Origin of the sequence: Nonomuraea sp. NPDC049141, from assembly GCF_040648415.1 — a bacterium.
GTDB lineage: Bacteria > Actinomycetota > Actinomycetes > Streptosporangiales > Streptosporangiaceae > Nonomuraea.
In genome coordinates, this window is record NZ_JBEZDR010000009.1 from 230,687 (window position 1) to 340,465 (window position 109,779).

Annotated in this window: 110 protein-coding genes, 4 tRNA genes and 1 pseudogene (1 of these 115 running past the window's edge); 49 read left to right on the forward strand and 66 right to left on the reverse strand. The window is 69.5% G+C overall.

Translation table 11 applies throughout. The annotated features are described in order from the left end of the window. Positions 1 to 844, reverse strand: the 5' portion of a protein-coding gene (locus AB0B91_RS27735) for a hypothetical protein (protein WP_358325382.1). The gene continues 227 nt to the left of window position 1, outside the view; the window shows 844 of its 1,071 coding nt (coding positions 1-844); it begins with the start codon at positions 842 to 844; its stop codon lies off the left edge, out of view. Between the two features lie 286 nt (positions 845 to 1,130). Here AB0B91_RS27735 and AB0B91_RS27740 point away from each other — a divergent pair, with 286 nt between their 5' ends. The 3 genes from AB0B91_RS27740 to AB0B91_RS27750 all read left to right on the forward strand — a co-directional run bounded on the left by AB0B91_RS27740 (position 1,131) and on the right by AB0B91_RS27750 (position 2,576). Further along, positions 1,131 to 1,547, forward strand: a complete 417-nt coding sequence (locus AB0B91_RS27740) for a hypothetical protein (RefSeq protein ID WP_358325385.1) — start codon at positions 1,131 to 1,133, stop codon at positions 1,545 to 1,547. Positions 1,548 to 1,585: 38 nt separating this feature from the next. Continuing rightward, complete coding sequence (locus AB0B91_RS27745) at positions 1,586 to 1,957, forward strand: hypothetical protein (RefSeq protein ID WP_358325388.1); 372 nt, start codon at positions 1,586 to 1,588, stop codon at positions 1,955 to 1,957. Positions 1,958 to 2,204: 247 nt separating this feature from the next. Next, complete coding sequence (locus AB0B91_RS27750; protein ID WP_358325391.1) at positions 2,205 to 2,576, forward strand: hypothetical protein; 372 nt, start codon at positions 2,205 to 2,207, stop codon at positions 2,574 to 2,576. 37 nt (positions 2,577 to 2,613) lie between these two features. Here the strand turns inward: AB0B91_RS27750 and AB0B91_RS27755 are convergent, their stop codons facing one another. The 3 genes from AB0B91_RS27755 to AB0B91_RS27765 all read right to left on the reverse strand — a co-directional run bounded on the left by AB0B91_RS27755 (position 2,614) and on the right by AB0B91_RS27765 (position 4,779). After that, positions 2,614 to 3,222, reverse strand: a complete 609-nt coding sequence (locus AB0B91_RS27755) for a hypothetical protein (RefSeq protein ID WP_358325393.1) — start codon at positions 3,220 to 3,222, stop codon at positions 2,614 to 2,616. Between the two features lie 76 nt (positions 3,223 to 3,298). Then, the gene (locus AB0B91_RS27760) at positions 3,299 to 4,093 is read right to left on the reverse strand and encodes an endonuclease V (RefSeq protein ID WP_358325396.1); all 795 of its coding nucleotides are present in this window, start codon (positions 4,091 to 4,093) and stop codon (positions 3,299 to 3,301) included. 62 nt (positions 4,094 to 4,155) lie between these two features. Then, a complete protein-coding gene (locus AB0B91_RS27765; RefSeq protein ID WP_358325399.1) occupies positions 4,156 to 4,779 on the reverse strand; it encodes a hypothetical protein in 624 nt (207 codons plus the stop codon). Positions 4,780 to 4,939: 160 nt separating this feature from the next. Between AB0B91_RS27765 and AB0B91_RS27770 the strand changes: the two genes are divergently transcribed. Genes AB0B91_RS27770 through AB0B91_RS27780 form a run of 3 tightly spaced genes read left to right on the forward strand, consistent with a single transcriptional unit; the run spans position 4,940 to position 7,743 of the window. Continuing rightward, complete coding sequence (locus AB0B91_RS27770; protein WP_358325402.1) at positions 4,940 to 6,532, forward strand: AMP-binding protein; 1,593 nt, start codon at positions 4,940 to 4,942, stop codon at positions 6,530 to 6,532. A 58-nt stretch (positions 6,533 to 6,590) separates the two neighbouring features. Next, positions 6,591 to 7,331, forward strand: coding sequence for a sulfite exporter TauE/SafE family protein (locus AB0B91_RS27775; RefSeq protein ID WP_358325404.1), 741 nt, complete (start codon positions 6,591 to 6,593; stop codon positions 7,329 to 7,331). Positions 7,332 to 7,380: 49 nt separating this feature from the next. Further along, the gene (locus tag AB0B91_RS27780; RefSeq protein WP_358325407.1) at positions 7,381 to 7,743 is read left to right on the forward strand and encodes a hypothetical protein; all 363 of its coding nucleotides are present in this window, start codon (positions 7,381 to 7,383) and stop codon (positions 7,741 to 7,743) included. Here AB0B91_RS27780 and AB0B91_RS27785 read toward each other — a convergent pair. Further along, a complete protein-coding gene (locus AB0B91_RS27785) occupies positions 7,734 to 7,961 on the reverse strand; it encodes a hypothetical protein (protein WP_358325410.1) in 228 nt (75 codons plus the stop codon). The two genes, AB0B91_RS27780 and AB0B91_RS27785, sit on opposite strands and share 10 nt — an antisense overlap. Positions 7,962 to 8,437: 476 nt before the next feature. On the opposite strand from AB0B91_RS27785, the gene AB0B91_RS27790 reads away from it, so the two are divergent. Next, complete coding sequence (locus AB0B91_RS27790; protein WP_358325413.1) at positions 8,438 to 9,760, forward strand: cellulose binding domain-containing protein; 1,323 nt, start codon at positions 8,438 to 8,440, stop codon at positions 9,758 to 9,760. Between the two features lie 296 nt (positions 9,761 to 10,056). Continuing rightward, positions 10,057 to 10,200: a hypothetical protein gene (locus tag AB0B91_RS27795; protein ID WP_358325415.1), complete on the forward strand. Its 144-nt coding sequence runs from the start codon at positions 10,057 to 10,059 to the stop codon at positions 10,198 to 10,200. A 271-nt stretch (positions 10,201 to 10,471) separates the two neighbouring features. Here the strand turns inward: AB0B91_RS27795 and AB0B91_RS27800 are convergent, their stop codons facing one another. After that, on the reverse strand, positions 10,472 to 12,067 hold the full coding sequence (locus AB0B91_RS27800) for an ATP-binding protein (RefSeq protein ID WP_358325418.1): 1,596 nt from the start codon (positions 12,065 to 12,067) through the stop codon (positions 10,472 to 10,474). 207 nt (positions 12,068 to 12,274) lie between these two features. Then, entirely contained in the window at positions 12,275 to 12,877 is a 603-nt protein-coding gene (locus AB0B91_RS27805) for a serine/threonine-protein kinase (RefSeq protein ID WP_358326025.1), read from the reverse strand. 303 nt (positions 12,878 to 13,180) lie between these two features. Here AB0B91_RS27805 and AB0B91_RS27810 point away from each other — a divergent pair. Continuing rightward, positions 13,181 to 13,417: pseudogene (locus tag AB0B91_RS27810) on the forward strand (helix-turn-helix transcriptional regulator); the annotation flags it as partial. Between the two features lie 227 nt (positions 13,418 to 13,644). On the opposite strand, the gene AB0B91_RS27815 reads toward AB0B91_RS27810, so the two are convergent. Next, entirely contained in the window at positions 13,645 to 13,857 is a 213-nt protein-coding gene (locus AB0B91_RS27815) for a DUF397 domain-containing protein (protein WP_358325420.1), read from the reverse strand. After that, entirely contained in the window at positions 13,848 to 14,669 is an 822-nt protein-coding gene (locus AB0B91_RS27820) for a helix-turn-helix transcriptional regulator (RefSeq protein ID WP_358325423.1), read from the reverse strand. The genes AB0B91_RS27815 and AB0B91_RS27820 overlap by 10 nt, the downstream gene beginning before the upstream one ends. 511 nt (positions 14,670 to 15,180) lie before the next feature. Here AB0B91_RS27820 and AB0B91_RS27825 point away from each other — a divergent pair. Then, positions 15,181 to 15,582 carry an ATP-binding protein gene (locus tag AB0B91_RS27825; protein WP_358325426.1) on the forward strand — a complete coding sequence of 134 codons (402 nt, stop codon included), beginning with the start codon at positions 15,181 to 15,183 and terminating at the stop codon, positions 15,580 to 15,582. A gap of 1,150 nt (positions 15,583 to 16,732) precedes the next feature. Further along, a complete protein-coding gene (locus tag AB0B91_RS27830; protein ID WP_358325429.1) occupies positions 16,733 to 16,978 on the forward strand; it encodes a hypothetical protein in 246 nt (81 codons plus the stop codon). A 338-nt stretch (positions 16,979 to 17,316) separates the two neighbouring features. Here AB0B91_RS27830 and AB0B91_RS27835 read toward each other — a convergent pair whose 3' ends face one another. Further along, positions 17,317 to 17,952 carry a M15 family metallopeptidase gene (locus AB0B91_RS27835; protein ID WP_358325432.1) on the reverse strand — a complete coding sequence of 212 codons (636 nt, stop codon included), beginning with the start codon at positions 17,950 to 17,952 and terminating at the stop codon, positions 17,317 to 17,319. Between the two features lie 118 nt (positions 17,953 to 18,070). Here AB0B91_RS27835 and AB0B91_RS27840 point away from each other — a divergent pair, with 118 nt between their 5' ends. The 5 genes from AB0B91_RS27840 (at position 18,071) to AB0B91_RS27860 (ending at position 26,623) form a co-directional block, all read left to right on the forward strand. Beyond that, positions 18,071 to 21,133 (forward strand): BTAD domain-containing putative transcriptional regulator, encoded by a 3,063-nt coding sequence (locus tag AB0B91_RS27840; protein ID WP_358325435.1) that lies wholly within the window; start codon positions 18,071 to 18,073, stop codon positions 21,131 to 21,133. A gap of 35 nt (positions 21,134 to 21,168) precedes the next feature. Continuing rightward, entirely contained in the window at positions 21,169 to 22,500 is a 1,332-nt protein-coding gene (locus AB0B91_RS27845) for a CHAP domain-containing protein (RefSeq protein WP_358325437.1), read from the forward strand. After that, positions 22,497 to 23,852, forward strand: coding sequence for a tachylectin-related carbohydrate-binding protein (locus tag AB0B91_RS27850; RefSeq protein ID WP_358325440.1), 1,356 nt, complete (start codon positions 22,497 to 22,499; stop codon positions 23,850 to 23,852). Before AB0B91_RS27845 ends, AB0B91_RS27850 begins: the two co-directional genes overlap by 4 nt. Positions 23,853 to 24,439: 587 nt before the next feature. After that, positions 24,440 to 26,320 (forward strand): alginate lyase family protein, encoded by a 1,881-nt coding sequence (locus AB0B91_RS27855; RefSeq protein WP_358325442.1) that lies wholly within the window; start codon positions 24,440 to 24,442, stop codon positions 26,318 to 26,320. Positions 26,321 to 26,482: 162 nt separating this feature from the next. Then, on the forward strand, positions 26,483 to 26,623 hold the full coding sequence (locus AB0B91_RS27860; RefSeq protein WP_358325443.1) for a hypothetical protein: 141 nt from the start codon (positions 26,483 to 26,485) through the stop codon (positions 26,621 to 26,623). An 84-nt stretch (positions 26,624 to 26,707) separates the two neighbouring features. Here AB0B91_RS27860 and AB0B91_RS27865 read toward each other — a convergent pair whose 3' ends face one another. The 7 genes from AB0B91_RS27865 to AB0B91_RS27895 form a co-directional block, all read right to left on the reverse strand. Continuing rightward, positions 26,708 to 27,256, reverse strand: a complete 549-nt coding sequence (locus AB0B91_RS27865; RefSeq protein ID WP_358325445.1) for a 2'-5' RNA ligase family protein — start codon at positions 27,254 to 27,256, stop codon at positions 26,708 to 26,710. Continuing rightward, positions 27,253 to 27,930, reverse strand: coding sequence for a type 1 glutamine amidotransferase (locus AB0B91_RS27870; RefSeq protein WP_358325447.1), 678 nt, complete (start codon positions 27,928 to 27,930; stop codon positions 27,253 to 27,255). The genes AB0B91_RS27865 and AB0B91_RS27870 overlap by 4 nt, the downstream gene beginning before the upstream one ends. A 183-nt stretch (positions 27,931 to 28,113) precedes the next feature. Beyond that, positions 28,114 to 28,941, reverse strand: a complete 828-nt coding sequence (locus AB0B91_RS27875) for a bifunctional 5,10-methylenetetrahydrofolate dehydrogenase/5,10-methenyltetrahydrofolate cyclohydrolase (protein ID WP_358325449.1) — start codon at positions 28,939 to 28,941, stop codon at positions 28,114 to 28,116. Between the two features lie 165 nt (positions 28,942 to 29,106). Further along, the gene (locus tag AB0B91_RS27880) at positions 29,107 to 29,712 is read right to left on the reverse strand and encodes a cyclodeaminase/cyclohydrolase family protein (protein ID WP_358325451.1); all 606 of its coding nucleotides are present in this window, start codon (positions 29,710 to 29,712) and stop codon (positions 29,107 to 29,109) included. A gap of 35 nt (positions 29,713 to 29,747) precedes the next feature. Then, positions 29,748 to 30,188, reverse strand: coding sequence for a hypothetical protein (locus AB0B91_RS27885; protein ID WP_358325453.1), 441 nt, complete (start codon positions 30,186 to 30,188; stop codon positions 29,748 to 29,750). 89 nt (positions 30,189 to 30,277) lie between these two features. Next, on the reverse strand, positions 30,278 to 31,282 hold the full coding sequence (locus AB0B91_RS27890; RefSeq protein WP_219536206.1) for a LacI family DNA-binding transcriptional regulator: 1,005 nt from the start codon (positions 31,280 to 31,282) through the stop codon (positions 30,278 to 30,280). Then, on the reverse strand, positions 31,282 to 32,625 hold the full coding sequence (locus tag AB0B91_RS27895) for a rhamnulokinase family protein (protein ID WP_358325455.1): 1,344 nt from the start codon (positions 32,623 to 32,625) through the stop codon (positions 31,282 to 31,284). The genes AB0B91_RS27890 and AB0B91_RS27895 overlap by 1 nt, the downstream gene beginning before the upstream one ends. Positions 32,626 to 32,749: 124 nt before the next feature. Between AB0B91_RS27895 and AB0B91_RS27900 the strand changes: the two genes are divergently transcribed. The 9 genes from AB0B91_RS27900 (at position 32,750) to AB0B91_RS27940 (ending at position 43,624) form a co-directional block, all read left to right on the forward strand. Next, complete coding sequence (locus AB0B91_RS27900) at positions 32,750 to 34,246, forward strand: sugar ABC transporter ATP-binding protein (protein ID WP_358325457.1); 1,497 nt, start codon at positions 32,750 to 32,752, stop codon at positions 34,244 to 34,246. A 28-nt stretch (positions 34,247 to 34,274) separates the two neighbouring features. After that, entirely contained in the window at positions 34,275 to 35,306 is a 1,032-nt protein-coding gene (locus AB0B91_RS27905) for an ABC transporter permease (RefSeq protein WP_358325460.1), read from the forward strand. Then, on the forward strand, positions 35,299 to 36,255 hold the full coding sequence (locus AB0B91_RS27910) for an ABC transporter permease (RefSeq protein ID WP_358325463.1): 957 nt from the start codon (positions 35,299 to 35,301) through the stop codon (positions 36,253 to 36,255). The genes AB0B91_RS27905 and AB0B91_RS27910 overlap by 8 nt, the downstream gene beginning before the upstream one ends. Beyond that, positions 36,252 to 37,322: a rhamnose ABC transporter substrate-binding protein gene (gene rhaS, locus AB0B91_RS27915; RefSeq protein WP_358325466.1), complete on the forward strand. Its 1,071-nt coding sequence runs from the start codon at positions 36,252 to 36,254 to the stop codon at positions 37,320 to 37,322. Before AB0B91_RS27910 ends, rhaS begins: the two co-directional genes overlap by 4 nt. A gap of 270 nt (positions 37,323 to 37,592) precedes the next feature. After that, on the forward strand, positions 37,593 to 37,904 hold the full coding sequence (locus tag AB0B91_RS27920; protein ID WP_358325469.1) for an L-rhamnose mutarotase: 312 nt from the start codon (positions 37,593 to 37,595) through the stop codon (positions 37,902 to 37,904). 12 nt (positions 37,905 to 37,916) lie between these two features. Next, on the forward strand, positions 37,917 to 39,062 hold the full coding sequence (rhaI, locus tag AB0B91_RS27925; protein ID WP_358325472.1) for an L-rhamnose isomerase: 1,146 nt from the start codon (positions 37,917 to 37,919) through the stop codon (positions 39,060 to 39,062). Then, positions 39,062 to 41,104 carry a bifunctional aldolase/short-chain dehydrogenase gene (locus AB0B91_RS27930; RefSeq protein WP_358325475.1) on the forward strand — a complete coding sequence of 681 codons (2,043 nt, stop codon included), beginning with the start codon at positions 39,062 to 39,064 and terminating at the stop codon, positions 41,102 to 41,104. Before rhaI ends, AB0B91_RS27930 begins: the two co-directional genes overlap by 1 nt. Before the next feature lie 76 nt (positions 41,105 to 41,180). Next, on the forward strand, positions 41,181 to 42,596 hold the full coding sequence (locus tag AB0B91_RS27935; RefSeq protein ID WP_358325478.1) for an L-fucose/L-arabinose isomerase family protein: 1,416 nt from the start codon (positions 41,181 to 41,183) through the stop codon (positions 42,594 to 42,596). Positions 42,597 to 42,670: 74 nt separating this feature from the next. Next, entirely contained in the window at positions 42,671 to 43,624 is a 954-nt protein-coding gene (locus AB0B91_RS27940) for a superoxide dismutase (protein ID WP_358325481.1), read from the forward strand. On the opposite strand, the gene AB0B91_RS27945 is transcribed toward AB0B91_RS27940, so the two are convergent. After that, positions 43,589 to 45,136 carry a carboxylesterase family protein gene (locus AB0B91_RS27945; RefSeq protein ID WP_358325484.1) on the reverse strand — a complete coding sequence of 516 codons (1,548 nt, stop codon included), beginning with the start codon at positions 45,134 to 45,136 and terminating at the stop codon, positions 43,589 to 43,591. The two genes, AB0B91_RS27940 and AB0B91_RS27945, sit on opposite strands and share 36 nt — an antisense overlap. Here AB0B91_RS27945 and AB0B91_RS27950 point away from each other — a divergent pair. The 4 genes from AB0B91_RS27950 (at position 45,128) to AB0B91_RS27965 (ending at position 48,510) form a co-directional block, all read left to right on the forward strand. After that, entirely contained in the window at positions 45,128 to 45,352 is a 225-nt protein-coding gene (locus AB0B91_RS27950) for a hypothetical protein (protein ID WP_358325487.1), read from the forward strand. The genes AB0B91_RS27945 and AB0B91_RS27950 overlap by 9 nt on opposite strands. Then, positions 45,349 to 46,524, forward strand: a complete 1,176-nt coding sequence (locus tag AB0B91_RS27955) for a hypothetical protein (protein WP_358325490.1) — start codon at positions 45,349 to 45,351, stop codon at positions 46,522 to 46,524. The genes AB0B91_RS27950 and AB0B91_RS27955 overlap by 4 nt, the downstream gene beginning before the upstream one ends. 112 nt (positions 46,525 to 46,636) lie before the next feature. Further along, on the forward strand, positions 46,637 to 48,076 hold the full coding sequence (locus AB0B91_RS27960) for an MFS transporter (RefSeq protein WP_358325494.1): 1,440 nt from the start codon (positions 46,637 to 46,639) through the stop codon (positions 48,074 to 48,076). Further along, on the forward strand, positions 48,073 to 48,510 hold the full coding sequence (locus AB0B91_RS27965) for a cupin (protein ID WP_358325495.1): 438 nt from the start codon (positions 48,073 to 48,075) through the stop codon (positions 48,508 to 48,510). Before AB0B91_RS27960 ends, AB0B91_RS27965 begins: the two co-directional genes overlap by 4 nt. On the opposite strand, the gene AB0B91_RS27970 is transcribed toward AB0B91_RS27965, so the two are convergent. From AB0B91_RS27970 to AB0B91_RS27980, 3 genes are all read right to left on the reverse strand, one after another. After that, positions 48,498 to 48,644 (reverse strand): hypothetical protein, encoded by a 147-nt coding sequence (locus AB0B91_RS27970; protein WP_358325497.1) that lies wholly within the window; start codon positions 48,642 to 48,644, stop codon positions 48,498 to 48,500. The two genes, AB0B91_RS27965 and AB0B91_RS27970, sit on opposite strands and share 13 nt — an antisense overlap. Before the next feature lie 49 nt (positions 48,645 to 48,693). Further along, on the reverse strand, positions 48,694 to 49,017 hold the full coding sequence (locus AB0B91_RS27975; RefSeq protein WP_358325500.1) for an STAS domain-containing protein: 324 nt from the start codon (positions 49,015 to 49,017) through the stop codon (positions 48,694 to 48,696). 119 nt (positions 49,018 to 49,136) lie between these two features. After that, entirely contained in the window at positions 49,137 to 49,619 is a 483-nt protein-coding gene (locus AB0B91_RS27980; protein ID WP_358325503.1) for a DUF5994 family protein, read from the reverse strand. 152 nt (positions 49,620 to 49,771) lie between these two features. On the opposite strand from AB0B91_RS27980, the gene AB0B91_RS27985 reads away from it, so the two are divergent. After that, the gene (locus AB0B91_RS27985; protein ID WP_358325506.1) at positions 49,772 to 50,776 is read left to right on the forward strand and encodes a tyrosine-type recombinase/integrase; all 1,005 of its coding nucleotides are present in this window, start codon (positions 49,772 to 49,774) and stop codon (positions 50,774 to 50,776) included. A 42-nt stretch (positions 50,777 to 50,818) separates the two neighbouring features. Here AB0B91_RS27985 and AB0B91_RS27990 read toward each other — a convergent pair whose 3' ends face one another. From AB0B91_RS27990 to AB0B91_RS28005, 4 genes are read right to left on the reverse strand one after another with little or no spacing between them, the layout of a single operon-like run. Next, a complete protein-coding gene (locus AB0B91_RS27990; RefSeq protein WP_358325509.1) occupies positions 50,819 to 51,649 on the reverse strand; it encodes a carbohydrate ABC transporter permease in 831 nt (276 codons plus the stop codon). Between the two features lies 1 nt (position 51,650). Beyond that, positions 51,651 to 52,658, reverse strand: coding sequence for a sugar ABC transporter permease (locus AB0B91_RS27995; protein ID WP_358325512.1), 1,008 nt, complete (start codon positions 52,656 to 52,658; stop codon positions 51,651 to 51,653). After that, positions 52,655 to 53,881 (reverse strand): extracellular solute-binding protein, encoded by a 1,227-nt coding sequence (locus AB0B91_RS28000; protein WP_358325515.1) that lies wholly within the window; start codon positions 53,879 to 53,881, stop codon positions 52,655 to 52,657. The genes AB0B91_RS27995 and AB0B91_RS28000 overlap by 4 nt, the downstream gene beginning before the upstream one ends. Before the next feature lie 11 nt (positions 53,882 to 53,892). After that, entirely contained in the window at positions 53,893 to 54,915 is a 1,023-nt protein-coding gene (locus AB0B91_RS28005; RefSeq protein WP_358325518.1) for a LacI family DNA-binding transcriptional regulator, read from the reverse strand. Between the two features lie 125 nt (positions 54,916 to 55,040). Between AB0B91_RS28005 and AB0B91_RS28010 the strand changes: the two genes are divergently transcribed. Next, positions 55,041 to 57,263 (forward strand): glycogen debranching N-terminal domain-containing protein, encoded by a 2,223-nt coding sequence (locus tag AB0B91_RS28010; protein ID WP_358325521.1) that lies wholly within the window; start codon positions 55,041 to 55,043, stop codon positions 57,261 to 57,263. Positions 57,264 to 57,308: 45 nt separating this feature from the next. Here AB0B91_RS28010 and AB0B91_RS28015 read toward each other — a convergent pair whose 3' ends face one another. From AB0B91_RS28015 to AB0B91_RS28040, 6 genes are all read right to left on the reverse strand, one after another. Then, a complete protein-coding gene (locus AB0B91_RS28015; protein ID WP_358325524.1) occupies positions 57,309 to 58,181 on the reverse strand; it encodes an SDR family NAD(P)-dependent oxidoreductase in 873 nt (290 codons plus the stop codon). Positions 58,182 to 58,217: 36 nt separating this feature from the next. Beyond that, positions 58,218 to 59,003 (reverse strand): chitosanase, encoded by a 786-nt coding sequence (locus AB0B91_RS28020; RefSeq protein WP_358325527.1) that lies wholly within the window; start codon positions 59,001 to 59,003, stop codon positions 58,218 to 58,220. A gap of 92 nt (positions 59,004 to 59,095) precedes the next feature. Next, positions 59,096 to 59,701: an FMN reductase gene (locus AB0B91_RS28025; protein ID WP_358325530.1), complete on the reverse strand. Its 606-nt coding sequence runs from the start codon at positions 59,699 to 59,701 to the stop codon at positions 59,096 to 59,098. Continuing rightward, entirely contained in the window at positions 59,698 to 60,774 is a 1,077-nt protein-coding gene (locus tag AB0B91_RS28030; protein ID WP_358326028.1) for an LLM class flavin-dependent oxidoreductase, read from the reverse strand. Before AB0B91_RS28030 ends, AB0B91_RS28025 begins: the two co-directional genes overlap by 4 nt. A gap of 75 nt (positions 60,775 to 60,849) precedes the next feature. Continuing rightward, complete coding sequence (locus AB0B91_RS28035) at positions 60,850 to 61,500, reverse strand: NAD-dependent epimerase/dehydratase family protein (protein ID WP_358325533.1); 651 nt, start codon at positions 61,498 to 61,500, stop codon at positions 60,850 to 60,852. A gap of 25 nt (positions 61,501 to 61,525) precedes the next feature. Beyond that, on the reverse strand, positions 61,526 to 61,975 hold the full coding sequence (locus AB0B91_RS28040; RefSeq protein ID WP_358325536.1) for a helix-turn-helix domain-containing protein: 450 nt from the start codon (positions 61,973 to 61,975) through the stop codon (positions 61,526 to 61,528). Between the two features lie 69 nt (positions 61,976 to 62,044). Between AB0B91_RS28040 and AB0B91_RS28045 the strand changes: the two genes are divergently transcribed. Both AB0B91_RS28045 and AB0B91_RS28050 read left to right on the forward strand, forming a co-directional pair. Next, a complete protein-coding gene (locus AB0B91_RS28045) occupies positions 62,045 to 62,191 on the forward strand; it encodes an iron-sulfur cluster assembly protein (RefSeq protein WP_358325538.1) in 147 nt (48 codons plus the stop codon). After that, positions 62,188 to 63,162, forward strand: a complete 975-nt coding sequence (locus AB0B91_RS28050) for an amidohydrolase family protein (protein WP_358325541.1) — start codon at positions 62,188 to 62,190, stop codon at positions 63,160 to 63,162. The genes AB0B91_RS28045 and AB0B91_RS28050 overlap by 4 nt, the downstream gene beginning before the upstream one ends. Positions 63,163 to 63,176: 14 nt before the next feature. Here AB0B91_RS28050 and AB0B91_RS28055 read toward each other — a convergent pair whose 3' ends face one another. Then, the gene (locus AB0B91_RS28055; protein ID WP_358325544.1) at positions 63,177 to 63,494 is read right to left on the reverse strand and encodes a MerR family transcriptional regulator; all 318 of its coding nucleotides are present in this window, start codon (positions 63,492 to 63,494) and stop codon (positions 63,177 to 63,179) included. 69 nt (positions 63,495 to 63,563) lie between these two features. Beyond that, positions 63,564 to 63,992 carry an Hsp20/alpha crystallin family protein gene (locus tag AB0B91_RS28060; RefSeq protein ID WP_358325547.1) on the reverse strand — a complete coding sequence of 143 codons (429 nt, stop codon included), beginning with the start codon at positions 63,990 to 63,992 and terminating at the stop codon, positions 63,564 to 63,566. A 311-nt stretch (positions 63,993 to 64,303) separates the two neighbouring features. On the opposite strand from AB0B91_RS28060, the gene AB0B91_RS28065 reads away from it, so the two are divergent. Further along, positions 64,304 to 65,218 (forward strand): helix-turn-helix transcriptional regulator, encoded by a 915-nt coding sequence (locus AB0B91_RS28065; RefSeq protein WP_358325550.1) that lies wholly within the window; start codon positions 64,304 to 64,306, stop codon positions 65,216 to 65,218. A 2-nt stretch (positions 65,219 to 65,220) separates the two neighbouring features. On the opposite strand, the gene AB0B91_RS28070 is transcribed toward AB0B91_RS28065, so the two are convergent. The 3 genes from AB0B91_RS28070 to AB0B91_RS28080 all read right to left on the reverse strand — a co-directional run bounded on the left by AB0B91_RS28070 (position 65,221) and on the right by AB0B91_RS28080 (position 68,465). After that, entirely contained in the window at positions 65,221 to 66,042 is an 822-nt protein-coding gene (locus AB0B91_RS28070) for an SAM-dependent methyltransferase (RefSeq protein WP_358325554.1), read from the reverse strand. A 99-nt stretch (positions 66,043 to 66,141) separates the two neighbouring features. Next, a complete protein-coding gene (locus AB0B91_RS28075; protein WP_358325557.1) occupies positions 66,142 to 67,155 on the reverse strand; it encodes a hemolysin family protein in 1,014 nt (337 codons plus the stop codon). Next, on the reverse strand, positions 67,152 to 68,465 hold the full coding sequence (locus AB0B91_RS28080; protein WP_358325560.1) for a hemolysin family protein: 1,314 nt from the start codon (positions 68,463 to 68,465) through the stop codon (positions 67,152 to 67,154). Before AB0B91_RS28080 ends, AB0B91_RS28075 begins: the two co-directional genes overlap by 4 nt. A 69-nt stretch (positions 68,466 to 68,534) precedes the next feature. Here AB0B91_RS28080 and AB0B91_RS28085 point away from each other — a divergent pair, with 69 nt between their 5' ends. Both AB0B91_RS28085 and AB0B91_RS28090 read left to right on the forward strand, forming a co-directional pair. Beyond that, the gene (locus AB0B91_RS28085) at positions 68,535 to 69,713 is read left to right on the forward strand and encodes an acyltransferase (protein WP_358325563.1); all 1,179 of its coding nucleotides are present in this window, start codon (positions 68,535 to 68,537) and stop codon (positions 69,711 to 69,713) included. A 48-nt stretch (positions 69,714 to 69,761) separates the two neighbouring features. Further along, positions 69,762 to 72,845: a BTAD domain-containing putative transcriptional regulator gene (locus tag AB0B91_RS28090; protein ID WP_358326031.1), complete on the forward strand. Its 3,084-nt coding sequence runs from the start codon at positions 69,762 to 69,764 to the stop codon at positions 72,843 to 72,845. Here AB0B91_RS28090 and AB0B91_RS28095 read toward each other — a convergent pair. Next, complete coding sequence (locus AB0B91_RS28095; RefSeq protein WP_358325566.1) at positions 72,842 to 73,513, reverse strand: hypothetical protein; 672 nt, start codon at positions 73,511 to 73,513, stop codon at positions 72,842 to 72,844. The two genes, AB0B91_RS28090 and AB0B91_RS28095, sit on opposite strands and share 4 nt — an antisense overlap. Positions 73,514 to 73,553: 40 nt before the next feature. Between AB0B91_RS28095 and AB0B91_RS28100 the strand changes: the two genes are divergently transcribed. After that, complete coding sequence (locus AB0B91_RS28100; protein WP_358325569.1) at positions 73,554 to 74,180, forward strand: helix-turn-helix domain-containing protein; 627 nt, start codon at positions 73,554 to 73,556, stop codon at positions 74,178 to 74,180. A gap of 7 nt (positions 74,181 to 74,187) precedes the next feature. On the opposite strand, the gene AB0B91_RS28105 is transcribed toward AB0B91_RS28100, so the two are convergent. The 10 genes from AB0B91_RS28105 to AB0B91_RS28150 all read right to left on the reverse strand — a co-directional run bounded on the left by AB0B91_RS28105 (position 74,188) and on the right by AB0B91_RS28150 (position 83,752). Beyond that, positions 74,188 to 74,931, reverse strand: coding sequence for an FCD domain-containing protein (locus AB0B91_RS28105; RefSeq protein ID WP_358325572.1), 744 nt, complete (start codon positions 74,929 to 74,931; stop codon positions 74,188 to 74,190). Positions 74,932 to 74,964: 33 nt separating this feature from the next. Next, on the reverse strand, positions 74,965 to 75,366 hold the full coding sequence (locus AB0B91_RS28110) for an ACT domain-containing protein (RefSeq protein ID WP_358325575.1): 402 nt from the start codon (positions 75,364 to 75,366) through the stop codon (positions 74,965 to 74,967). Further along, complete coding sequence (locus AB0B91_RS28115) at positions 75,359 to 76,519, reverse strand: aminotransferase class I/II-fold pyridoxal phosphate-dependent enzyme (RefSeq protein WP_358325578.1); 1,161 nt, start codon at positions 76,517 to 76,519, stop codon at positions 75,359 to 75,361. The genes AB0B91_RS28110 and AB0B91_RS28115 overlap by 8 nt, the downstream gene beginning before the upstream one ends. Further along, a complete protein-coding gene (locus tag AB0B91_RS28120) occupies positions 76,513 to 77,511 on the reverse strand; it encodes an aldo/keto reductase (RefSeq protein ID WP_358325581.1) in 999 nt (332 codons plus the stop codon). Before AB0B91_RS28120 ends, AB0B91_RS28115 begins: the two co-directional genes overlap by 7 nt. Positions 77,512 to 77,513: 2 nt before the next feature. Continuing rightward, on the reverse strand, positions 77,514 to 78,668 hold the full coding sequence (gene solA, locus AB0B91_RS28125; protein WP_358325583.1) for an N-methyl-L-tryptophan oxidase: 1,155 nt from the start codon (positions 78,666 to 78,668) through the stop codon (positions 77,514 to 77,516). A 21-nt stretch (positions 78,669 to 78,689) separates the two neighbouring features. Beyond that, the gene (locus tag AB0B91_RS28130) at positions 78,690 to 79,457 is read right to left on the reverse strand and encodes an amino acid ABC transporter ATP-binding protein (protein ID WP_358325585.1); all 768 of its coding nucleotides are present in this window, start codon (positions 79,455 to 79,457) and stop codon (positions 78,690 to 78,692) included. Continuing rightward, complete coding sequence (locus AB0B91_RS28135; protein ID WP_358325588.1) at positions 79,454 to 80,356, reverse strand: amino acid ABC transporter permease; 903 nt, start codon at positions 80,354 to 80,356, stop codon at positions 79,454 to 79,456. Before AB0B91_RS28135 ends, AB0B91_RS28130 begins: the two co-directional genes overlap by 4 nt. Before the next feature lie 3 nt (positions 80,357 to 80,359). After that, positions 80,360 to 81,421 carry an ABC transporter substrate-binding protein gene (locus AB0B91_RS28140; RefSeq protein WP_358325589.1) on the reverse strand — a complete coding sequence of 354 codons (1,062 nt, stop codon included), beginning with the start codon at positions 81,419 to 81,421 and terminating at the stop codon, positions 80,360 to 80,362. Positions 81,422 to 81,503: 82 nt separating this feature from the next. Further along, positions 81,504 to 82,481, reverse strand: a complete 978-nt coding sequence (locus AB0B91_RS28145) for a hypothetical protein (protein ID WP_358325592.1) — start codon at positions 82,479 to 82,481, stop codon at positions 81,504 to 81,506. Then, a complete protein-coding gene (locus tag AB0B91_RS28150; RefSeq protein WP_358325595.1) occupies positions 82,478 to 83,752 on the reverse strand; it encodes a lyase family protein in 1,275 nt (424 codons plus the stop codon). The genes AB0B91_RS28145 and AB0B91_RS28150 overlap by 4 nt, the downstream gene beginning before the upstream one ends. Before the next feature lie 203 nt (positions 83,753 to 83,955). Here AB0B91_RS28150 and AB0B91_RS28155 point away from each other — a divergent pair, with 203 nt between their 5' ends. Continuing rightward, positions 83,956 to 84,414 (forward strand): hypothetical protein, encoded by a 459-nt coding sequence (locus AB0B91_RS28155; RefSeq protein WP_358325598.1) that lies wholly within the window; start codon positions 83,956 to 83,958, stop codon positions 84,412 to 84,414. 8 nt (positions 84,415 to 84,422) lie between these two features. Here AB0B91_RS28155 and AB0B91_RS28160 read toward each other — a convergent pair whose 3' ends face one another. Beyond that, entirely contained in the window at positions 84,423 to 85,172 is a 750-nt protein-coding gene (locus AB0B91_RS28160; protein ID WP_358325601.1) for an MBL fold metallo-hydrolase, read from the reverse strand. Between the two features lie 27 nt (positions 85,173 to 85,199). Next, on the reverse strand, positions 85,200 to 86,768 hold the full coding sequence (locus AB0B91_RS28165) for a Coagulation factor 5/8 type domain-containing protein (RefSeq protein WP_358325602.1): 1,569 nt from the start codon (positions 86,766 to 86,768) through the stop codon (positions 85,200 to 85,202). A gap of 151 nt (positions 86,769 to 86,919) precedes the next feature. On the opposite strand from AB0B91_RS28165, the gene AB0B91_RS28170 reads away from it, so the two are divergent. Beyond that, positions 86,920 to 87,246, forward strand: a complete 327-nt coding sequence (locus AB0B91_RS28170) for a DUF4235 domain-containing protein (RefSeq protein WP_358325605.1) — start codon at positions 86,920 to 86,922, stop codon at positions 87,244 to 87,246. A gap of 21 nt (positions 87,247 to 87,267) precedes the next feature. Here AB0B91_RS28170 and pstS read toward each other — a convergent pair whose 3' ends face one another. The 3 genes from pstS to AB0B91_RS28185 form a co-directional block, all read right to left on the reverse strand. Then, entirely contained in the window at positions 87,268 to 88,338 is a 1,071-nt protein-coding gene (gene pstS, locus AB0B91_RS28175) for a phosphate ABC transporter substrate-binding protein PstS (RefSeq protein WP_358325608.1), read from the reverse strand. A 169-nt stretch (positions 88,339 to 88,507) separates the two neighbouring features. Then, positions 88,508 to 89,296, reverse strand: a complete 789-nt coding sequence (locus tag AB0B91_RS28180) for an SDR family NAD(P)-dependent oxidoreductase (RefSeq protein WP_358325610.1) — start codon at positions 89,294 to 89,296, stop codon at positions 88,508 to 88,510. 36 nt (positions 89,297 to 89,332) lie between these two features. Continuing rightward, positions 89,333 to 89,998, reverse strand: a complete 666-nt coding sequence (locus AB0B91_RS28185) for an NAD(P)H-dependent oxidoreductase (protein ID WP_358325613.1) — start codon at positions 89,996 to 89,998, stop codon at positions 89,333 to 89,335. Between the two features lie 96 nt (positions 89,999 to 90,094). Between AB0B91_RS28185 and AB0B91_RS28190 the strand changes: the two genes are divergently transcribed. Next, positions 90,095 to 90,604 (forward strand): MarR family winged helix-turn-helix transcriptional regulator, encoded by a 510-nt coding sequence (locus tag AB0B91_RS28190; protein WP_358325615.1) that lies wholly within the window; start codon positions 90,095 to 90,097, stop codon positions 90,602 to 90,604. A gap of 117 nt (positions 90,605 to 90,721) precedes the next feature. Here the strand turns inward: AB0B91_RS28190 and AB0B91_RS28195 are convergent. The 5 genes from AB0B91_RS28195 to AB0B91_RS28215 all read right to left on the reverse strand — a co-directional run bounded on the left by AB0B91_RS28195 (position 90,722) and on the right by AB0B91_RS28215 (position 92,396). Then, positions 90,722 to 90,796: transfer RNA gene (locus tag AB0B91_RS28195), tRNA-Val, on the reverse strand. 1 nt (position 90,797) lies between these two features. Then, a tRNA-Cys gene (locus tag AB0B91_RS28200) sits at positions 90,798 to 90,871 on the reverse strand. A gap of 15 nt (positions 90,872 to 90,886) precedes the next feature. After that, a tRNA-Gly gene (locus AB0B91_RS28205) sits at positions 90,887 to 90,958 on the reverse strand. Between the two features lie 34 nt (positions 90,959 to 90,992). Further along, on the reverse strand, positions 90,993 to 91,514 hold the full coding sequence (locus AB0B91_RS28210; protein WP_358325617.1) for a hypothetical protein: 522 nt from the start codon (positions 91,512 to 91,514) through the stop codon (positions 90,993 to 90,995). A gap of 132 nt (positions 91,515 to 91,646) precedes the next feature. Next, on the reverse strand, positions 91,647 to 92,396 hold the full coding sequence (locus AB0B91_RS28215; protein ID WP_358325619.1) for an SDR family oxidoreductase: 750 nt from the start codon (positions 92,394 to 92,396) through the stop codon (positions 91,647 to 91,649). Positions 92,397 to 92,519: 123 nt separating this feature from the next. On the opposite strand from AB0B91_RS28215, the gene AB0B91_RS28220 reads away from it, so the two are divergent. Genes AB0B91_RS28220 through hutH form a run of 3 tightly spaced genes read left to right on the forward strand, consistent with a single transcriptional unit; the run spans position 92,520 to position 95,303 of the window. Further along, entirely contained in the window at positions 92,520 to 92,975 is a 456-nt protein-coding gene (locus AB0B91_RS28220) for a DUF4383 domain-containing protein (protein ID WP_358325622.1), read from the forward strand. 47 nt (positions 92,976 to 93,022) lie between these two features. Beyond that, complete coding sequence (locus AB0B91_RS28225; RefSeq protein WP_358325624.1) at positions 93,023 to 93,736, forward strand: helix-turn-helix transcriptional regulator; 714 nt, start codon at positions 93,023 to 93,025, stop codon at positions 93,734 to 93,736. Between the two features lie 16 nt (positions 93,737 to 93,752). After that, positions 93,753 to 95,303, forward strand: a complete 1,551-nt coding sequence (gene hutH / locus AB0B91_RS28230; protein ID WP_358325627.1) for a histidine ammonia-lyase — start codon at positions 93,753 to 93,755, stop codon at positions 95,301 to 95,303. 90 nt (positions 95,304 to 95,393) lie between these two features. On the opposite strand, the gene AB0B91_RS28235 is transcribed toward hutH, so the two are convergent. Further along, complete coding sequence (locus AB0B91_RS28235; RefSeq protein WP_358325629.1) at positions 95,394 to 96,548, reverse strand: Rid family hydrolase; 1,155 nt, start codon at positions 96,546 to 96,548, stop codon at positions 95,394 to 95,396. 57 nt (positions 96,549 to 96,605) lie between these two features. Between AB0B91_RS28235 and AB0B91_RS28240 the strand changes: the two genes are divergently transcribed. The 4 genes from AB0B91_RS28240 to AB0B91_RS28255 are packed head-to-tail and all read left to right on the forward strand — an operon-like array spanning position 96,606 to position 101,113. After that, positions 96,606 to 97,523 carry a LysR family transcriptional regulator gene (locus AB0B91_RS28240; RefSeq protein WP_358325632.1) on the forward strand — a complete coding sequence of 306 codons (918 nt, stop codon included), beginning with the start codon at positions 96,606 to 96,608 and terminating at the stop codon, positions 97,521 to 97,523. After that, complete coding sequence (locus AB0B91_RS28245) at positions 97,490 to 98,503, forward strand: chorismate-binding protein (RefSeq protein WP_358325634.1); 1,014 nt, start codon at positions 97,490 to 97,492, stop codon at positions 98,501 to 98,503. The genes AB0B91_RS28240 and AB0B91_RS28245 overlap by 34 nt, the downstream gene beginning before the upstream one ends. Beyond that, positions 98,500 to 99,330: an aminotransferase class IV gene (locus AB0B91_RS28250; RefSeq protein WP_358325637.1), complete on the forward strand. Its 831-nt coding sequence runs from the start codon at positions 98,500 to 98,502 to the stop codon at positions 99,328 to 99,330. Before AB0B91_RS28245 ends, AB0B91_RS28250 begins: the two co-directional genes overlap by 4 nt. A gap of 4 nt (positions 99,331 to 99,334) precedes the next feature. Continuing rightward, entirely contained in the window at positions 99,335 to 101,113 is a 1,779-nt protein-coding gene (locus AB0B91_RS28255) for a protein kinase (protein WP_358325639.1), read from the forward strand. Here the strand turns inward: AB0B91_RS28255 and AB0B91_RS28260 are convergent. Beyond that, complete coding sequence (locus AB0B91_RS28260; RefSeq protein ID WP_358325642.1) at positions 101,107 to 102,471, reverse strand: hypothetical protein; 1,365 nt, start codon at positions 102,469 to 102,471, stop codon at positions 101,107 to 101,109. The two genes, AB0B91_RS28255 and AB0B91_RS28260, sit on opposite strands and share 7 nt — an antisense overlap. Before the next feature lie 37 nt (positions 102,472 to 102,508). On the opposite strand from AB0B91_RS28260, the gene AB0B91_RS28265 reads away from it, so the two are divergent. Next, a complete protein-coding gene (locus tag AB0B91_RS28265; RefSeq protein WP_358325644.1) occupies positions 102,509 to 103,168 on the forward strand; it encodes a DUF305 domain-containing protein in 660 nt (219 codons plus the stop codon). A 109-nt stretch (positions 103,169 to 103,277) separates the two neighbouring features. On the opposite strand, the gene AB0B91_RS28270 is transcribed toward AB0B91_RS28265, so the two are convergent. Continuing rightward, on the reverse strand, positions 103,278 to 103,469 hold the full coding sequence (locus tag AB0B91_RS28270; RefSeq protein WP_358325647.1) for a hypothetical protein: 192 nt from the start codon (positions 103,467 to 103,469) through the stop codon (positions 103,278 to 103,280). Positions 103,470 to 103,732: 263 nt separating this feature from the next. Further along, a complete protein-coding gene (locus tag AB0B91_RS28275) occupies positions 103,733 to 104,149 on the reverse strand; it encodes an SsgA family sporulation/cell division regulator (RefSeq protein WP_020547189.1) in 417 nt (138 codons plus the stop codon). 425 nt (positions 104,150 to 104,574) lie between these two features. On the opposite strand from AB0B91_RS28275, the gene AB0B91_RS28280 reads away from it, so the two are divergent. Then, positions 104,575 to 104,649: transfer RNA gene (locus tag AB0B91_RS28280), tRNA-Val, on the forward strand. A gap of 255 nt (positions 104,650 to 104,904) precedes the next feature. Here AB0B91_RS28280 and urtE read toward each other — a convergent pair. The 5 genes from urtE to urtA form a co-directional block, all read right to left on the reverse strand. Then, the gene (urtE, locus tag AB0B91_RS28285) at positions 104,905 to 105,600 is read right to left on the reverse strand and encodes an urea ABC transporter ATP-binding subunit UrtE (RefSeq protein WP_358325650.1); all 696 of its coding nucleotides are present in this window, start codon (positions 105,598 to 105,600) and stop codon (positions 104,905 to 104,907) included. Then, entirely contained in the window at positions 105,597 to 106,367 is a 771-nt protein-coding gene (gene urtD / locus AB0B91_RS28290; RefSeq protein ID WP_358325653.1) for an urea ABC transporter ATP-binding protein UrtD, read from the reverse strand. The genes urtE and urtD overlap by 4 nt, the downstream gene beginning before the upstream one ends. Further along, entirely contained in the window at positions 106,364 to 107,542 is a 1,179-nt protein-coding gene (urtC, locus tag AB0B91_RS28295) for an urea ABC transporter permease subunit UrtC (RefSeq protein WP_358325656.1), read from the reverse strand. Before urtC ends, urtD begins: the two co-directional genes overlap by 4 nt. Continuing rightward, the gene (gene urtB / locus AB0B91_RS28300; RefSeq protein ID WP_358325659.1) at positions 107,539 to 108,438 is read right to left on the reverse strand and encodes an urea ABC transporter permease subunit UrtB; all 900 of its coding nucleotides are present in this window, start codon (positions 108,436 to 108,438) and stop codon (positions 107,539 to 107,541) included. The genes urtC and urtB overlap by 4 nt, the downstream gene beginning before the upstream one ends. A 75-nt stretch (positions 108,439 to 108,513) precedes the next feature. Then, positions 108,514 to 109,761 (reverse strand): urea ABC transporter substrate-binding protein, encoded by a 1,248-nt coding sequence (gene urtA / locus AB0B91_RS28305; protein ID WP_358325662.1) that lies wholly within the window; start codon positions 109,759 to 109,761, stop codon positions 108,514 to 108,516. Between the last annotated feature and the right edge of the window lie 18 nt (positions 109,762 to 109,779).

Sequence of the window (109,779 nt, forward strand, 5' to 3'; positions counted from 1 at the left end):
GAGAGCGGCGACCCGCGGTCAGGGTGCGCGGGATCTCGACGACCTGCTCCCGCCATTTGTAGGTGCTGTCGCCGGGCAGTTGCCGCCATGTCCCGGCCGGATCCCCGTTCACGGTGATGGTGGCGTACTGGCGGGCGACGCCCGCGTCCAGGCGGCGGATCAGCCGCACTCCGCTGTTGGCGGGATCGACGGTCGCGGTGAACCGGCTCGACCCGCCGGCGCTGAACGCACGGCCGTCATCGCTGACGATGTGGCCAGGACCGACAGGGCTGTCGAGACCGTCGGACGCGACGCTTTGTGACGCTCCCCGCTGATCGATGATGACGCTCACGGCCCCCGCGGTCGCCAGCGCGGCCAACGCCGCCGACACGGCGGCTTGGCGCCAGCTTCGGCGGGGGACAGGGGCCGGCCCTGCCTCGCCAGGCCCGGCTGCCCAGGTGGCGGGCGCCGCGCCGCCGGGGCCGCGATCCGGCTCCGTCCCGTTGGGCTGGCGATTCAGCTCCGTCCCGGTGGGCATCCGGGCGACCCGTACCCGCTCCCACGCCCTTTCCCACGCCGGAAGCTGAGGTTCGGGCACCCGGCACGCCCGCAGGAAAGCCACCATCAACGCCTTCTTGGGGAAGCGCCGACCGGCCAGCATGTCCGCACAGGTCGCCCGTGGCAGCCGGGCGCCGCCCGCCTTGTCCGCCCGCAGCTGCAACTCCCGAAGTGACGTATCGGCCCGCGCGAACTGCTCGGCCAGCAACCTCACCAGATCCTCATGGCAGTTCACCGAATCCACCCCGGGCGGGGACGCCTGCCTGACGATCCGGGGATCCTCGCCACCTTCCGGATGGTCGCTCATCGCCGCCAACCCTTGCCCTCCCTGCCCGGGCCGTTCCGCCTGTCTCTGACGCAAAGTGTACGAGCGATTACCGGACGTGTCCGAGGGATGGCGACGCACCGCTCCGCGCGGGCGCTGTGGCGATTTGCTGTCCGAGCCTGGCCACCGGGTGGCTCGATTCCGTCCGAGTCCGTCCGAGCGCCTGTTGGACACCTCGGTCGTCCGGCTTCGCTGGCCTCATCGCGGCGAACCCGCCGCATCAGACGCACCAGACGCAGCAGACGCAGCAGAAAGGCAGACCACCACCATGATGATCCGCAATATCGCGGCCAACGCACTCCTGACCGCGGTCCTGTTCGGCACCCTCCCGGGCGCCGGGGCCATCGCCACCCCCGCCCTGGCGGCGGCCGAGGAGTGCGGGGTCCGGAGCGATGGCAGGCTCTACTGCGGCAACACTCCGAACATCACTCTGTCGTACGACGCCTCCTACCAGACCGCGGAGACCGGCGTACTGACGAGCAGCTTCAGCTGGTTCCAGTGCTGGGTCGAGGGCGCCCCGCACGCCGGCGGCAACAGCATCTGGTACCTCGCCGCGGGCGACAAGGCGATAGCGCCCTACCGCGGCTGGGGCTTCCTGCCCGCCGTCCACGTGGCCACCGCCCACGACCCCGCGCCGGGCCTGCGCGAGTGCACCTTGGCCGACTACGACCTCATCGGCCCCTGACGCCGTCTTTCGACGACAACCCTGAAGGAGACACACGGATGAACAAGCGTCCGGTCATCGCCATGACCATCGCCACCGCGGCATTCGCACTGCTCGGGCTCGCCCCGCCCACCGCCTCCGCCTCCGCCTGCGGGGTCGACCCGCACGACGGCAGGCTGCACTGCACCAACGAGGGCGGAGTCCCCGTGTTCCACGAGCCCCGGCCCGTGGACACCGTGGACTTCCTGGACACCACGCAAAGCTGGTTCACCTGCTGGACACAGGGCGAGCTCCATCCGGGGGGCAACACCACCTGGTACGGAACCGTCGGCGACAGGTTCGGCGCCTTCGGGTACGTGCCGGCCTCCGTGGTGCACACACCAAGCGGCTTCGACGCCGACCCCAGCAGGTACGGCCTGCGCAGATGCTGAACCTGCCCCGTCTGAACCGGTAAGTGAGCAGACCGGCGGCTGGTGAGATGGCCTGAGCCGAACCGCTCAGGTTCACCAGCCGCCCTGCTCCACCTGGGCACGCCGGAAGGCCGCGAGCGGTCTCGGCGATCTGTGTGGGAGCCGGCGTGTACGACTCCTGGCGTAGAGAGGATGACGACGGACGGGGGATGTCGCGCTGCCGTGGCGGCAAGATCCTTGAGGCCTCACGAGGTCGAAGGAGAGTCGAATGGTCACCCAGGTCGCCAAGGGCAGCGGGTATCTGACCGCGTTCAAGATCGTCGCCACGCTGAACACGCTGTCGGTGCTCTTTCAGGCCGTAACAGCCGGCCAGTTGCTCAGCGGGGCGTCGGCGGGCTCGCACGGAATGGGGGCGCTGGCCGTACACGTGCTGGGGCTGGCGCAGCTCGTCGCGGCCGCGCTGGTCTGGCGGCCGGGACGCGGCGCGGGGTGGCCCGCGCTGGTCGGGCTGGCGATACTGCTGCTCGGGTTCGTGCAGTCCGCGGTGGGCGGGTCGGGTGTACTGACCGTGCACGTGCCGCTGGGGATGGCGGTCTTCGGGCTGAGCGTGTGGCTGCTGGTCTGGGCTTGGCGCCGCTGACGCCAGAGCGGCAAGGTTGGAGTCAAGGAGCAGAGGTTCAGCGGCGCTTTCGCCACGGGAACGGCGGGATTTCGATACGCGAGTGAACAGAGCCATTCCACTTCGCCTGCACCCCGTGAGCGGCGAGAGTGTCGCACACCTCCCGTGCGATGGCGATGCTCGCCGCATCGCTCTTCGTCTCGTCGTCCTCGAAGGCACCGAAGGCCAGCATCAGCCCTTCGCCTTGAACGCCGGACTCGAGGTCCTGGCCGTGATAGAAGACCGCGCCGCGTGGTTTCTCCGGCAACTCCGAGGCGGCCTCGTGCGCGTCGGTCCAGCCGTCGGACATCGTGTAGCCCGCGTTCTGCAACGCGACTATGCCGTGTTCGTTGAGCTGCTCGAAGGCCTCGTCGATGGCGTCGTTCACGGTGGGGGTGCGCCAGGTGTCCTCACGTTCCTGCTGCTGCCGGAACAACTCTTCCGCGTACGCCTTCAGCTCATCCAGCAGATCTTCATCGGTCGTTTCGTCCGCCAGCCAATCCTCTACATCCCATTCGTCATCAAAACCACCTAAAACCGCTAGTTCGATCTGCGCCCGCAAGAATGCGATTTCCGAGTCTGACGCGTCCACGCCGTCGTCACCATTCTCACTGCTGTCGTCATGCATGCCAGGAACCTACATGATCACGACGACACTCCGCGTCTTGCGACCGCGGGGACGGGCCGGACATACGACGCGCCGGTCACCGGTCGCCTTGTCTGGCCAGGTGGTCGGCCTTGCGGATGGGCTCCGGCAGGCGGTGGTACGGGGAGAGCCGCAGGACCTCGGCGCAGGCCGTGTCGAGGGTGATCCGGTGCCCCTGCGACACGTACACCGGCTTGACGTCCTGCTGCGTACGCAGGGCCCGGCCCACGGTCGAGCCGTTCAGGTCGATCGGTGTCCACGCGCCCTGAGCGGGGGCCGGGGCGTCGTGGGTGCCGACGAAATGGGTCTTGCCCACGCCGATCGCGGGCAGTCCGGTCAGTACGCCCAGGTGACACGCCAGGCCGAACCCGCGCGGGTGCGCCAGCCCGTATCCGTCGCAGACCAGCAGATCAGGGATGACGGTAAGCCGCTCCAGCGCCTCCACCAGCGCGGGCAACTCACGGAAGGCGAAGAGCCCCGGCACGTACGGGAACCGCGCCTTGCCGCGCACCACCACCTGCTCGACCACCACGAGACCACCCGCGACGCGACCCGCGCCACCCCCCGCGCCACCGCCCGTGCCACGACTCGCGACACCCTCCGCGAGATTGCCCGCGCCACGACCCGCGACACCCTCCGCGCGATCGTCCGTGGCGCTGCTTGTGGGTGCGGTTGCGGAGAGCACCACCACGGCGGCGGCTACGTCGTCATCGCCGTGGTAGTGCACGTCAAGGCCCGCCACCAACGTGAACTCGGTCGGGCCGGTCAACTCGACGTGAGGCCGGAGCCGCTCCTGGATCGCCTCTGCCTCCTCGGCACTCGTCGGCCACGGGTGAAGCTGGTTTACACGCACACGGCCCAACCTATGCCGCATCAGACAGGGGTGCCGACCATCGCTCGATGAGGGTGGGGAGGCTATCCGCGACTGATGGTCCAGGCCCCGTCCGCTGTGATGGTGGCGTACCGGGTACCTGACGGCAGGACGACGCGCCCCTTGTAGGTGCCGATCTTGTTGACCAGCAGGTTCGAGTACTGGCCGCGATTGTCGAGCGCCCACACCGCGAAGTTGGATTCGCCGCTGTGGCGGATCGTCAGGCGACGCAGACCCTTGCTGGCCGTGGTGAGTCGCAGAACGTCCGAGCCGGACCCCTTCGCCTTGATCGCCCAGTAGCGGGCCTTGCTGATCGGGAGAACCTGGAGGGTCCAGGCGCCGTCGGCGGTGACGCTCAAGGAGCGGATCTTGTTGAGGCCGTTGACGTTGAACGCGGCCGTGCCCCGGTAATCGCCGATCGTGTTGGCGAGGAGGTCCACCTGCTTGCCGCTCGTGGTGAGCGTCCATACGGCGAAGTTGCTTTCGCCCTGGTGGGTCAGCTTCACGATGCTCGGCTTGGACGTCGCGGGGATACGGACCACGTCGTCGCCCTCACCGCGATAGGTGCCTGCGGTCGTGGGAGCGGCTTGAGCGGGGGCCGGCGTCGAGAGCAGGAACGCTCCAGCGAGCGTGGCCAGGCCGACGAGAGCACGTAAATAGAGACGCATCTGTGACTCCTGAGGCGAAGAAGTGTGGACGCGGTAAGACGTGCGATCTGGGGGAAAGGTGTACAGCTCCCGGGCCGCCGCCGGTGTGGGAGGACAGGCCCCAGCCATAGGTTGAACGCGGGTCTGGTGCGTACGGCAAAACGAGGCCGACACTGTGGACATGCAGTCGTACTCCAGCGCCACCGCGCCGACCCCCCTCCTGGGCGAGACCATCGGCGAGAACCTCGAACGGACCGTCGCGGCCTTCGGCGACCGGGAGGCCCTGGTCGACGTCCCCAGCGGACGCCGATGGACCTACGCGCAGCTCGACGCCGATGTGAACCGTCTCGCGCTCGCCCTGCTGGCCAGGGGCATCGCGAAGGGCGACAGGGTCGGCATCTGGGCACCCAACCGCGCCGAGTGGGTGCTCGTGCAGTACGCCACGGCGAAGATCGGCGCGATCCTGGTCAACGTCAACCCGGCCTACCGAAGCCACGAGCTGGAGTACGTGGTCAAGCAGTCGGGCATGCGGCTGCTGATCAGCGCCCAGACGCACAAGACCAGCGACTATCGCGCGATGGTCGAGGAGATCGGCTTCGCGGACGCCGTCTACCTGGACGACCCGGGCTGGGACGCGCTCCTGGCCGAGACCGTCGAGGAGGACCGGCTGCGGGCCCGCATGTCGGAGCTGTCCTTCGACGACCCGATCAACATCCAGTACACCTCCGGCACCACCGGCTTCCCCAAAGGCGCGACCCTGTCGCACCACAACATCCTCAACAACGGCTACTTCGTCGGTGAGCTGATCCACTACACCGAGGCCGACCGGGTCTGCCTGCCGGTGCCCTTCTACCACTGCTTCGGCATGGTCATGGGCAACCTCGGCGCTACCTCGCACGGGGCCTGCGTGGTGATCCCCGCGCCGAGTTTCGAGCCGGAGGCGACGCTGCGGGCCGTACAGGACGAAAGATGCACCTCGCTGTACGGCGTGCCGACCATGTTCATCGCCGAGCTGGGGGTGGCGAAGGGGTACGACCTGAGCACGCTCAGAACCGGCATCATGGCCGGGTCGCCCTGCCCGGTCGAGGTGATGAAGCGCGTCGTCAGCGAGATGAACCTGCGCGAGGTCGCCATCTGCTACGGCATGACAGAGACGTCCCCCGTGTCCACGATGACCAGGTCCGACGACGATCTGGCCCGCAGGACCGAGACCGTCGGCCGGGTGCTGCCGCACGTCGAAGTGAAGATCGTGCACCCGGAGACCGGGCTGACCGTGCCGCGCGGCGAGCCCGGTGAGCTGTGTACGCGCGGGTATTCGGTCATGCTCGGCTACTGGGACGAGCCGGACAAGACCGCCGAGGCCATCGATACCGCCCGCTGGATGCACACCGGTGACCTGGCCACCATGGACGACGAGGGCTACGTCAACGTGGTCGGGCGGATCAAGGACATGGTCATCCGCGGCGGGGAGAACGTCTACCCACGCGAGATCGAGGAGTTCCTGTACCGCCACCCGGACGTCGCGGACGTACAGGTGATCGGAGTACCTGACGAGAGGTACGGCGAGGAGCTGATGGCCTGGGTCATCATGCGGGACGGCGCTGAGCCGCTGACGGCCGAGGCGATCAGGGAGTTCTGCGCGGGGCGGCTGTCGCACTTCAAGATCCCGCGGTACGTGCACGTGACGGACGCCTTCCCGATGACCGTCACCGGGAAGATCCGCAAGGTGGAGATGCGCAAGCGGTCGGTCGATCTGCTCGGGCTGGAGCCCTGACCGCCGCGGATGGATACCCGGCGTCGGGGACAAAACGGACACGGCCTAGCATGGCCAGGTGATCACCGGTGAGGTTCTCGGCCTGCTCGGGGTGGGGGTGGTCGCCGGGGTGGTCAGTACGGTGGTGAGCCTGGCGTCGATCGTCTCGTACCCGGCGCTGCTCGCGTTCGGCCTGCCGCCGCTGACCGCGAACGTCACCAACACGGTCGCGTTGATGTTCACCAGCGTGGGCGCGGCGGTCGGGTCACGTCCCGAACTGGCGGGGCAGGGCCGCCGGGTGCTCCGGCTCGGCTGGGTGACCGCGCTGGGCGGGGCGACGGGCGCGTTGCTGCTGCTGGTGACTCCGGCGCGGACGTTCGAGCTGGTCGCTCCGTGGTTGATCGCCGGGGCCTCGCTGCTGCTGATCCGGCGGCCTTCCGTCAGGCCGGGGGGCGAGCACGGGATGCTGCTGCGGGTGGCGCTGTTCACCGTGTCGATCTACGTCGGGTACTTCGGGGCCGCGGGCGGGATCATGATGTTCGCGGTGCTGTCGGGCTTCCTCGACCAGTCGCCCGCCAAGCTGAACGCGATGAAGAACATGCTGTCCGGGCTGGCGAACGGGGTGGCCGCGCTGGGGTTCGCGCTGTTCGGGCCGGTGGACTGGGGGGCGGCGCTGCCGCTGGCGGCCGGGTTCCTGCTGGGCGGGTGGCTGGGGCCGAAGATCGCCCGCCGGTTGCCCGGTCAGAGCCTGCGGTATCTGGCCGCGGGGTGCGGGGTGGCGGTCGCGATCAAACTCGGGTACGACTCGTACGTGAGCTGACGTGCCGGGAGCGCGAGAATCTGACCACCACCGACCTGCTCTCCCCGGCGTGCAACGCACCGTGCCGTTCGGCATGATCTGCCGCAGCCTGACCATCCTGTGGTATGCCACCCACGGACACAGCCCTGCCGACACCGCCGAACGACGGGCACGATCCCGCTGGTACACCACCACGACCGAACCGTCCTTCGAAGACATGGCGATCAAGCTCCGCCGCGTCATCATCGCCGAACGTTTTCGGCCCCAAGCCCCCTACCAGGCCACACCCGAAGAAACCCATGCCTTCATCGCGGCCTGGGCCGCCGCCCCCGGCCGGCCGCCGAGCCGGTACGAGGCCTCGGTGGCGAGCGCACGCGCCCCCGGTTCTATCCTGACGGCCGGGGGTGCGCGCGTTTCACCGGGTCACGCGTAGAGGAAGTAGTAGCCGTACCGGGGCTCCCATACGCATGAATAGTGGTTCCACCAGTTCTGGGTGATGCCCTTGGTTCCGATGCGCTCGCACTCCGAAAGGTCCGTGAAGACACCGGACAGTTTGGCGGCGCCGTCGGCATGCGCCGGGGCGGTGCCGATGGTCAGCGACACGCCGAGGACCATGACGGCCGAGGCGAGAACAGCGCGTACCTTTCGCATTCATCCTCCTGGGGCTGGGGAGATCATGAAGCTGGACACTAGCACTCAAAAACCGCCACGAAAATTGTCAGGGCCGAATCGTTCGCGGAAGGAGCTGAAACCTCCATCGGCGTTATCGCGGAGCTGTGCAGGTTTTACCGTCGGTAAGGCCGCCGTCACTTCCTGGGGTCGCTTTTTCTGGCTGCCTGTGCATGCCATGGATGATCTGAGCCTGTCGTCGCTCTATCTGCCTATAAAGTACGTTTTATGCTTCTTTTCCTGGTCGGTTAGCGCGGTGCGGCGAAAACTTTGACCATCGTGACTTACGTGCCATATCGTCTCCCCGTCCATATCGATGTGAGCCACGGCACTCGAGCGGGACGTTCGTTCTCGCAGGCGCCACGGTCGGCGTGCTGATCGCGGCTGCCCCGGCGTCGCAGGAGACTACGGACGGCCACTGGGGAAGCGGCGATCATCCGACTGACCGGAGTCGCACCATGCAAGCTCGAACCCGCACGGCCATGCTCGTCGGCGTGGCGATGACCGTGCTGGCCGCCGTCGGTGTGCCGGCATACTTCGCGCCGCCGGCCCACGCCGCGCAGGCGATCACCGACATCGCTTACGCGCCCGCACAACCGGCCGGTAGCAGGGGGCATCTCCTGGACCTCTACCAGCCGTCCACCGGCATCACGCCCCGGCCGCTGCTGATCTGGCACAAGGGCTCGGCGTGGACGGGTGACAACGGCAAGACCGGCGCGGACGCGATCGCGGACATCTTCAACCCGCTGGGCTTCGCCGTGGCCGGCGTCAGCGTCCGGTCCAGCTCCCAAGCCGTCTTCCCGGCACAGGTGCACGACATCAAGGCGGCCATCCGCTGGCTGCGCGCGAACGCCGCCACGTACAACCTCGACCCCAATCGTTTCGCGATCATGGGCGAATCCTCGGGCGGCTGGCTGACGGAGATGGCGACCCTGTCCGGCGGCGTGGCGGCGCTGGAGGGCACCGTCGGCACGACCGGAGTCTCCAGCGCCGTACAGACGGGGATCGCCTTCTACAGCCCGACCGACTTCCTGCAGATGAACGCGCAGAACCTGCCGACCGGCGGGCTGGACCACAACTCTCCCGCCTCCCCGGAATCCCTCCTGGTCGGCTGCCCGATCCAGACGTGCCCGGCCACGGTGGCCCAGGCCAATCCGATGGCGTACGTCGACGCCAACGACCCGCCGCTGATGTTCCTGCACGGCCAGGCCGACTTCCTGGTGCCGCACGGGCAGAGCGTCCTGCTCTACGACAGGATCAAGGCTCAGTGCGGTGACGCCACGTTCGTCTCGGTGCCCGCCGCGGACCACCTGATGGTCCAGGTCATGGACCCCGCCCACTACGGCCTGCAGACCGTCCGCACCACCACCGACTGCGGCGAGAGCGTCGGCACCGGCACGCTGAATCCCACCTGGGCAAACTTCGCGACCTTCCTGCGCGGCGGGCTCAAGATGGGCACGTCCTGCGAGGTCGCCTATGCCACCGGTGCCTGGGACGGCGCCTTCAACGGCAGCGTGACCATCAGGAACACCGGCACGACCCCCATCGACGGCTGGACCGTGACCTGGGCCTGGTCGGGCAACCAGCAGATCACGACCGCCTGGAACGCCGTGGTGGTCCAGACCGGCACCCAGGTGACCGCCCGCGACGACACCCACAACCGTTACATCGGCCCCGGCTCAAGCCAGAGCTTCGGCTTCTCGGCGACCGCCACCGGGACGAACGCCATACCGGCCGAGTTCAAGCTCAACAACACCGTCTGCACCAGAGTGCCCGCCTGAGCCGACGTGCGCCGGGCCTGAGCCGAATGGCGAGGCCCGGCGCCGTTCTTCCGTCATCCGAATTGCCTTCGGAAATGCCGTGACGTGGAGCGGAAGAGCACATTCCCAGAATTAAACACGTTCCGTCTGGCTGTGATCACGGAATGTCGCTGACCATGATCTTGCCTTATTCGATGAGCCGACCCTATCCTTGCCTCTGGCGGCGCGCCGGTCTATTTCCCGCTTCTTTCTTTGAAAGGCCGGAGTACACATATTCCGGGACCCAAACAAATCGGATAAGCGGCGTCCCTGACAGCGTGAGCGCCGAGCAGGCGGTTCGTGAGGGCTGGTACCCGGAGGAGGAGGCCGAGAAGTTCCAGCAGATCGGCGGGGCGATGGCCGACGACAAGCCCGCGCCCGAGATGGCGCGGCTCGCGCTCCTGGACGCGTACGACCGTTGAGGTGAGTCCCCCTCACTATCTCGACCTGCTGCTCTATCCGCCGGCCCGAACGGCTGGCAGCCCCAGCACTACCTGCGGATGCACCTTCTCGGCGAGAACGTGCCGGCGTTCGAGATCCGGAGCGGCTGCGTAGGGATGATCAGCTCGCTCGACCTGGTGGCGAGCTTGTTCCGCGTCAAAATGCAGCCACGATGGCCCTGACCTGTGGTTTGACGGGGTATTCACGCTCTACAGGCTGCATGACAGCACACTCACCGAGCCAGGACACCCCTCATGCACGCAGGACGGTGACCTGGCGGCCGGACGGGGTGGTCGCCTGCTCGAAGCCGCCGCGTTCCTTCCAGGGTGACGCTTCGGGGCGGCGGTCGAAGATGACCAGGACGCCGGTTGGCAAGGTCAGCCGGTCGAGGTAGCGGTCGAGCTGGGCCAGACCCTCAGGCTTCGGGTCGTCTGCGCCGGGTCGCCACACCTTCAGTTCCATGGCCTCGCGTTGCATCAGTCGTCCACCGTCGGGACCGCTGTACGGCCAGCGAACGAGGACGTCCAGGCGTTTGGTGCCGGCGGCGTATTCACGGTCGAGGTAGCCGCCACCGTTGACCAGGCGGTGCAGGAAGGCCATGAGGATGATCTGGCAGGCGGCCTCGTGGTATCCCTCCTGCTGGATGAGGACTTCACCGTGTTCGCGCCAGAACACGACGAACTCCTCCAGTAGGCGTGGCAGGTCGAACCGGCCGTCGGGAAGCACGAAGCTGTGCGGGTCGGCGTGTATGTTCTGTTCCGTCAGGTCGCCCAGCACGCGCAGGATGACCTCCCGGTAGATCGGGTTGGCCACCTGCGGCGGAGGTTTCTGCGTGATCAGGCCCAGATCGCGGGCGTAGGACAGGTCGTCGGAGTTGCTGCGGTCGGTGTAGGGGCCACCGGCCACGATCGGTTCCATCACCCGCTTGACGCGGGGCTCGTGCAGCCGGGCCGCCAGGGAGTCCAGGTGGGTGGCGCGGGCCCGGATCAGCCGCTCCTTGGCGTTATCCACCTGTCCGTCGCCGATCGTCCCGGTCACCCCCATCTTGAAAGTGATCTCATGGGCGATGGCGTTGACCAGCCAGGGTTGTCCCTGGGTCAGCTCGAAGACCCGGTCCACCGCGTCCTTGGTGAACTCCTGGCCGGTCGCCTGGGTGTGCTGGTCGTAGAGTTCGGCGATCTGGTCGGCGGTGAAGTCGCCCAGGCGCAGTGAGTCAGCGATGATGTTGAACGGGCTGGCCGCATTGAACCGGTCAGGAGCGCCGCCCGAGGCGACCTTGTAGTCGCGCAGGTCGCGCAGTCCGCACAGCACCATCGACGCGGGGAACGGATAGCCCTTCGATCGCTTGTTGTGGCCGTCGCGGAGCTGGCTGAGGATGCTGACCATGCTGTTGCCTTGCAGGGCGTCGATCTCGTCGAGGAGCAGCACCACCCGGCGCGGACAGCGCCGGCACCACTCCCGCAGCGCCGCACCGAACCGGCTGCCCGGCGTGACCTGCGGCCAGGAATCCGGCGGCAGCAGCTCCTTTCGCCAGCCCGACAGATCGGCGGCCTCGCGGAGGGAATCCAGCAGAAGCGACTCCGCAGCGGCGTAGTCGTCGCCGGCCGACTTGGCACGCTCGCAGGAGAACGACAGGGCAGCGACGTCGCCCTCGGCGGTCAGGCCGGAGGCCAGGGCGTCCAGGATGGTCGTCTTGCCGGTCTGCCGGGGCGCGTGCAGCACGAAGTAGCGGTCCATCTCGATGAGCGCCCGCGCCTCGGGTAGCCGTGGTGTGGGGGGCAGCATGTAGTGGAGCTGCGGATCGCAGGGGCCGGTGGTATTGAAGTATCTTGCTCGGGGTGGCGACATGGTTACATTCTGCCATCATGCTGATGTGAGGACCCGAAGATCCTCAGGCGGGCCTCGGTCGGCGCTTCGTCGGTGAATGGGTCGTGCTGTTCCTGGTGGCGTAGCGGGTCGGTGCCCAGGAGCCGGCATCTGCCGTGGGCATGAGCGCGATCCGGGCAAACGGCGAACGCCGTCAGGAAAGACTTGCCAGCAACTCGGACACGCGGATCATCGCGCCGTGGTCTGGGCCGTAGAGCCTGGTGAGGTCATTCCGCAAGTCCGTGAGTGTGACGCGAGCCTTGTCCACATCGCCGACGCCGACTTCCAGCTCGCCGATCTGGCGACGCGACTGTCGCCGAGCGGTCCCGTCCCCGCGAGGTACGGCATGAGCCGATCGTGCACCTCGGCCGCCGTCGCAGGGCGGTCTTCCGGCTGCTTTTCCAGCATGGCCAGAATCAGCTCGTCCAGCTCCCTTGGCACATCCGGCCGGAGCTGCCCGACTGCTGTGGGAGGTGTGTTGATGTGCTGGTCCATCACGCTGTATTCGGATGGTCCGGTGAACAGATGCCGACCGGTGAGGAGTTCGTGCAGCACGGCGCCCAGCGAGTAGATGTCGCTCCTCTCTGTGGGTTTACCGGCGCTGACCTGCTCGGGGGACATGCAGGCGGCGGTGCCGAGCTGCTGACCGGTCATGGTCAGCTTGGTCAGCTCGGGATCGTCCATCAGGGCCAGGCCGAAGTCCACCATCTGGATGGAACCGTCCCGGCGCAGCATGAGGTTGGGCGGCTTCAGATCGCGGTGCAGGATGCCGAGCTCGTGTGCCGCCGCCAGCTACTACGAGAGGGCTAGTTCGTCGCCTCATCGCCGCCGGGGTCCACGTCACCATAGAGACGCGGACGCCATGTGCTGAGCTGGCGCCTGTGCGTGGCGACCGGCGACATCACTTACCTCGACAGGGCGCCCTGGTGGCGTGACCTCTGCTTCTCTACCTGGAGGGGCCAGGGCAGGCCGCTGGTCGGCTTCGGCTCGCACCGTAAATCGCTCCCTAGGCAACTCGGGCTCACGCCCTCGTGGCGGCGAGCTTCACCGAGAGCTCGCCAGTCACACCACGTCGTCGCGCATGACGCAGAGATCATGAGCCGCCCCGGTGCCGGAGCCGCGTATGAGGCGGCACGTCTGCGCTTCGAACTAGGTGCGGCCGTACGGAACCGCCGTGAAGAGCTCGGTCTGACCCAGGCTGAACTGGCCGAGCGGGCCGGGCTCAAGTAGCCGGCTGTGGCGCGGTTTGAGGCTGGCGGCACGATGCCTACCATCCCCATGCTGGAGCGTCTTGCCGAGGCCCTTGCCCTGCGTCTCACTGTTCGTCTTCAGCCGCTTCAGAAGGCGGGCCAGGGACGGCCACATCAAGACAGGCCCCTGCCTGCTCTTTCGTGGCTGCGATGCGATCGCGGGAGCGCGACCGGAGGCCAGGATCGATAGATCAGTGCCTCGCCTCCGGTTCGTGCCCGAAGTCGGCGCCCCTCATCGCGTAGCGGAGCGTCCGGGCAGAGCGGTCCGTGAGTCGTGCGGAACCCGTCCAGCCCGATCTTGCCGGCTGTTTAGAAGTCGAATTCGCCGCGCCTGGCCCCGTCCAGGAAGGCATCCCAAACGCTTGCCGTCACCACGAACGGTGCCTGTCCTGGACTCTCGGTGTCACGGATGGCCACCCGTCCTCCGGACAAGGGGGCGACCTCGATGCAGTCTCCGCCATTGGGTCCGCTCTTGGTGGCCTTGCGCCAGGCGGCGGTCCTCAGTTCGTCGTTCACGTCCATGCCTTGATTGCCTCTCTGAGTAGCTCGACAGACACATGTTGGGGGTGTGCCTCAGCTCGGATGGCGTCGTACCTCGTATGGAGCGCAATGACGTCCTCCGATCGGTCAGTAACCTGCCCGCGTCCGGTGGACTCGTAATACACGATATCCGGACTTCCGGCTATCTGTGCGATCACGAAGCCACCGAGGATCCCTGTGGTGACACCAAGAGCTATGGGGACCACTTGGACAGCGATACATGGCATTTTCGCCATCTCGACTAGGTGTTCAAGCTGGCGACGGATGATCTCTCGTCCTCCGACGGGGCGTTGGAGGACGCCTTCATCGAGGACCGCCCACAACATGGGGGGATTGGGACGGGACAAAATGACCTGGCGCTCCAGACGTGCTTGTACGGCTTTTTCTACCTGCTCGTCTGTGACACCAGGCTCGCCACGCAGCATGGCGCGAGCGTACTCCTCTGTTTGCAGCAGCCCAGGAACGAGAAGGGGCTGCCACGTTCGCAGAGTGTGAGCTTCCTGCTCGATGTCCAGCCACTCGCGAAACCATCGAGGGCTCGCCTCCCGGCTCAGGAGCGGCCAGAGCCGAAGTAGCTCCCCGTCAGCTCTCAAGGCTTCGTCGCAGCGTTGTACGAGGTCCTTGCTCGGTGTCCGCTGAGCTCTCTCAATGAGGCCGACCAGGCTGGGGCTGAACCTGATTTTCTCCGCCAATTGCTCCTGGGACAATTTTGCCCTTTTTCGGAATTTGCGTAGCTCGGCACCGAAGAAGGCCAACGGGCTGGCCGTGGGATCAAGCTCAATGGGTGCGGGCATCCGTGACTCCAGTCTGACGAGTGGTGCGAGAGTCCTACGTCAATCGGACAGCCAGCAATACGGAACTGTCCGAACGGTGTGCCATTAATTTCATTCCGTAATGTAGCTCACCGCAGGCACCCTGTGTAGTGGCCAGGGCAAGCAATAACAGGCACAGCGGCATGGTCGCACAAGGTGTGGCCGCATCCGGTCTGATCGCCCAGTCTGAAGATGGGCCCAGTAGAAAATATTCCGGTCATAAAAGGAATTGTCCATCCATTTAATTCGGTTAGTCATGAATGCGCTGCAGTTCGGGCAAACCGGCGCTGGTGTGTGTGGGAGGTGAGGCAATGAACGGACTCTTTCTCGGCGAGATCGGGTTGCCGGGAGTCGCGCAATCGGTGGGTGTGGCTCGTCGCTGCGTCGAAGAGATCCTTTCGACGGGCGGAATGGCCAAGGCTGTTCGAGGAGAGGCCCTATGACATCGGTGACGGCTGCGGTGGCGGATCGGTCAGGCCCTCTCGGGCGGAGTATGGTCTGGCGGCTTCGCGATGACGCTCGGGCGGTCGGTGATGCTCGCGACCTCGTACGGCGCGTACTTCTGATGGTCGGTCTGCGGCGGAATCTGGTTGATGACGCCGTGCTGATGGTCAGCGAGCTGGTCACCAACGCGGTTTTGTACGGTGACGCGCCGTACGAGCTGGTGGTACAGGTCGATCCGGTCGAAGTGGTCTGCATGGTGGTCGACGCAGGAGCCGTCCGCCCGATGCTGCGGAGTACGGACACTCAAGCCGAGAACGGCCGGGGACTGCTGATCGTGGCGGAGCTGTCGGCCGGGCTGTACGGCTGCATCCCGCAGGGGTTCGCCACGTGCCCTGGACTGGCGGGCAAGGCGACCTGGTTCGCGCTGCCTCGTACGGAGGTTCGGCGATGAGCGGGGCACAGGACCCGCTGGAGGAGTATCACGGCCTCCACGTGGCCCCTCTCCGGAGGGATCACGAGCAGCTCGCATGGATGAGCCCGGCCGCTCGGTGCGGGTGGGTTCGGGTGCGCCGGCACACGTGTAGTCGTTGCGTGCCCTGGTACGAGTTCTGCGTCGCGGGTGGGCTGGCGTTCGTCCGGCGTTCCACCGATGGCGTGATCCACGAGACGGCGTGGACGATGGCGGCCGAGGCGGAGCGGGTCTGGGGGCGCTGCTCAAAGGTGCAGCCCGGTGAGTTCGTCTGGCCTGGGGTGGTGCCAGTCTTGCCAGCGGGGCAGGGTCGTCGAAACCCGCTTGCGCGGGACATCCGGCTCAGTCTTGCAGGCGTCTCATTGGCGGGGCACGTGCTTCTCTAGTGCCCGTCGGCATTACCGTTGACAGCCGAGCTAGCGCTTCGACAAGGTTATGTACACACCACGGAGATATCTTGTGATCTAGATTCACAAAGTGAGTAGGGTGAGTGGGACTCGAACCCACGACCCACGGATTATGAGTCCCTTGGTCGCGTGTCGGGATGTGACTCCGTCGGGGTGGGCGTGCCGGTTTGTCCGCGACTCCACCGATTCCCGTGCCGGGCCGTACCGGATGGTAGACGCGCACGCGCAGATCGGGTGGTATGTCCACGAGGCAGGAGGGTGGCGACCCGGGGGCGATGGCCGTGCCCAATGCCGAGGCCGTCGACGATTGGGGCGAGGAGCACCCAGGCGGGGCGGGATCCGGCGGAGCCTTGGGACGATCATGACGGCCGCGCCCAGGGTGATGACCTGTCGCCTTAGGCGGCGGGCGAGGTGGTGGGCGTTGAGCGAAGTAACCGGGTACCCGGTGCCGATCGCGGCTCAGCATACCGAGGCTATACCGGTCGCTACTAAAGTCCCTTTCGTTCTTGGGTCCTCTGATCTGGGTCTCCTTATCGTACTCGCATTGAAAGAATGGTGCTGTGATGCGGAGTATTCGTACGCAGTTGGTCGCTACGGCGGTCGTACCTCTTCTGACCGCCGGATTGGTCGCGGCAGTCCAGCCCGCAGCGGCAGCTTCTGCCCGCGTCGAATCCAGCGGCGCAGCGAAATGCGTCCTGTTCCCGGGTACCCCTAAAAGGACCAGCATGGGGACCAGTGTGATCGGTGCGGGCACCGCGTCGAGTGACTGCAAGGGCCAAGTCACGCTCAGGCTTCAGCGCAAGCGGTGGTACGGCTGGGAAACCGTGGCGAATGACACCTGGGACACGAAGTACGGCAGGAGTGCGGTCGTCGAAAAGGGCTGTGCCGGTACCAACTACACCTGGCGTGTGTGGATGTACTCCGACAGCGCAGGCGGCGCCACCGCCGCGAACGTGAAGATCAGCTGCTGAGTGCCGCTCGATCAGCCGTGATGTGGGATGTCGGAACGAGCAGCTGGGGCTCGCTGCGCTGTGGCCGGGCCGACCGTGCCTGCGGGATCGACTTCGTCGAAAGGGGCATCCGGCCTGTCGGGCCGCAGATCGGTGGATACCAGCTACTGCCGCCTCAGCTACCTCACCCGTCCGCGACCGCCTCTGCCACTCGGCGGAAGGCCGTCGCGTCCGCGACACCGACGGAAATCGCGGGCGCGCACCGGTGTTATCAGCTCTACGCTCGCGCGCGGCCGATCAAGGCCTTCGTGTCCGAATTGCCCTCCAAGTGTGGACGTTCTCCAGGGGGATGGGCGCCGTCACCTCATCCGAGAGGGTCCGTAACGAGCTGCGGGTGCACCGGTCATGAGGGCCCAGTACCGGTCACCATAGGACCAGTGCCACCATTCGGTCGGGTAGTTCACGAACCCCGCCGCGGACATGGCGTCGCCGAGCAGACGTCGGTTGGCCCAGGCTTCAGGGGAGATCTCTGGATGGAGCGTGTAGCACGCGCCGCCGCTCTCTTCCGGCCCGGCGTTGACCGGCGTACCCATGTTCACCTCGGTGCCGTCGTCGGCGGCCAGCGTGAGATCGACGGCGGCTCCGCACACGTGCGGGGCCACTTCCGGCGGCGCCAGGGAGCGGCTGGCCTGGATGTGCACGAATTCCTCGGTCCACGTGGGATTGGCCTGGCGCAGTCGAGCGGCGTACCGGGAGAAGTAGTGTTCCTGCAGCGCGAGCGGCCGGTAGCCCTCCACGATCAGCAACCGCAGCCCGGCGGGAAGCCTGCCCTGCGCGATCAGCAATCGGTCCACCAGGCCCACGCGCAGGTGCGCGTAGTCCCCGGCCGGGTCGGCCTGGCGATCGTCCACGAGCATGGACGGCACCCTGCGCAGGTCGAAGAGCGGTTCGCCGCACTCCATCGCGGGGATGGCCGAGACTCGGCGATCAGACATCAGCACGATCGGTTCATCTGTCATTCGCGTGGGGGGATCCTTCCGCTGAGTCTTCATTTGTATGATCATGAGGCGGCTCGCTGTAAGTTCTCTGCAAATGCCCTCATGCGAGGTAGCAGTGGAATTTCGCCTGCTCGGACCGGTCGAGGTGTGGAACGGTGATCATTGGGTAGCGTTGGGCGGTCCCAAACCACGCGCGCTGCTGGCCGCGTTGCTGCTGCGGGCAGGCCAGGTCGTCTCCGTCGATCGGCTGGTGCATCTGGTCTGGGGCGCTCATGCTCCTGACACCGCTCGCGGACTGGTCCAGACCTACGTCTCCGCCCTGCGCCGCAAGCTGGGCGGCGATCTGATCGAGACCCGGCCTCCCGGATACCTCGTGAGACTCGACCGCGGAGTCCTCGATGTCCGGGCGTTCGAGCAGCTCGCCGACGACGCCCGGCGCGCCGTGGCGGAGGCACGGCACGAGGATGCGGCGCGGTCGCTGCGCGCTGCGGAAAGGTTGTGGCGCGGTCCCGCACTGGACGGGGTTGGGGAGGCACTCAGCGCCGATGTGGCCCGGTTGACCGAACTGCGGCTGACCGTCGTTGACGAGCGGATCGCTGTCGAGCTGCAGCTGGGCCGGCAGAGCGAGGTAGTGGCGGAGCTCACCTCGCTGGTGGCCGCGCACCCCGCCCGCGAGCGGATGCGCGGCCACCTGATGACGGCGCTCTACCGGCTGGGCCGATCCTCCGAAGCACTGGCGGTCTACGAGGACGGTCGCAAGGCCCTGGCCGAGGAGCTCGGAATCGACCCCGGTCCCGATCTGCGCGCGTTGCATCAGGCGATCCTCCGCGAGGATGTCGCTGTGCTGGGCTTCGTTCCGCTGGCCCAGCCGGCCATGGAGGAGCACGGGCGGGTCATCCCGGCGCAACTTCCGGCGGACGTACCGGACTTGGTAGGCAGGGCAGCTCTCATCGCCGGCCTCACGCCCCTGCTTGACATCAACCACACCGCGCCGCCGGTGCTTGTCATCTCCGGGAAGGGCGGAGTGGGCAAGAGCGCCGTCGCGGTGCACCTGGCGCGTCAGGCGGGCTATCGGTATCCGGACGGCCAGCTTTTCGCCGACCTACGGGGCACCACCGACAGTCCGGCGACAGCAGAGGAGGTGCTCAGCAGATTCCTGCGCGCGCTCGGTATCCCCTACACCGCCCAACCCGAGTCCGCGCAGGATCGGGCTGATCTCTACCGCAGCCTGCTGGCGCAGCGCCGGGTCCTGCTGGTCCTCGACGACGCTCGCAGCGAGCAGCAGATCCGCCCGCTGCTGCCCGGCGGGACCGGATGCGCGGTCCTGATCACCTCGCGGGGACGCCTGGCCGGGCTCGCCAGCGCCCACCTGACCGATCTGGATGTACTGGACACCGAAGGCGCGCTCGCGCTCCTCGGCTCCATCCTCGGTGCGGATCGCCTGGCCGCGGAGCCGGACGCCGCCGCTGAGATCGTCCGGCTTTGCGGTCTGCTTCCGCTGGCCGTACGGACTGCCGGAGCCCGGTTGGCTACCCGGCGGCACTGGACGCTGGCCACCATGGCAGGACGCCTGGGCGTAGAGCACCGGAGGCTGGACGAACTCGTCGCCGGGGACGTGGCCGTCCGGGCCAGCGTCGGGCTCAGCTACCGATTACTGGACCAGCAGGCTCAGACGGCGTTTCGCCGGCTCGGTCTGCTCGGTACCCCCGATTTCCCCTCGTGGATCGTCGCCCCGCTGCTGGACATCCCCGCCGATGACGCCGATGACGTCGTCGAACGGCTCGTCGACGCACAGCTCGTCGATCACGTCACGATCGACGCGGTCGGTCAGTCCCGCTTCCGGCTGCACGATCTGCTGCGGGTCTTCGCCGCCGAATGCTCCGAAGTCTGCGACACCGCTGCCGAGCGAGATGCGGCCATCACCCGTACGCTGGGCAGCTGGCTCCAGCTGATCATCGAGGTCGGTTCCCGGGTACCGTCCGGCGAGGTCGAGCTGCGCCGTCACTATGCTTCCGCACTTCCCGTGGACGACCACGTCGCCAGGCGAGTCGTGGCCGACCCCGAGGCATGGCTGGAAGCCGAGACACCGGCCTTGATCGTGGCGGTCGGGCGTGCCGCCTGTCTCGACCTCGACGTGGCCGCCTGCGACCTGGCCACGGCGCTCTCCTTCTTCCGCGTCTTCTCCGCCAACCGGCTGGCCGAATGGCACAGCAGCCACGCTGCGGCGCTGGCGGCGACCCGTCGCGCGGGCAACCGGCTCGGCGAGGCGGCACTGCTGGCCGGGCTGGGCCAGATCCACTACAGCCTCGATCACTTCGACCAGGTGCGTGAGCACCTGTCGCAGGCGCTCACCATCTTCATCGAAGCCGGGGACCGCAGGGGCGAGGCCGTCGCCCTGGCCGGTCTGGGCGGCGCCTGCCGGGAGCAGTGCCGCCTGCGCGAGGGCTTGGGTCTGCTGTCCAGATCGGCGGAGCTGTTCCGCCTGCTGGGCGACGACATCGGCATCGGCGCGACCTGCCGTCTTTCCGCCACTATCCACCTGGAGCTCGGCGAGTACGACGCCACATGGCCGCTGCTCGACCAGGCCCTCACCGCGTACCGGAGCGCCGACAGCGGGCGCGGCGAGGCACTGACCGTGCGGACCAGAAGCCTGGTCCACCGCGCTCTCGGCGACTATGCCCAGGCCGAGCGGGACAGCACCGAGGCCCTCGCCATGCTGCGGGCCTCCGGCGAACAGCTGATGATCGCGTTCGCGGTCCAATCGTGGGCCAAGGTGGAGATCCGGCAGGGCCGCGGCGCCGCCTGCCTGCCTTCGATGGTCGATGCTCTCGACGTGTGCAGAAACCATCTCGACCGGTACGGCGAGGCTCTGATGCTGCGCACCATCGGCGAGCTCCACCTGGCCGAGGGCGAACTGGACCTGGCAGAAGCCCACCTGATCGAGTCCATCGCCATCTCGCAGGAGCTCGGCACCGCGCTGCCGGCAGCTCGGGCCAGACGCGACCTCGCAGCCGTGCTGGCGGCGCGCGGCGACAGCGCCGCCGAGGCGATGCTCGCCACCGCGCTGGAAATTTTCTCCGAGCACGAGGCCAGAGAGTTCGCCGAGCTCACGCACCCTGCCGCCGCGCGCCTGCCACCACTCCGACGTCCTCAGACTACAGAACTGGAAAGGGCTTAGAGCGAACCTGCAGCGCGCCTCTCGATGCTCCGATCATGAAGATTCTCAAGGGTCTCCTAGCGGTGCTCGCCCTCGCTCTCGGCGTGGTCGCCATCTCACCGGCGCCCGCCATGGCGGTGGCGCGTTCGTCGATCGTCTCCGTGGCGCAGGACGAACTCAACAACTCAAGCCGCAACTACCAGACCTCCTCGGAGTGCAACTTCTACACCGGGTACTTCCGTGGCGGCTGGAAGGACACCTCAGGGTGCCCGACCACCGACGGCATCAAGTGGGCGAAGAGCGAATGGTGCGCCGACTTCGCCAAGTACGTCTGGAAGAAGGCCGGTGTCACCTACGCCGACGTACCGGAGACCAGTGGGGGGATCCTCACCGGGTGGGCGCAATCCTTCAGGGAGTACGGCGAGGCGTACGGCACGTGGCACAGCCGTGGCAGCGGCTACACGCCCCAGCCCGGCGACGCGATCGTGTTCGACTGGGACGGCGGCGGCATCGACCACGTCGGCCTCGTGACCTCCGCGAACTCCAGCACGGTCTATACGATCGAGGGCAACACCGACGGCGGCCACACCAGAGCCCACTCCCGCCCCCGCTCCAGTTCCGACATCGTCGGCTACAGCGAGCCCGTCGGCGCGACGAGTCGGCCGAGCGGTCGGGTGTCGGTTTACGGGGTGCTGGCGGATGGGAGCCTCACCTACACCGCCCTCGATGCCGCTACCGGCAACCGCACTCATGGTGCCATCCACGGCGCCCCCCTGCCCTTCACTCCCAAGGCTCTGGCCACCCTCGACTTCAACACCGTTCTCATCACCGACACCACCGGCAAGCTCTACCGCATCAACGTGATCTCCAACAGCGGAGACACCCTCGTCCACAACCCGCCGGTCCCGCTCGCCACCGGCTGGACGCACGACCTGCTGGCCTTTGACAGCACCTACCTGTACGGCATCGCCGACGGCACCCTGCGCCGCTACACCCTCAACGCCACCGACACCCTCACCGCAGCCGGCATCACCAACAACACCCTCATCGGCGAGGGCTTCACCCTGAAAACCCTCACCGCCACCGGCACAAAGTGGATCCTCGGCACCACTACAGGCGGCGCCCTCATCAGCTACCGCATCAACGGCGCCGGCTCCTGGGACCGCTACCAACTACGCGACACCACCTGGCAAGTCTTCGACCACCTGCTGTCTCCCGGCGCCGGCCTCTACTACGGCCACCGCCCCGAAGGATCCCTCCACGCCTATCTCGACGCCAACCCCTACGACGGCCAAGGCGACGACCTCAGCGGCCAGGTCCCCATCGACACCGAAGGCTGGACCCAAACCCTCCTGTCCGCCCAGCCCAACACCGTGACCAGCTCGTGAACGGGCGACTCCGCGCGTTCCTGTCGCAGGCTGCCGTTGCGGCCACGGCCGTGATCTCCTTGTGCGCCATCGCCTCCCCCTCGGCCGCGGCCCTCGATCCGGAGCCGGAGGTGAGCGCGTCTGACGTCACCGCCGCCTACCAACTCGCCGCGTGCGATCCCGGCGGCACGACATCGACCGACGCGGCCCTGGCTACCCAGCTCAACCAGACCCTCGACGACAAGATGCGCGGCTACATGTCCGCATACCGCGTGTCCTGCGCCCGCATGGTGATCAAGGCCGTGCACGACCGCGGGCTGGAGCCGCGGGCGGCCGTCATCGCGGTGACCACGACCATCGTGGAGACCAGCATCCAGAACATCAGCGAGGAAGTCGACCACGACAGCCTGGGACTTTTCCAGCAGCGCGCCACCTGGGGAAGCAAGTCCCAGCGGCTCGACCCGACATGGGCCACCAACGCCTTCCTCAACAAGATGCTCCGGGAATACCCGAACAACAACTGGCGGACCGCGCCGATCGGCGACGTGTGCCAGAGCGTCCAGGGGTCCGCCTATCCCGACCGCTACCAGGTCCAGGCCGGTGACGCGCAGCTCATCGTCAACGCCATCTGGCCCTATGTCAGCGGGCCGAAGGGGGCCGCGCCGGTGTACGGGGTGCTGCCGAGCGGGCTGCTGACGTATACGGAGATCGACGCGGCAACCGCGAAGCGTACCCGTGGCGCCGAGCTCTCGACCGTCCCCCTGGGGTTCAAGCCCAAGGCGATGGCCACGCTTGACTACAACACTTTGCTGATCACCCAGGACGACTCCGGCGGCAAGCTGTATCGGGTTGACATCATCTCCAACCGGGGCACCGTCACGTTTGACCCACCGGTATTGCTCGGCACCGGCTGGACCCACGACCTGCTGGCCTATGACGGCAAGAGCCACCTGTACGGCATCGCCGACGGCGTGCTACGCCGCTACAACCTCACCAAAACGAAGCCAACCCTGGCCGACATCACCGGCAACACCCTCATCGGCAGCGGCTTCACTTTGAAGACACTCACGACGACCGGGCCGGACTGGATTCTCGGCACCACCGCCGCCGGACAACTGATCTCCTACAAGATCAACGGTGCCGACTCCTGGCAGCGTTACCAGCTGCGCGACGCCACCTGGCAAGTCTTCGATCATCTGCTCTCACCGGGCGGAGGCGTCTACTACGGCCACCGCCCCGAGGGATCCCTGCACGGCTACGTCGACGCCAACCCCTACGACGGCCGAGGCGACGACCTCAGCGGCCAGGTCCCCATCGACACCGACGGCTGGACCCAGACCCTCCTGTCCGCCCAACCAGGAACTGTCAGCTGAGACGCATGATGGGCCCCGGCGCCGACCGGGGTCCATCACAGGCCGCCCTCGCAATGTCATCCGCCTGAAATTCGTCGACATATTTTGATGGATTCCCCTGCGCCGCGGCGGCAGCCGTTTGCGGTGCGGCGAACTCCACGCGCTGCGCGAAAGTGACGACATACCGCCGACATACCAGGCTGAACTACCATCGCTCCGCATCCGCAGAGGCGCACGAGCCGGGTCGGTGCTCCTGAAAATCGGCACGGCCGGCCCTGGCGCTTCGCAAGACTGCCGCTTCCGCCGTTGGTCAGGTGCAGCCGTCGCAGGGAGAAGTGATTACAAGCATGCGTGAGGGTGGTCTGCGATGGTCTGAAGGGGCTGCCCCGGGCCATCGAGCCGTTCTGGCGGCAAGCCGTGGTTGCGGATCGGTGTGCCGGCGCCGGGATGCCATGATCAAGGCGCTCATGAGCTTGGCCCAGGTGCCAGGGCCGCGAACGCCGGCCACTCGCTGGAAAGCCTGCTTCGAGCGTCTGGCTCCGACTACCCCGTAAAAGCCCCGGCTACGCCGTTCTCTGTCCAGTCAGGTCCCTTTGGGAAGGAATCCCGTGCGTTTCGCTCGTCCTGTTGCTGCCGCCATGCTCGTGGCCGCCGCGTTAGCTGTCCCGCAACCCGCGCAGGCTGCTGTGTTCAAGCATCCTGGGGTCCTGGTCAGCCGGGCTCAGCTCGACTTCGTCAGAGCCAACCTGGGCAAGGAGCCGTGGCGAGCCGCCTGGAGTAAACTGCAACGCCACTCCTACGCCTCGCTGTCCTACACGGCCAAGCCCCGCGCCGACGTGAACTGCGGCGGGAATTCCATTCCCGACAACGGCTGCTCCGACGAGCGTGAGGACGCCATGGCGGCCTACACGCACGCCCTGCAGTGGTATCTGACCAAGGACTCCCGCTACGCCAAGAAGGCGATCCAGATCATGGACGCCTGGTCAGCTGTGATCACCAAGCACACCGGGAGCAACGCACCGCTGCAGACCGGCTGGGCGGGGGCCAACTTCTCCCGCGCCGCCGAACTCATCAAACACACCTACGGCGGCTGGAGCCAGGCCGCCCGCTTCGCCGGCAAGCTGCGCACCGTGTACCTCCCGACCCTGATCGCCGGGCGGCCGGACAACAACGGCAACTGGGAACTGATCATGACCGATGCCGCCATTGGCATCGCCGTGCACCTGGACGACCGGGCCTCGTTCGACCGGGCGGTCGCGACCTGGCGCGGCAGGCTGCCTGCCTACATCTACCTGAAGACGGACGGCTCGCTGCCCAAGGCGCCGCCGGGCAGCAAGTACAACACCAAGGCCGAGATCATCGACTACTGGTACGGGCAGACCACGTTCGTAGACGGCCTGACCCAGGAGACGTGCCGCGACTTCTGGCACACCGGTTGGGGCCTGGCGGCCATCTCCCACGTCGCCGAGACGGCCCGCATCCAGGGGGTGGACCTGTACGCCAAGGCCAAGCACCGGCTGCGGTTCGCGATGGACTTCCACGCCAAACTGCAACTGGGCGGTACGGTCCCGTCGTGGTTGTGCAAGGGAAAGGTCACCCGCGACCTCGGGGACCACTTCGAGGTCGGCTACAACGCCCTGCACCACGGACTCGGCTACGACATGCCGTACGCCAAGCAGTGGATCGAGCAGAAGCGCCCCGCCGGGGCGTCGCACTTCCTGGGCTGGGAGACCCTCACCCACGCGCAGAACCCCGCCACCTCCTCCGTGGAGAGCGCCTCGGTTTACGGGGCGATGCCGGACGGGAAATTGACCTACACCGCCATTGATGCTGCTACCGGACAGCGCACGCGTGGCGCCTTCGTGTCCACGACCACCCTGGGTTTCACTCCCAAGGCGATGGCGACGCTGGACTTCAATACCCTCCTGGTCACCGAGAAGGGGCCGGAGGGCCGGCTTTACCGGGTCGATATCCAGAGCAATCGTGACAGCCTCATCTTCGAGAAGCCCGTCTATCTCGGCAGCGGCTTCACCCACGACCTGCTCGCCTACGACGGCAACGGCTACCTGTTCGGCATCGCCGACGGGACCCTGCGCCGCTACACCGTCAATGCGCTCAAGCCCACGATCGACAACATCAGCGGCGGCACCCTCATCGGCGGCGGCTTCACCCTCAAGACCCTGACCGCGACCGGCCCTGGCTGGATTCTCGGCACAACGGCTGATGGCAAGCTGATCTCTTACCAGATCAACGGTCCCGACTCTTATAAGAGGTACCAGCTTCGCGACGCCACCTGGCAGGTCTTCGACCATCTCCTGTCGCCCGGCGGCGGCGTCTACTACGGCCACCGGAGCGACGGCTCCCTCCACCGCTACGCCGACCAGAACCCCTACGACGGCCAGGGCGACGACCTCAGCAGCCAGAGCGCCGTCGGCACCGAAGGCTGGACCCAAACCCTTCTGTCCGCCCAACCCGCCACCGTCAGCTGACCGAACAACCGCCGGCCGCTGGAGGACCCCGCGTACCTTCCGAGGTCCTCCAGCATGGCCCTCGATGCCTGACTCCCCAGTGGCGGCCTGCGATCGGCATCGCCGCTGGTCGTTGGATGGGACCTGGGTTCGGATCCTCGATGAGCTGCGGGGCGGGGTGCGATGAGACCGAAGGCGAGGGCTGGACGGAGGACGACGTTCGCCCGGAACGCGATCTTCAGCATGGACCGGCCTGCCGAGTTCAACCGCGTCCTGTCCTTGACGAAGAACGCGGTCGACCTCCTGCGCATCACCCCGGCTTAACCGTGGGGCAGGGCCTGCCGGCCGGGTCTCCGGACAGGATCGTGTCGGCCTCGGGCTCGGTCAGCACGCCCGCGTCCAGCAGGCCTAGCGAGGCGAGCCCGCCGCCGTCAACGGGAAATCCTCGACCACCTGCCAGACCGTGCCGTCGTACGCCACCAGCTGGACCGCCCCCACCCGCGCCGTGACCGGCAGCCCTCGCTCGATCGCCGTCCCCGCCTCGTCGAGGGCGGCGCCGTCGTTCTCGTACCCGATCGAAAGGTGTGGCATTACCGTTTCGTACTTGCCTCCGTACGGCCGGGCCTCGGGCCAGCGCCCGGTCACCGCGTGCGTGAGCTGGACGAACGGCTCACCGGGCACCGGCTCCAGATACAGCAACTCGGGCAGCCGCCCACACCTGGCGAACACCACCTCGAAAGGCGCATACCCGGCGAAGAGCCCGGCCAGCGCCTCCCGGTCCACCGCGTCGAGCGGCAGGAACGGGTACATAACCGTCACATGCGCCGGCACCCCGTACGCGGCGGACGGGTCGAGCGCGGTCCGCCACCGGCCCACGACCGGCTCGGCCTCCGGGATCGGCACCACCAGCGCCGTGAGCCCGGTCGGATAGCGGCCCGTTCCCTGAGCCTGGCTCATGCGAGTTTGGCGAAGCGGGTGGCCACCTCGCGCCAGATCGGCGTCGACACCGGCTCATCGGCCACCGCCCGCGCATAGACCTCGTCCGGGTCGAAGCCGTCGACCCGCCACTCGCGGATGCGCACCGGCAGCACCTCCGGATGGAACTGCACGCCCCACGCCTGCTCCCCGACCCGGAACGCTTGGTACGGGCAGGCGGTGGTCTGCGCCAGCCAGACCGCCCCCGGCGGCAAAGCGGTGACCGCGTCGACGTGGTGCTCGATGGCGGGCACCACCTCAGGCAGGCTGTGGAAGAGCGCGTCGTCGGCGGCTTCGGGCCGCAGCGTCACGGGGAGGCTGCCGTTCTCCGGAGCGCCCGCGTCGGGGGTCACCTCGCCGCCCGCGACCTCGGCCAGCATCTGACCGCCCAGGCAGATGCCGAACAGCGGCACGCCCTCGTCCAGCGCCTGCGCGACCAGGCTCCTGGCCGTGGCCAGCCACGGCGCACGGTCGTCGTCGCTCGGCAGGAAGCCGCCGCCCAGCATGATCATGGCAGCGTGCGACAGCCGGGCGGGCAGCGGGGCGCCGTCGTAGGCGGGTACGACGTCCAGCCGCAGCCCGGCCTCCTCCAACCAGCCGCCCAGGCGGCCGGGGCCACCGCTCCTGCTGTTCTGCACGATCAGCACATCACGCATCGACACCCTCCAGCGTCGCTATCTCGGTCGTCCGGTACGTCACGCATTGGACGTCTTCTGGGGTCGTCTGGTACGTCACGCATCAACGCTCTCTGGGGCCGATGAGTCGACGTCCTCCAGGGCGCAGTTCCGCGCTGACCAGCACGCCACCTTCCGGTGTCGGCATTTCGGTCGTCCGCCCGCTCACATCAGGTCCGCCGCCTGGGCGGTGTGTCGCAGCAGGAGTGCGGTCGTCACCGGGCCGACGCCGCCCGGTACCGGCGTGAGTGCCCCGGCTCGGTCCGTGACCGCGGCGGAGTCCACGTCGCCGGCCAGGCCTCCGTCCTCGGTCGGGTTGGTGCCGACGTCGATGACGACCGCGCCGGGCGCCACGTGCTCGGCGCCGATCAGCCCGGCCCGTCCCACGGCCGCGATCAACACCTCGGCCGTGGACGTGACGGCCGCCAGGTCGCGGGTGCGCGAGTGGCAGACGGTCACTGTCGCGTTCCGGTCGAGCAGGAGGTGCGCCAGGGGCTTGCCGACCACGGTCGAACGGCCGACGATCACGGCCCGGCGGCCCTCCAGCTCGACTCCGTAATGGTCGAGCAGCGCCAGCACGGCGGCCGCGGTGGCCGGGGCGAACGCGGGCAGCCCGGCGGCCAGGCGGCCCAGGGACAGCGGGTTCGCGCCGTCCACGTCCTTGGCCGGGTCGATGGCGGCGGACAGCTCCTGCGCCGACGCGTCCGGGGGGAGCGGGGTCTGCAGCATCACGCCGTGTACGCCCGGGTCGGCGCTGAGCCGTTCGAGCGTTTCCCGGATGCCGGTGGCCGTGGCGCCGGGGCCCAGGTCGGCGAGGTCGCAGGCGATGCCCACGCCTGAGGCGGCCTTGGCGATCGACCGTACGTACCACAGGCTCGCCTCATCGGCGGTCGCGACCACGACGGCCAGCTTCGGCTGCGGCCCGGCCGCCACCCGCGCCGCCGTCTCCGCCCTGATGGCGGCGGCCAGTTCCTTACCCGTCAGCGTCTTCACACGTCGATCCTCTCGTACGCCCCTGCAGCCCCGTGACCATCCCCCCGCTCAACAGGGCGGCGCGCATGGGGACGGCGCGTGCCCAAGGCCGCGCACTCGGGTGGTGCGCGGTGGGGTGGTGCTCCTGGCGCGCGTCCTGGTGGCGTACCCCTGGGAGGTGGGCGGTCACGGGGTGAGGCGTTCGCGGACGGTGGCCGTCACCTGGTCCGCTCTGGCGACTGTGGCGTCCACGTGGGCGAGGCGGGCCTGGAGCGCGGCGCGGGACTTTTCGTCCTTGATGCCGTTCAGGTTGATCTCGACGTTCACCCGTGCGGTCGTGAGGGCCGCGCGTGCCGCGTCGGCGGCCGCCGCCACGTCCGTGATCACGTTGGGGTTGCCGATCGGCAGCAGCAGCTCGCAGAGCTCGACCAGGCGCGTGGCCGTCTCGACGACCCTGGCGGGCGGTTCGGCCGCGCCGACGAGGGCCGAGGCGATCGCCGCGCTGCGTTCCGGGCCCTTCGGCAGGCGGTAGGCGTCCGTCACCGCGGTGAAGGCCACCGCGTCCTCCTCCAGCAGCCGCAGCGCCCGTGCGCGCATCGTGTCGGTCTCGGCGATCAGCGCGACGATGGCCTCGGCGTGGTCGGTGTACTTCTCCCCGGTGGTGTAGCGGGCGACCATGCCGAGCAACGCGGCGGCCTGTGCCGCGTGCAGCGCCGCGGTGGCCCCGCCGCCCGGCGCTGGTACGTGGGCGGCGAGCTGGGCGAGGAAATCGACGATCCTGGAGTCGCGCATGGCGGCATTCTGCCAGGCCACGACCGCACCGACGGTCAATCGCGGTGGATCGGCCGGGTCGCGTCCTCAGGTCCCTGATAAGGCGGGATCACTCCGTACGTGGGCCCGGCCGGGAGGGCGCGCGGGGCCGGCGACCGCCAGCGGGACGGGAAGGCCGAGCACACCAGCAGCATCACGCCGAACATCAGCAGCAGCCCGGTGTAGGCCAAGGTCAGGAACCCGGACCACAGTTCGTCGCCGAACAAGCGGTCGGGGATCAGACGAAGTCCGCTTATCTCCAGGAACGGCAGGATGCCGAACGCGGTGAACTCCAGCCCGCCCACCAGCGAGGCGACGGGTGACAGCCGCGAGCCGAGCAGGAACGCGAGCAGGATCCCCGTGACGAGGAGCACCCCGAGCCCGGTCCAGGAGAGGATGAACTGCTGGTAGCTACGACTGACCTGATCGACGCCGTAGAACAGTCCGACGGCGATCAACGGAGGGAGGAGCAGTCCAGCGACCACCCCGAGCGCATGACGGGCACCATTTTGCATGATCAACCCCGTTTGTCGGTTTGCGCCACAACCTACCGCGTGGACTCCCGCACGACGAGATCCGGTTGGAACATGATCTGCTGGTGCGCGTGCGTCGCCGGGTTATCGCACTCGTCGAGCAGCAGCTCGGTGGCCACCCGGCCGAGCTGGTACGTGGGCTGCCGGATCGAGGTCAGCGACACCGTGGAGGCCGAGGCGAAGTCGATGTCGTCGTACCCGATCAGCGACACGTCGTCGGGCACCCGTACGCCCGCCTGGAGCAGGCCGCGCAGCATGCCGAGCGCGAGCAGGTCGTTGGCGCAGAACAGCGCGTCCGGCAGCGTCCCCTCGGCGAGCAGTCTCTCGGCCGCCTGCTGGCCCGCCTTCGCCGTCATGGCGGGCATCGCGACCTCGAGCAGTTCGCGCGGGTCGCGGCCGCCCGCGGCCATCGCCTGCTCGGCGCCGCGCCTGCGGTCCTGGCACTGTCTGATCACGGCGGGTCCCGTGACGTAGCCGAGGCTGCCCGCGCCGCCCTCCAGCAGGTGCGCGACGGCCATCGAGCCGCCGGTCACGTCGTTCACGGCGACCGCGCACTGGTCGGAGCGCTCGGCCGGATGGTCGACGAGCACCACGCAGATGCCGCGCCCCCGAAGTTGGTCGAGCCGGCCCGGGTCCTCGTCCGACGGGGTGATGAGCACGCCGCGCACCCGCTGTTCGGCGAACACCAGCAGGTTGCGCTCCTCCTTCATCCGGCTGCCCGAGGAGTTGCCGAGGATGACGGCGTAGCCGCGCTCGCTCGCCACGTCCTCCACCCCGGCGGCCACGTCGGTGAAGAACGGGTTGCCGATGTCGATCACGGACAGCCCGACGGTGCGGCTGTGGCCGGCCCGCAGGGTCGACGCGGAGCCGTGCCTGACGAAGCCGAGCTCCCTGATCGTCGATTCGACGCGGATCCGGGTGGAGTCGGCCACTTTCTCCGGACGGTTGAGCACGTTGGACACCGTGCCGGGCGACACCCCGGCCCGGGCCGCGACGTCCTTGATGCTCACCGTCGTCATCATTGCCCCCGTGGCTCGTAGGTGCGCAGGCTCTCGCTTCGTCGTACCAGATCCCGCATGTCGGCCAGGTCACCGACCACGCCGCGGGCCCGCGCCTGGACCAGCGCGTTGCCCAGGGCGGCCGCCTCCACGGGCCCCGCGACGACCGGCAGGCCGGTCGCGTCGGCGGTGAGCTGGCACAGCAACGCGTTACGCGATCCGCCGCCCACCAGGTGGACGACCTCGACCGGCCGCCCGCTCAGGCGGACGGCGTCGGCGACGGCCCGCTGGTAGGCGAGGGCGAGGCTCTGCAGGATGCATCGTACGGCCTGCGCCCTACCCTCCGGAGCCGTCTGCCCGGTACGCGCGCAGTAGTCCGCGATCCGGGCGGGCATGTCACCCGGCGGCAGGAACGACGGATCGTCGGGATCGATGACGGCGTCGGTCCTGGCCTCCGCGGCGGCGGTGAGCAACGGCTCCAGCGGCGGGTTGTCCCACACGCGCATGCACTCCTGCAGGATCCACAGGCCCATGACGTTGCGCAGGTAGCGGGTGGTGCCGTCGATGCCGGCCTCGTTGGTGAAGTTGGCCAGGCGGCTCTCCTCCGTGAGCACGGGGGCGGGCAGCTCGACGCCGACCAGGGACCAGGTGCCGCAGGAGATGTAGGCGAAGCGGTCGCCGGTGGCGGGCACGCCGACCACGGCCGAGGCGGTGTCGTGCGAGCCCACCTGGGCCAGGGAGGTGGTGTAGCCGATCTCGGCGGCCACGTCGGACCGCAGGGCCGCGACGCTGCCATCCGAAATTTCGGGAAAAATCCGGCTTGGCAGCCCGAGGCGGGCGATCAGCTCCCAGGCCCAGTCCCGCTTGGTGACGTCGTACAGACCGGTCGTCGAGGCGTTGGTGCGCTCGGCCCAGCGCTCGCCGGTCAGCCAGTACCCCAGGAGGTCGGGGATCAGCAGCATCGTCTCGGCCCGGTCCAGCCGGTCGCAGGCGAGCTGGTTGACCGTGTTGAACCGCAGGAACTGCAGCCCGGTCACCTCATAGGGATCGATCCGCTCGGTGATCTTCTCGGTGCGGCCGTCGCGGTAGTGCACCGGGTTGCCGATCAGCGCGCCGTCGCGGTCGAGCAGCCCGTAGTCGATGGCCCACGCGTCGATGCCGACCGACTCGGCGGGCCCGGCCCTGCGCAGCCCGTCGAGCAGGCCCTGGTAGAGGGAGAGGATGTCCCAGTGCAGGGTTCCGGCCACGCGTACGGGCCGGTTGAGGAAGCGATGTTCCTCCACGAGCCGCACGCTGTCGGCTGACACGTCGGCACTCATGACCCGCCCGCTGGAGGCGCCTAGGTCCACGGCAGTGAATCGCACCCCCCGATTAAAACGTAACAATCACAAAGACGCCAGAAGAGGCGTGAAGGCATTGACGCCTGCTGGTCCAGCGCTTAGATTCCGGGTTCGTCGCGATTAAAACGTTTGTTGTCCGGAGGGATGCATGAGTGTCACCCCCACACTCGCGCTCGCGAACGTCAGCAAGTCGTTCGGAGCGGTCAGAGCGCTGCGCGAGGTCTCACTGGACCTGTTCGCCGGTGAGGCGCACGCCCTGGCGGGCGAGAACGGCGCGGGCAAGTCGACTCTCGTCAAGACCCTCGCCGGCGTCCACCGGCCCGACACCGGCCAGGTGCTGCTGAACGGCGAGCCGGTCGTCTTCGCGGGACCGGCCGACGCCCAGCAGGCCGGGGTGGCCGTCATCTACCAGGAACCGACGCTTTTTCCGGACCTGTCCGTCGCCGAGAACATCTTCATGGGCCGTCAGCCCCGCCGCGGCCTCGGCCGCATCGACCGCAAGGCGATGCACGGCCAGGCGCGGGAGCTGTTCGAGCGGCTCGGCGTCGCCCTCGACCCCGAGCAGCCGTCGCGCGGCCTGTCCATCGCCGACCAGCAGCTCGTCGAGATCGCCAAGGCCCTCTCCCGCGACGCCCGCGTCCTGATCATGGACGAGCCGACGGCCGCGCTGTCCGGCAACGAGGTGGCGCGGCTGTTCTCGGTGGTCGAGGCGCTGCGCGAGCACGGCTGCGCGATCCTGTTCATCTCGCACCGGCTGGACGAGATCTTCTCGCTCTGCCAGCGGGTCACGACGCTGCGCGACGGCGCCTGGATCGCCAGTGAACCCGTCTCGGGGCTCACCCACGACGACCTGGTACGCCGCATGGTGGGCCGCGAGCTCGGCGCGCTCTACCCCAAGGAGGAGGCCCCGCTCGGCGAGGTCGCGCTCCAGGTGGAGCGGCTGACCCGCGAGGGCGTCTTCACCGACGTCTCCTTCCAGGTACGGCGGGGCGAGATCGTCGCGCTCGCCGGGCTGGTGGGCGCCGGGCGGAGCGAGGTGGCCAGGGCGGTCTTCGGCGTGGACCGCTGGGACGCGGGCTCGGTGTCCGTGGACGGCCGGCGGCTGCCCGCCGGGAGCCCGACGGCGGCGATGGGCGCGGGCCTGGCCCTGGTGCCGGAGGACCGCCGCCAGCAGGGGCTGGTCATGGAGCTGTCGATCGAGCGCAACATCGGCCTGACCGGGCTGGGCTCGCTGCGCAGGGGCGTGACGATCTCGCGGAAGGCCGAGCGCGACCGGGCCAAGGACTGGGCGGTGCGGTTGCGGCTGAAGTTCGCCCGGCTCAGTGACGGGGTGGGCGTGCTGTCCGGCGGCAACCAGCAGAAGGTCGTGCTGGCCAAGTGGCTGGCCACGAAGCCGTCCGTGCTGATCGTGGACGAGCCGACCCGCGGCATCGACGTCGGCACCAAGGCGGAGGTGCACCGGCTGCTGTCGGAACTGGCCGGGCAGGGCATCGCGGTGCTCATGATCTCCTCCGACCTGCCGGAGGTGCTGGGCATGGCCGACCGGGTGCTGGTCATGCACGAGGGACGGCTGACCGCCGAGATCTCGCGCGCCGACGCGACCGAGGAGAGCGTGATGAACGCCGCCACCGGGAGGGCCGCATGACTGGGATCCGCATGACTGGGGAAGCCGCGTGACGACTGCGACCGCGCCGCCCGAGCAGACGACGTCGGCGCGCAGTGCCCGCGGGCTCGTCGACCTGGTGTTCCGCGCCCGCGAGCTGAGCCTGGTCATCGCGCTGGCCGCGCTCGTCGGCGTCACGGCCAGCGTCAACGGCAACTTCCTGTCCGGGCAGGGCATCGAGGACATCCTGCTCAACACCGCCATCCTCGCGCTGCTGGCCGTCGGCCAGTCCCTGGTGGTGATCACCCGCAACCTCGACCTGTCCGTCGGCTCCGTGGTCGGCCTGGTCGCCTTCGTGACCGGCGACCTGCTGGCGAGCGGCTGGGGCATCGTGCCGGGCGCCCTGCTCGGCGTGGCGATCGGCGCGGCCTGCGGGCTGCTCAACGGGCTGCTGGTCAGCTTCTGCCGGGTGCCCGCCCTGGTGGTGACGCTCGGCACGCTGTACGTGATCCAGGGCGTCGACCACTACATCGCCCACGGCCGGCAGATCAACGCGGTCAACCTGCCGCCGGGGCTGCTGTCGCTGGGCAACGGCTCCGTGCTCGGCGTGCCGTACCTGCCGCTCATCACGCTGGTGATCATGGTGGCGATCGGCTACTACCTGCGGTCGTACCCGAGCGGCCGGGAGTTCTACGCCATCGGCTCCAGCCCGGAGGCCGCCCGGCTGGCGGGCGTGCCCGTCAGACGGCGGATCCTGGTCGCCTACCTGGTCAGCGGCTGCCTCGCGGGACTGGCGGGGGTGCTCTGGCTGGCCAGGTTCGGGACGGTCATCGCCGACTCCGCGCACGGCTGGGAGCTGCTCGTGGTCAGCGCGGTCGTGGTCGGCGGCGTCGCGATCACCGGCGGCGTCGGCAGCGTGTACGGCGCCGCGCTCGGCGCGCTGCTGCTCACCACGATCGGCAGCGCGCTGGTCGTGCTCCGGGTCAACCCGTTCTGGCAGCAGGCCATCACCGGGGCGCTGCTCCTGCTGGCCATCAGCGTCGACCGGGTGCTCGCCCTCAGACTGGCCCGTCTGCTCAGGAACAGGAGCCGCCATGGCTAAGGCCTTGCGCTGGGACGTGCTGGTCGGCGCGCTGCTGATCGCCGTGTTCGCCGCGGGCTCGCTCACCTCGCCGAGCTTCGCGACCGTCGACAACCTGTCGTTCGCGCTCGGCGACCTGGGCGAGATCGCGCTCATCGCGCTGGCCATGACCATGCTGGTCGTGGCCGCCGAGGTGGACCTGTCCGTCGCCTCCGTGCTGGGGCTGTCGAGCGCGCTGGTCGGCTCGCTCTGGGACAGTGGCATGGCCATCGAGACGATCATCCCGCTCGCCGTGCTGACCGGGGCCGTGTGCGGGCTGGTCAACGGGTTGCTGGTGACCCGGCTCGGGCTGCCCTCGCTGGCCGTCACGATCGGCACGCTCGCCCTCTACCGCGGCCTCGCCTACGTCGTGCTCGGGGACCGGGCGATCGCCCAGTTCCCGCCGGACTACACCGCGCTCGCCCTGAACGACGTGCCGGGGACGCCCGTCCCGTACCCGATAGCCCTGTTCGTCCTGCTGGCCGCCGTCGTCGGCGTGGTCCTGCACGCCACCGGCTTCGGCCGGGCGCTGTACGCGATCGGCGCGCAGGAGCAGGCCGCGTTCTTCGCCGGGATCCGCGTCAAGCGCATCAAACTGCTGCTCTTCGTGATCTCCGGTACCGTCGCCGGCTTCGCCGGCGTCGTCTTCACGCTGAGGTACGGCTCCGCCCGGGCCGACAACGGCGTGGGCATCGAACTCGCCGTCATCGCCGCCGTGCTCCTCGGCGGCGTCGACTTCGACGGCGGCAAGGGCACGCTCGGTGGCGTCATCGCCGGTGTGCTGCTCATCGGGCTGCTGCGCAATCTGCTCATGCTCGGCGACGTCTCGACCGAGATCCAGTCCATCGTCACCGGGCTGCTCCTCATCGTCTCGGTGCTCACCCCCCGTCTCGTCTCGCTCGTCAGGCCAGCTCTGAAAGGATCCCCATGACCCCGATGCGCCTGACCGCTGTGACCGCGCTCCTAGCTCTTGGCGTAGCGGCTTGCGGCGGCACGACCAAGTCCAGTGTGACCTCGGCGCCCGCGCCGGCGCCCGCCTCCTCGTCGGCCGCCAAGGCCGACCCGAACGCCCCGATCAAGCAGGGACTGAAGCTCGCCTTCCTGCCCAAGGCGATCAACAACCCCTACGAGACGATCGTCGACAACGCGGGCATCGAGGCGGCCAAGGAGTACCAGGGCGAGGCCAAGGAGGTCGGCCCGTCCGACGCGTCGGCCTCGTCGCAGATCTCCTACATCAACACGCTCACCCAGCAGGGCCACGACGCGATCCTCATCGCCGCCAACGACGCGAACGCCGTCTGCGGGCCGCTCCAGCAGGCCCGCGCCAAGGGCATCAAGATCGTCGCGTACGACTCGGACGCCGCTCCGGAGTGCCGCGACCTGTTCATCAACCAGGCCAGCTCGGAGGAGGTCGGCCGCAGCCAGGTCAAGCTGCTGGCCGGGATGATCGGCAACAAGGGCGACATCGCCATCCTGTCGGCCACCGCGAACGCCACGAACCAGAACACCTGGATCAAGTTCATGAAGGACGAGCTGGCCAAGCCCGAGTACAAGGACATGAAGCTCGTCAAGGTGGCCTACGGCGACGACGACGACCAGAAGTCGTTCACCCAGACGCAGGGCCTGATGCAGGCCTATCCCGACCTGAAGGGGATCATCTCCCCGACCACGGTGGGCATCTCGGCGGCGGCCCGGTACATCTCCGGCTCCAAGTACAAGGGCAAGGTCGTGCTCACCGGGCTTGGGACGCCGAACCAGATGCGGCAGTTCGTCAAGGACAAGACGGTGGCGAAGTTCGCGCTGTGGAACCCGAAGGACCTCGGCTACCTGGCCTCCTACGCCGCCGCGGCGCTGGTGTCGGGGCAGATCACGGGGGCTGAGGGGGAGACGTTCAAGGCGGGCAAGCTGGGCGAGCGCACGATCGGCAAGCAGGGCGAGGTGATCCTGGGTCCGCCGTTCACCTTCGACGCGGCGAACATAGACCAATTCGATTATTAAACAAGCTCTTGTTTTTTACGGCACGGCCAAGTGGGCCCCAACCGCCGACCAGGGCTGGCCCCTGTCCAGGGGCACGCTCCTCCGGTGGAGGTGGCTGGGCGCCGTGACGTGCGCAGTCTTGGCCGTGTTCCGTGAACCAGGTTCGGCGCCGTCAGGGGCGCCGGATCCGGCCGCACATCGTCCCGCCGACGCGGCGCCTGAGAGGCGCCTGGAGGGGCGTCTGGAGGGGCGTCTGGCGAGTGGTGGTGGGTCTATTGAGAGGAGGTTGGTGTGGAGCGGGTTTGTTTTCTGTTGCGGGTGCGGCCCGAGCGGCTTGAGGAGTACAAGGAGCGGCACCGGGCCGTGTGGCCCGAGATGCTCGATGCGCTGACGAAGACCGGGTGGCGTAACTACTCGCTGTTCCTGAGCGATGACGGGCTGCTGGTGGGCTACCTGGAGACCGATGACTTCGCGGCGGCTCAGCAGGCGATGGCCGAGACCGAGATCAACAGCCGCTGGCAGGCGGAGATGGCTCCCTTCTTCGAGGCCGGGCGGCCCGACGAGGCGCTGTTCACGCTGGCCGAAGTTTTCCATCTGGATTGAAATCGGGGAAAAATGATCAAGGATCAGCTGCGGCAGCAGCGCATAGAGACGCCCTCCTGGGCGTACGGCAATTCCGGCACACGGTTCAAGGTGTTCGCCCAGCAGGGCGTGCCGCGCGACCCGTACGAGAAGCTGGCCGACGCGGCGCAGGTGCACCGCTACACCGGCGTCGCGCCGACCGTGGCGCTGCACATCCCGTGGGACAAGGTCGATGACTATGAGGACCTCGCGCGGCACGCGACCGAGCAGGGCGTGACCATCGGGGCGATCAACTCCAACGTGTTCCAGGACAACGACTACATGCTCGGCAGCGTCACCCACCCCGATCCCGAGGTGCGGCGCAAGGCGCTGCGGCACCTGCTCGACTGCGTCGACATCATGGACGCCACCGGGTCGGACACGCTCAAGCTGTGGTTCTCCGACGGCACCAACTACCCGGGCCAGGACGACATCAGGGCCCGCCAGGACCGGCTCGCCGAAGCGCTCGCCGCGGTCTACGAGCGGCTCGGCGAGGAGCAGCGGTTCCTGCTGGAGTACAAGCTGTTCGAGCCCGCCTTCTACATGACCGACCTGCCCGACTGGGGCACCGCCTACGCGCACTGCCTCAAGCTCGGCCCGAAGGCGCAGGTCGTGGTCGACACCGGGCACCACGCGCCGGGCACCAACATCGAGTTCATCGTGGCGTTCCTGCTGCGTGAAGGGAAGCTCGGCGGGTTCGACTTCAACTCGCGCTTCTACGCCGACGACGACCTGATGGTGGGCGCGGCCGACCCGTTCCAGTTGTTCCGCATCATGTTCGAGGTCATCGGCGGCGGTGGGTACACCCACGAGACGGCCTTCATGCTCGATCAGTGCCACAACATCGAGCCCAAGATCCCCGGTCAGATCCGCTCGGTGATGAACGTGCAGGAGGCCACCGCCAAGGCGCTGCTCGTCGACCGCGACGCGCTGGCCGTCGCCCAGCGGGAGGGCGACGTGCTGGGCGCCAACGCCGTGCTGATGGACGCCTACAACACCGATGTCCGCCCGCTGCTCGGTGAGCTGCGGGAGGAGATGGGGCTCGCGCCCGACCCGATGGCGGCCTACGCCAAGTCCGGATACTTCGAGAAGATCGCCGCCGACCGCGTCGGTGGCAACCAGGCAGGCTGGGGGGCCTGATGTCGAACGCCAAGAACGAACTGCTCGAAAGAGCGCACACGCTCGGCTCCGATCCGCGCAACACCAACTACGCGGGCGGCAACGCCTCCGCCAAGGGCACCGAGAACGACCCGGTGACGGGCCAGGACGTCGAGCTGCTCTGGGTGAAGGGCTCCGGCGGCGACCTGGGCACGCTCACCGCCGGCGGCCTGGCCGTCCTGCGCCTGGACCGGTTCAGGGCGCTGACCGGCGTCTACCCGGGCGAGGAGCGCGAGGACGAGATGGTGGCGGCCTTCGACTTCTGCCTGCACGGCAAGGGCGGCGCCGCACCGTCGATCGACACCGCCATGCACGCCCTGGTCGAGTCCGCCCACGTCGACCACCTCCACCCCGACTCCGGCATCGCGATCGCCACCGCCGCCGACGGCCCCGAGCTGACCGCGCGGATCTTCGGCGACCGGGTCGTCTGGGTGCCGTGGCGGCGCCCCGGCTTCCAGCTCGGCCTCGACATCTCCGCGATCAAGGCGGCGAACCCGCAGGCCATCGGCTGCATCCTCGGCGGCCACGGCATCACCGCCTGGGGCGAGACGAGCGCCGAGTGCCAGGCGAACTCCCTGGAGATCATCCGTACCGCCGAGCAGTACATCGCCGACCATGGCCGCCCTGACCCGTTCGGCCCGGTCGTCCACGAACCCCTGGCCGAGGAGGCCAGGCACCGCCGCGCGGCCGAGCTCTTCCCCGCGATCCGCGGCCTGGCGAGCACCGACGCCCGTCAGGTCGGCCACTACACCGACTCGCCCGAGGTGCTCGACTTCCTGGCCCGCGCCGAGCACCCCAGGCTCGCCGCGCTCGGCACCTCCTGTCCCGACCACTTCCTGCGTACCAAGGTCGCCCCCCTCGTCCTGGACCTGCCGCCGGACGCCCCACTCGCGGACGTCCTGACCCGGCTCGGCGAGCTGCACACCCAGTACCGCGCGGACTACGCCGCCTACTACCAGCGCCACGCGGCGCCCGACTCGCCCGCGATGCGCGGCGCCGACCCGGCGATCGTGCTGGTGCCCGGGGTCGGCATGTTCAGCTTTGGCAAGGACAAGCAGACCGCGCGGGTCGCCGGTGAGTTCTACGTCAACGCGATCAACGTGATGCGCGGCGCCGAGGCGCTGTCCAGCTACCGGCCGATCGAGGAGTCGGAGAAGTTCCGCATCGAGTACTGGGAGCTGGAGGAGGCCAAGCTGCGCCGCCTGCCCGCGCCCAAGCCGCTGGCCGGGCGCATCGCGCTGGTCACCGGCGGCGGCTCCGGCATCGGCGCCGCCACCGCCAGGCGGCTGGCCGCCGAGGGCGCGTGCGTGGTGGTCGCCGACCGCGACCTCGCCGCCGCCGACAAGGTCGCCGCCGAACTGGGTGGCGCCGCGTACCGGCCGCAGGACGTCGCGATCGCCGTACGCGTGGACGTGACGTCCGAGGAGCAGATCACCGACGCGATACGGCAGGCGGTGCTCGCCTTCGGCGGCGTCGACCTGGTCGTCAACAACGCTGGCCTGTCCCTGTCGCGCTCGCTGCTGGAGACCACGCTCGACGACTGGAACCTGCAGCACGACGTGATGGCCCGCGGCTCCTTCCTGGTCTCCAGGGAGGCCGCGCGGGTCCTGCTGAGCCAGGGCATGGGCGGCGACCTCGTCTACATCTCCTCCAAGAACGCCGTGTTCGCCGGGCCGAACAACGTCGCCTACGGCGCGGCCAAGGCCGACCAGGCCCACCAGGTGCGGCTCCTCGCGGCCGAACTGGGCCCGCACGGCATCCGGGTCAACGGCGTCAACCCCGACGGCGTCGTACGCGGCTCCGGGATCTTCGCCTCCGGCTGGGGCGCCAACCGGGCGGCCGTCTACGGGGTCGAGGAGGAGCGCCTGGGCGAGTTCTACGCCCAGCGCACGCTGCTCAAGCAGGAGGTGCTGCCGGAGCACGTGGCCGCGGCCGTGTTCGCGCTCGCCGGCGGTGACCTGTCGCTGACCACCGGGCTGCACATCCCGGTCGACGCCGGAGTGGCCGCCGCCTTCCTCCGCTGACCCACGTACCCTCCCAAAAGGCTTCAGCCGGCAACGGCGGGACACCTCACCCGCAACCGAAGAGGAGATCAAAGACATGACGCTCGAACGGATCCCCGCCCGTCCCACCCGGGTCGGGCTCGTCGCGGGCGGGCTCGGCGCGTACTGGCCGCAGTTCCCCGACCTGCTGCCGCAACTGGAGCGTTCGTCGGCGCGAGTGTCCGAACGCATGGGCACACTCGGCTGCGAAGTGGTCGACGTCGGCTTCATCTCCGACGCCCAGCAGGGCGCGGCCGCCGCGGAACGGCTGCGGGAGGCGGGCTGCGACCTGATCGTCGGCTTCCTCACCACCTACATGACCGCCACCATGCTGCTCCCGATCGCGCAGCGCAGCGGCGCGCCGGTGCTGTTGATCAACCTGCAGCCGTCGGAGTCGATGGATCACGAGACGTTCGACACCGGGCAGTGGCTGGCCTACTGCGGCGCGTGCCCGCTGCCGGAGATGGCCAACACGTTCACCAGGGCCGGGATCCCGTTCCGTTCCGTGTCCGGCTACCTGGAGGACGAGCGGGCCTGGGCGCGGATCGAGCGGTGGGTGAAGGCGGCGGGCGTGCGGGCCACGCTGCGCGACGGGCGGCACGGGCTCATGGGCCACCTGTACCCGGGCATGCTCGACGTCGCCACCGACCTCACGCTGGTGCCGGTCAACCTGGGCGGGCACGTGGAGGTGCTGGAGTTCGACGACCTGCGCGTACGGGTCGAGAAGGTCACCGACGCCCAGGTCAAGGAGCGGATGGAGCTCGCGCGGGAGGTGTTCGAGCTGGCCGACACGGTCGTGCCCGAGGACTTCGAGTGGGCGGCGCGCGTGTCGGCCGGGCTGGACCAGCTGGTGGCCGACTTCGAGCTCGACAGCCTGGCCTACTACCACCGCGGGCTCGACGGCGAGATCCACGAACGGCTCGGCGCGGGCATGATCCTCGGCTCGTCGCTGCTCACCGCCCGGGGCGTCCCGGCGGCGGGGGAGTACGAGCTGCGGACCTCGCTGGCCATGCTGATCATGGATCGGCTGGGCGGCGGCGGCTCCTTCACCGAGCTGCAGGCGCTCGACTTCCTGCGCGGTCATGTCGAGATGGGCCACGACGGGCCGGCCCACCTGGCGATCAGCTCGCGCAAGCCGCTGCTGCGCGGCCTGGGCGTCTTCCACGGCAAGCGCGGGTGGGGCGTGTCGGTCGAGTTCGACGTCGCGCACGGACCGGTGACGGCGTTCGGGCTGCTCCAGCGGCGGGACGGCCGGTTCGGCTTCGTCGTGTCGGAGGGGGAGACCGTGGACGGCCCGCACCTCAAGATCGGTAACACGACCTCCCGCGTGGACTTCGGCCGCGATCCGGGGGAGTGGACGGACGACTGGAGCGCCACCGGCATCTCCCACCACTGGTCCCTCGGCATCGGGCACCGGGCCGCCGAGCTGCGTGCCCTGGCGGACCTCATGGGGGTGGAGCTGATCGAGGTCTGACAGTTTCTCAGAGGTGCCTGTGAACCTGCCCTTTGGGCCTTTGCCCGGCTCGGGGGCGGGGCATCGTGGGGCGCATGAGATCAGCGATCCTCACGACCGCACTCTGCGCCCTCCTCGCTTTGTCTGGTACGCCCGCGCAGGCCACCACTTCGCCGGAGACGATCGCGCTCCCCAACGGCTTCCGGCCGGAGGGGATAGCGATCGGCAGCCGGCCCGTGGCCTACCTCGGCTCCCTGGCGAACGGCGACATCTACCGCGCCGACCTGCGCACCGGACAGGGCGCCGTCGTCAGCAAGGGCCCCGGCACCCCCTCGGTCGGCCTCAAGCTCGACTCGCGGAACCGTCTGTTCGTAGCCGGTGGCACCGCCGGGACCGCCCGGGTGATCGACGCCCGCACCGGAGCGGTGCTCAAGTCGTACACGCTGGCCACCGGGGCGTCGTTCGTCAACGACGTCGTGGTCACCCGAGACGCGGCCTGGTTCACCGACTCCACCAACCCGGTCCTGTACAAGCTGGCACTCGGCCGCCACGGCGCGCTGCCCGACCAGGCCGTCTCGGTCCCGCTCACCGGCGCCATCCAGTACACGACCGGCAACAACGCCAACGGCATCGCCCCGACCCCCGACCGCAAGGGCCTGCTCATCGTCCAGTCCAACGTCGGCAAGCTGTTCAGGGCCGACCCCGCCACCGGCGTCACCACGGAGGTGAACCTGGGCGGCGAGTCCCTGGTCAACGGCGACGGCCTGCTGCTGGACGGCCGGACGCTGTACGCGGTGCAGAACCGGCTCAACACCGTGGCCGTCATCCGGCTCAACGCCGACGGCACCTCCGGTCAGGTCGTGAACCGGCTGACGGACCCGCGCTTCGACGTCCCCACCACCGTGGCGTCGTTCGGCAACCGGCTCTACCTGCCCAACGCCCGCTTCACCACGACCCCGACCCCCGACACGCCGTACTCGGTGAACGCGATCCCGGCACCGAGTTTTTCAGGTTCACGTGAGGCCGTCGAGGTGCCACCAGGTTCCTGATGGCCAGGTGCGGCCGTCCCAGGCGCGGCGCTCGATCGGGCGCGGATCGGGCTCGACCCGGCTCCGGCCGGAGTCGAAGATCATGGTCTGGCGGTGTCCGGTGTCGTAGGGCGTCCAGCCGGGCGTGTCACCCAGGGCGAAGCGTCCCCAGGTGTCGTGCAGTTCCGCCGACAGCGCCCGGTCGGCGGCGTCGGTGAGCGGGACCGACCGCCAGATCATCGGGCCGTCCGCGCCGTGCCCGCCGCGCAGCAGCCTGCCCAGGTGCGTCGTGGCGGGCACCCCGGCAAAGGGCCCGTCGTAGCGGGAGCGCCACACCGGGGCGTGCCGCGCCTGCGCCTCGGCCAGCCGGGTGGTGGGGATGCCGTACCGCTCGTCCCCGAGGACGGCCAGGCCGAGCGCGGTGTCGTCGAGCTCCGGCCGGCTCTCGCGGTACGCGGCCAGCATCGTGTCCGCCTCCTCGGCCCCGAACAGCTCGGCCAGCACCCGCGGCGCCTGCGCGGCCGTACTGCCGTCCATCATCTGGAAGGTGCCGCCCTCGTTCCCGCAGGTCTGCGCGAGCAGCGGGATGCCGGCGGCGGCACCCGCGGCGATGGCGTCGATGGGCCGCCCCGACAGCACGGTCCCGTCGATGACCGGCCGCCAGACCCAGAGCGCCCGCACCCCGGTGGCGATGGCGTCCTGCGCCGCGACCATCTCGGCGGCGGGCACCTCGCGCACCCGGTCGGCACCCACGCCGAGCTCCCGCAGGAACCGCCCGGCCACCGCCTTGGCCTGCGCCTCGGTGGCCACATGATCACCACCGCCGCTGCTGGACGCGGCCCGGTGGATCAGCCCGCGGGTGAGCGGGGTGGCCAGCAGATTGGCCACACTCTTGGCCCCGGCCGACAACCCGTACAAGGTCACCCGCTCAGGATCCCCGCCGAACACGGCGATGTTCTCCCGCACCCACCGCAACGCCTGAACCTGATCGAGCAGCCCCGACACCCCGGAGGAGTCGCCGATGTCGAGGAACCCCAGGCTGCCCAGCCGGTAGTTGAAGCTCACCACCACAAGATCATGACTGCGCACGAAATTTCCGCCGTCGCCGTACATGTCAACACCACTGCCGGTGAGATAACCACCCCCATGCACCCAGACCAGCACCGGCCGCAGCCGCCCGTCGGGGGGAGGCGCCGCCACGTTCACATACAGGCAGTCCTCATCCATGACCGGCGCCGGCAGGCCCGGCAGGACGGACTGCATGGCCGCCTTCCCCGGCTCAGTGGCATCCCGCACGCCCCGCCAGGGCGCCGGAGGCTGCGGCGGCCGCAACCGGAGCTCGCCAACGGGGGGAGCGGCATAGGGGATCCCCTGCCAGCTGAGTACATCCCCGAGATCGACACCACGGACCGTACCGGCACGAGTCACAACATTGGTCACACCGACCTTCATAGCAGGAGGACCCGGGTAAGGTGATGATCTTCGGCTGGCGCGAGCCGCCGGAGCCCTCAAAGGCATACGCCCATGAAGCATTTCGACCAGACACCCGCCGGTCTTCACCTCGACGCGGAGCTGAAGGCCCTGGCCACCACCTTCCGCGGCATGACCGCTCGTCCCGACGAGCACAACTGCGAGTGCCACTGGGGCAGCGCCGAAGACTGGCTGGTCCGCCACGCCCCCGCGCGTCTGCGCGCCGGCCGTTCCTGCAACCCCGCCGATCCATGCGCAGGTGGTATATACGGGGGATGAACGAGCCGGACGCTGACGTGGTTCAGCCGGCGATGCTCGTACGTCCCGTCGATCCCACCCGCTACGGCGGCGTGGTCCGGCCGGACAAGACCGTGCGGTGGGCGGTGGACGAGCTCGAGCTGGTCAGGCGGATGCGTGGACGATCCCCGGACACGTGGCGCTCGCCGACCGCCTTACCCGAGTCGCTGGACCAACTCGCCAAGTGGCTGACCGAGCTGGGATGGGACGATCTCGCCTGTTTGGCGCGCCGGGAGGAACTGGCGGTCTATCGGACCTTGTCCGCCGACCAACCGGGCTCGTTCGGCGACAGGATCGTCCACGCCTTGGCCGCGTTACGCCTCAGCCTCATGGACTGCAAGCGGTATGAGGAAGCACTCGAGGTTGTCGAGGAGCTCCTGCGGCTGTCCGAAACCAACCGATCCGCGCAGGCGAAGGCCTCGGATGCGCGCTCCTGGCGGACGCTGCTCCTCGCCAGGCTCGGCCGCGACCAGGAGGCGGTGGAGTCCGCGGCAGAGGTGGTAACCGAGATCCGCGGCCGGCTGCAGCACGCTGGGGCCCGATCGGCCGGCTTCGAGCTCATCCACGCGCTGACGGCCTATGCGGATCGCCTGGACAAGGTCGGCCGTGTCGCCGAAGCCGTGGAGGTGAGCGCCGAGGTCATGGCGGCTTGGTGGCGACAGCCCGACTCGACGGTTCAGTTCCTCCTGGCGCTGGACCTGTGCAGCGAGCGGCTCGTCCGGAGCGGGCAGACCGAACAGGCGCGCGCCTGCATCGTCGAGGCGATGCGGAAGATGCGGCGCCGCAAGCGTGACACCGACCAGGCAAGGGTCTGGCACAACCTCGGCGTCCGCCTGCTCGCGCTGGAGGTGCCGGAATCAGCGCTGACCGCCGTCGAGGAAGCGGCACAGCTCTACCGCGACAGGGCGCGCGCTCATCAGGAGCGGCACCGGAGCCTGCTGGCGAACGACGACTGGGACGACGATCAGCGCTACTCCGAGGCGTACCTGCGCAAGCGGCGACATGAGGAGCTGAGGTCCTCGCGGAAGGAGGTCCGCCGAGCCGAGCAGGCCCTGCACGACGCCCTGCTCACCCTGAGTGCCTGCCTGCGACGGCTCGACCGCGTCGACGAGGCGGTGGCGGCCGACGCCGAAGCCGCCATCCTCCCCGGCTAAGGGCACTACTCCCGGAGTCGTAGTCCGGTCGGTCGTTGATCCCGAGGTGGTAGCGGCAGATGACTCCGCCTGTACGACGCCCCTGAGCAGTCGCCGGACGACGATTGCGGTCATGAGAACCCGTCAGAACATCCACGCCAGGCCGGGGCTCACCCTCGCCGTGGTGGCCGTCGTGCAGTTCACGGTGTCGCTGGACCTGTCGGTCGTGAACGTCGGGCTCCCGCAGATCGCCGCCGGCCTCGGCTTCAGCGCTGTGGGCCTGACCTGGGTGATCCACGCCTACGCTCTCACCTTCGGCGGGCTGCTCCTGCTGGGCGGCAAGGCCGCCGACCGGTACGGCCGCAGGCGGGTCCTGCTGCTCGGGCTCGGCCTGTTCGGCCTGGCCTCGCTCGTCGGCGGCTTCGCCCAGGTACCCGGCCATCTTGTCGCCGCCCGAGCCGCGCAGGGCATCGGGGCCGCCGCGCTGGCTCCGGCCGCGCTGGCGCTGCTGACCGAGACGTTCCCCACGGGCAAGGCCCGCGTCCGGGCCTTCGGAGTGTGGAGCGCGATGAACGCGGCGGGCGGCGCCCTCGGCGTTCTGCTGGGCGGCCTGCTCACCGAGTACGTCAGCTGGCGCTGGGTGATGTTCGTGAACGTGCCGATAGTCGCGTGCGTGCTGGCCCTGGCCTGGCGCGGCATCGCCGCCGGTCCGCCGGCCGCTCGCGGCGGCCGTCCGGACGTGCTCGGCGCCGTCCTGGCCACGGCGGGCATGACCTTGCTGGTGTTCGGCGTCGTCCGCACCGATCAGTACGCGTGGACCTCGCCGGTCACCCTGACGACGCTGGCGGTCGCCGCCGTACTGCTGGCCGCGTTCATCTATGTCGAGCGGACCACCACTCGCGAACCGCTCATCCGGCTCGGCCTGTTCGCCAACCGCTCGGTCGCCGGCGCGAACATCTACAACCTCCTGGTCGGTGCGGCCATGGCCACGGCCTTCTATTTCATGTCCCTCTACCTCCAACGAGTCCTGGGAACGGGGCCGGCGCTGACCGGGGCGATGTTCCTGCCGTTCGCGCTCGGCGTGGTCGCCGGTGCCGTGCTCGCCGTCAAACTCGGCTACCGGCTCGCTCCCCGGACCCTTCTGGTCATCGGCGGGCTCCTGACCGCGACCGGGTTCGCCTGGTTCGGCCTGATCAGTCCTGACGGCGCCTTCATCACCGACGTCCTGGGGCCCTCGATCATCGCCAGCGTCGGCTTCGGGCTCTGCCTCGGACCGGTCGTTTCCATCGCCACCGGCGGCGTCGCGCCCCACGAGACCGGAACCGCCTCCGGCCTGCTCAACAGCTCACGCCAGATCGGCGCCTCACTCGGCCTCGCCGCCCTCGGCACCGCGGCCGCCCACCGCACCGGCCAGCTAGCCACGCCCGAGACCCTCAACGACGGGTACGCCTTCGGGCTGACCCTCAGCGCCGCGCTCCTGACCGCCGCCGTTCTTGTCGCCCTCACCGTCCTGCGCCGGACCAGCCCACCACAAGAGTTGAAAGATCACCGCAGGAAGGTCGTTTCGGCATGACTGTCACCTCGATCGAGCTCTTCGCGTCCTCCATCCACCTTCACCAAGGCGGCAAGGTTCACACCGAGAGAAGAACAACGGACTCCGACCAGGACGGCTGGCAGCTGAGGGCCTTCCATGCGAAGACCGACGCCGACGTTCACGCCGACCACTGGGAGGTCCACCCGGAGGCCGAGAAGGTCGTGTCCTGTCTCATCGGGAAGATCCGCCTCTACCTCCGTCCGGAGCGGGCGGGACAAGAGGAGGAAGAGATCAGGCTGCTGGCCGGAACCGCTGCCATCGTCCCGCGCGGGCGATGGCACCGCATCGCGCTGGACATCCCCAGCAACATCATGGTCGTCACCCTGCCGCGTGGCAGCCGGCTGGAGAAGCGGACCCTGCAGCAGGGCGACGCGGACCAGGCCGGCCCAGATGAACGCCGTCAGGGCGCTTGAAAGCTCATCGACCCGGCCACGACCGGGGCGACGCGCAGCCGCGGGCGGGCGGTGAAGGAGCGGTGGGTCAGCAGCCGGTGGAAGCCGACCGTCACCCCCAGCCCGGTCACCACGTAGAAGACGGCGGCCGGCAATTGCCGTCATAGCCCGCCTCGGCGGGCTTGCGGGTGGGCGGCATGCCGGTCACGCCATGATCGGGAAGCGGTGGTCCAGGCCGGTGATGCGCAGCAGCCGGGCCATGCGCGGAGGAACGCCGGTCAGAGCCAGCGTGATGCCCCGTGTCCGGGCACGGCCTTGCACGCCGATCAGCACGCCCAAGCCGCCCGCCCCGCAGAAGGTGACCCGGGACAGATCCAAGATGAGCAGGTCGGTGCTGTGGTCGAGGCTGTTGATCAGCCTCTGGCGCAGACGGGCTGTGGTGAAGATGTCGATGTCCCCCGACAACTGCACGAGGGTCGGCGCCGAGGCGCTCACCCCGGCGAGCGGGGCGGTGTCGATGACGGTCATGGAAGTCCTCCTCACGGGAGAAACTGAAAGGTCATGAGATGCCTGCCGGCCGAAGATCGGCCCGCCGCCAGTACGGGCGGTGCCAGGACCGCTCGATCCGGCCGGCAGGCGGCACGGGGTCATTCCGACGTCGTCGGCCGTCCCATGAATGGCTGCGTCATCTGCCCGATGACCGACCCGCCCTCGTCCTCCCAGCGGGCCGAGCCGTCGGCCGTGGCCTCGGCGGTACCCGAAGGGGTGATCAGCAGGACGACCGGCTCGCCGGCGGCGAAGCTGAGAGTGATCACGCGCGGGTCGGTGCGGCGGAACCAGTCGACGCGGACCTGACGCCCGCGCGCCGGGATGCGGCGCGGGATGTTCTGCCACGCATCGCCATGGACGCCGACGCGGAGCGTGACTCGACCAAGCAGCCGATCCACGGCGGCGATGAGACCAGGCAACTCGGCGGCCGCGTCACGGGAGGAGGGCCACCAGGCCCCGTCCACCACCGCGCGCCGATTCGACACCGGACAGAGACTGAGCCGTAGCGCGGAATTGACCCGAGGGATCGCGGACGAGGCGGAGCTGAGCGGTGCGGGTTGAGAAAGAAGTGTCGGCGTCATGGTCGCCTGACCTGTCCAGGCCCTCGGAAAGGGGCCAGTGGTGGTTCGCCGGAGGCGACGCGGACCTGAATGCCAACGCTCGAAAAGACCTCGGTGTCTTCACTCTACCTCGTACTTCCGGAATTCGGCAATTCCGGAAGTAGACTGAGCAGGTGACTTCCGGAAACACGCCCTCAGAGCTCACGAAACCGGCCGGAGTAGCTTCCGGAAACACGCGCCAGTCACTGGCCGTCCCGCTCCCAGCCCCCCACGCCGCCGTCCTGGCCGACTACTCCGCCGTACTCGCGCACGCCCCGCTGGCCGACTCCACCAAGACCAAGTACGCCTCCCGGCTGCGCGGCTACCTGGCCTGGCTGGCCGACCAGGCCGACGCCGGCATCCTGGACGGCGACCCGCTCACCGACCCCATCGCCGCCACCGGCGCGGTACATGACTTCCGCCGGCATCTGAAGAACGGCCGCCGCGCCCCCAACACCATCGACGGCTACCTGTCGGCTCTGGACGACTTCTACGCCCGCCGCGGCCTCGGCAAGCCCCAGGCGCGCCGCGAACGCGACGCGCGCCCCACCGCCCCCCGCGCCCTGGACGCCCCGCGCACCCGCCGCTACGTCCGCCACGTCCAGCTCACCGCATCCCCGCGCGACAAGGCCATCGCCCTGCTGCCCTACTACGCCGGCCTGCGCATCTCCGAGGTCGTCGGCCTCGACCTGGCCGATGTACGACTGTCGGCCCGCGAGGGCGAACTGCGCATCCGCGGCAAGGGCCGCGACGGCGGCAAGATCCGCCTGCTGCCCATCCATGCGGACCTGCGCCAGGCCCTGACCGACTGGCTGGAGGCCCGCGCCGATGGGAAGGGGGCCGGCACCCACGCCGCGGTGTTCCTCAACCAGCGCGGCGGCCGCCTGAGCGACCGCGCCGCCCGCGACATCATCACCGGCCTCGGCGACGCCGTCGGCCTCAATGACGACCCCGCCGAACCCTTCAGCCCGCACGTCCTGCGCCACACCTTCGCCACCCAGCTCATCCGCGACGGTAAGGACCCCATCCTGGTCGCCGAACTCCTCGGCCACGGCTCGCTGGACACCACCCGCCGCTACGCCCTGCCCACCGAAGCCGACAAGGCCGCCGCTCTGGACGCCCTTATCACCGACCATTGACCACCCAGCCTCCTGTGCGTCGGCGCCCGGGCAGGTGCGGGTTCAGCCCTTGTCGCTGCCCTCGTTGGCGCCGCGGACGAACCGGCGCTGGAAGATCACGAAGATCACCGCCACCGGGATCGTCGCCAGCAGTGCCGCGCCCAGCTTGAGCGGGTACTGCGTGCCACCCCCCAGCGACCCGCTGACCAGGTCGGCCAGCCCCCGAGGCAGCGTGAACAGTGCCGGGTCCTGGACGGCCACCAGCGTGTGGGGGAACTCGTTCCACGATCCCTGGAACGAGATGATCGTCAGCGTGATCAGCGCCGGCCGCGCCATCGGCAGAACCACCGACCAGAACGTGCGGAACGCGCCCGCGCCGTCGATCCGCGCGGCCTCCTCCACCCCCGCCGGGATCGAGTCGAAGAACTGCTTCATGATGAACACGCCCGCCGCGTCCACGATCACCGGCAGGATCAACGCCAGATAGCTGTCATACATCCCCAACTGATTGAGGACCAGAAATTTCGGGATAAAGAGGACGACGCCTGGTACGGCCATCACCGCGATCACCGCCCCGAACAGCGCCGACCGCCCCCGGAACCGCAGCCTGGACAGCGCGTACCCGGCCAGCGAGTCGAGGAACACCCGCCCGACCGTCAGCACGATGGTCACCAGCAGCGAGTTGCCCAGCCACACCGGCAGGTCGGTGCCGCTGAACACCCGCTCGAACCCCGCCAGCGTCCCCGGGTGCGGGATGGGCGACAGCGGGGAGGCGGCCGCGTCCGGCTCGGTCTTGAACGAGTTCGCGATCTGGATGACGAACGGGTAGATGAACACCAGCGCGAAGAAGATCAGGATCGCGTAGCCGGTGAAGACGCTCGCGAGCTTGCGCACCTCAGCCCCTCCTCTCGCGCATCACCCGGCGCTGGAACAGCGTCAGCAGCACGATGATGAGGAACAGCACGAACGAGATCGCCGTCCCCGCCCCATAGTCGAAGTCCCGGAACGCCGTCCGGTACGACAGGAACGCCGGGGTCAGCGTCGTCTTGGCCGGAGCACCCTGGCTCATGACGTAGATCTGGTCGAACACCTGCCAGGTCCCGATCAGCCCGAGCGTCAGCACCAGGAACATCGTCGGCTTGAGCATCGGCAGCGTCACGTACCGGAACCGCTGCCACCGCCCGGCCCCGTCGAGCATGGCCGCCTCCTCCAGCGTCACCGGGATGTCCTGCAGCGCCGCCAGGAACATCAGCATGAACGTCCCCGACGTCGTCCACACGACCAGCGCGATGATCGCGCACATCGCCACGCTCGGCCCCGACAGCCACTCCCACCACGAAAGACCGAACGGTCCCGCCCCGGCGAGCGCCGCAGGCGGCGTGTCCATGCCGAGCAGCAGGTGGATGACCCCTCTGGCGTCGGAGAACCACTGCGGACCCTGGATGCCGAAGAAGCCGAGCAACTGCGTGAGCGCCCCCGAGTTGCTGAAGATGAACAGGAACACCACGCTGATCGCCACCGAACTGGTGACCGACGGGAAGTAGAACGCGCTCCGGAAGAACGACTTGCCCTTGAGCAGGCGGCTGTTGACGATCAGGGCCAGGCCGAGCGCCAGCGCCGTCTGCAGCGGTACGACGATCGCCACGTAGTAGGCGTTGTTCCTGATGCTGATCATGAAGTTCTCGCGGGCCAGGTCGTCGCGGGTGAACAGCCGGCTGTAGTTGTCCAGCCCGACGAACGGCACGCCGCTCGTGAACGGGCTGCCCTGGCCGTTCCACGAGGTGAGGCTGACCCACATCGCCATCAGGATCGGCAGCAGCAGGAACACCCCGAGGATCACCACGACCGGCGCGACGAACAGCCACCCCGTCAGGTCATCCCTGAGCCGGTTGCGGCGCATCATTCACCCAGCGCGGACTGCGTGTTCTTCTGCAGCCTGGCCAGCAGTGCCTTCGGGTCCTGCGTGGTGAGCTGCTGGAGGCCGGCGTCGAAGTCGGACAGGACGCTGTCCATCTTGGCGGCGTTCACCGGGCCCTGGGCGTAGGCGGCGCCGTCCACGAACGCCGTGTCCGTGGGGAACTCCTTGACGTAGGCGTCCTTGGCCGACTGCCGCGACGGCATCACCCCGAACGCCTTGGCGAAGGTGAGCTGCTGGTCGGCCTTGGTCATCGCCTCGACGAAGGCGATCGCCGCCGGCTTGCTCGCGCTCTTGGCCGCGATGCCCCAGCAGTTCGTGAACGACAGCGTGCCCTGCTTGGCCCCGGCGGGCAGCGGGTGGGCGGTGTACTGGATGTCCGGGTAGTCGGCCTTCAGCGCGCCCTTGATCCAGTTGCCCTCGATCGTCATCGCGGCCTTGCCCTTGCCGAACGCCTCACCGGGCCACGACGCGCCGAGCTGCTTGGGGTATTCGGCCAGCTTGTCCTTGAGCAGCGTCTTGACGTACTCCAGGGCCTTGAGGTTCTCCGGGCTGTCGCCGGTGGCCTGCTTGCCGTCGGCGCTGGTGATCCAGCCGCCCGCCTGCACCATGAACGCGCCGATCCGGTCGCGGGTGTCGCCGATCGCCAGCGGGGTGATGCCCTTGGCCTTGAGCTTGCCGGCCACCGCGGTGAGCTGTTCCCAGGTGGTCGGCACGTCGGCCGCCGCCAGGCCCGCCTTCTTCCACAGTCCGTCGTTGACGATCAGTGCCAGCGTGGAGAAGTCCTTCGGCGCGCAGTAGAACTTGCCGTCCCGGGTGAACGTGGTGCGCAGGCTCGGGTAGAAGTCGTCCGGGTTCGAGATCTTGTCCCCGTACGGTTCCAGCGCGCCGACTCTGGCGTAGTCGGCGAACCGCGAGGCGTCCACGTAGAAGACGTCGGGCGGGGTGCCGCCCGCGAACGCCTGGCCGAGCTGCTGGTGGATGTCCTGCGCCGGGGTGACCGTGGCCTGGTTGCCGCTCGCCTTCGCCCACGCGTCCGCGGCCTGCTTGACCGCGGCCGTCTCCGGGTCGCCGGAGGAGGCGATGAGGATCCGCAGCGAGACGGGGCCGCTGCTCTGCGGCGCGGCCGCCGGCTTGTCCTCGAAGCCGCTGCCGCACGCGGTCGCGGCCAGCGCCAGTACGCCCAGCGCCGCCAGGGGGAGGTGTTTCATCGCGTTTCCTTTCACGCTGTACGCCGGATGACCAGGGAGGGCTCAAGCAGGACGTGATCCGGCTTGTCCGGGCTGTCGTCTTCGAGGAGCCGGGTCAGGACGCCGACGCAGCGCGCGGCGGCGTCCGACAGCGGCTGGCTGAGGCTGGTCAGGCCGATCGCGGCCGCCACGGGCGTGTCGTCGAACCCGATCACGGGCACTGGCCCGGCCTGCAACGCCCCCAGGGCGACGGAGTCGCTCACGCACACCAGGGCGGTGGCGCCGGCCGCGATCAGCTCCCGCGCCGCCGCCTCACCCTCGGCCGCCGACCCATCGGTCCGCCGCTCCAGTGCGCCCGCCTCGCCGCTCTCTTCGTCCTTCGCGTCATTCGCGGTCGATGTACGCGGCCTCAGGCCCGCGTCTTCGAGCGCCCGAGCCCAGCCGCTCCTGCGGTCGTCGCCGACGCCGGAGCCCTCGGGCCAGCCGATGAACCCGATCCGCCGGTGACCCGCGCCGAGCAGGTGCCGGGTGGCGGCGGCCGTCCCCGCCGCGCCGTCCACGTCCACCCACGGATGGGCGCCGCCCTCGGGCATGCCCCACGGCCGCCCGAACGTGACGAACGCCAGCTCCCGCTCGGCCAGCCACGAGGTACGCACATCGCCGTAATGCGTGCCGGTCAGCACGAACGCATCCGGTTCGTACGCCCCCAGCAGGTCGTCGAACGTGGCGATCTCCGACCGGTCGTCGTCGGCCGTGTAAAGGATCACCCGATATCCCGCCTTGGCCGCCGAGCCGCTCAGCCCGTGCAGGAACCGGTCGAACACGTTCATGCCATCCTGCGTCTGCTCGATCCGGACGGCCAGCAGCCGCGACCGGCCGGTCCGCATGCGCCGCGCGGCCTGGTTCACCCGGTAGCCGAGCTCTTCGACCGCCTGCCGTACGCGCTCGCGGGTCTCTTCGCGGACGAGGTCGGGGGAGTTCAGCACGTTCGAGACGGTCTGCCGGGAGACGCTGGCCCGCCGTGCGACGTCGGCGATCGTCACCTTTTCGGGCATCGTGTCGCTTTCTAATGGTTTGAACGTTCAAATCGCCGTATGGCAGGATTGGATCGTTCAAGTAAACGGAGTGTTACGCACTATCTCCCTTGGACGATTCGCCTGTCAAGATTTGGGGGCCGCTTGTGCTCGACCAAGCCACGCACCGCCTGCAGCCGTTGCTGCACGACCTCGTCAGCACGGTCCTGGCACCGACGACCGCGCTGAGCGGCACCGACGGGCAGATCAGGGCAGCCGGGGTGCAGGGTCTGTTCCATGCGGACGCGCGGGCATTGTCCCAGGTCACGCTGGCCGTGGACGGCTGGGAGCCGGAGGCCGTGGGGCATGCCGCGCAGGCCGCGGGCCGGACCAGATTCGTGTCGCTGGTCCGCCGGCTGGGCGATCCGATCGCGGACCCCACGGTCCGCGTCGACCGTACTCGCGAGGTCGCCCCCGGACGGATGGCGGAGCTCATCGAGATCGCCTCCACCGCGACCCGACCCGTGACGGCCACCGTCACAGTGGACCTGAGCTGCGACTTCGCCCCGATCGAGCTGGTGAAGTCCGGCGGCACCGCCGCTCCGGCCCCTGCCTCGCTCGTCCCGTCCGCCGGCGGTGGGTCCCTGGAGTGGCGATCCGGCCGCATCCGGGTGCGGGTGACCGGCGAGAACGCGACGGTGGAGCCGCATCCCGGCCCGCTGGAAGACGGAGGCTCGCCTGCAGGTCAAGGCTCCTTCGACGGCAATCCGTACCAAGGAGGTGGCTCTTCGGGCGGGCGGCTGCGGTGGGAGATCTCGCTCGCGCCCGGTGAGCGCGTCACGCTGCGGTGGGCCGCCGTGATCGACGACCCGGACGCGGTGGTCACCGCGCCGGCCAAGCCGCTGGAGTGGAGCGTCCCCGAGGTGACGGCCGACGACACCCGGCTCGTCCGGCTGGCGGCGCGCTCGCTCGAAGACCTGCGCTCCCTCAGGCTGGCCGAGCCCGGGGAGCCCGGGGACACGTTCCTGGGGGCGGGGGTGCCGTGGTTCCTGACGTTGTTCGGGCGCGACAGCCTCTGGGCCGCCAGAATGCTGCTGCCTCTGGGCACCGACCTGGCGGCCAGCACCCTCCGCGTGCTGGCCAGACGGCAGGGCACCCACGTCGACCCGGCCACCGGCGAGGCGCCCGGCAAGATCATGCACGAGCTGCGCCGCCACGAGCACAGCGGCGGCGGGCTGCGGCTGCCCGCCGCCTACTACGGCACCATCGACGCCACCCCGCTCTGGATCGGCCTGCTGTACGACGCCTGGCGCTGGGGCATGCCCGCCGACCAGGTCGAACCCCTGCTCCCGGCCCTGGAGGCGGCGCTCGGCTGGCTCGGCGACCACGCGGACCCGGATGGGGACGGCTTCCTGGAGTACATCGACCTGACCGGCCACGGCCTGGCCAACCAGGGGTGGAAAGACTCGGGCGACGCCGTCCGCTTCCACGACGGCCGCCAGGCCGAACCGCCCATCGCGCTGTCGGAGGTCCAGGGGTACGCCTGCGCCGCCGCCCACCAGGGGGCCGCCCTGCTGACGGCGTTCGGCCGCCCGGGGGCCGAGCGGTGGCTGGACTACGCGGGCACGATGGCCGACCGCTTCCGCGCCCGTTTCTGGGTCGGCCACCCCGCGTCGGCCACAGACAGGGGGAGCGGTCAGTCCGCGTCGGTCGCCAGTCGCGAGGGCGGCTATCCCGCGCTGGCGCTCGATCGCGACAAGCGGCCGGTCGACTCGCTGACCAGCAACATCGGCCATCTGCTCGGCACAGGGCTGCTGTCGGAGGGGGAGGAGGCGAGAGTGGCGGAGCTGCTCGGCGCCCCGGCGATGTCCGGCGCCTTCGGGCTCCGGACGATGTCGGCCGATGACGGCGCGTTCAGCCCGCTGTCCTACCACTGCGGGTCCGTCTGGTCGCACGACACCGCCATCGTTCTCGCCGGCCTGGCCAGGACCGGTCATGGGCGGCTGGCGGCGGACCTGGGGCAGGGCCTGCTGGCGGCGGCGGAGGGCTTCGACTACCGCCTGCCCGAACTCCACGCGGGCGACGACCGGGACACGGTCGGCCGCCCGGTGGCCTACCCGGCGGCCTGCCGCCCCCAGGCGTGGTCGGCCGCCGCCGCCGTGACACTGCTGCACGCGGCTGTGGGCCTGTATCCGGACGTACCCGGCGGCAAGGTGCTCCTGCGTCCACTCGCGGGAGCCCCGCTCGGCGCGGTCACGGTGCGGGGCCTGCGAGTGGCGGGCGCCGACGTCACGGTGTCGATCGACCGCTCCGGCAGGGCCGAGGTGACAGGCCTCCCGCCCGGTCTGTCGGTCGAAGTAGCGGATGGGCCGCATGGGGCCGCCGGTTGAGGCGGTGGACGGCTCGTACGCCCCGCAGGCGCCTGTGGTCGCCGGTCAGCCGGCCGAGCCGACGGAGAGTTCGGTGAGGTGGGCGTCCGGTGAGGTGGTGAGGGCGGTCAGGACCAGCGAGGCGATCGTGGACGGGCGCAGGCACTGGTCGGGGTCGTACGGCGAGCCGAACTCGGCCCGGACCTTGCGCAGCAGCTCGGTTGCCGTGCCGCCTGGGTAGATCGTGGTGACCCGGATGCCGTGCCGGTGTTCCTCGTCCCGTACGGCGTCGCCCAGCTCGCGCAGGGCCGCCTTGCTGGCCGCGTAGGCGGGCCAGCCGCGGGGGCTCAGGCCGGGTGCGGCGTTGATGAGGACCACCCGGCCCCGGCGCGTGCGCAGGGCGGGCAGGAGGAGGCGCAGGAGCTCGGCGGCCGAGGCGACGTTGACGTTGAACGTGTCGCGCCACAGTTCCACCGAGCTGTCGGCGGTGGCCACGACCTCGGCGATCCCCGCGCAGTGCACGAACGCGTCCAGCTCCCCGATCACCGGTAACGCCGCGGCCAGTGCCTCCGGCCGGGCCAGGTCCGCCACGACGATGGTGACACCTGCGGGGGCGACACCGGTGAGGGTGGCGTCGGCGGACGGAGCGGCCGGGGTCATCATGTCCGGCCACGGGAGGTTCGCCGCCATCGGGGTGATCTCCCCCAGACCGGCGACCTCGCCCACCGCGCCGGGCAGGCCCGAGCCGATGGCCTTGTGCACGCGCCCGCCCGGCCCGGTGACGTCGTCCACCCCGCAGTGCTCGTCGAGGGCGCCCAGGTGGGCGGGGTCGCGGACCACGGCCAAGACCCGGTAGCCCGCGTCCAGGAGCGCCTTGGCGATGGCCGAGCCGATGCCACCCGTCGCCCCTGTCAATAAGACCGTGCCAGCGTGGGTCATGGTCAGAGCGTGGCAGAGGCGCCGGTCGTCCGTCTATCAGGACTTGATCGTGTAGCTGTCGCCGTACACCTTCCAGGTCAGCGGCGGGTTCAGGTCGAGGTTGCCGTTCTTGAGGAAGACGCGCTGCTCGGTGTCGACGCGGGTGGTGTCCTCGTGCGCCTCCTCGGCCTTCATCGCGGCCTTGCGGGCGTCCAGGAACGCGTTGAGGTACGTCGTCTCGTTGCCGCCCTGCGCGGGGGTCTTGGCCTTGGACATCGCGGTCTTCCTGATGCCGCCGAAGCTGAGCTTGTCGCTGCCGGGGCCGTGCATGACGATCGCGTCGTAGTAGATGAACTGGCCCAGCGCCCGCAGGCCGTCCGTCTTGGCCTGCTTGACCGACGGGTTGAAGTACACGCGGTCGCGCTCGTCGTTCTGCGCCGTCTGGAAGACGGTGTCCTTGGCGGCGGTCTTCCAGTCCTTGGTGAAGTTCGGGTCGAGGCCCGTGTGCGAGTCGGTGCCGTTGACCTTGCGGAGCGCGGGCAGGTATTTGGCCAGGACATTGCCGGGCTTGCGGGCGGCGTAGAGCTCGACGAGCGCGAGCATGTCGCTGGTGCCGGAGCAGAAGCCGATGATCCCGGCCGTGTAGCCGCGGCCGTCGTCGATGTCCTCGATGTAGCCGTACTGGGCCTTCCAGTCGAGCGAGGAGTTCTCGGCACTGGACACCAGCTGCATGGCGATGTCCTTCTTGTGCGGATCGGTGAGGTCGACCGCGGCCTGGCTGGTGCCCGTGAGCGCGAGAGTGGTGGCTAAGGTGACCATGGCGACGAGAGTGGTTCGGAGCAACGTGATCTCCTGCTCTTCGTTAGGAAAGATTCCTAACGAACCATACTCACAGGAGTCATCTTATGGGGCCTATGTTGTGAAATTTGGGCCCCTTACCGGCGTAGCGCGGCGAGTTGCTGTTCGAAGGGGACGACCGGCTCCACGGGCTCTCGTGCCGGGGTGCGGTTGCGCGACAGGTCGGCCAGCTCGCCCGCGGCGCGGTCGATCCGCTCCGCCAGGCCGTCGGTGAAGTCGTCACCACCGCCGCCCCAGTCCTCCGACGCCGCGTAGACGGCGGTCGGCGCCACCACGGCCCGCAAGTACGCGAACAGCGGGCGCAACGCGTGCTCCAACGCCAGCGAGTGCCGCGCCGTCCCGCCGGTCGCCGCGATGAGCACCGGCTTGCCCGCCAGCGCGGCGGGGTCCAGGACGTCGAAGAACGACTTGAACAGGCCGCTGTAGGAGGCGCTGAAGACGGGGGTGACCGCGATCAGGCCGTCGGCCTCCGTCAGCGCCTCGATCGCCTCGCGCAGCCGGGCGCCGGGGAAGCCGGTGACGAAGTTGTTCGCGATGTCCACGGCCAGGTCGCGCAGCTCGATCACCCGCACCTCGGGCGCGGGGTCGTCAAGCCGCCGCACGGTCGCCTCGGTCAGGCGGTCGGCGAGCAGGCGGGTGGAGGACGGCTGGGTCAGACCCGCCGTGACGACGACGAGCTTCATGAACTCACCTCAGCGACTCGGGTGGTGTGGACGGGGCCGTCGGGGACGTCGGCCGGCCGGTTCGCGGCGAACTCCCGGCGCAGTACCGGCACGACCTCCTCCCCGAGGATGTCGAGCTGCTCCAGGACGGTCTTCAGCGGCAACCCCGCGTGGTCCATGAGGAACAGCTGCCGCTGGTAGTCGCCGAACGACTCCCGGAACGTCAGCGTCTTGTCGATGACCTGCTGCGGGCTGCCCACCGTGAGCGGCGTCTCCTCGGCGAACTCCTCCAGCGACGGGCCGTGTCCGTACACGGGCGCGTTGTCGAAGTACGGGCGGAACTCGCGGACCGCGTCCTGCGAGTTCTTCCGCATGAACACCTGGCCGCCGAGCCCCACGATGGCCTGCTCGGGCGTGCCGTGACCGTAATGGGCGAACCGCTGGCGGTAGAGGGTGATCAGCCGGATGAAGTGGTCCTTCGGCCAGAAGATGTTGTTGGCGAAGAACCCGTCACCGTAGTAGGCGGCCTGCTCGGCGATCTCCGGGCTGCGGATCGAGCCGTGCCACACGAAGGGCGGCACCCCGTTCAGCGGCCGCGGCGTGGAGGTGAAGCCCTGCAGCGGCGTACGGAATCGGCCCTCCCAGTCGACGACGTCCTCGCGCCAGAGCCGGTGGAGCAGCGCGTAGTTCTCGACGGCCAGCGGGATGCCCTGCCGGATGTCCTGGCCGAACCACGGGTAGACGGGGCCGGTGTTGCCGCGGCCCAGCATCAGGTCGACCCGGCCGTCGGCCAGGTGCTGCAGCATCGCGAAGTCCTCAGCGATCTTGACCGGGTCGTTGGTCGTGATCAGCGTCGTGGCCGTGGACAGCGTGAGCCGCTCGGTCCTGGCCGCGATGTAGCCGAGCATGGTGGTCGGCGACGACGGCACGAACGGCGGGTTGTGATGCTCGCCGGTCGCGAACACGTCCAGCCCCACCTCCTCGGCCTTGAGCGCGATGGCCACCATCGCCTTGATCCGCTCATGCTCCGTCGGCGTCCTGCCGGTGGTGGGGTCCATGGTCACGTCGCCCACACTGAAGATCCCGAACTGCATATCGCTCACCGCCCCTTACTATTGAAAGTTCAACAATCGCCCAAGCAGCAGGTGGCCCGGGATTATTCCGTACGGTCAGAGGGCGTTGATCTCCAGTGGTCCGAGCACCCGCCGGGGCGCTCCGCGCTCGGCCACGGTGATCATGGCTCTGCCGATCTGCTCGGTCGTGGTCACCGCCTTGGGGAAGAGCCGCCGCAGCACAGGATAGAGCGGCGCCATCGCCACGTACGCCAGCCGATACCAGGTCGTCCGCGAGGTGACGCCGTGCATGGGCTGGATGTAGCCGGGCCGGAACATGAACGCCTCAAGCGGCAGTGCCAGCAGCGCGTTCTCGGTCTGGCCCTTGACCCGGGCCCACATCGCCCGGCCGTGCTCGTCGGTGCCCACCCCGGACACGTAGACGAACGTCGAGCCGGGGCTGAGCCGCGCGAGAGTGTCGCCTGCCGCCAGCGTGTAGTCGTAGGTGACGCGCCGGTAGTCCTGCTCGCTCATGCCCGCCGAGGAGACGCCGAGGCAGAAGAAGCACGCGTCATAGCCGGACAGGTCTGCCTCGATCGGGGTGAGGTCGAGCAGGTCGCCGTGCGTGATCTCGCGCAGCTTGTCGTGGGTACGGCCGGTGGGGGTGCGGCCGACCGTGAGAACGGCCTCCACCCGGTCGTCGACCAGGCATTCCCGTAGCACGCCCTGCCCGACCATGCCGGTGGCGCCAAAGATGATGACCCTCATGCGAGCTCCGTTCCCGGCCCGAATGCTATCGCCAGATCGGCGGCGGCGAGGCGCAGCGCCGCGGTCGCGGGAGCCGGGACGGCCAGTCCGCGCGCCGAGATGCCCACGGCCCCTCGGCCACCTCCACCACGACCACCCGCCCGGCGGACAGCCGCGCCAGGTAGGCGGTGTGGCCGGTGCTCGCGGCCAGGTGACGCAGCACGGCCCCGGCCCGCGGCGGTCGGCCGAAGGCGCCGAGCATCTCGTGGAAGCGTTCGGCCACCTTCGTGCCGAGCACGTAGTCGCCGTCCTGCCGCCGGTGCAGGTAGCCCTCGTAGCACAGCGTCCGTACCAGGTGGTAGGACGTCGACAGGTTCAGCCCGCAGCGGCGCGCGATGACCTTGACCGTCAGCGGCCGGTCTGCCCGCGCGACCTCCTCCAGGACGCGTAGCGCGCGGGAGACGCTCTGGATCAAGTCGCTGGGTGCGGCAGCCATGCTTCCAATGTGCGCCATCTGAAAACCGGCGGTCTACCCGTGACCGGGCCTCGGACGGACGATGTGGCCATGGCGGACATACCGCAGTGGGCGAGTCAGGCGCTGGCCGGGGTCTATGACCCCTGCTGCAGGGAGAAGGGCATCTCGGTCGTCGAGATGGGGCTGGTCAGGTCGGTCGAGGTGACGGCCGGGCGGGCGCGGGTGGAGCTGACATGATCGACGACGTCTTCGTGTTCGACAGCGTGGCGCACATCTTCAACTTCGAGCCGAAGAACGCGTACGGCACACCGGGCCAGATGTTCTCCAACCACCTCTACGCCTTCCACACCACGCTCACGCCCGACGGGGAGACCAAGCTGTCGCCGGAGGAGTTCCTGCGTCAGTGGACGGTCGGCGACATCCGGCGCATGGTGTACGAGGAGTCGGACACGGACATGCTGGTCGCGATGCCGTTACCGCTGACCGATCTCTACCACGACGGGTTGTCGCCCTGGACGGAGTGCGCCGAGCTGGCCGCCCGTGACCCGGAGCGCACGGTGTTCTGGGGCACGGTCAACCCCCTGGAGGGCCGCAAGGCGCTCGACCTGATGGAACGTCAGGTCGGTGAGTACAACGCGCGCGCCTTCAAGCTGTACAACGTCCGCTACGACTACGGAGCGCCCTACCCGTGGCGGATGGACGACCCACGGGTGGCCTTCCCCATCTTCGAGAAGGCCCGCGACCTGGGGGTGAACCTGATCGGCGTGCACAAGGGCGTCCCGCTCGGGCCGCAGCCGATCGAGCACACCCAGACCTGGGACATGGACGGCGCCGCCGCCAACTTCCCCGACATCACCTTCGTCATCTTCCACGTCGGGCTGCCGTTCCTCGACGAGACGTGCTGGCAGCTCATCCGCTATCCCAACCTGTACGCCTCGCTGGCGGCGACGATCAACTTCGTGGTCAGGGCGCCCAGGATGTTCGCCGAGATCATCGGGAAGCTGCTGTTCTGGTGCGGCGAAGACAAGATCGTGTACGGGTCGGAGGCGCCGATCTTCCATCCGCAGTGGGCGTTGCGGGCGTTCAAGGACTTCCAGATCCCGCAGGACCTGTGCGACGGCTACGGCTACCCGCAACTCACCGACCAGGCCAAACGCAAGATCCTCGGCCAGAACCTGCTCCGCCTGCACGGGATGGAGCAGCGTTAGCCCGTCGGCGGAGGTCAGGCCAGGCCCAGTTCGGTGAGGACGGCGCGGGCTTGCTTGAGCTCGGCGCGCAGCCGGGCGAGCTCGCGTTCGAGTTCGAGGATGCGGCGGATGGCTTTGAGTGTCATGCCCTCGTCCGCCATCCGCGTGATGTGCTGGACGATCAGGATGTCATGACGTGAGTAGCGGCGCTGGCCGCCGGTGGAGCGGCTCGGGCTGAGCACGTCGTGCTGGTCCAGCCGGCGTAGGTATGCCTGCTGGACCTGCAGCATGTCGGCCACCTGGCCCAGGGAGTAGAGCGGCGCGTGCTCGTCGTCGAAGGGCAGCTCAGGCATGGGGGTCTCCTGGTTCGTCCGAGGGGCGGGTCCGAGACGCGCTCGGGGCCCGCCCCTCGGATGGCCGCGTCACGCCCGGATGGCCTTGGTGTCGCTGCGGTGGATCTCCACCTTGCGTGGCTTGGCGCGGTCGAGGACGGGGATGCGGAGGGTCAGGACACCGTTGGCGTAGCCGGCGTCGATCTTTTCGCTGTCCAGGTGCTCGGACAGGTAGACGCGGCGGGTGAAGGTGCCCATCGGACGTTCGCGGACGAACAGCCGCTCGTCCTCGCCGATCTCCTCCTCGCGGCGGGCGCTGACGCTCAGGACGCCACGGTCGACGGTCACCTCGATGGAGTCGGGGTCGATCCCCGGCAGATCGAAGCGGAGGACCACGTCGTCGTCGCGGCGCAACCCGTCCATGGGCATGATGGCGCCCTGGTCGGCGGCTTGCCGAGCCAGGCGGTTGAACTGGCGCTCGAACTCCTGGAAGAACGGGTCGATCGAAGTGAGCAACATCTTTCCGAACCTCCCTGTGGGATCTTGGAACCTCCATGTTCAGTTGTAGGTTATCTCCTCAGCGTAATGAAGGCAAGCTGCAACTCCGTAGTCGCGGAGGTTCGTGAGCTGGCCGTGGGTTCGGGGCGGCGCCGCCCGTCCCGGACCGTCCCGTCGCAAGGGGTGTACAGCGCTCGTCGGCGGCTTGGGGAGTGTGCCGCGAGCGACCTGGTATTCCCGCTATTAACCCGCCTCATGGCGGCAAAGCTGGCTAGCGTGGCAGGATTGTCTGAAGCGTCAGACTGCTACAGTTTGCCGACCTGGGAGCTTATATGCCGAATGCTCGGGAGATTGATGATCTGACCGAAATTTCCGGTTTGGAGTATCGTCAGTCCGGGCCGACAGCGCTGCGGATATTGGTGGGCAGGCAACTGCGCCGGCTGCGGGAGTCACGGGGTATCACTCGTGACGCCGCGGGATACGCGATCCGCAGTTCGCATTCCAAAATCAGCCGCCTGGAATGCGGGCGGACCAGTTTCAAGCTGCGCGACGTGGAAGATCTACTCACCCTGTACGGCGTGGTCGAGGAGGCCGAGCGCGCGGTCGTGCTCTCGCTGACCAGGCAGGCCAACGCTCCCGGCTGGTGGCACGACCACCGCGACGTGGTGCCCGACTGGTTCGAGGACTACCTCGGGCTGGAGCAGGACGCGGCGATGATCCGTACGTACGAGGTCCAGTACATCCCCGGCCTGCTCCAGACGGAGGACTACGCCCGCGCGGTGATCACGTGTGGCGATCCGGACAGCCCGCAGGAGGAGATCGAGCGCCGGGTCGCGCTCCGGATGCGCCGCCAGCGGCTCCTCCAGGCGGCCACGGCGCCCACGCTCTGGGTGGTGCTGGATGAGGCGGCGCTGCGCCGTCAGGTCGGCGACGCCGCCACGATGCGCGCGCAACTCGAGCACCTCAAGGAGATGGCCGACCGCCCCCGCGTCACCATCCAGGTGCTGCCGTTCAGCTACTGCGGTCACATCGGCGGGGTCGGCCCCATCACCATCCTGCGCTTCGCCCAGGCCGACCTCGACGACATGGTCTACCTCGAACAGATCGCCAGCGCCCAGTACCTCACCAGGCGATCCGACGTGCACCCGTACCACCATCTGATGGACGAGCTGGGCATCCACGCGCAGCCGTCGGCCGCGACCCGGGCGATCCTCGATCAGATCATCGGCAAACCGGACGAGGAGTAGGCCTACGGCTTGCGGGCCACGGCGCAGAAGGCGTCCACCTCGTCGGGGACGCCGAACACGGCGGCTTCCACCCGCCAGCGGGAGACCGAGACGACGCCCGGATCCACCAGTTCGAGGCCGTCGAAGAAGTGGGCGATCTCGTCGGGGGTGCGCAGGCGGTAGGAGTAGGACTGCTCTTCGTCGTGGAGCCGTCCGGCTTCCGCGGCCGCATCGGGTTTGATGGTGTTCGTGCCGTCCTCGAACACCAGGAAGCTGCCTGACGGCAGCGCGTCCAGCAGCCGCCGCGTCAGGGCGTGCGCCTGGTCGTCGTCGAAGATCGTGCCCATGACGCCGAGGAGCATGAGCGCGGTGGGCCGGGTGAGGTCCAGCGTCTTGGCCGCGTAGTCGAGGATCGTGTCGGGGTCGCGCACGTCGGCCTCGATGTAGTCGCAGGCGCCCCGGGGATCGCTGGTCAGCAGCGCCTGGGCGTGCACCAGCACCAGGGGATCGTTGTCGACGTAGACGACGCGGGAGGCCGGGTCGACGCGCTGGGCGACCTCATGGGTGTTGTCGACGGTCGGCAGTCCGGTGCCGATGTCCAGGAATTGCCGGATACCTGCCTCTTCGGCAAGGTATCGGACGGCGCGTCCCAGGAAAGCGCGTGCGTGGCGGGCGATGTCCTCCATGCCCGGGTAGATCTGCCGCAGTTGTTCGGCGTGCTCGCGGTCTACCGGGTAGTTGTCCTTTCCGCCCAGCCAGTAATTCCACACCCGAGCCTGATGCGGCTTGGTGGCGTCGATTTTGGAGGGCAGTGCCGGATCGGATTGCGAGGGTTCATCAGACACGAAACCTTCTCCTCTTTTGTCGCCTATGTGGTGTCCAGCCCAGTCTCCCGGCCATATATCCCGCTGTCACCCACAAAACTGTGTCTGTTCGTATGTTTGTCACAAATTCGGAGGTTGGCGGACGATACCGCTGAGTACGTCGTCCAGGGTGACCACGCCGAGCATCTGCCCGCCGGCATCGGTCACGGCGGCGAGCTGGGCCCGTCGCTTACGCATGGTCGCCAGGACGTCCGCGAGCGTCGCCGTCTCGCCGATCAGCGGCAGGGGGCGGATCGGCAGCGGCTGACGCGAGCCGTGCCCGTTGAGCGCGTCCAGGACGTGCAGGTAGCCGCGCAGTTCGGCGGGGCTGTCGCCGTGCACCGGGAACCGGGAGTGACCGTAGCGGCCCGCGTACTCCTGCAGCCCGAGGCTGTCGATCGTCGCGGGCACGCTCACCACCTCGTCGATCGGCACCATGACCGTGGCGACCGGGCGAGCGTGCAACGCGAGCGTGGCGATCATCCGGTCGCGCTCGTCCTGGCGGAGCAGTTTGTGCTGGCGAGACTCCTCGATCAGCACCGGGAGTTCCTCCGAGGTGTAGACGGTGCGGATCTCGTCGGTCGGCGGGATGCGCAGCAACCGCAGCACCACGTCCGACATGGCCTTGATCAGGGTGAGCAGCGGGCGTATCGCTCGGGCGAGGACGAACAGGGCAGGCACCAGCCACAGCGCCGCCGTGTTCGGGCCGGACAGCGCGAGGTTCTTCGGCACCATCTCACCGATGATCACGTGCGCGGAGACCACCAGGAGCAGCGCCAGGGCGAAGGCGACCGGATGCACCATCTTCTCGGGCAGCCCCACGGCCGCGAAGAGCGGCTCCAGGGCACGTGCCACGACCGGTTCGCCGAAGGCGCCGAGCATGAGCGAGGCCAGCGTCACGCCGAGCTGGGCCGCCGCCAGCATCGTGGGCATCGTGTTCATGGCGGCGAGCACCGCCTGCGCCCGGCGCGAGCCCGCCTGCGCCTGCGGATCGAGCTGGGTACGGCGCGCGGAGATGAGGGCGAACTCGGCGCCCACGAAGAACCCGTTGACGGCCAGGAGCAGCACGAGGACCAAGCCGTCGGTGATGGTCATGAGAGGTCCTGACTCGGCGCGGTGAGGGTGATCTGCTCGATGCGCCGGTTACGCATGGACTCCACCCGGAGCGTCCACCCGTCGACGTCGACTTCGTCGCCTGGATCGGGGATGCGGCCGAGCTGGGCCATGACCAGGCCCGCGAGCGTCTCGTAAGGCCCTTCGGGCATGCGGAACCCGGTGCGTTCCTCGACCTCGTCCGCCCGCAGCACGGCCGGCGCGCTGATCGAGGCGCCCGGCGCGAGCAGCGCGGCCGTGGGCTCCGCCGACTCCTCCTCGGGTAGGTCGTACTCGTCGGCGATGTCGCCGATCAGCTCCTCCACCAGGTCTTCCACGGTGACGATGCCGGCGAAGCCGCCGTACTCGTCGATCACCACGGCCATCTCGACACCCGTCGAGCTGAGCCGTTCCTGAACCACCTCCAGGTTCACCGACTCCGGCACCGTGACCGCCGGCCTGGCGATCGCGGTCACCGGTGTCCGTTCCCGCTCCGCCACCGGCACGGCGCACGCGCGGGGGACGCTGGCCACGCCGAGGATGTCGTCCAGCTCCGCGCCGCCCACCGGGATGCGCAGGTGCCGGGTGCGGCGGGCCAGCTTGAGGAACTCGGCGACGCTGCTGGATCCGGCTATGGTCACGCAGTCCGTACGCGGGGTCATCGCCTCGGCCGCGATCTTGCCGCCGAAGCGCAGCGCCCGCTGGAGCATGGCGGCCGTGCTCGGCCGCAGCACCCCGGCCTCGGCCGAGAGCCGCACCAGCAGGCCCAGCTCCTCGGGGGAGCGGGCCGAGGCGAGCTCCTCCTGCGGCTCGGCCCCCAGACGGCGGACCAGGCCGTTGGCCACCGCGTTGCACACCTTGATCAGCGGTCCGAACGCCGCGGAGAACACCCGCTGCGGCGGCGTCGCCAGCCTGGCCACGGCCATCGGCCTCGACAGGGCGGCGTTCTTGGGCACCAGCTCGCCCAGGACCATCTGCGCCACCGTGGAGATGACGATCGCCAGGACGACGGCGGCGCCACGACCGGCCGGAACGTCGTCCAGCAGCGGTTCGAGCAGGTCGGCGATGGCCGGCTCGGCCACGACGCCGAGCAGCAGGGACGTGACGGTGATGCCGAGCTGCGCCCCGGACAGGTGGAACGACAGCCGCCGCACCGCGGCCTCGATCCCCTGCGCGCCCCGATCCCCGGCCTGCGCGAGCTGGTGGACCCGTACGCGTTCGACGGTCACCAGGGAGAACTCCGCCGCGACGAAGATCCCGTTGGCCAGGATCAAGGCCAGCGCCCCGAGCAGGAAGAGCACATCCAGGACCATGGGCGAAAGCTAGCACCAGGGGAAGACAAGTGTGCCTGGCGGAGTCACCGTTTCGATACGTTGGACCATATGACGACTTCTCACCTAGAGGCCCCCCAAGTCGTTCAACCGGCGCTGCCCAGACTCGCCTGGCTGGACGCGCTGCGGGGCATCGGCGCGCTCGCGGTCGTGGGTGAGCACCTGATGACCTGGGCCATGCCCTGGTTACGGCCCACCTCCTTCAACCTCGGCATGTACGGCGTGCTGGTGTTCTTCCTGGTCAGCGGGTACGTCATCCCGATCTCGCTGGAGCGGCACGGCGACGTGCGGGCCTTCTGGATCGGCCGCCTCTTCCGCCTGTACCCGCTCTACCTCGCGGTCGTCGGCCTGGTCCTGGCCCTGTCGTGGTGGATACCGGTGCGCGCCGAGGTGCCCCGGGATCCCTCTTCGGTGGCCGCGCACGCGACCATGCTGATGGACGTGGTCGGCTCCGGTGCCGTGGTGAACACCATGTGGACGCTGTCGTACGAGATGGTCTTCTACCTGCTGGTGGCCGCTCTGTTCGTGACCGGGAACCGTGGTGGTCGCGGGCTGCTGGCGGTCGCGTTCGGGCTGGCCGCCGTCATCACCGGCCTCGCGCTGTCCAGCACGCCGCTGGCCGGCGGGTGGCTGGCCTGGGTGTCGTTCGCGGTGTTCGCCGTCGGGCTGGTGTGTGTGATCTCCGGCCGGATGCGGACGGCCGCGTGCTGCGCGCTGGGGGTGATGGCGCTGGCGTTGCTGCTGCTGAGCAGCCGTGTGCCGTGGTTCGGCGCCGCGATGCTCGCGGTGATGTTCATCGGCACGGCGATCCATCGATGGGAGCGTGGGCAGGGCGGTCTGTGGCCGGTGGCCCTGGCCGCGTCGCTGGTGACGCTGTCCCCCTTCTGGGCGATCAACGCCGGGTGGTGGTGGGTGCGGCCTCAGGTGTGGGCGCTGACCATCGCCCTGGCGGCCTTGACGTTCGCCGGTGGCATGGCCTGGCGTAGGCGGCGCGTGCCGTACGTCCTCACCTGGCTCGGAGTGATCAGCTACTCCCTCTACCTGACGCACCTGCCGATCCTCACCCTCGTCATCCAGGTGGTGGGCGAAATGCGCTGGTCGCCCTGGCCGATGCAGATCGGCATCGGCCTGTTCGTCATGGGCGTGGTCCTGCCGGGCAGCTGGCTGACCTACCGATTCCTGGAGCAGCCCATGCAGCGCCTCGGCCGCCGGCTGGCTCGCGCGCGATGATCGGCGCCGCCGCCGTCCGCCGGGTGGCAAGCTTGGGGCGTGCGTGTGATGCTGCTCGGCCGGTTCGAGATACGCGACGATGAAGACCAGCCGGTCGAGATCCCCGGCGCGAGGGTGCGCGCACTGCTGGCCAGGCTCGCGCTCGAACCCGGCCGGGTCGTGCCGATCGACGTTCTCACCGCGGCCATCTGGGGCGATGAGCCGCCGGCGGGCAGCGCCAACGCCCTGCAGTCCCTGGTTTCCCGCTCCCGCCGGTTGCTCGGCGCCGCGGCGATCGAGTCGCAACCGCCCGGCTACCGCCTGGCGCTCGAACCCGACGACGTCGACGTCACCCGGTTCGAGCGGCTGACGACCGCCGGCAGCCTCGCGGCGCTCCGCGCGGCCGAAAGCCTGTGGCGGGGGCCCGCGCTCGCGGATCTCGCCGACCTGCCGTTCGCCGCCCCCGCGGGGGTACGCCTGGCCGAGCTGCGGTTGTCGGCCACGGAAGAGCGGCTGGAGCTGGAGCTGGCCGAAGGCACCGACATCCTGGGCGAGCTACGGCCGCTGGCCGCCGCGCACCCGTTGCGCGAACGCCTGCAGGGCCTGCTGATGCGTGCCCTCTACGCGGCCGGCCGGCAGGCGGACGCGCTCGACGCCTACGAGCGGACCCGGAGCACGCTGGCCGACGAGCTCGGGGTCGATCCGTCGGCGGAGCTGGCCGAGCTCCACCTGGCGATCCTCCGCCACGATCCGCGGCAGCAGTCCCGCAGCCGGACCCGGCGCACCAACCTGCGCGCCCAGGTGACCAGTTTCGTCGGCCGGGAGCAGGAGCTCGCGCAGCTCGCGAAGGCGCTGGAAGCCGGTCGGCTGGTCACCGTCGTCGGGCCGGGCGGCGCGGGCAAGACGCGGCTGGCCGCCGAGGTCGCCGACCGCTCCGCCGAGCTCGCGCCCGACGGCGTCTGGCTGGTCGAGCTGGCAGCGGTGACCGAGCCGCTCGACGTCGCCCACGCGGTGCTCACGGCGATCGGCGCCAGAGACGCCGGCTGGTTCGAGTCCGAGGGCGCAGCGGCGCACCGTGACGCGACCGGCCGGCTGGCCGAGGCGCTGGAGGGCCGGCGTGTGCTGCTGGTCCTGGACAACTGCGAGCACGTCGTGTCGGCCGTCGCCGTGCTGGCCGACCGCCTGCTGGGCGCCTGCCCCGACCTGCGCATCCTGGCCACGAGCAGGGAGTCCCTGGCCATCGGCGGCGAGAGCCTCTACCCCATCCCGCCCCTGGAGTGGCCGGCGGCCACGGTCCACGATCCGCGGACCTATCCGGCCGTGCGGCTCTTCATCGAGCGCGCGCTCTCGGTCCGTCCCGGCTTCGTGCCGGACGAGGGCAGCCTCGCCACCGTCATCGAGATCTGCGCACGGCTCGACGGGATGCCGCTGGCCATCGAGCTGGCCGCCGCGCGGATGCGCGCGTTGAGCGTCGAGCAGATCGCGGCCAAGCTCGACGACCGCTTCCGCCTGCTCACCAGCGGCAGCCGTACGGCCCTGCCACGGCACCGGACCCTGCAGGCCGTCGTGGACTGGAGCTGGGATCTGCTGTCCGGCCGCGAACGCGAACTCGCGATGCTCCTGGCCGCCTTCCCCGGTGGCGCCACGCTCGGCGCGCTCGAAGCGGTGAGCGGGCCAGAGGCCGCCGACGTGCTCGACGCCCTCACCGCGCTGGTGGACAAGTCCCTGGTCGAGCTCTCCGGCGAGCGCTATCGCATGCAGGAGACCGTCCGGTCGTACGGGATGGCGCGGTTGATCGAGGCCGGACAGGACCGGGCGGTCCGCGACCGGCACGCCCGCCACTTCCTCCGGCTCGCCGAAACCGCCGACGCCGAGCTGCGCGCGGCGGACCAGCTTCACTGGATGGCGCGACTGCGGGCCGAAGACGACAACCTCCTGGCCGCGCTGCGGTACGCGGCCGAGGCGGCGGACGCGGAGCTGGGCGTGCGGCTCCTGGCGGCCCTGTGGTGGTTCTGGTATTTGCAGGGCCGCAACATCGAGGGCATGCACTGGGCGCGCGGCATCCTGGACCTGCCCGGCGAGGTGCCCGACGCGCAGCGCCCGGTGCGGCTGGTGCTGGAGGGGTTCGCCCACCACGGGCTCGGCGCGGCCGAGGCGGCCCGGCAGGCGGTCGACACCGGCATCGAGCTGCGTGACCGGCTGGACGGCGAGCTGTCCGGGCGGGTCCTGCTGCTGTTCGCGCCCGTGTGGCTGGGCGATCCGGCGGGGGCCGCGCGGGCCGCCGGACGGATGCTGCCGCGGCTCACCGGCTGGGAACGGGCGACGACGCTGTTGATGCTGTCGATCATGGCGGAGAGCGAGGGCGACATCACCCGGGCCTTCACCCTCCTGGAGGAGGCCCGCCAAGGGCTGCGGGCCCTCGGCGAACGCTGGGCCCTGTCCTCGGCGTTGCGGATGCTCGCCGAACACCAGGCCCGCCAAGGCGACCTGGCCGCCTCGATCGACGCGCGGCTGGAGGCGCTCCGCCTGGCCGGCGAGCTCGGCATCCTCGAAGATCAGGCCGCCATCCTGGCCTACCTCGCGATCTCGCGCGCCCGGCTCGGCGAGCTCGACCTGGCCCAGGCCGACATGGAGGCGGCCTGGGAGTTCGTGGAGCGGCTGCGTAAGCAGGAGGGCATCGAGTACGTCCGGCTGGCGCGGGCCGAGGTCCTGCTCAGACGCGGCGAGCGGGCGGCGGCCCGGCGTGAGCTCGACGCGGTGGAAGCCGCGACCCCCTACTCCGCGGTCCGCGCGTCGGCCGGCTGCTACCGGGCGATGGCCGCCCTGCTCGACGGCGACGTGGCCGGCGCCCGGCCGCTGCTCGACACCGCGATCGAGCTGGCCGCCGACGCGGCGGACATGCCGACCCTGGCCGGCGCGGCACACCTGTGCGCCGCGCTCGCGCTGGCCGACGGCGAACCCGCGCGGGCCGCCCACCTGCTCGGCCTGGCCACCGCGCTGCGCGGGACCGCCGACCTCAGCGGGTTCGACAATCTGCTGCGGCCCGCCGAACGCGCCCGCGCCCTGCTCGGCGACGCGGCGTTCGCCTCGGCCTACGACAGCGCCGCCGCGCTCACCCGAGATGTCGCCGTCCAGGCCGTACGGCGGCGCTAACGCGTCTGGTCGCGGTTGAGGCGGATCAGCGTGATGCCGTACGTGATGATCCAGACCACCCACATCAGCCAGCCGAGCAGACCGAGCAGGCCGAGCGGACCGGCGTGGTCGATGACCAAGGGGGCGAGGGTGGCCGAGCCGAACATCAGCGCGGCCGACACCAGCCCCCAGGTGCCATGCCATGACCGGAGGAGACCGGCACGCAGGCCGCCGATCGACAGGCCGAGCATGGCGAGGGCCAGAAAGGTGCCGTTGAGGGTGAACAGCGCGCCGTGCAACCCCCAGAGCCCCGAGCTCGCCGTGCTGTCGTGGGCGAGCGCGAGGCGGATCGCGATGATCCCGGCGAAGGCGGCGTTCTGCAGGGCCAGGCCGGTGAATCCGAGCAGCGACCAGGCCTCGCCCCGGTCGTGCTCGGACCGCCGCAGCGCGGAGACCGCGCCCGCGCCGAACAGCGTGGCCAGCACCCAGGCGGCGGGGGTGAGCGCGGAGGAGATGCCGACGATGCCGCCCTTCGCGCCGAAGAACGCGGTGACCTCGCCGATCTCGGCGCCGGTGAGCGGCAGGCCGGCGGGGACCGCGATCACGTTGCTGAGGACGATCAGCCCGGCGAAGCCGAGGGCGGCGATACCGCTGATCTGGGGGAAGCCCATGGTGGGTTGTCGTAGCATGTATTCATTATAAACAGCGTAAAGTCATGTGGAGTGAATCATGGATGCAGAGCCGGGCCGGCGCCGCTACGACTCGTTGCGCCGGACCACACAGGCGCAGGAGACGCGGGCCGAGATCGCCCAGGCCGCCCGCCGGCTCTTCGTCTCCCAGGGGTGGGCGGCGACGACCGTACGCGACGTGGCCCGCGAGGCGGGGGTCTCCGTGCCGACGGTCTACTCGACGTATGGGAACAAGGCCGGGCTGACCCGGGCCCTGGCGGACGCGGCCGACCTGTCGGCCGACGTGCCGCGGATGCTCGCGGAGCTGGAGGCCCCGGCGACGGACCCCGGGCGGCAGCTCGCGGCGATGGCCGCCTATGACCGGCGGCTGTTCGAACGCGCGGGAGACATCATCACGCTGGTGCGCGAGGCCGGCCGTACCGAGCCCGAACTGGCGACGACCTACCGCGACGCCCGCGGCCGGGGCGACGAGACCCGGGTCCAGGTGTTCTCCTCCTGGCCGGCCGGCGTCCTGCGATCCGGCTTGGACGTGCGGGCGGCCGTCGACATTTATGCGGCCGTCTGCAACATCGACGTCTACACCACGCTCACCACCGAACGCGATTGGTCACCCGATCGAGTCCAGCGGTGGTGGAGCGAGGCGCTGGCCCGCGAACTCCTGGCCTGAGGTGTCCCTAGGGGCCGGCCGCGTCGTCCACGGGCAAGGGGCGGGCTTTGAGGCCGGCGAGCATCTCGTCACGGAAGAACCTCAGGTGCTGCCGCCAGATCTCGCCCGCCCGCTCGGCGTCGCCGTCCTCGATGTACTGGATCACCATCCGCGCCTCGTCCATGTGGCCCTTGCGGGTGTGGTCGGGGATCAGCGCCTGGGAGCGGAGCGCCACCCAGCGTGGCGACTCGGTGTAGCGCAGTGCTTCCTCCAGGGCCCGCTCCAGGATGGGGTTGCGGGCGGCGCGGGCGATGGCCCGGTGAACCGGCAGGTCGCTCTGGTAGTGGCCGGTCGTGCGGAACTCCTCTTCGAGCGCTCGGCCCATGGCCTTCAGTTGTTCGATGTCCTCGGGGTAGCGCTTGGCCGCGGCGAGCTCGGCGAGCTGTGGTTCCACGGCGAGCCGGGCCTCGAAGACCTGGGTCGGCAGCAGCTCGATGCCCCAGTTCTCCACATGCGAGGCGGTGGCGACGACGACGTTGCCCCGCCCCTGATAGGACTGGATGATGCCGGCGAGTTCGAGGGCGGCGAGCGCCTCGCGGAGCGTGGGGCGGCTGACCCCCAGCCGCTGGGCGAGGTCGCGCTCCGAGGGCAGGCGCTCATAGCGCTCGATCGGCTGGTCCCGGATGGCCGTGACGATCCGGTCCGCGACCTGCGCGGCCGCACTGCGTACCACGACCGGGGCGAACAGATCGTCAGGGGGTTCGGTGTTCATCTCACATCCATCGTGAAGGGAGGGTACGCCTGGCTATACCGGGGTGACGGTGTGACCCGCTGCGGCCAGGGTCGCGAACGCGGCATCCGCCTGTTCGGACCTGACCAGAACGTAGTCCGTGTCATAGGTCGAGACCACGAAGATCGGGATATTGGCTTCGGTGAGTGGCCCGGCGATCGACGCGAGGATGCCCGTCAGGGAGAAGTCCAGCGGACCCGCCACCACCAGGCAGGTCCAGCCGGGCTCGACCCTGGCCTCCGCCCGTGGGGCGAGAGCCTCGGGGCAGACGAGGGACAGCTCGTCGGCGGTCCTGGTCAGGCAGTAGAGCGAGCCCGTTCCCGTGACCGGGACGGTGTGCTCGGCCGCGGGGTCCATGCGGCACACCGCGTACGTCTCGGGAAGCACGCGCAAGCTCACGCGCGGGGTCTCAGTCATGGGCGGGATCCTGTTCGGCCATGGCGCGCACCACCGGTGTCATGGCCTCAAGTGCCTGGGCCACGTAGTCGAGGCCGAATCCGACGTTCATCCGGAGATAACCTTCGCACCCGAAATACACCCCCGGGCAGATCAGCGTGGAGGCGTCGACACGTAGACGATGCCCGACCTCGACGGAGTCAAGCGCGGTGGCGAAGCGGACGAAGGCCAGGGGAGTGGCCATCGGCCGGTGCGCCGTGACGAGGCCCCCGAGTGACCGCTTCCAGTCCTCGAACAGGGCCCATCCCTCGCCCATCGCCGCGCGGTTGCGGCCGAGGATGCGGGCCGCGGTGTCCGTTTGCAGCGCGAGGGCGGCCAGGACGTTGTCCAGGCGCCCGGTCGCGATGGCCGCGTACTCGTGACGCCGCCACAGCTTCCGGATGACGTCGGGCGGACCGGCTGCCCAGCCGACGCGCAGGCCCGACAGTCCGTACGACTTGGACATGCTGTTGACGCCGATGACCCGGTCATAGCGGCCGACGAAGGTACGGGCGGGGGCGGCCGGGTCGTGCTCGCTGCCGTGGTAGACCTCGTCGGCGACCAGCCAGGCGCCGCAGCGTTCGGCGATCTCCACGATGGCGGTCATCTCGTCCTCGTCGAGGATGTAGCCGACCGGGTTGTTGGGGTTGCAGACGTAGATGACCGAGGTGCCGGGGACCGCCAGGTCGCTGAGCGCCCGCAGATCCGGCCGCCAGCCGCGCTCGGGATCGAGCCGGAAGGCGCGCACGTCACAGCCCCGGTTCCTGGCCAGACCCCAGACCTGCTGGTATCCCGGCTCCATGACGATGACCCGGGAGCCGGGCGGGCAGTAGGCGTCGACGATGGCGGCATTGGCCTCGGAGGCGCCGACGGTGACCAGGACGTTGTCCGCCGTGAGGTCACCGCCGAGATAACCGGCTGCGATGAGCTCGCGGAGCTCCCGCTCGCCGTTGACCTCGGGGTAGTACAGCTCGGTGGCCAGCAGCGCCCCGAGGTCGGCTTCCGGGCCGAGGAGCTCGGCGAGCGAGACCGGGTCGATGGTGCTGTCGGAGAGGTTGAACCGTACGGTCTGCTCGTAGTCGGACTGCCAGTTCTCCAGCTCGAAGCGCTGGTAGGGCGGCGAGGTGTTCACCATGCGTATGCCTCCGGTGCTGGGCCGGACGCGGGGAAGACGGCGTCGAGCGCGGCCAGGTCTGAGGGGGACAGGTTCAGTTCGGCGGCGGCCAGCCCGTCCCGCAGGTGCGCCAGGGTGCGGGCGCCGACGACGGGAGCGGTCACTCCGGGCTGGTGGCACAGCCACGCCTGGGCGACGGTGGCGGGCGGGTGACCGAGTTCGCCGCACAGCGCCTCATAGGCGGCGATGCGGTCGCCCCACCGGTCGAGCTGGGTGGTGGCCCGCGAGCTGGCGCTGCGGGCGGCGGTGCGGGTCTTGGCGAGGATCCCGCCGAGCAGCCCGGAGTTGAGCGGGCTGTACGGGAGCACGCCGATGCCATAGGCGCGGCAGGCGGGCAGGACCTCCAGCTCCGCCGCGCGCTCCATGAGGTTGTAGATGCTCTCCTCGGCCACCAGGCCGAACAGCCCGCGGGCCTGGGCGGCCTCCTGCCCTTGCACGATCTGCCAGGCGGCGAAGTTGCTGGTGCCCGCGTACCGGATCTTGCCCGCCTGCCGCAGGTCGGTGAGCGCCTCCCAGATCTCCGGCCAGCCGGTGGCGCGGTCGACGTGGTGCAGCAGGAAGATGTCGAGGTGGTCGGTGTTCAACCGGCGTAGCGACGCCTCGCAGGCTCGCCGGATGTGCCGGGCCGACAGGTACATGTCGTTCGGGCCCGGTCCCATGCGGCCGTACGCCTTGGAGATCAGCACGATCTGGTCGCGCCGGCCTGGACGGTCGGCCAGCCAGCGGCCGATGATCTGCTCGGTGAGCCCCTTGGCGGGATCGTGGTCGGCGATGGTGCGGTTCGCGTCGGCGCCGTAGACGTCCGCGGTGTCGAAGAGGTTGACTCCCGCCTCGACGGCTTCGTCCATGATGAGGCGGGCGTCGTCCTCGGAGGTCTCGGGGCCGAAGTTCATGGTGCCGAGGGCGATGGGGCTGACGCGCAGCCCCGAGCGGCCGAGAGGGCGGTACTCCACGGTCAGCTCTCCTTCCCGGCGAAGCGATCCGGTGAGAACCGGTCGAGAGGGATGTCGCAGGCCCCGTCGAGGGCGAGGTCGACGGTGATGTCCCCGATCCCGGCGGCGTGCTTGAAGCCGTGGCCGGACATCCCCCCGGCCAGGACCAGGGCGGGCGCGCCGGAGGGAACGCCGATGACGAAGTCACCGTCGGGAGTCTTGGAGTTCATGCAGGCGGCGGCGGCGACGGCACGCGGGGTGAGGCCGGGGAACGCGGTTCGGCAGAACTCCTCGGCCGGGAGCAGGTCGCTCTCGCTCACCGGGTAGTCGTTGTCGCGGGCGTGGTCGAGCCACCGTTTGGGCGCGGTGGGACCCGCGCCCACCTTCACCCCTCTGCCGTCGACGTCCGGAATGCCCCAGCCGTCGACCGTCCCGCTCTCCCGGATGAAGACCGGAAACACCTCGGGCCGGTACGACTCGCGGTCCGGGCCGGTGAACCAGGAGAGCAGCGAGCGTTGCACGCGCAGGGGAAGAGCCAGGTCAGGCAGCAGGTCGGTGAACCAGGCCCCGGTGGCCACGATCGCGCGCCGGGCGTTGAAGGTGCCGTCGCCGGTCTCCACCCGTACGCCGCCGTCGTCGTGGCGCAGCGCCGTCACCTGGGTCTGGAAGTGCAGCCGGGCGCCGGCCGCCGCGGCACGGCTCAGGGCGGCGGCGATGGCCGCCTCGGGGTCGAGGACCCCGGCTCCGGGCTCCAGCACGGCCACATCGCCGGCGATGGTGGCGTGCTGGGGGTAGCGGGCGGCGAGTTCGTCCGGCTCCAGCAGCAGGTGTTCGATGTCGGCCTCCTTCGCGCAGCGCAGCGCGTCGTCGATGAGCGCGCCATCGCGGGGGCCGATGCACAGCCCGCCGGAGCGGCGGAGCAGCGTGGTCCCCGACTCCGCCTCCAGCCGCTGCCAGAGGGTGTGCGCCCGCTCGACGACCGGGATGTACTCGCGGCCTTCGAAGAGGGTCTTGCGGAAGATCCGCGAACCGCCGTGCGAGGAACCTCGGTCGTGGGCGATGCCGTACTGCTCTATGCCGATCACCGAGGCGCCCCGGGCGGCCGCGCGCCAGGCGGCCATGGAGCCCATGGCGCCGAGCCCGAGCACTGCTATGTCGTAGGTGTTGCGGATGGTCATGAGAGAGGACTCCTGGTGGTGCTAGAGCACTTTGGACAGGAACGCCTTGGTCCTGTCGTGCACGGGATTGCCGATGACCTGCGCGGGCGTCCCGGATTCGACGACCACGCCGTCGTCCATGAAGACCAGGGTGTCGCCCACTTCGCGGGCGAAGCCGATCTCGTGCGTGACGATGATCATCGTCAGGCCCTCGCCCGCCAGGTCGCGCATGACGTCGAGGACCTCGCCGACCAGTTCGGGGTCCAGGGCCGAGGTGGGTTCGTCGAACAGCATGAGTTTGGGGCGCATGGACAGGGCGCGGGCGATGGCGACCCGCTGCTGCTGGCCTCCCGACAGCCTGCGCGGGTAGGCGTCGAGCTTGTCGCCGAGTCCGACCCGGCGCAGCAACTCCACCGCCCGGTCGCGGGCGGGCTCCCGCGACTCTCCCCGCACCATGACGGGGCCGGCCATCACGTTCTCCACAGCGGTGTAGTGGGAGAAGAGGTTGAAATCCTGGAACACCATGCCGATCTCGGCCCGTTGGCGGCTGAGCGCGCGGGCGGACAACTCGTGCAGCCGGTCTCCCGACTGGCGGTAGCCGATCAGTTCGCCGTCGACCCAGATCCGGCCGGACTGGATGCGCTCCAAGTGGTTGACGCACCGCAGGAAGGTGCTCTTCCCCGACCCGGACGGGCCGATGACGCACATGACCTCTCCGCGCCGGACTTCCAGGTCGATGCCCTTGAGCACCTGGTGACGGCCGTAGCTTTTGCATACGCGCTCGGCCCGCAGCAGGGGTTCCCCGGTCATGTCAGTCCCTCCTGGCGAGGCCGCGACCGGCGGAAGCGCCGGTCCGGGCGGTCGGCGTCGGGCGAGAAGTGCCGCTCGACGAAACTCTGCGCGACGGTGAGCAGGGAGGTCACGAGCAGGTACCACAGACTGGCCACGATCAGCAGTGGGATGGTCTGGAAGGTTCGCGAATAGACGATCTGGGCGCTGTAGAGCAGATCCGGGATGGCCAGCACGCTGACCAGGGAGCTGGTCTTGAGCATGGAGATCGTCTGGTTGCCGGTCGGCGGGATGATGACCCGCATCGCCTGGGGAAGGACGATCTTCCGGGTGGTCTGCAGTCCGGTCATGCCCAGCGCGTTGGCCGCCTGGATCTGGCCGGGCGGCACGGACAGGATCCCGGCCCGGACGATCTCCGCCATGTACGCCGCCTCGTTGAGAGCCAGCCCCAGGATGGCCGCCGTCATCGGGGTGATGACCTGGTTGGCGTCCAGGGAGAGCAGATCCGGGCCGCCGAACGGAAGACCCACCGCGATCCTCGGGTACAGCGCGCTGATGTTGAACCAGAAGACCAGCTGGACCAGGAGCGGAGTGCCGCGGAAGAACCAGATGTAGCTGCTTGAGGTGCTGGACAGCAGCTTGTTCGCAGACCCCTTCATCACGGCGAGGACGATGCCCATCAGGACACCGATCACCATGGACACACAGGTGAGCTGGAGCGTCAGCAGCAGGCCGGACAGGATGGTCCCGTCCGTCAGCCACCGCGCCACCACGTCCCACTGGTAGCGGGGGTTGGTGAAGGCGGAGGACACGACGCCGACGATCAGGACCGCGGTCACTCCCGCCGCCAGCCAGCGGAAGGGGTGCCGTTGCGGGACCGCCTTGATGGTGAGGTCGGGGCGATCTGATGGGTACGCCATGGCCTAGGCGCAGCCCTTCATCACCGGCTGGAAGTAGTACGTGTGGCCGGCCTTGATCTCGTCGGGATCGGTGAAGATCTTGGACTCGATCACCGTCCCGTCCGGTCCCACGCCCCAGGGAGCCGAGACCTTCTCGTAGTCCGCGCTCAGCGTGGCCCCCTCGACGGCGACACCCGTGCCCCAGGTCTTGGCGATCTCGGCGTAACCGCCGGATTTGATCAGGGAGTTGATGCTCGCCTGCAGGGCCTTGAGCAACGGTGTGTTGCCCTTGGGGACCGCGATGCCGGCGATGCTGTGGCTGGTCTGGTACGTACTGATCACGCACATCGCGTTGCCGGAGTGAGCCGCGGCGTATTCGACCTGGGGCTTGTCTCCGACCGCGATGTCGGCCCGGCCGGACTGCAGGGTGAGCACCACGACGTTCTGGTCGGGGATCTGCAGGACCGTGATGGGCTTCTTGCCGTTCTTGGTACACGTGGCGCTAGCCTCGGTGACCGCGTCGACCTGGCTGACCCCCTTCTGGACCGCCACCCGGTAGCCGCAGAGCTGGTCGAAGGCGTTGACCTCGATGCCCGAACCCTTCTTGACGAGGAATCCGCCGCCGGACAGGTAGTAGGAGACGAAGTCCATCGCGTCCAGCCGTTCGTGCTCGACGCTGAAGCCCGCCATGCCGACGTCGTACTTGGCCGCCTGGAGCCCCGGGATGATGGAGTCGAAGGAGATGTTCTCCCAGCGGGCCTTCAGGCCCATGGTCTCGGCGATCGCGTTCCCGAGGTCGATGTCGAAGCCGGTGAGGGTCTTGTTGTCGTCCTTGAAGAACTCCAGCGGCGCATAGGGGGCATTGGTCGCGAAGACCAGCTCGCCGCTGGACTTGTACTTGTCGGGGACGAGCGCCTGGACCTCGGGCACCGCCGCGTTCTTCGGCGGGGCGGCCGGCGATGATCCGGTGGCCGAGGCGGCGCCGGTGGCCGGTGAGCTGCCGGCGGGGGAGCCGCAGGCGGTCAGGGCCAGCAGGCCGGCGGCGGTGAGGAAGGACAGGGAACGACACCTACGCTTGTGGGACATGGTGCTTACTCCTTGGGGGGTGTGGGACTCGAAGCAGACAGGCTCCTGCGCTCGTGCGCACGTCATGGTGGGTGATTGGGACCTAGGGGAGTCTGAAATCGAAGGGGGCGTCGCGGTCGCAGCTCAGCCGCCCGTCCTCGACGCGTACGAGCGCCGCCTGGGCGACGGAGGACTGGGAGGAGGTCGGGACCTGGTCGCCGAAGCTGTCGTGTCCCGACTGCGTGTAGTAGACGAGGTAGGCGGTCGAGTCGCCGACCGGGATCACGTCGGGGGACCGGACCGGCCCGCCATCCCCCGTCCGGCTGCCCGAGGTCGCGACGAACGCGCCGCTCTCCTCCCAGGTCAGTGCGTCATCCGACCGGTATGACGTCAGGCCGGCCCGCGACTCCGCGACCAGCCACCAGAAGCCGCCGAGCCGGAACACCACCGGGCTCTCGTGCCACTGCGGTAGCACGGTCACCGGGTCGGACCACGACGCGGGCGCCAGCGCTTGGGTGCTGACCGAACGCAGGGCCCCGCCCGCCGCCTCGTCCTTGAACCACAGGGTCCACAGCCCGTCGGGGGTACGCGCCACGCACGGGTCCACGGCGTGGTCCGTGCCGAGATCCAGCCGCCCGTGATGCCGCCAGGTCCACAGGTCGGTGCTGCTCAGATGGTGGATCCGGCGCAGCCACGGGCTGGGGCGGCCATGGGTGTCCCATGCCGGGTCGTCGGGCACGCCCCGGATGAAGGTGGTGAACAGGTGATACGTGCCGTCGTCCGAGGTGACGACCGCCGGTCCCCAGAAGGTGTTGTGCCCGGGCTCGATGGGCAGGTCGAGGGTTCCCCGGTAGAGCCAGCTCGCGCCGTGGTCGTCGGAGGACGCGAGCCCGAGCGGCGTCCCGTGGCACCTGCCGATGGAGGCGGGGCCGGACAGGCGGACGTTGGCGCGGCGGTGGGCGAAGACGCACCACCACGTGGACGTGGCAGGGTCGCGCACCAGGACCGGGTCGGTGACCCCGTCGAAGAGCGGGTCGGTGATGAGCGGCGCGAGCGGTGGCGCCGCGGTGGGGGTGGTCACTGGTCGGGTGCCTCTCTGTGCGCGTACGCGTCTCGCGCGGCCGCCTCGTAGCCGTTGGTGGTGGCGGAGGTCACGGCCGGGGCGAGCGAGCCGTGAAGATTGCGTGCGACCGCCGCCTCGTTCCAGGACAGGCCGGCGACGCAGCGATCGGCGAAGATCCGCGTGGCGGCGCTGAGCGCTGGTAACCCGGTCAGCAGGTTCAGGGTGACCACCGGGGCCATCGCCGAGACCTCCAGCTCGCCCGCGCTGACCGCCAGATGGGCCGTCGTCGCCGCGCCGGCCAGTTGGAAGGCGGTCTGCATCGCCAGCTCAGGGATGACCGGATTGATCTTGCCTGGCATGATCGAACTACCCGCCTGCATGCTGGGCAGGATCACCTCGCCGATGCCGCCGTCCGGCCCGGAGGCCAGGAGCCGCAGATCGGTGGCGACCCGGGCGACGACTCGGCCGGCCCGGCTCATCGCCTCCGTCACGGCCGCCAGCGACTCCAGCGATGCCAGCCCGTAGTACGGGTCCTCCGCGCGGCGTACCGGCGTTCCCAGGGCCGCGGCCAGGTTCCGTACCGCCAGGTCCGCGAAGCCGTCCTCGGCGCCGAGCCCCGTGCCCACCGCCGTCCCGCCCAGCGGGACCGCGAGGAGCCGCTCCGCGGTCAGGACGAGATTCTCCACCGCCTGGCCGATGCCGTACGCCTGGGACCGGTGCACCGCGCTCACCGGGAGCGGCACCGCGTCCTGCAGGCAGGTACGGCCCAGGTGCTGGAGCTCGTCGTACTCGTGGGCCTTGGCGAGCAGCACCTCCCGCAGCCGGTTCAGCGCGTCCACCGCGTCCATGGCGGCCGGGTGGACCGCGATCCCGATGGCCGTCGGCATGACGTCGTTGGTGGACTGACCCCGGTTCACGTGGTCGTTGGGGTGGATCTCGGCGTTTCGCAGGATCTGGCTCGCCCGGCGCGCCAGGACCTCGTTGACGTTCATGTGCGTCGAGGTGCCACCCCCGCCTTGCAGGATGGGGAGCACGAAGTGCCGGTCGTGCCGCCCGGCCAGCACCTCCATCCCGGCGGCGACGATCGCGTCCGCGACCGCCTGATCCACTGCACCCAGCTCGGCGTTGGCGCGCGCCGCCGCGATCTTGACGTGCACCACCGCGTGGACCAGCTCGGGGTGATCGCACAGCCGGGGGCCGGGGATCGCGAAGTTCTCCGCGGCGCGGGCCGTGTGCGCCCCGTACAGAGCGTCCGCTGGAACCAGCACTTCGCCCAACGAGTCCCGCATGGGTATGGCTGCCGTCACGTATCCCCCAGACAGGAGCAGTTGCCAGGTGGCCTGACCAATTTCTTGGACGCAGACTTCCACTGGCCAGGCCACCTGTCAAGAGGTCGCTTCGAGCTGATCTCCGGCTGGGCGGGTGGCGCATCGCAGGTCTGTCGTTCACGATGAAGGCCCGGATCCACCATCAACAGGGAAGGTCAAATTTCATGCGTTTATCTGTTTTCCTGACGCTGGGCGCCGTGGTCGCCGCAGGTCTGCTGGCGGTGCAGCCCGTGGCGTCGGCCCAGGCGGCGGTGACGTTCTACGCCGACTCCGGCGACTCATGCTTTCGCGGGATCACAGAGGGGACGCTGGACTGGCTGACGGGGCCCGTGATCCGGCCGACCGTCAAGGTCGACGGGTACCTGTCCGACGACGCCAACCTCTCGCCCTGCACCCGGGACGGCATGTACTCCACCGCCGTCTTCAACGCCTACAACGGCACCACCCTCGTCGACTCGGAGACCTACAAGGCGGACGACGCCCAGGTCCCGCTCTCCTTCACGCTGTCGGATCCGGCGGGAGTCACCGCCATGGATCGCGTGGTCGTCCAGGTGTGCCGGTTCAGCAGCTCGCCGATCGGGGTCAGCTACTGCGGCAAGGCCGCGGAGTACAAGATGCCCTGAGTCTCCGGCTACACCTCCACGACCAGGCCGTCCTCGGCGAGCTCGAGCGTCAGGTCCGCACGTCTGCCCAGCACCTGCGGGCCGGCGTGCGTGAGCACCAGCCGCTCGCAGCGCAGCCGGTCGAGGTGGGCGATGAGGTCCGGCAGGTGCAGGTGGTAGGGCACGGCCCGGTCGAAGGTGTACGCCTCGCAGACGAACAGGTGCGCGCCGTCGGCGACGTCGATCAGGGTGTCGGTCCAGGCTCCGTCACCGCTGTACGCGATCGTCCGGCCGGCGACGCCGACGCGCAGCGCCAGCGCGACGGCGCCGGCCGCGTGGTCCGCTTCGAACGCTCGGACCTCGTATCCCTCGACGTGCGCCGCCGATCCGGGCGCCACCTCGTGAACCTCGACCGCGAACCGCCTGGCGACCGACGCCGAGCCCGGGAAGAACACCTCCATGGCCTGTTCGAGGCGGGCGGCCAGACCGGGCGGCCCCACCAGGTGCAACGGCCGGAGCCGCCGCCTGAACTGGCCGTCCAGGATCAGGAACGGCAGCCCGCCGAAATGGTCGCCATGCAAGTGGGAGATCGCCACGACCGACACGTCGTTCGGCTCGTGCCCGAGGCGTTTGAGACCGGTCAAGGCGGTGGCTCCGCAGTCGATGAGCAGCGCCCCGTCACGGCCCGCGGCCCGCACGTGCAGGCAGGTCTGCAGCAGGCCACCGTCGCCGAAGGCGTTGCCGGAGCCCGTCATGGTCACCCGCACGGCAGCGTCCATGACCACCACTCTAAGATGATCGCCCCGTCATGGGGCGCGCCTGGCTGTGGCGGCTGCCCACGTGCGCAGGTAGGACTCGGCGCCCGCGGCCAGGTCCCGGACGATGTCCGGGCCGGCGATGACCCGCATGTCCTCGATCCAGTCGGGCACCAGGCCGTAGTTGGCGACGCCGTCCGTGTTGACGTCCCAGACCCGGTCGCCGGTGCGCTGCCGGTCCAGGGTCACGCTCCCGTCGAAGGAGGCGAAGGGGTAGGTCACCGGGTTCGCGGAGTTGCCGGCGCGGGGTCCGGGGAGCTTGCCCAGGCCGTTGACGTCCAGGCCGTAGCCGTACCCGGGGATCTGGTGCGCCTGCCTGAGCGGCTGGGTGCGGCGCCACTCCGTGACGAAGTCCTGCGCGTTGTGCCCGTACTGGGTGATCATCCCCCCAAGGGCGTAGATCCGGTCGAAGTAGCTCGGGTCTGCCCAGCTGTGGGAGGAGATCACGCCCGGGTAGCCGGCCGCTTCGAGGAGGGTGAGCGTACGGCCGGCGGCCTTCGCGCTCATGTGGTCGATCTCCACCAGCATGCCCCGGCGGATCATTCCCTGGACCATGTACTCGCCCAGGGCGGTCAGCCCTTTGGTGTTGCAGTGCGGCGCGGGGGGATAGACCGGCAGCGAGACCCCCGGAGGCAGCAGCCCGGCGAGCTGGTCGGGCAGCACGCCGCCGGGATCGATGGGATTGTCGTGCTCGGGTCCGGTGCAGGTGCGCGCCTGCCAGAAGGAGCCGGTGCTGAGCAGGTTGCCCAGGTTGACGATGGCGCCCTGGGTGCCGGAGTCGAAGCGCACCCCGCACAGGGCGTTGTCGTACTTGTGGCAGACGAACATGCTCCGCACGCCGAGCGCGTACATCTCGTCCAGCCCGCGGTCGATCTGCGCCCGGGTGCACTGCGGGAGGCCGAGGATCTGGCGGCAGCCGAACGGCTCGGAGGTCTCGACGCCCAGGACGACGGCGAGCTTGCCCGCCTCGACCGTCCGCCTGGCCTCGGCCGGGTCGCGCACGATCCTGAACCAGCCCTGTCCGGGCCCGCCGTACTGGGCGTCGATGTAGTCCTGCAGCTCGGTGGCCCGCTGCGCCTCCAGCCTGAGCGTGGCCATCTCGTCGCAGGAGTTCTTCCGCAGCGGGTAGATCGCGCACAGCTGGCGGTTGGCCACCAGGTCGTTGACCATGATCCGGAGCCCGCCGCGCCAGGCCCGCTCCACCCACGTGTAGTACGCCTGCTGGTGGGTCAGCGAGTCGTGCGCCGGCCAGTCGCGGAACGTGGGCCAGCCCACCGGGTCGTGGGTGCCGGTGGGGGAGCCGGTCCGGGTGAAGTTCTCGAACCAGGCCAGCTCGCCGTGGGGATAGTGGTCAGGGCAGTCCGTCAGGGCCTGGGCGATGCCGGCGGGGTCGAACGGCTTGCCGCACAGCAGCATGCCGCCGAACGCCTCGTACGAGAACAGGTGACTGTGCGCGTCGACGAACCCGCGTACATCGGATGCCGCTGACGATCTGCCCCCCGGAGAGATCAGCGAGGCGGTCAGCAGGAGGAGGACGACGGCGATGGATCGGCGGCGCATCATGGACACCTCACGCGGCTGGGGGGCCTGCCGTCAGCATCCGCCGCCTACGCCCCAGCAACAAGGCCCAAACATGAGTGCATCTCATCAATGTCGCGGGTGCATGCTGCGGGCTTTGAGGGGCAGGGGGGTGGAAACGGGATGAGGTGCGATGACGCTGCTGTACAAACCGCTGTCACTGCTGTTCGGCGTGCTGGGCGGGCTGATCGCCGGCCTGCTGTTCAAGCAGGCGTGGAAGATCATCGCGCGGGAGGATGCGACTCCTGACGCCGACGACCCGGACTACACCTGGCGGCAGGTGCTGGTGTCCGCCATGCTGCAGGGCGCCGTCTTCGGCCTGGTGAAGGCGGCCGTTCAACGCGCCGGCGCACGCGGCGTCCGCGAGGCGACCGGCCGCTGGCCGGCCGACGACCGGCGCCACGGGAGGCGAACCCGACCGCTCAGACGCGGCCGGAGATCAGGGCGAACACCTTCCTGATGTCGGCCTCGGCTCCTTCGTTCAGCTTGGGACGCCGAGCCGTGCGCGTACCTTGGCGAGGAGATCGTGCGGGAGCGGGGCGTAGCCGTACAAGGACAGGTAGGACTGGCCGCCGTCGCCCGCGGTGTAGCGCAGGAAGGTGCGTACCAGCGGGTCGGAGTTCTTGGAGCAGGTGATCTCGTAGGTGATCATGATGATGGGGTAGGCGTCCCTGCTTCTGGTCAGGTAGTCGAACTCCACCACCAGATCGCCGTTCTCGCCGACGATCCGGGCGCCTTCCAGGGCTCTGGTGGCACTTTGGGGGGAGAGCGCGACGAACTGGCCGGCGGCGTTGCGCACCTTGGCGGTGTTCAGGCGGGCATTGCTGGCGAACCCATACTCCACGTACCCGATGGAACCGGTGGTGCGCTGGACGGCCTGGGTGATTCCAGAGGAGCTCGCGACACCCTGCCTGGGCGCGGGCCACTTCCTCGATGGCTGGTACGGCCAGCCGCCCGCCGCCTTGAGATAGGTGGTGAAGTTGTGGGTCGTGCCCGACTCGTCGGAGCGGTGGACGAGCCGGATGCCGACGTGCGGCAGACGCCTGCCGCGGTTGTCGGCCGCGATCTCCGAGGCGTCCCAGGTGGTGATCCGCCCGCTGAAGATGCCGGTCAGGGTGGCGGGCGAGAGCTTCAGATCTGGCGTGGACGGCAGGTTGTAGGCCAAGGCGATGGGGCCGACCAGCATCGGCAGGTGCACCGCGCGGCTGCCGCAGCGCCTGTCGGCCAGCGCCTGTTCGCGGGGTTGCATCGCGACATCTGAGCCGGCGAACGCCGTGGTGCCCGCGATGAAGTCGCGGATGCCGGCGCCTGACCCGTTGGCCTGGTAGTCCACCCGAAGGTCGGGGTGGACCCGCTGGAACTCGGCGCGCCAGGCGTCCATCGCGCCCTTCTGCGCGCTCGAACCCGAGCCGGAGATGGACGCGGTGATCGGCGGGTTTTCGGGCACGTCGTCGCGGGTCAATATCGCGGTGCCGCTCAGGCCGACGGCGGAAGCGGTCAAGGTGAGGGCGGCGAGCACAACCGACCCGGCGATCCCTGTCGGCTTATCCATCTCATCGAGGATATGAAGCGGTCATGACAACCGTGTTGACTAATCGTCAAGTTTCTGTCTTTGCGCTGCCAAACTGGGGCAACGCAGCGGCCTCTCCACTGGAGGAGCCGACAGGTCCGCTCCCTGCCCGCGCAGCCGGACGGGGAGCGGATTCACGTGGTGCCAGGTGCTATCCGCCGATGTGTGGTGCGCGTGCGGCGGCGGAGCCGTCCCGGATCACCTCGCCGGTGAGGTTGCCATTGGCTCCCGAGCCCAGGAAGACGATGAGGTTGGCCACGTCGCCTGCGTGGGAGAGCCGGTGCGTGGGGGTGGCGGCGGCGAGGGCGTCGGTGACGAACGCCGGGATGTCGGGGCGGCTGTCGGTCAGGGTGAAGCCCGGCGCCACGACGTTGACCAGGATCCCGTCCCGGCCGCCGTTCCAGGCCAGGCTGCGGGCGAGGCCGTACAGGCCCGACTTGGCGGTCCCGTACGGGCCGGGTCCGGGCAGGCCCTCCTCCGCGACGCTCGAGGAGATCAGCACGATGCGGCCCCAGCCCTTGGCGCGCATGCTCGGCAGGACGGCGTGGACCGAGGCCGCCGTTCCGATCAGGTTGGCGCTGATCATCGCGTCCCACTCCTGCAGTGGCACGTCTTCGAACCGCAGGCTCGGGTCGGGCGGCCCGTCACCGCCCCAGCGCACGGCATTGGCGACGAGGACGTCGATCCCGCCCCAGTGTTCGACGACGCTCGCGACGGCGTGAGCGATGGTGGGCAGGTCCTCAAGGTCGAGCCGGACGAGGTGCGCCTGCCCGCCGGCGGCCTCGACATCGGCGGCCACCTTCTCCGCGCTGTCGGGGTGGTCGCGATAGGTGATCGCCACGCGGGCGCCTTCACGCCCGTAGGCGCGGGCGGTAGCGGCGCCGATCCCGGTCGACGCGCCGGTGATCAGGACCACGCGGCCGTTGAGATCCGTGTTCATGGTTGTCCTCTTTGTCTTCGCTGATCGGGTGGAGGGTCAGGACGGTGTCTCGGCGCGCACCCGGGTCGCCAGGGTGCGCACCGCGTTGAGCGCCGCGGTGTGGGAGGCCTCATGCTGCTCGCGGAACTGCGCGAGGAAGGGCATGACCGTGGCGTGGGTGAGCTCGGCATGGACGAACTCCACGTCGTCCAGTCCGAGCACGGAGAAGTAGGCGCGCAGGTAGGGCTCCTGGAAGTCGAACTGCTCGCGGGGCGTGCCCGGCCCGTAGCCCCCGCCGCGCGCGCTGAGCACCACGGCCGACTTTCCCTTGAGCGGCAGCCAGGGCAGGGTCACGCGGTCGATCCACGCCTTGAGCGCGGCGGGCACCGAGAAGTTGTACATCGGTACGCCCAGGAGCAGGACGTCGGCCGCGAGCAGCTGCTCCACCAGCGGGCGGGTGGCCGCCCAGCTTCTGGCCAGCTCGGGAGCGCCGGCGGCGACCTCGTCCATGGCCTCGATGTCGCGCACCCCGTTCACGGATGACTGGGTGGCGAGGTGGACGCGGTCCTCGTCGATGGGCGGCACCGGGTCCGCCACCAGGTCGCGGTAGGTGTAGCTCCCATCGGGATGGGTGGCCCGCCACTCGGTCACGAAGGTTCCGCCGAGCCTGCGCGAGAAGGAGTCGCTGCGTCCGCTGGCGTCCAGATGCAGAAGATGCGTCACAAGATTTGCCTCACATTCAAGATGATCTGGATTCACAATCAATATAGAGCAAGATAGTTGTGAGTCAAGAACATCTCGGCTTGCTATCATGCTGCCATGGCCATCTCTCCCGACCCCGACGGCTCGCCCGGCAGCTGGTTGCACCAGGACCTGCACTGGCTGTTCGCGCGGCTGAAGCAGGGTCTGGCCACGGCCGAGACGGCGGCCGTGCGCGAGCACGGCATGACGCTGTGGGGCTACACGGTGTTGATGGCGATCGTCGAAGTCCCCGCCCGCACCCAGCTCGTCCTCGCCCAGGCCGTGTCGGTCGACAAGAGCAAGCTGGTCCTCATCCTCGACGAGCTGGAGGGCGCCGGCCTGGTGCGGCGCCGGCCGGACCCCGCCGACCGCAGAGCGCGCATCATCGAGGTCACCCCCGAAGGGAGCCGCGCCCTCAAAGCCGCCCGCAGTGACATCGAAGCGATAGAGGACCGGCTCCTGGCCGACCTCGCCCCTTCGCTGCGGACCGCTCTGAAGGGCGCGTTGCAAGACCTCGTCGGTGAACCGATCGCGAGGGTCGAGGACGGACGGCCCCACGAAACCGCCTGCGCGCCCGACCCAGCCTGACCGCGCCTCGGAAGCCGATCAACTCCGTGCGAGGTCAGCAGGCTGACAGGGCCCGCGAACAGCGAAAAGCCCCAGTCTCCCGGCATGTGCCGTGAGCTGGGGCCTGTCAAACCAGTGTGGTGGACGATACTGGGATTGAACCAGTGACCTCTTCCGTGTCAGGGAAGCGCTCTCCCGCTGAGCTAATCGTCCTTGGAGGTGGAGACGGGATTTGAACCCGTGTAGACGGCTTTGCAGGCCGCTGCCTCGCCTCTCGGCCACTCCACCGAGCCGGAAGCTCCGAGCGGAAGACGGGATTCGAACCCGCGACCCTCACCTTGGCAAGGTGATGCTCTACCACTGAGCCACTTCCGCGTCGTCTCCGCTGGTGTGCGGTGACGAGAGAACTCTAGCGAATCCTGGCCGAGTCCCCAAACCGGAGTGTTCCCACCTGTTCGGCGTACCAGGTGATCCCGGCCACGTGCTCGGCGATCTCGCGCAGGGTCCAGTTGGGGGAGCGGGGCAGGTCCCAGGCGTCCGGGGCCGTGGCGTAGCGGTTCACGTACGCCTGGCCCAGGCGGGTCCAGCGGGAGCGGGCCTCGGCCAGGTCGAGTTCGGTGAAGCGGGCCCAGTCGGCGTCCAGCGTCACCATGCGGCCGTGCCAGTGGTCCTCCTGCGGGGTGGCGCCCGCCAGGAGCGCCTCGACCTCGGCGAGGTGGTCGATGAGGTGGTCCTGGACGCGGCGTACGGCTTTGGCCGGGGTCCACAGGTTCGCGCCGTCGGTGACGATGGGGGTGCCGTCCCAGGCGAGCCAGGTTTCGGCGAGGGTGAGACAGCGGCCGACCGCTTCGGCGACGAGCAGGGCGGGGTTGTCCGTCGCTGCGACGTTGTCTGTCGCTTCGGTGATGATGAGCGTGGGTTTGTCCGTCATGTGGTCGATCGTGGCCGAGTAATGGTTGGGCCGGCGTCTAAGCGTGGTCGTCCCTGTGCGGTCGCGACGGTGGAGCCGCTGATTGGGTCGGCGCAAGAGAGGGGCCGCTTGTGCGGGGTTCCTCGATGGCGGTCAGCCGATGGTGTGGCCGCCGTTGACGGTGATGCGTTCGCCGGTGACGAACGCCGCCGCGTCCGAGGCCAGGAAGGACACCGCGCCCGCCACGTCGTCCGGCGTGCCCATCCGGCCGAGCGGGACGTGCGCCCGGTACGTCGCGAGCTCCTCCGCGCCGATCTCGGCGTGCCGTTCGACGGGGATGAAACCGGGCGCGACCAGGTTCACCGTGACGCCGTACGGTCCCAGCTCGCGGGCCCACGCCCGGGTGAGCTCGAACTGGGCGGCTTTCGCGGCGATGTAGGCGGACATGCCAGGCAGGGCGCGGTCCACGATGTCCGAGCCGATCTGGATCACGCGGCCTCCGCCCCGCGCCTTCATGCCCGGCAGCGCAGCCTGTAGGAGGAGCGTGGGGCTCTTGACGAAGAAGTGGAGCTGGTCCAGGTGCGTCTGCCAGGTGAGATCCTCGAACGCGACCTTCGGCTGCGGGCCGGTCGCGTTGAGCACCAGCACCTCCACGGGGCCCAGCCGGTCGGTGACCTGGGCGACCAGTTCGGCCGTCGAGGTCTCGTCGGTGACGTCGCCGGCGAACGCCTCGGCGGATCCACCGGCGGCGCGGATGCTCGCGGCCACCTGCTGGGCGGTCTCGCGCTCGGAGCGGTAGTTGACGGCCACGGTATGGCCGTCGGCGCCCAGCCTGCGGGCGATCACGGCGCCCAGGCCGCGGGACGCTCCGGTGACCAGTGCGACGCCGTCTCCTGCTGCCAACGGGACCTCCATGGTTAGGCCCACCCGGGAGCCCAGAGAGATTTGGCTGCCCGCAGAGCATTCCGTGACATCAACGAGGGTAGCCGGAGAAAAACCAGAATCTACCGGGGGAGGGTTTCGAACATGAACACCCCGCACACCGGGACGGCACGATCGGCCGTGCAAGTCGCGGCGCTCATCGTAGGAGCGGTGTTCCTGCTGGCCGGCGTGCTGGGATTCATTCCCGGCATCACCACCGGCTACCGCGCCATGGTGTTCATCGGCCACCACTCCGGCGCGATGCTGCTGGGCATCTTCCAGGTCTCCATCCTGCACAACATCGTCCACCTGATCTACGGCATCGCCGGCATCGTGTTGTCGCGCACCTGGTCGGGCGCCCGGTACTTCCTCATCGGCGGTGGCGCGATCTACCTGCTGCTGTGGCTCTACGGCCTGTTCGTCGACCAGGCGAGCGCGGCCAACTTCGTGCCGGTCAACACGGCCGACAACTGGCTGCACTTCGTCCTCGGCCTCGGCATGGTCGTGCTGGGGCTCGCGCTGGCCCGCGGCACCGTGAAGAGCGGGACGGGCACCCCCTGAGGCGATGCTTCGACGGGCGGCGAAGTGTCCGTGGGTTAGCGTCAGGTATGGCCGCCGAATACATCGCGCACGACTCCGACATCGCGCCCGTCGCGGCGCTCATAGCCGATCCGACCAGGGCGGCCATCCTCACCGCCCTGCTGGGCGGTCGCGCGCTGGCCGCGGGGGAGCTCGCCCGGCTCTCCGGCGTGAGCGCCGCCACCGCGAGCGCGCACCTGTCCCGGCTGCTCGACGGGCGGCTCGTCGATGTCGTACGCCAGGGCCGCCACCGCTACTACCGTCTGGCCGGGCACGAGGTCGCCGAGGTGCTGGAGGTGCTGGCCAGGGTGAGCGCCCGGCCGCCCATCCGGTCCCTGCGCCAGTCGCGCCAGGCCAGGCTGCTGGAGGAGGCCCGTACCTGCTACGACCACCTGGCCGGACGGGCCGGGGTGGCGCTGCTCGATCAGCTGGTCCAGGGCGGGTTCCTGGTGAACCAGGAGGTCACGGACAAGGGCGAGCGGCTGCTGGGCCGGCTCGGGGTGGACGTGGCGGGGGTGCGGAAGGCCAGGCGCCGGTTCGCCCCCGAATGCCTCGACTGGACCGAGCGGCGGGCCCATCTCGGCGGGGCTCTCGGCGCGGCGGTGACCGCCGTGCTGTTCGAGCGCGGGTGGTACCGGCAGGGGACGGTTCCCCGGGCGGTGGTGCTGACCGACGAAGGCAAGGAGGGGCTGGCCGCGCTGTTCTCCGGTAAGGAGCTAACATCGCATACGCCGGTTACCTAAGCGAGAGAGTCACATCATGGGCGACAACGGAGTCGTGAACGTCGGTCCTGAACCCCTCACCTTCGACGACGTCATCAGGGTGGCCCGTCACGGCGCCGCCGTGCGGCTCACCGACGACGCCATGGCCGCGATCTCCGCGGCCCGTCAGCGCGTCGACGAGCTGGCCGAGAGCCCGGTGCCCTCCTACGGGATCTCGACCGGGTTCGGGGCGCTGGCCACGCGGCACATCGACCCGGCGCTGCGCGCCCAGCTCCAGCGCTCGCTGGTGCGCAGTCACGCCGCGGGCAACGGCCCCGAGGTCGAGACCGAGGTGGTGCGCGCGCTCATGCTGCTGCGGCTGCACACGCTCGCCACCGGTCACACCGGCATCCGGCCGACCACCGCGAAGACACTGGCCGCGCTCATCAGCGAAGGCATCACGCCGGTCGTGCACGAGTACGGCAGCCTCGGCTGCTCCGGCGACCTGGCGCCGCTGGCGCACGTGGCGCTCACGTTGATGGGTGAGGGCGTAGTGCGCGACAAGTACGGAAATGTCACCGCAGCGGAGGAGGCGCTCAAGCAGGCGGGCATCGAGCCCGTCGAGCTCGCCGCGAAGGAGGGGCTCGCGCTCATCAACGGCACGGACGGCATGCTCGGCATGCTCATCCTGGCCATCGACGACCTGACCAGGCTCGTCAGGACCGCCGACGTGAGCGCCGCGATGAGCGTCGAGGGGCTGCTGGGCACCGACCGCGTCTTCGCCCCCGAGCTGCAGGCGCTCCGGCCGCAGCCGGGCCAGGCCCTCTCCGCCGCCAATATGACGAAAATTCTGGATAACTCGGGCATCATGGCGAGTCACCGCGACCCGACCGCGTGCACCCGTGTCCAGGACGCCTACTCCCTGCGCTGCGCTCCCCAGGTGGCCGGAGCCGCCCGCGACACGATCACCCACGCCGCGAACGTGGCCACCTGGGAGCTGGCCAGTGCCGTGGACAACCCCGCCGTGCTCTCCGACGGCCGCGTCGAGTCGAACGGCAACTTCCACGGCGCCCCCGTCGCCTACGTGCTGGACTTCCTGGCCATCGTCGCCGCCGACCTGGCCTCGATGTCCGAACGCCGCACCGACCGCTTCCTGGACGTGGCGCGCAACCACGGCCTGCCGGCGTTCCTGGCCGACGATCCCGGTGTCGACTCCGGCCACATGATCGCCCAGTACACCCAGGCGGCCATCGTCTCCGAGCTCAAGCGGCTGGCCGCGCCCGCCAGCGTGGACTCGATCCCCAGCTCGGCCATGCAGGAGGACCACGTCTCGATGGGCTGGTCGGCGGCCCGCAAGCTGCGCAAGTCGGTCGACGGCCTCACCAGGGTGCTGGCCGTCGAGGTGCTCACCGCCGCCCGCGCCCTCGACCTGCGCGCCCCGCTGGAGCCCGCCCCCGCCACCGGCGCGGTGGTGCGGGCGCTGCGCGAGACCGTCCCGGGCCCCGGCCCCGACCGCTTCCTGGCACCGGAGATCGAGTCCGCCGTCCGCCTGGTCGCCGAGGGCGGCGTGGTCACCGCCGCCGAGTCCGTCACCGGCCCCCTGGCGTAATTTTTCGCGATATTTCAGCCCGCCGTACGCCGCCCGCGGTCTCGGCCGCGGGCGTCGGCGCGTAGCGCGAGCCGCGTACGGCGGCCCGCGCTACGGCAGTGCGACGATCGCGTCCACCTCCAGCAGCAACCCGGGCATGAACAGCTTCGACACCTCCACGGTCGTGCTCGCGGGCGGCGTCCCCGGGAAGTACTTCCGGCGCACCTGCCCGTACGCGACACGATCGTCCATGTTCGTGAGGTACGTCCGGACGAACACCACATCCTCGAACCCCGCCCCCTGATCCGCGAGGATCCGCGCCAGGCACTGGAACACGTGCTCGGCCTGCACCGTCATGTCCCCCGCCCCGACCACCTCCCCGCGCGAGTCGAAGGCCGCCTGCCCGGAGACGTACAGCATGTCGCCGACCCGTACGGCATGGGAGTAAAAGCCGTTCGTGGCCGGAACGGTCGCGGGATTGACCGGCACGGCCCGGTGCGCGGCCCGCCCGCCCACGTACGTGGCGATCGCCGTCACGTCCTGGTCGCCGAGCCCGGCCGCCTCGGCCTCCTGCAGGCGCTTGCGTGCCGCGGCGGCGAGCGCGGCGTCCGGCCAGGCCGCCAGGGCCAGGTCCTTGGCCGCCAGACCGAGCGCGTAGCGGGTCTCGGGGGCGGGCGCCCGCAGCCGTTCGGCCAGGACGCCCAGGGGAGTGCCCGACAGCACGTCGGCCAGCGCGTCGCGGTCCACCCCGTGCGCCTCGCCGTACGCGTACGTCTCCGCGATCAGCACCTGGGCCGGCACGAGGGCGCTCATGACGGCGATCTTCATCGCCGCGCCCGCCCCCAGCGGCCCGCACTCGCGTACCGTGCCGAACACCGGCAGCACGTCGCGCAGCCCCGACAGGTCGCCGCCCGCCAGCACGGTCAGCGTGCCGTCGGCCGCCGGAGCGACGCTGCCCAGCACGGGCGCGTCCACGAGCCTGACAGAGGCGGGCAGCAGCGCGCGCAGCTCCTGGATCGCGTCCGGGCCGATCGTGGACATCTCCACCACCGTCGCGTCGGGCCGCAGCCCGGGCAGCGCGGCCGTCAGCACCTCGCGCACGGCGGCCGGGTCGCGCAGCATCGTGATGACCAGCTCCGCGCCGGCCACCGCCTCGGCGACCGTGACCCCGGTCCCGCGCCGCCATGTCGTCACCTTGTGCCCGGCCTCGATGAGCCGCCGGGCCATCGGGACGCCCATGCGTCCCTGTCCTAGAAATGCAATCACCTGTTCAGTTAAGCGATAGGCGAGGCATTCCGCCAGCGACTAGATTGCATACCAGCCATGACAGATATGAATGCCTTCGACACCGGAGCGCTCCGCCTCTTCGACGAGGTGGCCAGGAGCGGCTCCTTCACCGCGGCCGCCGAGCTGTTCGGATACACCCAGTCGGCGGTCTCCCGGCGCGTCGCCGCCCTGGAGCGGGCCACCGGAGGGCCGCTCTTCGAACGGCTGGCCAGGGGCGTACGACTGACACCGGCCGGCGTGGCGCTGCACCGGCACGCCATCGCCGTGCTCGACCGGCTCGAACGCGCGAGTGAGGAACTGGCCGCGATCCACGGCGGCAGCGGCGGCACGCTGCGGGTCGGCGCGTTCGCCACGGCCAACGTCGATCTCGTGCCCATGACGCTCAAACGGTTCGCCGAGCGGCGGCCGGAGGTCGGCCTGCGGCTGGTCGAGGGGCTGACGGCCCGGTTGATCGAGCGGCTGCGGGCGGGAGCGCTGGACGTCGCGGTGATCAGCGACTACCCCGCGGGGCTGGCCGCCGAATGCGACCGGGTCGTGCCGCTGCGCGAGGACCGGCTGCTGGTGGCGCTGCCGCGGTCGCACCGGCTGGCCGCGGAGCCCGACGTGGACCTGCGCGACCTGGCCGACGAGACGTGGATCGAGGCCGCGCCGCGCGGGCAGCCGACGTTGCTGGTCACCGCCTGCGCCGCCGCCGGGTTCACGCCGCGCAGCGGGCTGCGGGTCGCGGAATGGACGGGGAAGTTCGGCTTCGTCGCCGCCGGGCTCGGGGTGACGCTGGTGCCGGAGCTGGCGGCGCGGGCCGTACCGGCGGATCTGGTGTTGCGGCCCCTGCGCGGGCTGGCCCCCGCGCGGAAGGTCTACGCGGCCCTGCCCGAGGCGCCTTTGGCGTCCGCGCAGGAGTTCGTCCGATTGCTGGGAGAATGGCAGGTGTGTACGACGGCTTCGCCCGTGTAGGCAACCTCCTTGCCACCGGCCTGCGCGACCTGACGACCGACCTCGCCGCCCTCGACGGCGACGGCTGGTGGGCGGTGGTGGTCGGCTACGAGGGCAAGGTGACGTGCGCCCGGTTCGACCACGTACGGCCGGCACCCCTGCCCACGCCCAGGACCGCCTGGCACGGGCCCGCGCCCGACCGGTGGCACAGCTCCCTCGATCAGGCCGCCTACGAGCGCGGTGTCCAGGCCATCCGCGACTACATCGAGCAGGGCGAGGTCTACCAGGCGAACCTCTGCCGCGTCCTGACCGCGCCGGTGCCGCACGACGCCGACCCGCTGGCCCTGGCGGCCCGCCTGGCCGTCGGCAACCCGGCCCCCTACGCGGCCGTCGTCCAGGTGCCCGGGCTGAGCGTGGTGTCGGCCTCGCCCGAGCTGTACCTGTCGCGTGACGGGGACCTGGTCGAGTCCAGGCCGATCAAGGGCACCGGCGTGACCGCGGACGACCTGCTGGAGAAGGACTACGCCGAGAACGTCATGATCGTCGACCTGGTCCGCAACGACCTCGGCCGGGTCGCCGCCGTCGGCTCCGTCGAGGTGCCGTCGCTCTGCGCCGTCGAGGAGCATCCCGGGCTGGTCCACCTCGTGTCGACCGTACGGGCCAGGCTCGCGCCGGGGGCGGGCTGGCCGGAGCTGTTCGCGGCGACGTTCCCGCCCGGCTCGGTCACCGGCGCCCCCAAATCGTCCGCGTCGCGGATCATCAATGAGCTCGAACCGGAGCCGCGCGGGCCATACTGTGGAGCAGTGGGCTGGGTCGACGCCGACCGTCGCAGGGCGGCGCTGGCCGTGGGCATCCGGACATTCTGGATCTCCGCCGGCGAGATCCGCTTCGGCACGGGCGCGGGCATAACCTGGGGCAGCGATCCCCGGCGTGAATGGCTCGAGACCGAGCTGAAGGCGTCCAGGCTCATCGCACTGGCATCCTCAGGAGGAAATAGATGACTATCCCTGTCTGGGTCAACGGGGAGCTGCTCGACCCCGCGGCCGCGACCGTCTCGGTGTTCGACCACGGGTTGATGGTCGGCGACGGCGTCTTCGAGACCATCAAGATCGTGCACGGCGAGTCGTTCGCGCTCACCAGGCACCTCGACCGGCTCGCGCTGTCGGCGCAGCGCATGGACCTGCCCGCGCCCGACCTCGAGGCCATCGCCGACGGCATCGGCAAGTGCCTGGCCGCCGCCCCCGACTGGCCGCTCGGCCGCATCCGCGTCACCTACACCAGCGGCCCGGGCCCCCTCGGCTCCGACCGCGGTGACCAGGGCACCACCTCGGTCGTGATCGTCGACGAGCAGAAGCCGTTCCCCGGCACCGCGAACGTCACCGTCGTCCCCTGGCCGCGCAACGAGCTCGGCGCCCTGTCCGGCGTCAAGAGCACCTCCTACGGCGACAACGCCAAGGCCCTGGCCTACGCCAAGGCGCGCGGCGGCGGCGAGGCCATCTTCGGCAACCTCGCGGGCAACCTGTGCGAGGGCACCGGCTCCAACATCTTCATCGTCCGCGACGGGCGGCTGCTGACGCCGACGCTCGAGTCCGGTTGCCTGGCCGGCGTCACCAGGGCGCTGGTGCTCCAATGGTGCGGCGGCGAGGAGACCGACGTACCGATGTCGGCCCTGTACACCGCCGAGGAGGCGTTCCTCACCTCCACCACCCGCGACATCCAGCCGATCAGGCTGGTCGACGAGACCGAGCTGCCGGTGGCGCCGGGGCCGATCACCGCGAAGGCGATGCGGATCTTCGCCGAGCACGCCGCCGCCGACCTCAACCCCTGATCAGGTGGCTGCCGGTGCGCTCCGGCCGGGCGATCCGCCGCGGCTCGGCGACTACCTGATCACCGGCCGTCTCGGCCAGGGCGGTCAGGGCGTCGTCTACCTCGGCACGGGTCCCGATGGTGAGCAGGTGGCGATCAAGGCGATGGCGGGGGGCAGGGCGGGCATCGACCGTACGGCCCAGCGGGAGCTCGCCGCCGCCAGGCAGGTCGCCGAATTCTGCACGGCCCGGGTGATCACCGCCGACCTCGGCTACGACCCGCCCTACGTCGTGAGCGAGTACATCGACGGCCCGTCCCTGGCCGACGTCGCGCCCCTGCGTGGCGCGGACCTCATCCGGCTGGCCATCAGCACGGCCACCGCGCTGACCGCCATCCATCGGGCGGGCGTGGTGCACCGCGACTTCAAGCCGGGCAACGTGCTGATGGCCAAGGACGGGCCGCGGGTCATCGACTTCGGCATCGCCCGGCTCGCCGACCTCACCGCGACCAAGGGCGGGATGGCCGGGACACCGCCCTACATGGCGCCCGAGCAGTTCGGCGACGGGCCGGTCGGGGCGGCCGGCGACGTGTTCGCCTGGGGCTCCACGATGGCGTACGCGGCCACGGGACGGCCGCCGTTCGGCGACGACACGATCGCCGCGGTCGCCTACCGGATCCTCCAGGCCGAGCCCGGCCTGGGCGACCTGCCGGAGCCGCTGCGCGGGATCGTGGCGCGCTGCCTGGCCAAGGCCCCCGCCGCCCGTCCCACGGCGCGCGACGTCCTGCTGGAGCTGCTCGGCGAGGACCGGCGCGCGGGGGAGTCCGACGTGCTGGAACAGGGTGCGCTCGCGGTCACCGAAGTGCTCGAACAGGGTGCGTCGGCGACCACCGAAGTGCTGGAACAGAGTGCGCTCGCGGCCCCCGGCGCGATGGGACAGGGCACGCCGGCGGCTACCGGCGCGGTGGAGCCGGAGGCGCCGACGATCACCGCCACCCGGGTGCTGATGGCGCGCAGGAACGTGCTGACCGGGGCGGGCCTCGCGGCGACGGGTCTGGTGGTCACCGGGGCGCTGCTCTGGGCGCGCTCGGCCGGCCGCGCGAACATCACCACGGCCGCCGCCACCGGCTCGCCGGGGCCGAGCACATCCGGCACGCCCGAGCCCGCGGTCAGCGCGCCTCCCGCGAAGCCCGCGGAGCTGGTCGCGGCCATAGAGGCGGCGACCATCGTGACGCCGCTGGCCGACTTCACCTACGAGGGCGGCCTGAGCCAGAGCTCCTTCTACGGCGAGGCCCGAGGCCAGCTCGTCTTCGACGCGACCGACAACATGACCACGGACTTCAACATGCGGGTCGAGTCGGTCGGCGACACCCGGCAGGTGATCGTCATAGAGAGCGCCGACAAGCCGAAGGTCTACCTCGACGGCAAGCCGGTGACCGGAAAGGAGACGTCGGACGCGCTCTACTTCGCCGAGATGCTCCCCGTGACCGCCGGGGTCGGCGTCCTGCTCGACGTGATCAGCGTGACGCCGCGGATCAGCGGGGAGGCGCGGACGTACTCCGGGTCCCTGGTGACCACCAGGGGACCGCGGATCGTCCAGCAGAAGATCTCGGAGATCACCGGCGGGTGGACCGCCGACGAGCTCGCCGACACCCAGCTCACCTGGAAGCTGAAGCTGGACGCGCGCGACAGGCCGATCTTCTTCGACCTGTCCTGGCGCGCGTTCAACGAGACCGGCCGGGTGGCCTCCTCCTTCGTCACCACCTACGCCAACTGGCGGGCGGGGAGCATCACGGCACCTCAGTAGGACTTCTGGGTCTGCACGTTGAAGTCATCCATCTTGACCTGCTTGGCCGGGTCGGTCAGCGGGTCGTCGATCTCGATGACGTCCAGGCCGCCGCGGATGTCGCTGGAGTAGATGTAGCCGTTGTAGTAGTAGGCCGACCAGGAGCCCGCGACCCCGTCGTACGGCACCGGGTCGAAGTAGCCGATCTCCTTGGGGTTGGCGGAGTCGGTGAAGTCCCAGATCGACACGCCGCCCTGGTACCACGACTGGACCATGATGTCCTTGCCCGGCACCGGGAGGAGCGAGCCGTTGTGGGCGACGCAGTTCTCGTTCTCCTCCTGCTCGCGCGGGATCTTGAAGTAGCCGCGCCGCTCCAGCCTGCCGTTCACGAGGTCGTAGATCGCGTCCGCGCCCTTGGTCCGCGGCGTGTCCCGGTCGCAGGTCGGCGCGGAGCCGCCGCCCAGCTCGTCGCCGAACACCACCTTGGTCGCGTCGTTGTTGAACGTCGCCGAATGCCAGAGCTGGAAGTTCTCCTCGTCGCGTATCTGCTGCAGCACCTTGGGGTTGACCGGGTCGGAGATGTCGAGCAGCACGCCGTCGCCGAAGCACGCGGCCGCCGCCAGCTTCTTCTCCGGGTACGCCGTGATGTCGTGGCACCCGGCACCCGTCTCCTCGCGGTCCGGGAAGAAGTTCGGCCTGGCCACGACCTTGGCGGCCTTGGGGTCCTTGGTGGGGATCTCCACCACCTGGAGGAGTTCGTGCGGCGGCGGGCAGGTCTCCGACTCCGGCTCGGGGCCGGGCGAGGACACGTACACGTACAGCGTCTCCCCGTCGGGGATCATCGTGTGCGTGTGCGACCCGCAGTCGGTCGCGACGGCCGAGACGTACTTCGGGTTCTTCTTGTCGCTGACGTCGAAGATCCGCAGCCCTTCCCAGTGGTGGCTCTTCGTCGTGGAGGCGCAGCTCTCGTCGCTGCGCGGCTCGTCGATCGACAGGATCAGCAGGTCGCCGTAGATCGAGACGTCGTTCTGCTCCGCCGGGCAGTCGACCTGGCTGACCGTCTTCGGCTTGGCCGGGTCGCTGATGTCGTAGATCGAGAACCCGCCGAAGTTGCCCACGTACGCGTAGTCGCCCTGGAAGGCCAGGTCGGTGTTCCAGTCCATGGCGCCGTCGAGCGGCGCCGTGCGGGGCATGTGCGCGACCCTTTTGACGTTCGGGCTCGTCTTCGCGTCACCGGTCGGCTGGGAGGTGTTGACGGGCTCGCCCGCGTCTCCGGAGGGATCCTCCCCTCGCGGACCCGCCTGCGGCCCGGCGCTGCACGCGGCCACCAGCAACACCGCCGCGCACACCACCGCCCCCCGTACCTTTCCGAAGATCACGCGCTATCCCTCTCGTTCGTGGCTCAGTATGGAAGCTATGTCAGTGATGTCCCGGTCGCGTGCGCTCATCGTCACAGTCTCGACGGCACTCGTGCTGCCCGCGCTGTCGGCGTGCGCCCGGGAGCCGGAACAGCCGTCCGCGATCGGCACCGACGCTCCGGTGATCGTCCCACAGGGCCCGGGCACCCCCGCGCGCACGGCCACGCCCGGCGAACGCCTCGGCCAGCCGCCGCCCGCCCCGGCCGCCGCCGACGTCCGCTTCGCCGAAGGCATGATCCCGCACCACCGGCAGGCTTTGGAGATGACCGGCCTGGTCAAGGACCGTACGACGACACCGTCCGTACGCCGCTTCGCCGACCAGATCGCCAGCGCCCAGCGTCCCGAGATCATCGCCATGTCCTCCTGGCTCGCCTCCCTCGGCCGCCCGGTACCCGCCGACCACGCCCACGGCCCCGAGGGCTACGGCATGGCCACCCTGGAGGAGATGAACGCCCTGCGCACGGCCCGCGCGGCCGCCTTCGACCGCCTGTTCCTGCAACTCATGATCAGACACCACGGCGGCGCCCTGAAGATGGCCGACGAAGAACGCTCCACCGGCACGGACCAGCAGATGCGACGCGTGGCGAAAGACGTCTACTCGGGCCAGAACATCGAGATTACGAGAATGAAAGCGGCGCTGGCCTCGATACCCCAATAGTCCCAGCAAACCTCCAGAAACCCGACATACCCTCTGCATCGTGGCCCGCCGCCACGGCGGGCCGCACCAGGCCCGCGACGGAGAGTCAGAGGGCGTGCCGTTCTTGGCGTCAGCAGCTGAGGTTCGGGCAGCTCAACGCCGGCACCAGGCGATCGCTCGCGTATACGCCGTCATGGTCGCCGCGGAATTCGTTGACCAGCCACGCTTCCCCGCTCGCAGGCCAGTACGAGATGTTCTGCGTGTTGCCGGGAGCGGTCGTCAGGTAATGGACGTCGAGCGTGCCGCGGTCGGCGGTGAACACGCCGCCTTGGAGGTCCCAGACCGGACTGGTCCATCCCTCGGTCGGGCGAATGCGCCCCCACAGGGCGGCGGCGGGAACCCGATGGGGGGCGGCCTAGATCACAAACGCCGGCCCAATCCCCGGACCGGGGCCAAGAACGCGCTCGTCACGGCGCGAAACCCGCTCCACCGGAGAAGCGTGCCCCTGGACAGATCTCAGCCCCGTACGGCGGGTGGGGCCCACCGTGCTGAGCCGTAAAAGATCAAAAAGGGGTTTGTGGGGTGTCAGGACGGCCAGAGCATGTTCGTGAGCTCGGCGTCGAGATCCATGAAGTCGGTCTCGCGGCCGGCCGGCACCTTCTCGTAGGTGCGGTGGAGGAACTCGGTCAACGGCGCCAGCGGCACTTCGAACAGTGCCTGCCCGAACGGTGACGTCAGGCTGATGTGCAGGGTGCGTTCGCCGTCGGCGCGTGCGGGCCATACCTGCACGTCGCCGTCGCCGACGCGTCTCACGATGCCGACTGTCAGCAACTCTCGGGCAAAGATCCACTCGACCGGTTCGTCGTTCCCTACGTGGAAGGCCATGCGGATGGCGTATGGGTCGTCGGCTGTGTAGCTCAGTCCGGCGAGCAGGGGGACGGTAGTACGGTCGGGGACCACAAGCCGAAGGCCAAGCTCGGCGGAGACGGTGGTGCTGTTCATCGTCAGCCAAACCTTTTCGTCGAAGGTCCCCTCTTCGGGGCTATCACTGCTCTGACGGACTTCGTCCTGAGCTATCACGCGGAACGAAGAAACCTGTAGGAAAGATTCCGCTCCTAGGCCCTTCTGTAACGCACATCACAGCTGGACATTTAGGCATCTACCTGGCTAAACAGCATGAATCGGGTCGTATTTACAAGGGTTTTGCGCTTCGTGGAGCCTGTTCCGACGGGCCCACCAAGAACGTTCCTTGAGAAAAGATCACGATCGGCACCTACCGGAACACGACGATGGTATGCCAACGAGCCGTCGCACCGATGGGCAACCGCACCCTTTCCCCGAATCCTCACCTGCGCCTCCCGCCGCTTCGCGACCAGTCCCGGAGTGCGGTATGGTTTTCCCGTCGGCGCCGCAAGGGGCCGCAGGGCGGGCGATTAGCTCAGCGGGAGAGCGCTTCGTTCACACCGAAGAGGTCACTGGTTCGATCCCAGTATCGCCCACCAGCTCAAAGGCCGCTTCCCGATCAGGTAAGCGGCCTTCTTGATCTTTTCGCGGTGGTCTGTCACCCGTTGAGAGCGCCTCCCAGACACCCGGGCGCGCCGCTGTCGGCATCAGCCGGGCACTCCGCTGGGGCCCGCACTTTTTACCCGTTAGGGAGATGCCGTCGAGCACCTCGCCACAAGCCGGGTTCCGGCGGGCGGGCAGAAAGCCCCGCGCGGAGTCCGAGCAGGATCTGCTCGTATCGGGTCGGGGTCTCCTCACACGGTCAGCGCCTGGCGGACGGCGGACTCGGCCTCCTCACCACCCCGGCCCGACGACGTCACCCGCCCGGCTTCCAGGACGTAGTACCGCTGCGCCGCCTTCACCGCGAACCCCACGTGCTGTTCGACCAGCAACACCGACATCCCGCCGCGGCCGGCCAGCGCCAGGATCGTCTGTTCGATCTCGGTGACGACCGACGGCTGGATGCCCTCGGTCGGCTCGTCCAGCAGCAGGAGCCTCGGCTCGGTGATCAGTGCCCGGGCTATGGCCAACTGCTGGCGCTGCCCGCCGGAGAGCAGGCCCGCTCGGCGGTTCATCAGGCCGGCCAGCGCGGGGAACAGGTCCAGCGCCTCCGCTGTGGCGGCCTTCCCGTTACGGCGGCCATCGGCGATGAGCTGGAGGTTCTCCGCGGTGGTCAGGTGCGGGAAGCACTGCTGTCCCTGCGGGACGTAGGCCATTCCCCGGGCCACCCGCTGGTGCGGGGCCAGCCCGGTGATGTCCTGCCCGCCCAGCCGGATCGTGCCCGTGCGGGGCTTGAGCAGGCCGATGGCGGCCCGTAGCAGCGTGCTCTTGCCGGCGCCGTTGTGGCCCAGCACCGCCGTCACCCCGTCGTCCTGAACGGTCAAGGACAACGCGCGCAGGACGATGCTCCGGCCGTATCCCAGATCGATCCCGTCGAACTCCAGCATCATGCCTCCCCTGCAGCCGCGGCGGTCGCGCCGGCGTGTCCCAGGTAGACCTCCTGCACCTTCGGGTCCGCCTGCACCTGGGCGACGGTGCCCTCGCTCAGCTTCCGGCCCGCATGCATGACGGTGACCGTACGGGCGAAGCGCCGCAGGAAGTCCATGTCGTGCTCGATGACCACGACGGTGCGCTCCTCGCTGAGCAGCCCGAGGAGTTCGCCGGTGGCCTCGCGTTCATCGTGGCTCATGCCGGCCACCGGTTCGTCGAGCAGCAGCAGCTTGGCGTCCTGCACCAGCAGCATGCCGATCTCCAGCCACTGCTTCTGACCATGGGCGAGGGTGCCGGCGAGGTTGTTCCGCGCCGTGGCCAGCCCGATCGCCTCCATCGCCTGGGCCACGCCGTCCGGCACGCTCTTGCGCCTGCGCAGCATGGTCAGCGGGCCGCGGCCGGTTCCCGCGGCGATGTCGAGGTTCTGCAGCACGGTGAGTTCCTCGAACACGGTCGCGGTCTGGAAGGTGCGGCCGATGCCCAGCCGGTTGATGTGGTGGACCTTCCGGCCGAGCAGCTCCTGACCGCCGAACGAGGCCGAGCCGGAGGCCTTCACCAGGCCGGTGACCGCGTCCACGAGGGTGGTCTTCCCGGCGCCGTTGGGCCCGATGATGAAACGCACGTCGCCGGGTGGGACGTCGATGTCCACGCCGTCCACGGCGGCGAAGCCGTCGAAGACCACCCTCAGGTCACGGATCCGCAGCCCGGCGGCGCTTTCGGTGCTCACTGGGCGACCTCTCTCGTGTCCGCAGGGGCAGAGGCGGGGATAGGGGTAGCGATGGGCGGTGCGGTTTCGCCGGCGGGTGCCGCCCTCCGGGCGGTGCCGTCGGCGGCACGGCGACGCCGGATGAGGCCGGACACGGATGCGATACCACCCGGTAGGAAAGCGACCAGGAGCACGAACAGCAACCCTTCGAAATACGTCCACGCGGCCGGGAACTGCTCCGACAACGCGGTCTTCGCCCAGGCCACGCCGATCGCGCCGAGAACCGGTCCGAGCAGGGTCGCCCGGCCGCCGACGGCCACTCCGACGACGAACTCGATGGAGGGTACGACACCGATCAGCGCGGGGGAGATGATGCCCACCGCGGGCACGAACAAGGCGCCGGCCAGGCCGGCCATGCCCGCGGCCACGACATAGGCCACCAGCTTGACGTTGGCGGGGTCGTAGCCGAGGAAGCGGACCCGTTCCTCGGCATCCCGGGTCGCGACCAGCAGCTCGCCATAGCGGCTGTGCATGAGCTGCCGCGCCGCCGCCAGCATCAGCAACAGGCAGCCGGCGATGATGAAGTAGACCATGCGCTGGTTGACAGGGTCGTCGAGGTTGTAGCCGAAGAAGCCCTGGATGTCGGTCAAGCCGTTGGTGCCCCCGGTGGTTCCCTGCTCACCGATCAGGAAGATCGCCATCGCGGCGGCCAGTGCCTGGGACAGGATCGCGAAGTAGGCGCCGCGCACCCGCCGGCGGAAGACCAGCGAGCCGAGCAGGAACGCCAGGAACATGGGCAGCAGCACGACGGCCGCCATCGCGAAGAACGGGTCGGCGAACGGCTCCCACCACCAGGGCAGGCTCTCCACCTGGCCGTAGAGCTGCATGAAGTCGGGCAGATTCCCGGGACCGGCGTCGGCGAGCTTGAGGTGCATCGCCATCGCGTATCCGCCGAGCCCGAAGAACACGCCCTGGCCCAGGGCGAGCATCCCGCCCCGGCCCCAGGCCAGGCCGACGCCGACGGCCACGATCGCCATGCACAGGTACTTGGCCAGCAGGCTCAGCCGGAAGTCGCCCAGGACCAGCGGTGCCACCGCGAAGAGCGCGAGCGCGGCGAGGGCGAACCCGGCCCTCGTACGCGCCGGAGCGCCCGCGGCGAACCGGCCGCCCCAGCGTGCCAAGCCGTCGGCGCTCATGCCAGGCTCCGGGTGCGCAGGGTGAACAGGCCCCGTGGCCGCCATTGCAGGAACGCCACGATGGTGAGGAACACCAGCACCTTGGCCACGCTGAGCGTGGTGGAGTACTCCACCAGCGACTGCATCAAGCCGAGGGCGAAGGCCACGATCACCGTGCCCTTCAGCTGCCCGATGCCGCCGACCACGACGACGAGGAAGGCGTCGATGATGATGTTGGTGCCCATCGTCGGCCCGATCGGGCCGACCAGGGTCAGCGCGACCCCGGCGATGCCGGCGAGCCCGGAGCCGATGAAGAAGGTCAACCGGTCCACCCGGCCGGTGGGTATCCCGGAGGCCGCGGCCAGATCGCGGTTCTGCACGACGGCGCGGATGCGACGGCCCAGGGGGGTCGTGCGCAGCAGGAGGGTCAGCGCGGCGACGGCCAGCAGGGCCAGGGCGAGGATGAACAGGCGGCTGTTGGCCAGCACCAGATCGCCGGTGCCGGTCGAGAAGATCTTCGTGCTGCCGCTGAGGAGCTCCGGCGCGTGCGTCTGCACGTTGGGGGCGCCGAAGATGTCCCTGGCCAGCTGCTGCAGGATGAGTGAGACACCCCAGGTGACCAGCAGGGTGTCCAGCGGCCGGGTGTAAAGCCGGCGAATGAGCAGGAACTCCAGCACGACGCCCATCGTCCCGGCGACGAGGAACGCCACCGGCAGGGCGACCAGCAACGACGCTCCGGCGCTGGTGATGATCTGCTGCAGGACGTACACGGTGTACGCGCCGGCCATGATGAACTCGCCGTGGGCCATGTTGATGACGTTCATCTGGCCGAAGGTGAGCGACAGGCCCAGCGCGATGAGCAGCAGCACCGCGCCGATGCTGATGCCGGTGAACAGTTGGCTGAAGACCAGCGTCACAGGTCGGACCTCCGGATCGTGAGGGGGTGGACTGTGGGCGGGTGAGCCGGTCGGACCGGCTCACCCGGTCGGCTGTCAGGTCAGGCCGCCGGCCCAGCTGTAGCCCTTCAGGAACGGATCGGGCTTGACCGGCTGGCCGGAGTTCCACACCTCCGTGATCAGGCCGTCAGAGCCGATCTTGCCGATGCGGGCGGTCTTGAAGACGTGCTGTGTCGGGCCGTCGACCGTGACCTTGCCCTCCGGCGCGTCGAAGGTGATGCCGCCCCCGGCGCTGGCCGCCTTGACCTTCGCGACCTCGAAGGAGCCGGCCTTCTCCACCATCGCCTTCCACAGGTAGACCGACACGTAGGCGGCCTCCATCGGGTCGCTGGTCGGCTTGTCCGCGCCGTACTTGGCCTTGTAGGCCTTGACGAACTTCTCGTTGGCCGCGCCCGGAGTGGTCTGGTAGTAATTCCACGCCGTCAACTGGTCGGCCAGGTACTGGGTGCCGATGCTCTTGACCTCTTCCTCGGCGATGGACACCGAGAGCACCGGCATCTTGTCGGCGGTCAGTCCGGCGGACTTGTACTCCTTGAAGAAGGCCACATTGCTGTCGCCGTTGAGGGTGTTGAACACCGCGTCGGCGCCCGCGGCCTTCACCTTGTTGGTGATGGTGGAGAATTCGGTGGAGCCCAGTGGCGCGTAGTCCTCGCCGAGCACCTTCATGCCGTTGGCCGCGGCGTACGCCTTGATGATCTTGTTGGCGGTGCGCGGGAAGACGTAGTCGCTGCCCACCAGGTAGAGCGAGGTCTTGCCCTGAGCCTTCAGGTAGTCCAGCGCGGGCACGATCTGCTGGTTGGTGGTCGCGCCGGTGTAGTAGATGTACGGCGACTGCTCCAGGCCCTCGTACTGGACGGGGTAGAACAGCAGCGCCTGGTTCTTCTCGTACACCGGCTTGACGGCCTTGCGGCTGGCCGAGGTCCAGCACCCGAACACCGCGGCGACATGGTCCTGGCTGATGAGCTTCTGCGACTTCTCGGCGAAGGTGGGCCAGTCCGAGGCGCCGTCCTCGCTGATCGGCTCGATCTTCTTGCCGAGCACACCGCCGGCGGCGTTGATCTCGTCCACGGCGAGCATGAGGGAGTTCTTGACGGTCACCTCGCTGATGGCCATGGTGCCGGACAGCGAGTTGAGCAGTCCGACCTTGACGGTCGAGCCCGACGTGTCGGCCGCAGCCGGGGCAGTGGGGGTCTGGTCGGTCTTGCTGCCACACGCGCCAAGCGTCAGCGCGGCGACGAGAATCGCCGCACCCGCCGCCGCGCGGCGTCCGCGAACCCGGTACATGGAAACCTCCTCCGCTCC

Excerpts from the sequence above, each read along its gene's own strand:
- AB0B91_RS27740 (WP_358325385.1), top strand. The coding sequence starts at position 1,131 with ATGATGATCCGCAATATCGCGGCCAACGCACTCCTGACCGCGGTCCTG.
- AB0B91_RS27745 (WP_358325388.1), top strand. The coding sequence starts at position 1,586 with ATGAACAAGCGTCCGGTCATCGCCATGACCATCGCCACCGCGGCATTC.
- AB0B91_RS27750 (WP_358325391.1), top strand. The coding sequence starts at position 2,205 with ATGGTCACCCAGGTCGCCAAGGGCAGCGGGTATCTGACCGCGTTCAAG.
- AB0B91_RS27755 (WP_358325393.1), bottom strand. The coding sequence starts at position 3,222 with ATGCATGACGACAGCAGTGAGAATGGTGACGACGGCGTGGACGCGTCA.
- AB0B91_RS27765 (WP_358325399.1), bottom strand. The coding sequence starts at position 4,779 with ATGCGTCTCTATTTACGTGCTCTCGTCGGCCTGGCCACGCTCGCTGGA.
- AB0B91_RS27770 (WP_358325402.1), top strand. The coding sequence starts at position 4,940 with ATGCAGTCGTACTCCAGCGCCACCGCGCCGACCCCCCTCCTGGGCGAG.
- AB0B91_RS27785 (WP_358325410.1), bottom strand. The coding sequence starts at position 7,961 with ATGCGAAAGGTACGCGCTGTTCTCGCCTCGGCCGTCATGGTCCTCGGC.
- AB0B91_RS27790 (WP_358325413.1), top strand. The coding sequence starts at position 8,438 with ATGCAAGCTCGAACCCGCACGGCCATGCTCGTCGGCGTGGCGATGACC.
- AB0B91_RS27800 (WP_358325418.1), bottom strand. The coding sequence starts at position 12,067 with ATGTCGCCACCCCGAGCAAGATACTTCAATACCACCGGCCCCTGCGAT.
- AB0B91_RS27815 (WP_358325420.1), bottom strand. The coding sequence starts at position 13,857 with ATGGACGTGAACGACGAACTGAGGACCGCCGCCTGGCGCAAGGCCACC.
- AB0B91_RS27820 (WP_358325423.1), bottom strand. The coding sequence starts at position 14,669 with ATGCCCGCACCCATTGAGCTTGATCCCACGGCCAGCCCGTTGGCCTTC.
- AB0B91_RS27825 (WP_358325426.1), top strand. The coding sequence starts at position 15,181 with ATGGTCTGGCGGCTTCGCGATGACGCTCGGGCGGTCGGTGATGCTCGC.
- AB0B91_RS27830 (WP_358325429.1), top strand. The coding sequence starts at position 16,733 with ATGGGGACCAGTGTGATCGGTGCGGGCACCGCGTCGAGTGACTGCAAG.
- AB0B91_RS27835 (WP_358325432.1), bottom strand. The coding sequence starts at position 17,952 with ATGTCTGATCGCCGAGTCTCGGCCATCCCCGCGATGGAGTGCGGCGAA.
- AB0B91_RS27845 (WP_358325437.1), top strand. The coding sequence starts at position 21,169 with ATGAAGATTCTCAAGGGTCTCCTAGCGGTGCTCGCCCTCGCTCTCGGC.
- AB0B91_RS27860 (WP_358325443.1), top strand. The coding sequence starts at position 26,483 with ATGAGACCGAAGGCGAGGGCTGGACGGAGGACGACGTTCGCCCGGAAC.
- AB0B91_RS27865 (WP_358325445.1), bottom strand. The coding sequence starts at position 27,256 with ATGAGCCAGGCTCAGGGAACGGGCCGCTATCCGACCGGGCTCACGGCG.
- AB0B91_RS27870 (WP_358325447.1), bottom strand. The coding sequence starts at position 27,930 with ATGCGTGATGTGCTGATCGTGCAGAACAGCAGGAGCGGTGGCCCCGGC.
- AB0B91_RS27880 (WP_358325451.1), bottom strand. The coding sequence starts at position 29,712 with ATGCGCGACTCCAGGATCGTCGATTTCCTCGCCCAGCTCGCCGCCCAC.
- AB0B91_RS27890 (WP_219536206.1), bottom strand. The coding sequence starts at position 31,282 with ATGACGACGGTGAGCATCAAGGACGTCGCGGCCCGGGCCGGGGTGTCG.
- AB0B91_RS27900 (WP_358325457.1), top strand. The coding sequence starts at position 32,750 with ATGAGTGTCACCCCCACACTCGCGCTCGCGAACGTCAGCAAGTCGTTC.
- AB0B91_RS27910 (WP_358325463.1), top strand. The coding sequence starts at position 35,299 with ATGGCTAAGGCCTTGCGCTGGGACGTGCTGGTCGGCGCGCTGCTGATC.
- rhaS (WP_358325466.1), top strand. The coding sequence starts at position 36,252 with ATGACCCCGATGCGCCTGACCGCTGTGACCGCGCTCCTAGCTCTTGGC.
- rhaI (WP_358325472.1), top strand. The coding sequence starts at position 37,917 with ATGATCAAGGATCAGCTGCGGCAGCAGCGCATAGAGACGCCCTCCTGG.
- AB0B91_RS27930 (WP_358325475.1), top strand. The coding sequence starts at position 39,062 with ATGTCGAACGCCAAGAACGAACTGCTCGAAAGAGCGCACACGCTCGGC.
- AB0B91_RS27935 (WP_358325478.1), top strand. The coding sequence starts at position 41,181 with ATGACGCTCGAACGGATCCCCGCCCGTCCCACCCGGGTCGGGCTCGTC.
- AB0B91_RS27940 (WP_358325481.1), top strand. The coding sequence starts at position 42,671 with ATGAGATCAGCGATCCTCACGACCGCACTCTGCGCCCTCCTCGCTTTG.
- AB0B91_RS27950 (WP_358325487.1), top strand. The coding sequence starts at position 45,128 with ATGAAGCATTTCGACCAGACACCCGCCGGTCTTCACCTCGACGCGGAG.
- AB0B91_RS27945 (WP_358325484.1), bottom strand. The coding sequence starts at position 45,136 with ATGCTTCATGGGCGTATGCCTTTGAGGGCTCCGGCGGCTCGCGCCAGC.
- AB0B91_RS27955 (WP_358325490.1), top strand. The coding sequence starts at position 45,349 with ATGAACGAGCCGGACGCTGACGTGGTTCAGCCGGCGATGCTCGTACGT.
- AB0B91_RS27960 (WP_358325494.1), top strand. The coding sequence starts at position 46,637 with ATGAGAACCCGTCAGAACATCCACGCCAGGCCGGGGCTCACCCTCGCC.
- AB0B91_RS27965 (WP_358325495.1), top strand. The coding sequence starts at position 48,073 with ATGACTGTCACCTCGATCGAGCTCTTCGCGTCCTCCATCCACCTTCAC.
- AB0B91_RS27975 (WP_358325500.1), bottom strand. The coding sequence starts at position 49,017 with ATGACCGTCATCGACACCGCCCCGCTCGCCGGGGTGAGCGCCTCGGCG.
- AB0B91_RS27980 (WP_358325503.1), bottom strand. The coding sequence starts at position 49,619 with ATGACGCCGACACTTCTTTCTCAACCCGCACCGCTCAGCTCCGCCTCG.
- AB0B91_RS27995 (WP_358325512.1), bottom strand. The coding sequence starts at position 52,658 with ATGATGCGCCGCAACCGGCTCAGGGATGACCTGACGGGGTGGCTGTTC.
- AB0B91_RS28000 (WP_358325515.1), bottom strand. The coding sequence starts at position 53,881 with ATGAAACACCTCCCCCTGGCGGCGCTGGGCGTACTGGCGCTGGCCGCG.
- AB0B91_RS28005 (WP_358325518.1), bottom strand. The coding sequence starts at position 54,915 with ATGCCCGAAAAGGTGACGATCGCCGACGTCGCACGGCGGGCCAGCGTC.
- AB0B91_RS28015 (WP_358325524.1), bottom strand. The coding sequence starts at position 58,181 with ATGACCCACGCTGGCACGGTCTTATTGACAGGGGCGACGGGTGGCATC.
- AB0B91_RS28025 (WP_358325530.1), bottom strand. The coding sequence starts at position 59,701 with ATGAAGCTCGTCGTCGTCACGGCGGGTCTGACCCAGCCGTCCTCCACC.
- AB0B91_RS28030 (WP_358326028.1), bottom strand. The coding sequence starts at position 60,774 with ATGCAGTTCGGGATCTTCAGTGTGGGCGACGTGACCATGGACCCCACC.
- AB0B91_RS28035 (WP_358325533.1), bottom strand. The coding sequence starts at position 61,500 with ATGAGGGTCATCATCTTTGGCGCCACCGGCATGGTCGGGCAGGGCGTG.
- AB0B91_RS28040 (WP_358325536.1), bottom strand. The coding sequence starts at position 61,975 with ATGGCTGCCGCACCCAGCGACTTGATCCAGAGCGTCTCCCGCGCGCTA.
- AB0B91_RS28045 (WP_358325538.1), top strand. The coding sequence starts at position 62,045 with ATGGCGGACATACCGCAGTGGGCGAGTCAGGCGCTGGCCGGGGTCTAT.
- AB0B91_RS28050 (WP_358325541.1), top strand. The coding sequence starts at position 62,188 with ATGATCGACGACGTCTTCGTGTTCGACAGCGTGGCGCACATCTTCAAC.
- AB0B91_RS28055 (WP_358325544.1), bottom strand. The coding sequence starts at position 63,494 with ATGCCTGAGCTGCCCTTCGACGACGAGCACGCGCCGCTCTACTCCCTG.
- AB0B91_RS28060 (WP_358325547.1), bottom strand. The coding sequence starts at position 63,992 with ATGTTGCTCACTTCGATCGACCCGTTCTTCCAGGAGTTCGAGCGCCAG.
- AB0B91_RS28065 (WP_358325550.1), top strand. The coding sequence starts at position 64,304 with ATGCCGAATGCTCGGGAGATTGATGATCTGACCGAAATTTCCGGTTTG.
- AB0B91_RS28075 (WP_358325557.1), bottom strand. The coding sequence starts at position 67,155 with ATGACCATCACCGACGGCTTGGTCCTCGTGCTGCTCCTGGCCGTCAAC.
- AB0B91_RS28080 (WP_358325560.1), bottom strand. The coding sequence starts at position 68,465 with ATGGTCCTGGATGTGCTCTTCCTGCTCGGGGCGCTGGCCTTGATCCTG.
- AB0B91_RS28085 (WP_358325563.1), top strand. The coding sequence starts at position 68,535 with ATGACGACTTCTCACCTAGAGGCCCCCCAAGTCGTTCAACCGGCGCTG.
- AB0B91_RS28090 (WP_358326031.1), top strand. The coding sequence starts at position 69,762 with ATGCTGCTCGGCCGGTTCGAGATACGCGACGATGAAGACCAGCCGGTC.
- AB0B91_RS28095 (WP_358325566.1), bottom strand. The coding sequence starts at position 73,513 with ATGCTACGACAACCCACCATGGGCTTCCCCCAGATCAGCGGTATCGCC.
- AB0B91_RS28100 (WP_358325569.1), top strand. The coding sequence starts at position 73,554 with ATGGATGCAGAGCCGGGCCGGCGCCGCTACGACTCGTTGCGCCGGACC.
- AB0B91_RS28105 (WP_358325572.1), bottom strand. The coding sequence starts at position 74,931 with ATGAACACCGAACCCCCTGACGATCTGTTCGCCCCGGTCGTGGTACGC.
- AB0B91_RS28110 (WP_358325575.1), bottom strand. The coding sequence starts at position 75,366 with ATGACTGAGACCCCGCGCGTGAGCTTGCGCGTGCTTCCCGAGACGTAC.
- AB0B91_RS28115 (WP_358325578.1), bottom strand. The coding sequence starts at position 76,519 with ATGGTGAACACCTCGCCGCCCTACCAGCGCTTCGAGCTGGAGAACTGG.
- solA (WP_358325583.1), bottom strand. The coding sequence starts at position 78,668 with ATGACCATCCGCAACACCTACGACATAGCAGTGCTCGGGCTCGGCGCC.
- AB0B91_RS28130 (WP_358325585.1), bottom strand. The coding sequence starts at position 79,457 with ATGACCGGGGAACCCCTGCTGCGGGCCGAGCGCGTATGCAAAAGCTAC.
- AB0B91_RS28135 (WP_358325588.1), bottom strand. The coding sequence starts at position 80,356 with ATGGCGTACCCATCAGATCGCCCCGACCTCACCATCAAGGCGGTCCCG.
- AB0B91_RS28140 (WP_358325589.1), bottom strand. The coding sequence starts at position 81,421 with ATGTCCCACAAGCGTAGGTGTCGTTCCCTGTCCTTCCTCACCGCCGCC.
- AB0B91_RS28150 (WP_358325595.1), bottom strand. The coding sequence starts at position 83,752 with ATGCGGGACTCGTTGGGCGAAGTGCTGGTTCCAGCGGACGCTCTGTAC.
- AB0B91_RS28155 (WP_358325598.1), top strand. The coding sequence starts at position 83,956 with ATGCGTTTATCTGTTTTCCTGACGCTGGGCGCCGTGGTCGCCGCAGGT.
- AB0B91_RS28160 (WP_358325601.1), bottom strand. The coding sequence starts at position 85,172 with ATGGACGCTGCCGTGCGGGTGACCATGACGGGCTCCGGCAACGCCTTC.
- AB0B91_RS28165 (WP_358325602.1), bottom strand. The coding sequence starts at position 86,768 with ATGCGCCGCCGATCCATCGCCGTCGTCCTCCTCCTGCTGACCGCCTCG.
- AB0B91_RS28170 (WP_358325605.1), top strand. The coding sequence starts at position 86,920 with ATGACGCTGCTGTACAAACCGCTGTCACTGCTGTTCGGCGTGCTGGGC.
- pstS (WP_358325608.1), bottom strand. The coding sequence starts at position 88,338 with ATGGATAAGCCGACAGGGATCGCCGGGTCGGTTGTGCTCGCCGCCCTC.
- AB0B91_RS28180 (WP_358325610.1), bottom strand. The coding sequence starts at position 89,296 with ATGAACACGGATCTCAACGGCCGCGTGGTCCTGATCACCGGCGCGTCG.
- AB0B91_RS28190 (WP_358325615.1), top strand. The coding sequence starts at position 90,095 with ATGGCCATCTCTCCCGACCCCGACGGCTCGCCCGGCAGCTGGTTGCAC.
- AB0B91_RS28210 (WP_358325617.1), bottom strand. The coding sequence starts at position 91,514 with ATGACGGACAAACCCACGCTCATCATCACCGAAGCGACAGACAACGTC.
- AB0B91_RS28220 (WP_358325622.1), top strand. The coding sequence starts at position 92,520 with ATGAACACCCCGCACACCGGGACGGCACGATCGGCCGTGCAAGTCGCG.
- AB0B91_RS28225 (WP_358325624.1), top strand. The coding sequence starts at position 93,023 with ATGGCCGCCGAATACATCGCGCACGACTCCGACATCGCGCCCGTCGCG.
- hutH (WP_358325627.1), top strand. The coding sequence starts at position 93,753 with ATGGGCGACAACGGAGTCGTGAACGTCGGTCCTGAACCCCTCACCTTC.
- AB0B91_RS28240 (WP_358325632.1), top strand. The coding sequence starts at position 96,606 with ATGACAGATATGAATGCCTTCGACACCGGAGCGCTCCGCCTCTTCGAC.
- AB0B91_RS28245 (WP_358325634.1), top strand. The coding sequence starts at position 97,490 with ATGGCAGGTGTGTACGACGGCTTCGCCCGTGTAGGCAACCTCCTTGCC.
- AB0B91_RS28250 (WP_358325637.1), top strand. The coding sequence starts at position 98,500 with ATGACTATCCCTGTCTGGGTCAACGGGGAGCTGCTCGACCCCGCGGCC.
- AB0B91_RS28265 (WP_358325644.1), top strand. The coding sequence starts at position 102,509 with ATGTCAGTGATGTCCCGGTCGCGTGCGCTCATCGTCACAGTCTCGACG.
- AB0B91_RS28275 (WP_020547189.1), bottom strand. The coding sequence starts at position 104,149 with ATGAACAGCACCACCGTCTCCGCCGAGCTTGGCCTTCGGCTTGTGGTC.
- urtE (WP_358325650.1), bottom strand. The coding sequence starts at position 105,600 with ATGATGCTGGAGTTCGACGGGATCGATCTGGGATACGGCCGGAGCATC.
- urtC (WP_358325656.1), bottom strand. The coding sequence starts at position 107,542 with ATGAGCGCCGACGGCTTGGCACGCTGGGGCGGCCGGTTCGCCGCGGGC.
- urtA (WP_358325662.1), bottom strand. The coding sequence starts at position 109,761 with ATGTACCGGGTTCGCGGACGCCGCGCGGCGGCGGGTGCGGCGATTCTC.